The organism is Pseudomonas fluorescens, from assembly GCF_902497875.1.
Classification (GTDB): Bacteria; Pseudomonadota; Gammaproteobacteria; order Pseudomonadales; family Pseudomonadaceae; genus Aquipseudomonas; species Aquipseudomonas fluorescens_BR.
This window is the reverse complement of record NZ_CABVHY010000029.1, coordinates 1-98,157: the sequence shown is the minus strand read 5'-3', so window position 1 is coordinate 98,157 and position 98,157 is coordinate 1. Positions and strand designations below refer to the sequence as shown.

Here is a 98,157-nt window from a genome sequence, read left to right as displayed (position 1 = left end):
AGCATTTACTGCGTAAGCCCATGCCGGTCGAAGATACCAGGCCGCTGCGACTGTTTATTAAAAACACAGCACTCTGCAAACACGAAAGTGGACGTATAGGGTGTGACGCCTGCCCGGTGCCGGAAGGTTAATTGATGGGGTTAGCTAACGCGAAGCTCTTGATCGAAGCCCCGGTAAACGGCGGCCGTAACTATAACGGTCCTAAGGTAGCGAAATTCCTTGTCGGGTAAGTTCCGACCTGCACGAATGGCGTAACGATGGCGGCGCTGTCTCCACCCGAGACTCAGTGAAATTGAAATCGCTGTGAAGATGCAGTGTATCCGCGGCTAGACGGAAAGACCCCGTGAACCTTTACTATAGCTTTGCACTGGACTTTGAATTTGCTTGTGTAGGATAGGTGGGAGGCTTTGAAGCGTGGACGCCAGTTCGCGTGGAGCCAACCTTGAAATACCACCCTGGCAACTTTGAGGTTCTAACTCAGGTCCGTTATCCGGATCGAGGACAGTGTATGGTGGGTAGTTTGACTGGGGCGGTCTCCTCCTAAAGAGTAACGGAGGAGTACGAAGGTGCGCTCAGACCGGTCGGAAATCGGTCGTAGAGTATAAAGGCAAAAGCGCGCTTGACTGCGAGACAGACACGTCGAGCAGGTACGAAAGTAGGTCTTAGTGATCCGGTGGTTCTGTATGGAAGGGCCATCGCTCAACGGATAAAAGGTACTCCGGGGATAACAGGCTGATACCGCCCAAGAGTTCATATCGACGGCGGTGTTTGGCACCTCGATGTCGGCTCATCACATCCTGGGGCTGAAGCCGGTCCCAAGGGTATGGCTGTTCGCCATTTAAAGTGGTACGCGAGCTGGGTTTAGAACGTCGTGAGACAGTTCGGTCCCTATCTGCCGTGGACGTTTGAGATTTGAGAGGGGCTGCTCCTAGTACGAGAGGACCGGAGTGGACGAACCTCTGGTGTTCCGGTTGTCACGCCAGTGGCATTGCCGGGTAGCTATGTTCGGAATAGATAACCGCTGAAAGCATCTAAGCGGGAAACTAGCCTCAAGATGAGATCTCACTGGGACCTTGAGTCCCCTGAAGGGCCGTCGAAGACTACGACGTTGATAGGTTGGGTGTGTAAGCGCTGTGAGGCGTTGAGCTAACCAATACTAATTGCCCGTGAGGCTTGACCATATAACACCCAAGCAATTTGTTTGTCCGAGAGGGCGCCAGATTGCGGTGTGTGAAGACGAAACGAACCGAAAGTTCGAGATACTCACAAAACACCGAAAGCTATCACATACCCAATTTGCTGAAGCGAGGCCAGCTGGCCACGACTCAGTACCCGAATTTCTTGACGACCATAGAGCATTGGAACCACCTGATCCCATCCCGAACTCAGCAGTGAAACGATGCATCGCCGATGGTAGTGTGGGGTTTCCCCATGTGAGAGTAGGTCATCGTCAAGATTAAATTCCGAAACCCCTGTCTGCTTACGCAGACAGGGGTTTTGTTTTAGTAGAAGTCACCGATTTTTGCTGGCACGTTACCGCGGTAACGGGCTGGTCACAGAATTTCTTGACGACCATAGAGCATTGGAACCACCTGATCCCATCCCGAACTCAGCAGTGAAACGATGCATCGCCGATGGTAGTGTGGGGTTTCCCCATGTGAGAGTAGGTCATCGTCAAGATTGAATTCCGAAACCCCTGTCTGCTTACGCAGACAGGGGTTTTGTTTTTCCGGGCAGCCACAAACGACTACTGGCTATGCTCTTGGCTGAGCTGCTCTATCAACGTCGGCGTCAGGTAATGCGGCCCATCGAACAGGTAGAGCTGATAGCCGTCATAGGCGTCGAGCTGGGGTTTTAGTTCGGCTGCCGTAGCCGAGCGGAATCCGCCGCCCGGTTGAGGGCGAAAGGCTTCGACGATGATCCGCACCCGATCTTTACCCAGGCGCTCGCGCAGGGCATCGGCGTAGGTTTTAGCAACAGGTGCCGAGCGTGCATGGACCCCGACGCCATCCTGGAAAAATACCCCTACGTCATTGGGCAACCACTGCTTGAGCCAATCGGCGGTGGCGTCGGGGCCAATGTTGGCTCCGTCATAGAGGCTGATCCACAAAGGCCTTGGCAGCTTGGCCAGCAGCGCGGGGAGTTCCTTGGCGCGACTCCAGCTGGGATCGACTTCCGCCGGAAAATACCAGCCTGTGACATGCAAGGGCGTGGGCAGTTTGGCAAGGCGTTCGGAGACTGCCGCCAACTGCTCAACGTTGTCACGCGAGCGATTTTCGCTGAAGTAACCCGCCAGCCCGAGGATCACGTCCTGGGCCCAGGGCTCCTTGGCGATGCGCACCCAGTCTGGCAGCACCGGCACGCTGGGCAACTCGCTACCGGGAATGAACGCCTGGCCATCGACCGCTGACCACTGCACCAGTAGCTCATGGGCTCCGAGCCTGTGCCAGTCGCCAGTGATCCCCACCGTATTATTGTCTGGCTGCCAGACAATACCGGCGATGTCGGGTGGCTGCGATTTTGCGAAGTACAACGCAGTACCCGCGCTGATCGACACCACCAGTGCCCCGATCAATGTCCGCGTAAAAGTGGGTGATGCGCGCAGCCTGTTCAAGAACAACACCTCAATAGGAATAGCTCAACCTGGCGAAGACACCTTGCGCGCTCTCATCACCAAAGACTCTCGCACGGTATTGCAGCGATAGATCCAGATAGGACTGCGGCGCAGTGTAGGTGCCTTCACGGAACCAGAAGCGCAGGTTATTGCCCAGTCCGATACCGCCCGAGTTGCCGGAGGAGTAGCGAGTGTGCTTCCCCGCGTCGGTCTCGCCGAACATTTTCGAGTTGTAATCCGCCGCGGCCACCAGATGCGGAAACGTGACCCAGCGTGAGCCGGGCTGACCGATGACATAACTGCGGCCGATCTGCCATTCGCTGTTGAAGTAAGTGCGCGACGCATCAAGGTAGTGGCCTGATTCAGCATACAACTGTGAGGTCCACCAACTCGGCGTATCAACGCGCAAATCAGTCCCCAGGCTTGCACCGTAGCCCAGGCGCAGCAGCCAGTCGCCGTCGATGTTCGAAGAACCCAGAGGAAACGATCGCTCCAGCGCGGCCATGATGTTGACCTGGGTGAAAGGTTTGACCCGCACCCCGAGCGTGCCTTGCAAGGCTTTGCCACCGGTGTCGGTGTTGTCCTCCTTGCTCCACAGTGTGTCGGTGACACGTCCGTAGAGTTCGACGAAGCGCGCATTGCGATAACCCAGCGGGCGCCAGAACGCTTCGGTGCTGTTCTGCAGGTTGTCGGTGTTGCTGCTCGGCGCGCCGTTCAAACCGTTGATGGAGCTGTTTCCACGATAACTCGTGGTACTGGTCAGCCCCCGGTCTCGGGACACATCGGCCACCGCACGGCGGGTGTCGAACAGTTGCTGATCGGTCATGGGCAGTTCACCCACGGCGCGCTTGAAATAGCTTATGGCCTGAGCATCATCCCCGGTGCGCAGGGCGGTGTAGGCCGCGTCTTGCGTCGCGCGAGGCGGCAGGGGCGTTTGCCCGTCCGCTTGGGCAAAGGCCGCCTGTGCTGCTGGAAAATCGCCGGCTTCAAGCAGCAGGTAAGCCAGCTCCAGTTCGCCGGTGGAGGTGATTGCGCCTGCCTGGCGTGCTTGCTGTAAACGTTCACGGGCCATTTGATAGTTGCCCAGTGCAGCGTACAGGCTGGCCTGTTCCTCAGTGGACAGATTGCCCACTGCCAAGGCCTGGGTGAAGTCCTGCCGTGCGCCAGCGCGGTCACCCAGGCGTTTTCGCAGGTGTCCGCGCTGAACCAGCAGCGTCGCGTCATTCTCGGTAAACGCCAGGCCTGCGTTGGCGCTGCTCAAGGCCTCGGGCAACTCACCTTGCGCAGTCTGGGCACTGACCAGCAGACGTCGGTAGGTCGGATCGCGGGGGAAGCGTTGCACAGCGTCCTTTGCGTAAACAACGGCGGCGTTGTAATCCTGGCGGCCCAAGGCGGCATACCCCTGGGCTGCGGCCTGCACCGCCATGTGTCGCTGGATCGATTCGTAGCGCACGCGCAACGCCGGGACATTTCCCAGCGCTTGCTGGGCGTCGTTGCTCGCCTGTTCGGCCTCAGGCAGGTGTTGTTGACGTTGCAGGGTTTCGATGAGCAACAGTCGATAATCCAGATTTTCGGGGGCCTGGGTGACGGCTTGACGTGCTGCGTCAGTCGCTGCGTTGAACTCGCCCCGGTCGTAAGCTTCGAGCGCTTTTGCGGCCGCTGCAAAACCGGGTTTTGGCCGGGCTTGAACCACAGGCAAGGGTTTGGGCAACGGATGGTCGCGCCGGTACTTGTCCTGCTGCGCCAGTTCGATCAGCTGGTTCAGGCGAACAATATCGGGGCGTTGGCGCAAGGCCTCCCTGGCTTTGGCGATGGCCAGGTCGTAGTCCTTGCGCTCGTAGGCGCTGTAGGCTTCATTGGCAATGACATAGGCCGGGCCGGTCAACGGCAATGTTTGCGCCTGGCCGAGCGCGGGCATCAGGCACAGCCCGGCGGTCAACAGGGGCAGGGCAATAGAGCGTTTCATGCCGGCTTTTCCGCTGGGTAATGGCTATGTTGCCGGGCGACGGCCTGCTCGATCGTTGTGCGTGACAACACGCCCGTGTCGACCAGGTAATCGCCGATACGGCCGTGGTGTTGCGGGCGGTAATTCAACATGGCGTGGTTGAAGACGTCGCGGTCCAACAACCCCATTTCGATCAACAGGTCGCCCAGCAGCGGTGCCTTGGAGTCTGGAGCAGGGTGGCCTTCGCGAAGGTTCAAGCGACGCAGCTGAGCGATGATTTGGCTTTCCCGAGCAACCAGTTGTAACGGCTCAGCACCCAATTCAGCGCTGATTTGCTGCATGCCTTCGGCGGGCAACGGGCTGGCGACGGCCACCTGTGGGCGTCCATCGGCGTTGACCGGCAACGGCACGACGCGCCAGCGCAGACAGAGTTCAGCGGTCAATGGGCTGGCCGCGAGATGTTTTTCCGAGAGGTCGAAAACCCGTGGCAAGTCATTCTGGAACGCAATCGCCTCGGCCAGCGTTTCGTCATCCAGCCAGCCGTGGCTGAGCAAAATACGACCCAGGGGTAATTGCCGAGTCTGTTGCTCGGCCAAAGCGCTTTTCAAGTGATGATCGTCGATGGCTTGCCACGACAACAACACGCTGCCCAGTCGACGCGGTGCCTGAGCCACCAGGTCGGTGGAGGGGAAATCGTGCATGGTCTTGTCCCAGACCAGCTTGCGGTTGAGCATCTTGCCCACCAAAAACATGCGCCATGCCCGAGCGGCGGCCATGAAATTGATAAAAATGCCCACCACCATGCGCGGGATGGACAATAGACCGTGCTGCCAGCCATAGAGGACTGTAGTGAAATAGCAGCGGTGCAAGATCCTCCAGACCAATGCGACGCCATTGGCCACGAACAAATACTCTATGAGCGCATTGTCACCCAAGGGTTTCGGGAAGCTGACGTCCCATAGACCGCTTTTACGTAGCACGAAGAACGCCAGCAACTGCGCGACGACAATGTAGGCAATGATGCTGATGAAGGCGGTGACGATGCCTTTACGGTCGCGAAACAGCAGATAACGGTTGGCCAGCGAGCCTGTCCAGCCTACCTGCTCCCAGCCTTGCAGGCCGATGCCCAAGGTCCAGCGGGCTTTCTGGCGAAAGGCTGTGCGAAAGGTGTCGGGGAAAAATTCGCGCACGCACAACGGCATTTCCAGGGTCGACTCGTAAGGCTTGCTGAACCACGATTTGCGTAACACCCGAAACTGCACCGGAAACCGCACGAAAATCGCGTTCATGCCGACGGCGGCCAGGCGTGCGCTGACGTCATAGTCCTCCGTCAGGCTGTCGGTATTGAATGGCTGATTGTTGGTCTGGCCGGTCAGCACCTGCAACGCCTTACGGGAGAAGCAGGTGCCCACGCCTGCCGATGGCACGGTGTCGGTCATGCTTTCACGCACCACCAAATCCTTGCCGTGCCATTCGGCGAACTCGTCCATGTAGGTCCCCGCGACCCACTCATACCAGTTGCGTTCAAGGGAAACCACGGGGAGCTGGATCATGTCCTTGCGTGGCAGCAAGTAGTTGAACAGGCGCAACTCCAGTGGGTGCAGGACGTCTTCGCTGTCATGCAGGATGACCCCGGCGAAGTTCATGCTGAACGTCTGCTCGTAAAGGAAAATGGCCTGGATCACCCAGTTCAGACAGTCAGCCTTGCAGGTCGGACCGGCATGGGGCACTTCCACCCGATGCAGTTGCTTGTAGCGCCGACGCATGCGCTCGACTTCGTCGATGGTCCGTTGATCGTTGATATAGGTTCCGACGAACACGACATAGTTTTGGTAATCGAGGGTCGAGACCATGTTCTCGATCATCGGCGCGATCACGTCGTATTCAAGCCAGGCGGGCACCATGATTGCCAGGGGTTGTTCATCCCGGGCGAGCAACTGCTCCTGGGTCAACGGATGGTACTTTCGATCGACGGTGAACTTGCGGTACAGGCGACGAGACCAGTACCAGATGTCGATGAAAAAATCGTCCAGGCTCGAGATCAGGATCAGCACCGCGATAACAAAGGTCGCGGTCTCCAGATAGCTGTAGTAATGGGCCAGCCAGTACGACCAATAAAGCGACATGATCGGCGTTACCGGTTACTGGCGATTGCGACGGGCACGACGGCCTGCCAACAACAGCACCAAGTACGCCACGATCACTGCCGGGATCAGCCATAGCAGTGACGGTTCACGCCAGGCATCGAGGCCCTTGGGTTCGTCCTTGTCGATCATTTTGCTGCCGCCGGGATCCTTGGCATCAAAGGTGGTGATCGGCCCGTGGTTACCGAGAATCGTCACAGTGCCCCGCGTCAGTACAATCGGTCGGTCAAATTGCGGTGCCCGGGCGCCGAGGGTGCGATAAACCAGACCGTGCTGACTGCCCGCCGTCACCACTTGCAGAGACGCCAGTTGATCCAGTTGATCCGGTTGTTGCAGGTCCAGCAGAAGCTGATCCTGGTTGCGGATACTCAGGCGACCCTGTGGGTCAACCTGCACCGATTCGTCGCCGTCCTTGATCGGTAGCTCAAAGGCCAGGAACGCTTGATTCGGTGTGACCAAGGCGTGGGGTTCGGCGCTGACACTCAGTTGCGCCCGCAGCGGCGAAACGCCGGTGGCACTGATCACCTGGATGAGCTGCGGCAGGCTGTCGGCAGGGCTGTCGAGGTAGCTTTGTGGCACCAGCAGCTGGGTGTCCACGGCAAAGCGTGCGGACAAGCCGGCGAAGTCATCGTCCAGCGTGGCTTCTTTCAGCACAATATGGCTGGTGGGCAATACTGACACCGCGAACGCTTGCGGTACCTCCTGGCAACCGTTACTGACAGGCTGACGCTGGAACGATACACGCAGCACGTTTTGCGAACCGAGCGCGTAATACGGAATGGGTGCTTCGATCCGTTGTTTTTGACCGTTGGCGAACAGTTGCTCGGCGCCGATCAGGTATTCGTTGAGAAACACCGACACCACGGGGGGTGTGTCTGACACGCCGGGCGCAGCGGAGACATCGACAATCGCTTTGACCGGCACGCGACCGTCGTAAGCGACGCTGCCCAGGGCGAAAGCAGTGCTCCACTCGGATTTGGCCAGTACCTCGAGCGTGCCGGGAATCCCGCCCAGGCGCGCCAGTGTCACGCGGCCGTCGGTGTTCACCGGTAGTTGCGCTTCGCTGAGGGTCAGTTGGCGATTGCGCGCCAGTTTGCTCCATGCCGAGTTGAACAAGGTCAGCGCTTTGACAGTGGCTTCAGGCACGATCGACAGCACCGGGCGGGTGCCCAGCAGCGCCAAACGAACGTTGTCGCTGCCAGTGGCACCCATGCCGGCGTTGATGTGCCTTGTACGCCATTGCACGAAGGCCTGTGCCGCAGGTGCATCGAGGCTCTGGATCTGCTGTTGCAGCGCGTCCAGCGATTCGTTGATGGCCTTGAGCAATTGCGGGTCGCTGACGGCGAGGTCTGCTTGCAGGTTCGGCGTCTGACCCAGCACCAACAACGCGCCGATTTCGGCGGTATTGGCCAGGACGTGTCGGTCCTTGCCATTGAGGCTGGCGAACGCTGGGACAGTCAGCAATTCGGCGGGAATGCGCAGCGCACTCAGGTCCACCGTGGTGTGTACGGACGGGAAGGGCAGAATACGCGCGTGTTTGCCGATCCGCTGCAGCGCCACGCCGAGACGCCACGTGGCGTCATAGCTGGCGGGCGACAAGGTGCCGGGGGCAACCAGAATGCCGGGTGTGCCAGGCAGGGCATTCCAGGCAGCGTCGATGTCATGCAGCTGACTGGCATCGTAGCTATAACTGAGGCGGGTCCGGGGATCGACGCGCAGCACGTTGCCGATGGAGCCTGCCTCTTCGCAGCTTGCTGTGGATGCCGCCGCCGACCAGGCGATGCCCAGGCGTACGAAGCCACTGTCACGCGCGGCTTTGTCGACACCCACGGTCGCGCTGGCATTGCCCCGGGCCTCGTTGAGCTCCTGCGCCACCACCGGGTAGCCGTCCAGTGACAGCAATAACGTATTGCGGCCACTGTCGCTGTTGAGGTAACTGGCCTCAAATGTCAGGGTGGCGTCAGTCAGCGGCACATTGGCCGGGATCGGCAAGTACAGATCACGTCGGGAGTCCGCGGCGCTAAGGATCATAGGCGTTGTGATCCCCAGATCGCGCAACTCGATTTCGCGCACTTGCAGCGTGTCGGCATCGAGTTTGGCAATGGCTTGGGTCAGCGCACTGTCGGCCCCTGAAGCAACCACAGGTGTTAGCGCCAGGCTCACGCCGCAAGCAAAGATGCTGAACGCGCCGCAGCGTACGGCAACAGAAAACTTCATTCAGACAAATCCATAAGTGTTATCGATAGAGGCAATCGGAAGGAGCGGGCAGGCCTTACAGCCGGTGTTCACCGGCTGTTTTCAGGCAGTGACGCGACCACAAATTCGCTTACGGGGCGTCCCATCAAGGCATCGACAATGCGTGCGCTGGCCTTGCCATCGCCATACGGGTTGGCCGCCCGCGAGGCGTTCTGCCAGAGTTGCCGGTCATCGAACAGGGCGTTGACCCCGGCGATGATTGACCCTGGAGTGGTGCCGACCAGGCGTACCGTCCCGGCAGCCACCGCTTCTGGCCGCTCAGTCACCTCGCGCATGACCAGCACGGGTTTGCCGAGTGAAGGGGCTTCCTCCTGCACGCCGCCCGAATCCGTGAGAATCACGTGGGCATGCTGCATGAGGCGCACGAAGGACAGGTAATCCAGCGGTTTGATGAGGTGCACATTAGGTAGATGACCCAGGTACTCGGTGACCGGGCCGAGCACATTGGGATTCAAATGTACGGGGTAAACAATCTGAATATCCGGGCGTTGGGCGAGCGTGCGCAGGGCCTGGCAGATGTCGATGAAACCACCGCCGAAATTTTCCCGACGGTGCCCGGTGACCAGCAGCACTTTGCGCTCCGGCGTGAGGAAGTCGAATTGTCGATCAAGGCGCTGGCGCAGTGGCCTATCTTGCTCGATACGCTGCGCCGCCAATGTCAGGGCGTCGATCCCGGTATTGCCGGTGACGAATGTCTGGCCTTGCAGGCGTTCGTCAAGCAGGTTTTGCCGGGATTGGGAGGTCGGTGCAAACAGCAACTCCGCGCCCAGGTCGATGACCCGACGATTCATCTCTTCTGGCCAAGGCTGATGGATATCGCCTGTGCGCAAACCGGCTTCTACGTGGCCCACTGGAATACGCCGGTGAAACGCCGACATGGCGGCTACCATCGCTGAGGTGGTATCGCCATGCACCAGCACCTTGTCCGGCCGAACGTCTTCCAGAATAGGGTCGATGGCGGCGTAGAGCGCGGCGGTCAGGGAATTGAGCGTTTGCTGCTGCGTCATCACCTCCAGCGTGTAATCCGCCTTGAGTTCGAACAAGTCGAGAACCTGCTGCAGCATGCTGGCGTGCTGGCCGGTAATACAGATTCGTGAATCGATACCGGGCTCTGCCGCCAGCGCTCGAACCAGCGGAGCCATCTTGATAGCTTCTGGACGCGTGCCGAATATCGAAAGGATTTTTATCCTGGAATCTTTACTGGTAATGATGCCCTCCCGCACATTCTAATGTGACTAACTGTAACTGCCTGAATTGTAAGTTTTGGTAAGGCATTCATATTGGGCGGAGACAGAATAGTGCTCTGCGGGATATGGCTAATTGCCTGTATTCTGGCGCGGCGGAATTATTGGCGATAATTCACTTCAGAAGCAAGAATTTTCACACGCCATGGTGTTTTGTTGTGGTAAGCATTCATCGCTAAAGTGACAGCCCGTATGTAAATTGATTAGCGTTACAAGCACTGTGTGATGACCCTGAAGTGTTAGTTGTGCAGGGGTCGCTTGTTAACAGAACTTAATAGGAGGTTTAAATCCTGGCTAGCGTTATCTCTGCGGCTGACATTATTCAAGCGTCAAAAATATGGCTAAGCCCCACCTCATAGTTACCCTTCATGTAAAATGTATAACTTACAAACAATAACAATATTTAATATTGAGGGTTCATGCCTTCTTTGCGAACTTGATGCTTGTTGTAAGTTTTCACACGCGTGAACTACAAGCTTCAGGATCAGCAACAAGTGATTACTCGACGGGCTTGATGGACACCAACTCGAAATACCTGAATTTTTCCTTCCCTGCTGCTTTTTTCGCCTGCAGTTCCGCCTCGAAGGTGCTCAACGTTTTCGCATCGTAGGTGAACAGCGTTTCCTCGCCCTCGAATTCCTTGCTGGCGCGCAGCACAACCCTCAGGGCCGGGTAGGGGCGTTTGGGCCGTATCGGAGCTTCGCGAGTCGCTGGAGAAAATTGAACAACCGGTGTGGGTGGTTCAGCGGGCGGAACATAGGTATCCAGCCCCAATGCTTCACGCATCTCGTTCTCGGTCAATTCCGTAGGCATCGTCGATTGTTCCTTGTCAGGTGTTTCGGGGCAGGATAATCAACAGAGCCCGTGGAAAATTCAAGTCAAATTTGTGAAAAACGACGTAACGCCTGGTCAGCAGGTTTTGCCGGGTAACCGCGATCGCGGATGCCGCCCACTGAAAGCGCTCAGGGTGCTCGCCGCAGGCCCGCAAGCGGCACTCAGCGCAGTTTCATCCAGGCGACTTCGACAGTGGTTAATAGCGATGACAGATGGACTGTAAGCCCATCCAGCCTGTAGGCGTGCTCAGCCCCGCGCAATGGCGAAATAACAAGGCAGTGCTATCGTTTAAAGTTCCAAAGGCGTTATGGAGAGGAGATCAGTTAAATGGTTACTCGCCTTCAAGAAACCAATCGCTTCGAAGCAGTAGGAAGGTCTGGGCACACCTACACGATTATTGAATCAACCAGCCAGACTGCACTGGACGCTATGAATGGCGGCGACAGCGGGTGGACTAACGGATCAATCTATCTGCGCGCATTGTATTTTGGCCCCGTCAGCCAAATAAACGAGTCCGAGTTCCTGATTTTTCTCAACGGAGAAAAAGTGAAGAAACTGTGAGTGAATGCAGGGCGCTAGTGCGATCGCCGATTTCAGTCGAGAGAAAGTGTGCGGTTTTCATGCTGAAGAGCCAAGACCTGCCAGGTTTAACGCTGAGCGTCAAAGCGGTTTAACGTACTGTGGCAAATCAGATGATTCCAGCACATCGTGATAAACCTGCGCGGTTCTCGCGCACATGTGCTCGGCGGTAAACAGTTTTTCAAAGCGCAGCTTGGCGTTGCAGCCAAAGCGCTCGGCCTCTTGTGGATTGTTCCACAGGCGGAACATGGCTTTGCGTAGGGCCAGCGGAGAATTTGGCGGGACGGCCAGGCCGGTTTCTTCGTGAATATTGACGTAAGTAGTGCCTGTCCCGATCTCGCAGGAAATCATCGGCTTGCTATACATCGAGGCTTCCAGCAGCGAAATACCGAACGCTTCCGAGCGTAGGGGCGAGGGGAAGACAAACGCGTAGCACATCTGCAGGAGGCAGGCCTTGTCTTCATCATCCAGGCGACCCAGAAACAGCACGTTGTGTAATTGCAGCTTTTGCGCCTGGACTTTGAGCTCCTGCTCTTGCGGTCCGCCGCCCAGGATCACCACGGGATAGTCAACGCCTTCCAGGGCGCTCAGCAGATCGTCCAGGCCTTTGTAATAACGCAGCACCCCGACGAACAGGAAAAACTTCGCCGGTACGCGTTGGCGCCAATAGGCCTGTTTTTCCGTGGACAGCTTCGGATACGCCGCCTGATCCAGCCCATAAGGAATAACCACGGTCTTGTCGGCGAAGGGCTTAAGGGTTTCGCTGGTGCGCTGATAGTTCGGTGACGCCACAAGGATGCGGTCCATGCTTTTGAGGAGCTGGTGCATGAGTGGGCTGTAGACGTTCAATAGCGTGCGTTGCTTGATAATGTCGGAGTGATAACTGAGCACCGTCGGGCGACCATGACCGGTGACGAAATGCACCAGGTCCATCATCGGCCACGGAAAATGGAAGTGCACGATATCCGCCTCGGCGGCCATTTCTTTGAACTGGCCGAATACCTTCAAGGAAAATCCGGTAGAGGCCAGATTGAAGCTTTCCTTCACGCGCGTGACCTGATGATCGGCCACTTGCACGCGAGCGGGGTGCGGATTCGGGCTGAGCGTCAGCACCTCGCCTTCAATGCCCAGGGCACGACTGCCTTGGCAGAGCTGGAAAATGACCTGCTCAATGCCGCCGGTGGTGTCGGGATGGTACGTTTTGAAAAAATGCAGGATGCGCATGACATGCCCGAGGGAAACGTGTGTGGCTGACTTCCAGTTCATCCATGACAAAGCCGCTTGGCTTACATCTGAAATGCAGGCTGTTTCTGGGAGCAGTTAAAAGCGCGGAACTCTACCGCTAAAAATTACGTGATTGCAAGCGGAATAAAAAGAAACGTCCTACGTGTAAAGGTAATCTGCCTGCTTGTTTTTTAAATTTTCTTATATGTTGAGCGTTTGGTGGATGGTACACTCCCGCGCTTTTCCATACTCCCTCTTGGCAGTTCTGAGAATATGCGCAGTACACATGAAAACAGCTTGCAGGCTGCTTTAAAGGCTTGTAAGAGCAGTTTCATATCGGTTGGCTTCTTCAGCCTGTTCATCAACGCCCTGATGCTCGTGCCGACCTTCTATATGTTGCAGGTCTACGGACGGGTAGTGACGAGCGGCAGCGTTTCAACGCTGGTCATGCTGACGATCATCATGACCGTGCTGATGGTCACCATGGGTGCGCTGGAACTGGTTCGTTCGCGGATCATGGTCCGCGTCAGCAGCAAGCTGGATATCCTGTTGAGTCGCGATCTCTACCGTGCCAGCTTCAAGCGCGCGCTGGACAGTGGGGGTATGGACTCCTCGGCCCAGGCGCTGAATGACCTGACAGGTCTGCGTCAGTTCATGACGGGCAACGGCTTGTTTGCCTTTTTCGATGCGCCCTGGCTGCCGATCTACATTGCGGTCATGTTCATGTTCCACCCGTGGTACGGCTGGATGGCAATCGTCTGTGCCATCATTTTGGTGATTTTCGCGATCCTCAACGAGAAAATGACCGGTACCACCTTGGCTGCCGCCAACAAAGAAAATATCGCCGCCAGCCTCTATACCAACAAGAATCTGCGTAACGCCGAAGTCATCGAATCCATGGGCATGCTCAATACCCTGATCGATCGCTGGGCTCACCGTCAGAAAAAGGTACTGACGCTGCAATCGATCGCCAGTGACAAGGGCGGTCTGATGACCAATATTTCCAAGACCTTCCGCATGCTGGTGCAGTCGTTGATTCTCGGTTTGGGTGCCTACCTGGCAATCAACCATGAAATCAGCGCGGGCCTGGTCATCGCCGGTTCCGTACTGCTGGGCCGCGCATTGGCGCCGCTCGATCTGATCATCGGCAGCTGGAAAGGCTTTATCAGTGCCCGTTCGCAATATGCGCGTCTCAATGAAATCCTCGACAAGCAAAAAGCCGAGCCGCAGCGCATGTCCCTGCCGGCGCCCCAAGGCGACGTACTGGTAGAAAACCTGATTGTCGGCGCGCCCGGCAGCAAGAACCCAATCATCAAAGGCATCAGCTTTTCGGTCCCCGCGGGCCAGGTGGTCGGTATCATCGGCCCGAGTGCATCCGGTAAATCGACCCTGGCGCGTGCTCTGATGGGGATCTGGGCACCGCAGCATGGCGTCGTGCGCCTGGACGGTGCCGACATTGCCAACTGGGATAAAAATGAACTGGGCCCGTACGTAGGCTACCTGCCACAGGATATCGAACTGTTCGAAGGCAGCATCAGCGAGAACATCGCCCGTTTCGCCGATATCAATGCTGAAGAAGTCATCAAGGCCGCCCGTATCGCGGGTGTTCACGAAATGATTCTGTTGTTGCCTGAAGGCTACGACACGGTGATCGGCAGTGACGGCGTCAACCTGTCCGGTGGCCAGCGCCAGCGTATCGGACTGGCCCGAGCCCTGTACGGTGCGCCGCGCTTGATCATCCTCGACGAACCCAACTCCAACCTCGACGACATCGGCGAGCAAGCGCTTGCGCAAGCCATCATGTTCATGAAAACGAGCGGCTCGACCATCTTCGTGATCACCCACCGCACAACCATCCTGTCGCAGCTTGATCGCCTCATGGTAATGAGCGGCGGCGGTATCAGCATGTATGGCCCGCGCGAACAAGTCATGGCCGAACTCAACGCCCAACATCTCGCAGCTCAACAAAAAGCAGCCGAGGCTGCTTCAGACGCAGTGCCCGCCCGCGTCTGATAGGAAGATCGTCGATGACCCGAAATACGCTCACCACAACCGCCGACATCTTTGATGGCGTTCCAGTATCCGATACGCAGTCCCGGCGCGTCGGATTCTGGATCGTATTTGTGACCTTTGGCCTGTTCGGCTCCTGGGCCGCTTTTGCACCGCTCGACAGCGCCGCTTATGCGCCAGGCGTGGTTACCGTGCAGAGCTACCGCAAGACCGTCCAGCACCTGGAAGGCGGTATCGTCAAAGACGTGCTCGCTCACGACGGAGACATCGTCAAGAAGGGCGATCCGATCATTGTGCTCGACGATGCCCAGCTCAAGGCTGAATACGAAACCACCCGCAGCCAGTTCATTGCCGCCAAAGCCATGGAAGCGCGTCTGCGCGCCGAGCGTGATGACAAAAGCAGCATCGATTTCGAAACGCTGCTACCGGCCAATACGCCTCGTGGCGAAGAAGCACGCGACAGCGAAATCCAGGTGTTCAATGCTCGCCGTGGCTCGCGTCTGGGTGAAGTGGCGGTATTGCATGAGCGTATTGGTCAGTTGAACCAGCAGATCAAGGGCACCGAAGCCATGATCGCCACCAAGATCAGCCTGGAGAAATCCTACAGCAGCGAAATCGGCGAGCTCGAAGAGCTCCTGGCCCAAGGCTTCGTCGACAAGCAGCGCATGCTCGAACAGCAGCGCAAGCTGGACATGCTCAAGTCCGAAGTGGCTGACCATAAGTCCTCGATTACCAAGACGCGCCTGCAGATCAACGAAACGCAATTGCAGATTTTGCAGATCAACAAGGACTTCAACTCCGAGGTGGTCAAGCAACTGGCTGACGTCCAGACCAAGGCCTATGACCTTCAAGAGCGCACCGCGGCGCTTGAAGATCGCCTGGGTCGAGTGGTCATTCGTGCCCCGGATGACGGAATGGTTATCGGCATGACCGTCCACACCATCGGCGGTGTAGTGCGTCCGGCGACCCCGTTGCTGGACATCGTGCCATCGGTTTCTCAGCTAGTGATCGAGGCCCACGTGCAGCCTGTGGACATTGACCGCATCGCAATCGGCAAACTGGCCGACATCCGTTTCAGTGCTTTCAACAGCGCGACCACCCCGCCAATCCAGGGCGTAGTGACTCAGGTATCTGCGGATCGCCTGACCGATGAAAGAACCGGCCAGCCTTATTACCTGGCGCGGGTTGAAGTGACAGAAGCCGGTAAACACAAACTGGGTGACCGCAAACTACAGCCGGGCATGCCCGCAGACGTGCTGATCAATACCGGCAAGCGCACCATGCTGCAATACATCATGCAGCCGGCCACTTCCGCTATTGCCCAGTCGATGATCGAGGAATGATCGTGCGCCTGTTTCCATGCCTGTTGTCGGGGATGTTGGCGCTGCAGGTACATGCAGCCGAACCGAAAACCACCGAGCCTGCAACGCCTGCGCCTAGCAGTGTCAGCGCCAAGGACTACTCGGTCGACTTGATGCAGCTCTACCGCGAGGCTCGCCTGGAAGATCCGCGGGTGCTGGCCGCTTACGCACGAACCGAAGCCGGCAAGGAGCATCAGCGCGAAGCGTTTGGCTCCCTGTTGCCGCAGGTCACTGCCAATGCGGGGGCGAACCGGATTAAACAGTCCAACGCGCTCATCAGTCAGGTTTATAACAGCGAGAACTACAGTATTGGTCTTAGCCAGGTCCTCTATAACAAAGCGGCCTGGGAAAACTATAAAAAATACAAAAGCCTGGCCAAGCAGGCTTTATCCGAGTCTGACGAAGCCCAGGCCGAAGCGACTGTCGATCTGGCACAGCGTTATTTCGCGGCATTGGCTGCTGACGATGAGCTGGAGCTGGTCCAGGCCGAGCGTCGCGCCACCCAAAAGAATCTCGACCGGGTCAGTGCGCTGTACGAAAAAAAGTACGCCATGGTCACTGACGTACTCGACCTCAAGGCCCGTGTCGATGCCTTGATTGCCCAGGAAGTGGATGCGCGCAACCAGGTCAGCCTGAGTCGCGCCGCGCTCTCCGAAATCGTCGGGCGTCCGGTCAAGGAAAAACTCAGCCGGGTTCGCAACGATGTGCAGCTCAAGGTCTCGGAGGAATCCCTGGACAGTTGGGTTGAGCTGGCCCAGACCCAAAACCCGACCATCAAAGCCACCCAGAGCGCGGTCGAGGCCTCCGAGGCAGCGTTGCGCGAAGGCAAAGGCGGGCATTACCCGACGCTGGGTCTGAACCTGAGCGCGCAAAACACCAACGAAGGCTATAACAACACCCTCACGCCGAAAACCGACAGCTATGTGGCCGGTTTGCAATTGTCGGTGCCGATTTATAGCGGTGGTTCCACATCTGCGCGGGTACGGGGCCTGTATCAGGACCAGTTGTCTGCCGAAATGCAGCTGGAAGCTACCCGTCGTCAGGTAGTCAAGGAAACGACCAATGCTTACTTGACCGCGGACTCAAGCGTCGAAAAAATACGCGCCAATCGCAATGCCCTGTCTTCGGCCGAACAGTCCACCATCGCTTCGGAAAAAGCGTTTGTTTATGGCGTGGTCAACGCCGTAGACGTACTGACCGCCGTCCAGAACGAATTCAAGGCGCGGCGCGACCTGCTCAAAACCCAATACGACTTCATCACCAACCTGTTCATTCTCAACCGGTGGGCTGGCAAGTTGACCGACGATAGTGTGGAAAGCGTCAATGTCTGGCTGAGCAACAACAGCCAGACGGACCCAGTCCTCGACCGGAACTCTAAGCAATGAATGCAACTCAGAAATCAGTAGTTATCACGGGCATCACCGGACAGGACGGTGCCTACCTTACCCAGCTGCTGCTGGAGAAAGGTTACAAGGTCTATGGCACCTATCGCCGTACCAGCTCGGTCAATTTCTGGCGTCTGGAAGAGTTGGGTGTTGCCACCCACGAGAACCTTGAACTGGTCGAACATGACCTGACTGATTTGAGTGCCAGTATTCGTCTGCTGCAGAAAGCCGAGCCGTCGGAGGTTTACAACCTCGCGGCCCAGAGCTTCGTGGGCGTGTCCTTTGATCAACCGATCACCACCGCCGAAATTACCGGCATCGGTGCGGTCAACCTGCTCGAAGCCATCCGCATCGTCAACCCGAAGATCCGTTTCTATCAGGCCTCGACCTCGGAAATGTTCGGCAAGGTGCAGGACGTTCCGCAGACCGAAAGCACCTCGTTCTACCCGCGCAGCCCTTACGGCGTGGCCAAGCTCTACGCGCACTGGATGACCATCAACTACCGCGAGTCCTACGGGATCTTCGCTTCCAGTGGCATCCTGTTCAACCACGAGTCGCCGTTGCGTGGCAAAGAATTCGTGACCCGCAAGATCACCGACGCTGTGGCGCGCATCTCCCTGGGCATGCAGGATCGCCTGGAGCTGGGCAACATGGACGCCAAGCGTGATTGGGGCTTTGCCCAGGAATACGTCGAAGGTATGTGGGGCATGCTGCAAGCGGATGAGCCGGACACCTTTGTCCTCGCCACCAACCGCACCGAAACCGTGCGCGATTTCGTATCGATGGCCTTCAAGGCCGTTGATATCAATCTGCATTGGAAGGGCAGCGCAGACAACGAACAAGGCATCGACACCCGGACAGGCAAGACCCTCGTCCAGGTCAACCCGAAATTCTACCGCCCCGCCGAAGTCGAACTGTTGATCGGCAACCCGGAAAAGGCCAAGCGCGTGCTGGGCTGGGAAGCCACTACCAGCCTGGAGCAACTCTGCCGGTTGATGGTCGATGCCGATTTGCGGCGCAACCATAGCGGTACTTCTTTCTGAGTGACCCCGGCTCTGGTCCATGTCGACCCGAACACCAGCGAGTTCGGGTCGCCTCGCTTCGCCAAATGGCACTTCATCAAAAGGCCCGATTCCGGTCTATGCCCCTATACCGTCCGCTAACGGTCCCGAACAGGAATGCCTTGATTGAACACAACGCTTAGCGAACTCTGGCAGGCTCGCCACTTCATAAAAAACTCGATTCGCAATGAGTTCGTGTCGAAGGTGGTGCGCAGCCGCCTTGGCCTGTTATGGATTGTCCTTTACCCGCTGGCCCAGGTTGTGATCTACGCCTTTGTGCTGTCGGTGATCATGGCTGCCAAACTGCCCGGTTTGAACAGCACCTATGCGTACCCGATCTACCTCACTGCCGGCATCCTGGCCTGGACCTTGTTCGCCGAGATCGTCAGCCGTTGCCTGAACGTTTTCATTGAAAACGGCAACCTGCTGAAAAAAATGGTCTTCCCGCGACTGGCCCTGCCCACCATTGTCTGTGGCAGTGCCTTGCTCAATAACCTGGTGCTATTGGCCTCGGTATTGGCGATCTTTGCCTTGTTGGGGCACATCCCGAACCTGCAAATACTCTGGCTGCCAGTGCTGACCTTGTTATTGATGGGTCTGGCCCTGGGGCTGGGCCTGACCCTGGGGTTGTTGAATGTATTTTTCCGCGACATCGGTCAGGTCGTTACCATCGTGCTGCAGTTCGGCTTCTGGCTGACCCCGGTGGTCTACAACATCGAGATGATCGCCGAGAAATACAGCCGTTACCTGCACATCAACCCCATGACCGGTATCGTTCAGGCCTATCAGAGCGTATTGGTCTACGGTCGGGCACCGGATTTTTCCCTGTTGGTCTACCCGGCGGTGTTCGCGGTGGTAGCCCTGCTGATCGCGGCGGCGCTCTATCACCGCGCCATAGATGAAGTGGTGGACGTGTTATGAAGGCTGCGCTAAGTGTCGAAGGCATTGGCAAGGCCTTCAATAAATATGCACGCGAAAGTCAGCGCGTGCTGTCCTGGCTGGGTATTTCCACGCCATCGGTGGTCCGCAAGTGGGTCCTCAAAGACATCTCTTTTGCACTCAAGCCCGGCGAGGCAGTGGGGCTGATCGGCCTCAATGGCGCCGGTAAAAGCACGCTGCTGAAGATCATCACCGGCACCCTCAAACCCAGCACCGGGAGTGTCCGGATCAATGGCCGGGTGTCGGCGATCCTCGAACTGGGCATGGGCTTCCACTCCGAGCTGACAGGACGGCAGAACGTCTATCACGTCGCGGGACTGATGGGGTACACCCAGCAGCAGATCGATGGCTTCATTAATGAAGTGCATGCGTTTTCCGAAATCGGTGATTACTTCGAGCTGCCGGTGCGGGTTTACTCCAGCGGCATGCAGGCGCGTCTAGCCTTCGCCGTGGCCACCGCCGAGCGCCCGGAAATCCTCATCGTCGACGAAGCCCTGTCGGTGGGCGATGCCTACTTCCAGCACAAAAGCTTTGACCGCATTCGCCAGTTCACCCGTCAAGGCACGACCCTGCTGTTGGTCAGTCACGACAAACAGGCGATTCAAAGCATTTGTAATCGGGCGATTTTGCTCGATGGCGGCACCGTCGCCATGGAAGGCGAGCCCGACGTGGTAATGGACTACTACAACGCGCTGCTCGCGGCCCACCAGGACCAGCAGATCATTGCCGACCCACAAAGCCAGGGCGCTTTGCTCTCGGGTACTGGCGAGGCCGAATTTCTCAGCCAGCAGATGTGTGATGACGCCGGCCAGCCGGTGGAAATCGTCGATGTCGGCCAGAGCGTGCACTTGCATGTAGCGGTCCGTGCCCACGTGGCTATTCCCAACCTGGTGCTCGGGTTCCTGATCAAGGACCGCTATGGCCAGGATGTATTCGGCACTAACACCCGGCTGCTGGACAAGGTGTGTTATGACATCGCCGCGGAATCCGATCTGTCGTGGTCGTTTGCTTTTCCGGCCAATATCGGCCCGGGAAGCTACTCCATCACCCTGGCTCTACACAGCCACGCCGGGCATATCGAGCATAACTATGCCTGGCAGGAACGCGCTTTGATGTTTGAAGTGGTTAACCGCAGTCAGCGTGAATTTGCAGGCGTTGCCTGGCTGGGTGTTCAACTGGAGAGTCGTCAACACCATGAGTGATGATTTTTATCGTGCACTGGAGGAGCGCTTTCGCGCTTCCCGTGAAGAAATTCGGGCGCGCCTCGAAGGCTATCGTCCGTTTCTAACTGCTTTGTGCCAGGTCAATCCACGACCAAAGGCCTTTGATATCGGCTGTGGGCGCGGCGAATGGCTGCAACTGCTGACGGAAGAAGGTCTGGACGCGCAAGGTGTGGATCTTGACGATTCGATGCTTGCGGCCTGCCATGAGCGTGGCCTGCAAGCGCGGAATCAGGATGCCCTCGAGGCATTGCAGGCGCTGCCCGACGAAAGCCTGGACCTTATTTCGGCTTTCCACGTGGTCGAGCACCTGACCTTCGACTATCTGCAAGCGCTGCTCAAAGAGGCTCAGCGTACCCTGAGCGCCCAGGGCCTGCTGATCCTGGAAACGCCCAACGCCGAAAACCTGATCGTGGGGACCAACAATTTCTATTTGGACCCCACCCACGAGCGCCCGGTCCCGGCAATCTTCCTGGAGTTCCTCTGCCAGCACTCCGGTTTTGCCCAAAGCAAGATCGTGCGCCTGCAAGAAGATCCCGCGCTGCACGATCCCGAGGCCCACATCGGTGTGTGGCAAGTGCTTTACGGTGTCAGCCCGGATTACGCCATCGTTGCGCGCAAGTCATTGCCCGCGGCGCAGGCACAGGATGCGTTCGGCGACCTGTTCAGCAAAAGCTACGGTCTTGATCTGCCGACCATGGCGCAGCGCCATGATCAGTACGCGGTAAGCAACCTGCAACACCTTCAACGCCTTGAGGACCAGTTGCACGCGCAACGCCAGGACGTTGAAGAGCAGTTCCGCGGGCAACGCCTGGAATTTGACCAGGTACATGCGCAGCGCCAGGACCTGGAAGAGCAGTTCCGCGCGCAACGAAAGGACTTTGAAGAGCAAGGCAAATACGTCGAGCATTTGGCCAAGCTCTGCACCAGCAACGCCGAGCGCGCTGCAGTGGTTGAAAGCGAACTGCGGCTTATATACACCAGCCGCTCCTGGCGGATGACCCGGCCCATGCGCCAGGTGGCCGATACCCTTCGCCACATGGACCGCGCCACGCTCAAGCGCGGTTTAGCGCTGAGTGTCAGCCGGCCGGTGTTCGGCGCCTTGAATTATGTCAACAGCAAGCCGGGTCTGGCCAAGGCGTTACGCATGGCCGTCAACTATGTGCCTGGCCTCAAAGGCCGGATGCGCAGCATGACCGCCCGGTTGAACCGACTGACCCAGCCGATTCTGGCGGAGCTGTTGATCAGCTATTCGCCACGGGTCCTGCAACTGGGTAAGGACGTGCAACGTCTGCTGGATCCTGCGCGCATGGCGCCGGCCCCGCAGCCACTCAATGAGCGTCCGCGCCTGGCCTACGTGTCGCCGATGCCTCCGGACCGGACCGGCATTGCCGACTACACCGCCGAACTGTTGCCGGCCCTGGCCAAGTACTACCAGATCGACGTCATCGTCGAACAAGGTAGCGCGCACCCCACCGGCAGCGGCTATCAACTGCGCGACCCGGACTGGCTGCGCAACAACGCCGACAGCTACAGCGCCGTGCTCTATCACTTCGGCAATGCGGCCTTCCACTGCTACATGGTCGAGTTGCTGGACGAGGTGCCCGGCATCATTGTCCTGCACGATTTCTACCTGAGCGGCTTGATCTGGGCGATGGAAAACCGTCCGGCCTTCGGTGGCATCAAAATGCGCGAGCTGTATTACAGCCATGGCTACAGCGCACTGATCGAAGCCGGGCAAGACGAGCGCCAGATCGCAGTACGTTACCCGTTCAACCGCAGCATCCTGCAACGTGCCCAAGGGGTGATTGTCCATTCGGCGGTCTCCTTGCGCCTGGCCGAACAGTGGTACGGCGCGCCGGCGTGTGCCGATTGGGTGCAGATCCCGCTGCTACGCGAACTGGCCGATCAGAGCGATAAGGCTCGTACCCGTTCCCTGAGCCGCGCGGCGCTGGGCTTGGCTGAAGACGCGTTCGTCGTCTGCAGCTTTGGTTTGCTGGGTGAAACCAAACTCAACGACCGACTGCTCGACGCCTGGCGGGCCTCGGACCTGGCCAGCGACTCCGATTGCCATCTGGTCTTCGTTGGCGATCTCGGCACTGACGACTATGCCCAGCGGTTGCGTAAACAGCTGGCTGACATCGGCACCAATTCGCGTATCAGCATTACCGGTTGGGCTGACAGCGCCACTTTCGAGCATTACCTGGCGGCTGCCGACGTGGCGGTGCAATTGCGCAGTCTATCCCGTGGCGAAACCTCAGCCGCGGTGCTCGATTGCATGAACCACCAGCTGGCAACCATCGTCAACGCCAACGGCAGCATGGCCGACCTGCCAGAGCAGGGCGTGTACCGCTTGCCCGATGCCTTCAGCAATGCCCAATTGGTCGAGGCGCTGCAGCTATTGCGCCACGACCCTCAGGCGCGCAGTGCCCTGGGCCAGCGTGGGCGTGACGTCATCGAGCAGCAACACGCGCCGCAGCATTGTGCCGGCCTGTATCACGCCGCGATCGAGCAATACAGCCAACGCAATCGCCAGGTCGAACAGGACTTGCAGCACACCTTGGCCGAACTGCCGATACCAGTACGTGAAACCAACGAAGTGCTAGCCCTGGCTGAACAGCTGCTGCAAGGCCACATCGACCCGCTGCGCCCTCGACAACTGCTGCTGGACGTGACCGGCACCTATGCCGTTGACCGTCACAGCGGTATCGAGCGCGTGGCCAAAGCCTTGACCCTGGCCTTGCTCAACCAGCCACCGGCTGGCGTGCGAGTCGAGCCGGTGTACCTCTCCGATATCGGCGGTCATTGGCATTATCGCTATGCCAGTGCCTTCACCACCAAACTGCTCGGCTTGCCCGATGTGCTGGTGGATCGAGGCATCGATTATGGTCCTGGCGACCAACTGATTGCCCTGGATATTTCCGGCAATGCGCTGGTTCAGGCCAGTCTGGCGGGTGTTTACACGCGCCTGCAGACCGGGGGCGTCAACTGTCGGATGCTGGTTCATGATCTGTTGCCGGTGACCCGTCCGGAATTGTTCCCGCCGCAAGCCGACCAACACTTCACCGAATGGCTGAGCCACGTCGCCAGGCTCGACGGCGCGGTCTGCGTGACCAATACCGTGGCGGGCGAATTGCGTCAGTGGATGCAGCAGACAGTGCCGGATCGAATCGACCATTTCACCTTCGACCACTCTCACCACGGCGCCGATCTGTCGAGCTCGGCGCCCAGCCAGGGCCTGCCCGCTGGCGCCGACAAGCTCATGGCAACCTTGGCCTTGCGCCCAAGCGTGCTCATGGTCGGCACCCTCGAACCCCGCAAAGGTTATCTACAAGCCGTCGAAGCGTTCACGCTGCTGTGGGAGCAAGGGGTAGACGTCAATCTGGTGATCGTCGGTCGTGCCGGTTGGCAGCAATTGCCACTGGATCAGCAGCGCAGCATTCCGCAACTGCTCGCGCGCCTGGCCAACCATCCGGAAAAGGGCCAGCGTCTGTTCTGGCTCGACGGTCCGAGTGATGAATTCCTTGAGCTCATCTACTCCAGCGTCAATGGCTTGCTCGCCGCTTCCGAAGACGAAGGCTTTGGCCTGCCATTGATCGAAGCGGCACAAAAAGGCCTGCCGATCCTGGCGCGCGACATCCCGGTGTTCCGCGAAGTGGCCACGCAACACGCGTGCTTCTTCAGCGCCGATGATCCGCAGCAACTGGCCGCAGCGGTCGAGCGCTGGCTGGAAGAGGGCTTCCAGCCTGCATCCACCGCCATGGCCTGGCTGACCTGGCAGCAAAGTGCCGCCAACCTTCAGCGCCTATTGTTAGATTCGCCGGCAACCGCTACCTGAGTTTTCGCGGGCAGTGCTGCTTGGTGTGGGAGCGAGCTTGCTCGCGATGGACGTTAACGATAACGCGTACTTTCTGAATAAATGCGCCGCCCTTGAGTCCATCGCGAGCAAGCTCGCTCCCACAGTGGACGGAGCTTGCCCGCGATAGGGTCAGTCCGTTGCCACAGATAGCGACCTCGCTATTAGCTAGCTAACAATATATGAAAATTAATCCATGCTAACCCGATCAGAAAAACCCCACAGCGACGTTCTCCCTGTCTTGTTTACAGGTAGGAAGGTGGGTAGGGTTGCAGCGTTTTTTGCCGAGATAACCCGATGACTTCTACACCGCAACCCGCTGTTACGCGCACAGCCTATTACCCCTATATCGACGGCATGCGCGCCCTGGCCGTGCTTGCGGTGCTGATCTATCACCTGCACGGTCCATGGTTGCCGGGCGGTTTTGTCGGGGTTGATGTGTTTTTCGTCATCTCTGGCTTCGTCGTCAGCGCCTCGATCGTCAGCTTTCGTGGCCGTGGCCTGCTGCAATTCTTCGCCTATTTCTACGCCAGGCGGATCAAGCGGATCTTCCCCGCGCTGATCGTCTGCTTGCTGGTGACCGCCTACGCCACCGCGCTGTTCGTGCCCACTTCGTGGCTCAGCGCGGTTAACCAGAAGACCGGGCTGTACGCGTTCTTCGGCTTGAGCAACTTCATCCTGGCCCAAACCGGTCGCGACTATTTCGCCCCTACCACTGAGTTCAACCCCTATACCCACACCTGGTCACTGGCGGTCGAGGAGCAGTTCTACCTGGTCTTCCCGTTGATGTTCCTGGCCTGGCTCAGTGGTCCTAAAGGTCGCGCGCTGTCCATTGGCCTGTTCGTCGCAGCGGGTATCGCCTCGCTGATGTTCGCCGGTTGGCAGAGCAGCGTCAGCCCGACCGAAGCCTACTTCCTCACCCCGAGCCGTTTCTGGGAACTGGCCGCGGGTGTGTTGCTGTTTCAATTGACCCAACAGAAACCAGTGCTCGAAACCGTGTCGCCGGGGCCGTGGCGCGGGATCTTCGGCGCACTGTCGCTGTTGCTGCTGTTAGCCGCGCTGGCGTTTTCCTCGCCCGCGCATTTCCCGTTTCCTGGCGCCTTGCCTGCCGTACTGGGCACCGTCGGGGTGATCTACTGCTTGCATCGCCATCCACACCTGCGTCGTCTGCACACGCTGTTGGGTAACGCGCCGCTGGTGTACATCGGGCGCATCTCCTATTCCCTGTACCTCTGGCACTGGCCGGTGTTTGTGCTGTTCCGCTGGACAGTCGGGATCGACACGCCGTTGCTGCGCGTCCTGGCCGTGGTGCTGACGTTTGCCCTGGCGATTGCTTCGTACAAACTGATTGAAAACCCGATTCGCCATTCCCACGCCATCCGTCGTCTGCCACAGACCGCCGTCATCGTGCTCGGCCTGGCGTTCGTCGGCGCCAGCTGGTGGGGCGCGGAGCGGATCGCGCTGAATTTGCACCAGATTTCTCTCAGCACCTTGAGCAAGAACCAGGATGACTGGTACCCCCATGGGTCATGGTTCAGCGCCGACAATCCCGGTTGCCTCGCCGAGCCCGAGTACCACACTGTCGGCGGTGGCTTGATGATGAGCTACAAGCCCTACAACTGTGCGACGCCGCGGCCGATCAACGAGCAGAGCATTTACGTGATTGGCGACTCCCATGCGCTGGCGTATGAAGGCCTGTTCAAGCAATACGCGATGCGCAACAGCACCCAGATATTTGCCTACAACAACGGCGGCTGCCCGTTCATCAGCCTGCAACCGTTCCGGGAAAACGATAACGCGCAATGCCAGCAGTACGCCAAAGCGTCGCTGGAAGACCTGCACAAACGGCTCAAGCCCGGCGATATCTTGTTTTTGCCGTCGCTGCGTCTGGCGCGGCTGTCCGATCAGTGGGCGTACTTTGGCGAAGCAGAGGCTGCGGCACAAATGTTCGGGCCGGCTGCCGATGCCGGACGCGAGCGGGCGGTGAAAGACGCGGTGAATGTCCTCAAGGAATTCTCCGACAAGGGTGTGCACATCGTTTTTGAAGGGCCCAAGCCGTTGTTCCGCGCGCCGCCCTTTCGTTGCGCCGACTGGTTTAACCACAACAACCCGATTTGCGCCCCGGGCTTTAGTGTGTCCAAGCAGCTGCTGGAAAGTTATCGCAAACCGGTCATGCAGTCTTTCGCTGAAATAATTCGGCAACTTCCGAGTGCTTCGGTATGGGACCCGTTCCCTGTTTTGTGCCCGGGTGAGGAGTGCAATGCCTTCCGAAATGGCAAGCCGCTGTTCCTGGATGGCGATCATTTAAGCGGAGACGGAAACTTGACGCTTTTAAAAGATTTCACCGAATTTATGGCAAAACGCCTTATGCCATTGGGGAAAGCCGCAACAGCGACTTCTGGCTTATAAAAAAAAGGTAAATCCTTGTAGGAATTTTCTTGTTTCGAGGTAGGGAAGCTGTGTAGGATGGCAGCGCTTTATGCCAAATTGTCTAGGTATATGCATGGAATTAAAACGTACTGGACTAAGCTTTTTTGGCTGAAGTGATTATCTATGAAGGAGCTACCCCTTTGAACGGGGGGGCATCAGGCTGGGGCCGACGGGCCCGCTAACACAACGCCTGCCTGTCGATTCGACTAATTTTGGAGAAGTACCTCACATGGCAACTCAAGCACAACTCAAAGCAGTACAAGAACTTTACGTAGCTTACCTGGGCCGCGCAGCTGACAGCGCTGGCCAGGCTTTCTGGGCTGACGCTATCGTTAAAGGCACAGCTACCATCAAGACCGTAGCTACTGGCTTCACCTTGAGCGCCGAGTACAAGGCTGCTTACGCAGGTCTGACTCCTGCTGCCCTGGTTGACAAGATCTACACCAACCTTCTTGGTCGTCCATCTGACGCTGCTGGTAAAGCTTTCTGGGTTGATGCTTTGGCTAAAGGCACCGTAACTGCCGATACTCTGGCTGCTACTATGGTGACCAACCTGGGCGCGCTGGACCAAGCTACTATCAACAACAAAGTTTTTGTTGCTCAGACTTACACTGACGCTGCTGGTGCTGCTTACAACCCAGCAGCTGGTACAGCTGTACTGGTTGGTGTAGACAGCACTCCTGCTTCGGTTACCGCTGCTCTGGCTACCATCTCCAACGGTACTCTGGCTGGTCTGGTTCCTGCACAGGGTCTGATCGCTGCTCTGGACGCTGCTCAAAACGCAGTTGTAGCTAACAACACTGCCAAAACTGCTGCAGTAGATGCATTGGTTGCCAAGCTGGCTGCTAACGTAGCTGTGTCCGACACTGACGCAATTAATGCTTTGTCGTCTTATGCTGCAAAAATCAGCGCAATCACCAACGATGCTGCTGCTTTCCGTCTTGCCGCTTCTGGCGAACCAAGCACAACTGTATTGGTTACTCGTGCCTCTGACGCCAGCACCGCCTTGGAAGCTGCACGCGCTCTGCTGAGCGCTGATGCAAAAACCAAAGGTGCAGCTTATGAAGCAGCTGCTAAAACCAACGCTTCTCTGACAGCTGCTAAAGTTGCAGACGTTGCAGGCGTGAAAGCTGGTCTGACTGCTGACACTGCCTTCTCTGTTGGTGTTATCGCTAAAGCTGCACTTGTCGATGTAAGCATCACTAACTCTGGCTCTCTGTACGATTTCTATGTTGCTGGTAGCACTACTGCTGCCCAGCGCGTTGCCTTGGATGCTGCTCTGAAAGACGTTCCTTACCTGGCGACCTTCAAAGCCACAGCTTCTATCGACGTAGCTAAGAATGCTGCTGTTGTTGCAGTTAACACTACCAAAGCAGCAGTAGATCTCGTTGACACAGCGGTAGTTAAATTCTCCGCTCTGGCAGATACCAAAGTGCTTGCGGATGCAACTCTTGTTAAAGCTCAAGCTGCTGACGTTGACGTCGCTGCAGTTAAAGCTATCAATGACCAAGCCAAGGTACTGGATGACGCAGTAGCAAAAGCTCTTGTTGCTGTTGATGCCTTCGCTTCGACTGGCGTTACCCTGCACAAAATCGCAGCTGGTGTTGCTCCTGATGCTTCGGCTACTGTCGCAAAAGACGTGTTCTTCTTCGCCGACAAAGCCAACCTTGCTGCGGGCACCGACTACTCGATCGGTACTACAGCTGCTAACGCTTTCGGCGCTGGCGATAGCATCGTTTTGGGCTCCGCTTACACGTTCAACAATGGTGCTCTGACCACTGGTAACGGTAACGCACTGGAGTTCTTCCTGGTTAAAGGCGCTACCGGTACTCAAGTTGTTATCGAAACTGCAAAACACGGCAGCGCGACAACTACTGTAGATGCTGCTGGCACTGTAGTTCTTTCCGGCGATGCTGCTGTTATCACTCTGACTGGCGTAACTGCTGATCACGTGTCGGTAGCAAACGGTGTTATCAGCTACGTCTGATAAGCGCTGATGTGAATCCAACACCGGCCTTCGGGCTTGGTGAAGGGCTCTCGAAAAACCCGCCTCCTTAAAAGGGCGGGTTTTTTAATGAGCGCGATTTGATAAAACTACCTGACCTCAAGATCAATCAATCATCAACAGCAGAAACATTTTCAATGAAACCCGGCTGCATATCCCAAAACGACACCTTATCCGCATTCTGTCGGATGAATCAGCGGGTCGCTCTCGAGGTCATTATAATCCCGCCGTGCAGCTAGCCCGACGGGGTGAAAAGGTTGGAAACGTGAACCCTGCTGCATTTTTGTTACTTAACACTTGACTCATATCTCCTGAACAGCGTAGCTGCGGTTTTCCTTAATCGCGCAAATAAGGCTGTGCGAGCCGCTGAATTGATCGAAATGCTCCAGCACTACACCCACCCGTAACCGCTGCACTGGTCTTCCCCGTCCTACCTGTCCCAACCGCTCCAGCGTCATCCCCTGCGTTACGCCCAACCTGCCATGTTATTGGAAAGGCCGCCAAGCCCTTCATTCTCGTGACACCCAACACCATTACCGTATAGAAAAACACGAACCAGGAATTTTCTGCCTCGGTTCAGAACTTCACTTTTTGGCCTTCTCCACTATTCGCTCAAACACCCGGCTGCTGCCGTCTGGACTGTGCACCAACAGCGAAACGCTTTTGCGGGCCATGGTGCCGTCGGGTTGCTGGTAATAGGTTGGCATGCCGTGGAAGGGACCACCAGGTGCGAACGGGTCAGGCATCGTCGAACGGTTCTCGACCATGGCTTTCCTCATCATTTGCATGAAAACATCGAATAGCGGGCCATCCTTCCAGTCTTCCGGGTGCCTCCCTGACTGCTTGCTGGCGCTGTCCTCAAACCCCGAAACGAACGCGATAGCTGATATCGCTCGCCGCATATCCTCTGCGTATTCGATTACCTCGGCACGGTGCACGGGATTGACCTCGAGGACGTCGCAGATGCCATCAAAGCCATAGCGCGCTGTTAGCATTTCGTCGTTCTGGTAGAGCCAGGTGCCAATGTTGAGCAAGGTTTCTTTGTGCGATTTTGATGCAGCCTTTTGTGCGGCTTTGATCGTGGTCAGTTGGCGCCGCGTGAATGGCAGTCCACCCTCTGCTTTTTTGATTTCGGCGGCGAAGTAGGCACGGGTCTGCACGCGTTCCGTGCTGATGTAACGGGCAATCCTTCGAGCGAGAATCAGGCTGCTGCGTGGGCTCAGGTTTGGCAGCTTCAGCAATTCGCCGAGCCGATCCGCGTGCTCAGGCTTCATTCGCATGGCTGGCCTCCCTGATCAGATCAATCACCGACACGATGCCCTGCGCGTAACTGCCTGGCCGGCCAACCGCCGACCGCTGCAAACTAATGATCACCTCGTGCGCACCAAGTGCGCTTAGCGATTTGGCCAAGTCCAAAGCAAGGCGGCGGCCTTCCAAAAACATGAAGTGATTTATTGGTCCATCGACTATCACCCCAAGACTCCGCAAAGTTGCGGAATCGTCTGCCTGTTCCTTTTTTCGGACATGAATTGAGGTTGGTTTCATTGGGTCCGGCTTGATCCAGACAGCTTGGCCTGCCATCCGCGCTCGAGCCTTTTTGAGTGCCAGTTGGGCGAGAGAGCTACTCATCTTCCCGACCTCTTGAATCAGCCGCCACATGCAGATTGAGATTGAAGCGGCAGTCAGCAGCCAGGCACATCAGTTCGCCGATCTTGGTCTGGTCGTCCTGGAGCATCTGGCCGAGGCGCACCAAGCGCGAGCCGAGACTTGCGAGTTCTCCGGCCCGGGTGCGGCCGACGGTGATGCGGGTACCAGCTGCGGTATTCACGCTCATAACTGGAATCTCTCTTCATGGCTGTGAGGGGCAGGGGTGGTCGCCGGGGTTGGCTGGTCATCGTCGGCGGCTCTGGCCTGCTGGCGATGGATCTGGGCGTCGGGCAGACAGCTGATGCCGCCCTGATTGACGCCTACGTAATGCCAGCAGGTGACGCCGCGAGCATCGTCGTGGATAACGCGCACGCCCCAGGGCAGGCTGTCGGCTTTGGCGCTACCGGCAAAGGCCAGCAGCAAAGTCAAAAGGATGACGGTCTTCATGACGCCAGTTCCTCGGCAAACTCATCGGGCATTGGCCAATTGAGCCCGGCAGCGTCAGCTAATTTATCCAGATCGTCGCCACCTACCGGGTCTCCGGCACCGATACGAACCATGGGCACGTTCGCGCATCCCGTGCCCAGTGCTGCATCGCGCAGCCAGCGGTACCGGCCTGCATCGGCAGCCATCCGAACGTGTTCGTCGATGTTGAAGGACGCAGCCTGGGCCTTGATGGCGGCCAATTCGGCCAAAGTATCGAGGAGCAGTTGCTGGCGCTGCTGAGCGTCAAGGTATTGACGAGTAGCCTGGACAAAAATACTGTTCATGCTTCGATCAAGATGATCGGCGGCACCTTCGATCTCGGCACGCAGGCCATCGGGCAGGCGAACCACAAACTTGTCAGCGGTACGGGAATCGTATTGGGTGGTGCTCATGTTGATCTCCTGAGGCTGATGGGGTGGCGCTTCACCACCCCATCGCTTTAATCGCAGCTTGGTTTCTTGCCGATCATCAGCACCATCAAGAGGAGGGCGACCAATACAAGGTCGCCTACCATCGAGAGAATGCGGCTGGCCGAGTCGACGAAGACCACGCCACCAGCGAGCCCGAAGGCCACCAGTGATCGAGCCTTGTTCCTGAGCCTGGCCAGCATGGTTACAGGTGGTCTTTCAGATTGAGGCCCAACAGCTTGGCGCTACGCTCCAAGGCCTTCATTTCGCTGTCTTCAATCTCACCGTCAGCTTCGGCCACGGTCAGCATCACGTTGAGTACCGTCAGGGCTTCGGATGGGCTGTGCGCCAGATCACTCAGTTCTTTCTCGGCGTTCTGGCGCAGGATGCGAGGACCGGACTTGAAGTCGGTCTTGGCGCGGTCGATGGCGTTTGAAAGCTCAGCACCGAAGCCCTGAAGAGCAGGGTTATTGCTGAGGATTGCTTCGACCTTGGCCAGCTCGCTTTCTTCCAGGTCACCATCAGCTGCTGCGACGTAGATGCTGCCGTACACCACCGCCTCCATCAGGTCGCGGTTGGCCAGCTTGGCGACCGCAGCGCGGGCCTGACCGGTTTTCTTGCCGAACAATTTGCCGAACATGGGTGTTTCCTCTTAGTTGTGGATCTTTCTTGAGGGCGAGCAAAGGCCCGCCGCGTTGTTGGCTTTCGCAAAAATCTGGCTGGGTTAGTTAGCGGTTATGCCGCCAGTCGAATGTCGTCTGCACGCCGACCCGCAGTGCGTTGCTCCATCCGGCGCTCACCAACGCGTTGGTTCCGAACGCCTTGGTCGTCGCCGAGCACGGAGTGCGCCGCAACCACGGCGATAAGGCCGACCGCGATAGGGCTGATGATCTGGCGCTTAAATGCTTCCATCACCAGGCCGCGAACTGTGCGAGCACCAAGCTTGAAGCGCGCCACTTCCAGTCGTTTCTCAACGGTTTTCGGAGCTACGCCCATCAGTCGCGCGATCTCCTTGAACGTCAGATCGGCAGCAGCCCACAGCGTGGCTTCAAGTTCGCGAGGAGCCAGACCTTGGCCCAGTGTTCCTTTCCAGTTTCCGGCGGTGATGGTAGTCATGGCTTAGCTCCGTGCTTGGTAGCGATGAAGCGATAATCACGAATTGTGATTTTGTTGTCAATCACAAAGCGTGATTATTTTGTGATGATGAAAAGTATCCCGCTTGGTGCGAGGGCAATGAAAGGGATTGAGTCGGGGGAAAGGAGGGTAGAGCAACAAAAAAAGACCCGGCATCGGGCCGGGTCTTTAGATGGGAATGATTAGAGCCGGTTGGTAAAGCGCGTCGAATGGAAGGTTAGAGCACAGATCTCGGCCACTTCGCATCCATGACGCGACCAACAATCGTCCACTCATCGTCAACTTCAATGGTGGGGAACGCTGAGTTTAAAGGCTTCAAGAAGGCTCGCCCAGAATCCCAAATAAACTGTTTGAAGGTAGCTTCGTTGGTATCGATCATCTTGGCAACGGCGTACTGACCGCTCTCCACGTCAAAGCCTGGCGCCACCAGGATTACCATCCCTTCACTGAAGCTGATGCCATTACTCGACGTCATGGATGGCCCGCGCACTTTAAGCCAGAAGCCGTTCGGCCCAGCCCATGCGTCAGATGGGTGCATTTCGCAGGCGGAAATATTGGACAACTCCAGCGCCTCCATTGCGGCTCCTGCCTGAACCCAGCTTATTTCTGGATATTCGAAAAACCGAGTAGGGCTCAGTGCGGGCTCGACGTTAGCGTCGAAGGCCAGCACTGCTTTTTCCGGATCATGACTTGGGTTGCCGCTAAAGTCTGCGAGTACAGCTGGGCTGATATTTAGAGCCTTCGCGATCTTCATCAAGTCATCAAACGATGGCTCTCGAGTATCCCTCTCGTAATTTCCAACCCGCGATTGTGATTTCCACCCACAAGCCTCAGCAAGCTGGGCCTGTGAGAGCTGTCGAAGCCGTCGATAAAAAGCGATTCGTGAGCCAATAGTTTTCTTCATAAGTGTGATTTTAATCACGAGCAGCTCGCTTGATGTCTCACTAATTGTGTTTGTTTTAATCACGATATGTGTTTATCCTGAGCGAATTACCCGTGGGACTAGGCAATGAATCGAATCCGGCAAATCCGAGAACAATCCGGTATATCCCAAGCTGTCCTTTATCGGAAGCTTGGCTGGAAGCAGTCAAGACTTGCAAATTACGAAGCAGGAAACAGAACGCCTAGCTTGAGTGACGCCCGTGAAATTGTAGCGGCACTCAACATTCTCTCGGTCGCTTGCCATCTCGAGGACGTGTTCCCCGAATCTTTGGCGAGCCAGGCAACCCCTCGGGCGGTGACTCCGTCGACCTTGAATCAAACGATACGCCGACTTGACACCTTCCGGCAGTGTGTCGATTCCGCTGTTAATCCATCCAGTGAGGGAGCAGCAGCGAAACTCGCCCCTCCTGAGGCCCTCGCTTCATGACTAAGCTCCGACTCGACACAATTACCCAAAAAACGGAAGGCCCTGCGGAGCCCCTGTTCAGCGCCTTCCAATTGTTGGCGTTTGCCGATTTGATTGAGCAGCGAGAATGAACAAGCGCCAACCCCAGTATTTGTTGTCCGGCTGACTTTCTGTCAGGCAACAAAAAGCCCGCTATCGAGGCGGGCTTTCTAAGCAGTCCCTTGTATCGAGCAAGTGACTTTCTTTCAATCGACATATCATGTCGAGGCACTAATGCACTCAAAAAATAACACCACCGAACTATCGGCGCAACACTCCGAGCCAAATAGCGAGGAAAGCTCTGTCGCAATCATCGTCACGATGACGCAGGAGCAGAAGTTCGCCGTGGCAGCATTAATCGTAGCTGAACGCGCCCACGCTTCAAGGTGGTGGTCGTATCTCAACGAGTTGCGCTGCCGTCGCGAACTGCCCGAATGGGTGGCGAAGCAATCAGCAGGCAACCATCCGGACTACGACCTCTGGGCCGACGACTGCAAAGCAACAAACCTCGCCCTACTTGGGATTGCCGGGCATCTGAATGATCCCGGATGGATAGCACCTGCCAGCTTTCAGGCTGGAGTAATCGCTCAATGACTACTCCACGCACCACCAGCCAAATCGCCTGCGACGCTCTTGAGAATCTTGAAATCGCCAAGCGCTCTCTTCGTCAGCTTGAAGTCCTGCTTTGTCTGACGTCGAACCAGAGCGATGTCGGTCAGCGCATCCGCGACTTGATCGACATCGGCCGGGACTTGGCTGCCGATGCTGCGAACACCGCCTCTTGCCACTGTGAAGAAATTGGCCAGCAACTCAATGTGGCGACACAAAACGCGAGATCGCAAAACGTGTCGCGCACTGCGGAGATGCGGACATGAATCGTGCTCGAGAATTGTGCAACAAGATCGAGGCTCGTCTTCGCGTGATCCGCGGGCTCGCTGACATCTTGCTGGAAAACGATCTTTTCAAGATTGATGCATCTGGTGATGGGCCAGCTCAGCTTGAGGCTGGAAACGAAATGGTTGTTCACGAAGCGGTGCAGCTTTTGTCCGATCAGGCTCAGGACGAAATTATTGAGCTGATGGACGTGATGCAGGTGCCGGTATGAAAACCTCTATCCCAAAATCCAAACGCCCACTTCCAAGCTCACCTTGGCGGCTATACGGCTCATTCAACGCTGGCTGCATTGAGCGCCGGTCTGTGCTCGAAGTGATTGACGAGTTCCTGCGACGTGCCGAGCTCACTGTCGACCCTGCGGAGAAGCTCGCCCAAGCCCAGCGCGTGATAGGTGCGTTGATGGCGCTGCACGCTTTCGATGCCAAAGGGGCCAGCTCTGCCGAAATCCACAACTACGTATTCGGCCGCCTTGCCGCCCTCACAGGTGAGACGCCCGAAACCCTCGTTACCATGGCTGGAGTCGCGATATGACCATCACCCCATTCAAAGGCGGCGATGCCGTCATGTCCTCGCAAGAGATCGCTGATCTGGTTGGCTCGCGACACGACAAGGTCAAGCAATCCATTGAGCGCCTTGCAGAGCGCAGCACCATTCAACTACCCCCACTGGGGGAAGTTAAAAATCACCTTGGCCAGAGCGTTGCCGTGTACCAAGTGTGCAAGCGCGACAGCTTCGTGGTGGTCGCACAGCTCAGCCCTGAATTCACCGCCGCTTTGGTTGATCGGTGGCAGGCGCTCGAGGAGCAAGCCGCTCGACCAATGACCCAGGCAGAGATCACCGCCGCAAACGCGAACCACCTGGTGGCCGTAGAGCGCCAGCAGCGGGAGCAGCAGGTGGTGTTGGAGCGGATCGAACGCCGCGTGGAAGATCTCAGCCAGTCGACGGTATGGGATCACTGCCCACAGAACTGTTCCCCGCTCACTCGCATCAAGGAAAGCATGTTGGAGCGTCATGGACTGTCCGGGGCTGTCGTGGACTACATCCTGAAGGCTTGGCCAAACCAGCCGAACCCCGCCGGCATGGTTCGCAACGGTCACGAGAATGCGCTCGGCTCGCAGTATCTCGTCTGGTCGAAGAGCCACGTTACAGCCGCATTCAATCGGTTCATTTCCGAATCCCTGATGGTCAGCGCCACCCAGGCCACTCACCCGTATTTTGAAGGCCGGTTCCGCCTGGTCCAGAAGGTCAAGCCATGAGCAAAGTAAACGATACCGCCGAGCAGCAACCGATGGAGATAATTGATCAGGCGCACTTTGAAAAGTACGGCGATGCAGCCCTTATCCTGAAATGCTTCGAGGTCATGAAGGACGCGATCGAGCATCTCGACGACGCCGGCGCGATAGAACTGCAGGATGACACCTACGTCACGTTCGTTGAGGCCTATTGGGCACTCAAGGTCCTGTTTCGGCGCAAGACAGGCGGCGATGCCAAAAAGGTGTCAGGCGAACATTGGAATGCTATGGGGCAGCATCTACTGGAGGGTGCCGAGTTGCCAGTCATGCACATCCCATTCATTGAACCAACCTTGCCAGTGCTTTGGCCGGCATATCTCCATCAGCAGGAAAGCTTGGCACTTGCCTGCATGGCCTACAACTCCGCCGACAATGCTCGCTTGGCCCTTGCGCATACGGCGCCCGATGCGCTGACTACCCGCAACGCCTGTGTGGAAGCGCTTAACGCCACCTCGGCGCTGCGCGCTCTGGTGCTGCGTCTGTCTGGAGGAACGCTCGAAGACATGGCTGGAATCGTGGCGAAGTTCGGCCGCTCGAACGGGGGGACGCTGCAATGAGTACCGACACTCCCCGCAAGTTTCAAGGCGTTTGGATTCCAGCCGAGCGCTGGCTGGACCGCACCTTATCGCCAACTGAGAAGGTCATGCTGGGTGAGATCTCCAGCCTGGAAACGGGTCCGCGCGGCTGCTATGCGACCAACGCGCACTTTGCCGAGTTCTTCAACCTGTCGATTTCTCGGGTGTCCGAGATCATCAGCGGTCTTGTCGAAAAAGGGCATCTCCGAGTGGAACTGATTCGTGAAGGGAAGCGCGTTGTTGAGCGACGGCTTCGGCTTGTTGACCCCTTCGATTTTCCGAATACCCCTTCGGAAAACGCAGCGAACCCCTTCGGAAAAGACGGCGAACCCCCTTCGGAAAACACGCAGGGGAGCAATACACACAGCAACAATACAAAGAGCATTAAAAACCCTTCGGCATCGGGCGGTGGAAAAGTGCTTTTGGATGAAGGGTTTGAACAGTTCTGGAAGCTGTACCCGAAGAGGAAGGGACGCAAGGACGCCGTCAAGGCTTGGGCGAAGCTGAAGCCGAGCGATGAGCTACGCCAGATCCTGATCACCGCCTTGGGCAGTCACTGCGCTTCCGAGGATTGGACCAAGGATCAGGGTCGGTACATCCCGAACGCCTCTACCTGGCTCAACGGCGAGCGCTGGACGGACGAATTTAAGCCTGCTCGTGGCACCGCTTCGAAACACACAGGCCTCGACCAGATCGACCACGAGGCTGGACTTGAGCGGCTTCCTGATGGCACCTACCGTATTGCGAGCGTGAACCCATGACCACGAAACCCCAGTACACCCTGGAAACCCGGGTCGGTGAATGCCATGAGCATGGTCGCTTCGCTGACAACCTGGTGCAGCTGTTCGGCGCCGATCCGGTTTGGTTTGGCTGCCCGCGCTGCCATTTCGATGCGCGTTACTCCACCGATTTTGATTTGCGGTCAAAGGCGGTGCACCTCCACCGTGACAGGAAGCTGAATGAGTACCTGCTCGATTCAGGTATCCCTGACCGATTCATGGGCTGCACGTTCGGCAACTGGGAGGCCAGCATGCCCGACCAGGTTCGGGCTCATGCGGCGTGCGAGGGGTTCGTTGCGGCCTTTGACGAGAACTACGCCGTTGGCCGGTCGGTGATGCTGCTGGGCACGGTCGGCACAGGCAAGACGCACTTGGCCACCGCCGTGCTGCAGCGTGCGATTCGTGAGCATGGGCATAGTGGGCTTCGGGGGTTGTACGCGACCGCCGGCTCAATCATTCGCGATGTGAAGGCGACGTTTGGCAACCGCGGACGAACCGAGGCGGATGTCTATGCGGATCTGATCCGGCCTGACCTGCTGGTGATTGACGAGGTGGGCGTCCAGCACGGGACCGACTTCGAGCGGCAGGTGCTGTTCGAGGTGATCAACGGGCGGTATGAAAAGATCAGGCCCACCCTCGTGGTGAGCAATCTTGGCGTGACTGAGTTGCGCCAGTGCCTGGGGGATCGTGCCGTTGACCGGCTACGGGACAAGGGCGGCCTGGTGGTGCTGTTCCGTTGGGCGTCGGCGCGAGGTGCTGCATGAGCCGCGAATTATTCAGCCTCGAGGCCGAGCACGGCGTGCTCGGCGCAATCATGATGGATCCGTCCTTGTTCGATGAAGTCACCAGCAAAGTGCAGGTCTCCGACTTTCACGACCTGGAGAACGCCGCGCTGTATCAGGCGATCATTGACTGCCAGGCGACCGGCGATCCGATTGACCCGGTGACGGTGGGCGTGTTTCGGCCAACCCTGCCGCACGGCGGGAGCATGCTGGCCTTCGCGGTCGAGATCGCCAAAAACGTGCCCAGCGTGGCCAACTGGAAAGCCTACGCTCGTCATGTTCGGGAGCGGGCAGTACTGCGGCAGGTCGTCCAGGCCGCCGATGTCATCCGCGATCAGGCCGGCGAGGACCTGCCGGTGGCGGACATCATCGCCATGGCTCAGCAGGCCACTGCCGATCTGCGCGACTTGGACGATGGCCAGCAGGACTACTTCAAAGCCAGCGACATCCTGACCGGGGTGATCGACACCATTGACGCCAAGTTCAACAAGACCCTGCCCAACGGCCTGTCGACCGGACTGAAGGATCTTGATGAGCTGGTGCGTGGCCTGCGACCGGGGAACATGATCGTGGTCGGCGGCCTCACGGGCTCCGGCAAGACCATCCTTGGCCTGCAAATCGCTCAGCACGTCACCTGCAAGCTCGGCGGCGCCGGCCTGGCGTTCTCGATGGAAATGACCAAGGAGGAGCTGATCACGCGGGGTATTGCGTCCATCGGCGCGGTTAACCTGAGCGCCCTGGACAGCGGTGATCTCAGCGACGATGACTGGCCGCGGATCACCAGCGCGGTCAGCGTGCTCAATGACGCCAAACTGTACGTCAATGACCAGGCGGGCATGACGGTGGCGCGCATTCGCTCAATCGCCCACCAGTGCCGACGCCGGGAGGGGCTGAACATCCTGCTGATCGACTACATCCAACTGATCAGCGCCGAGAGCAGTTCGAATCGCTCCCTGGAGGTCGGCAAGATATCCACAGCCCTGAAGAACCTGGCCAAGGAACTCAAGATCCCGGTGGTGGTGCTGGCCCAGCTCAACCGGGGCTCGACCAACCGACCCGACAAGCGTCCACGCCCCAGCGACATCCGCGACTCCGGGCAGATCGAGCAGGATGCCGATGTGGTGATCCTGGTGCACCGCGACATGGAGAGCGAGGAAGGCCAGAACGGGGTCACTGAGCTGATTGTCGGCAAGGTCCGTCATGCGCGTGTGGGGTCGTGCCTGGTCCAGCAGCAGGGCAAATTCGTCCGGTTTGTCGACTTCGAAGGGCAGCCGCCGACCACTGAAGAAGTCGAGATGGGGCGGACCTATGCCGGCAAGTTCAAGGGAAAAGGGGATCGCTATGCAGGCGCCTAAGACGTTGCAGGTAACGCTGACCGATGCCGAGATCCGTCGGCATGGGCCAGATCAGATCCGGCAGTTGCGTGATCCTCGACACCCGTCGTTGCGGTTTCGCTATTCGACGGTGGACCGTACCAAAGGCGCATGGCACGTGGTGGTGGCCGGGGTCTGGGGCAAGGCCGGCAATTATCCCGACCTCAACGCCAAGACGATGCTGGCCACCTTGCCCGCCATTCTGGCGCGCCGCTCGGCCGACCCGAAGGCGGTGTCCACCACCACCCACTGGAAGACCGTCGGCGATCTGCTGACCTGGTACGTCGACCGCATGACCCGTGACAAAGGCTTGTCGGCCAAGCGTAAGGCCAGTGCCCAGTCGGCAATCAAGTGTCACCTGGCGCCGTGCCTGTCGACGGTGCCGCTGCTCGAGCTGGATCGTCCGACGCTGGATCGGCTGCTGCTCTGGCCGATGCAGGAGCGCTATGCCCTGTCGTTCGTGCGCTCGGTCTACGGCGTCTTGGCCGTGGCCCACCGTCAGGCGCTCCGGCTGTCGATGATCGGTGCCAGTCCGATGACGGCGCTGAAGTTCGGCGACTTCGTGCAGACCAAGATCAAGGCCAAGCCGGCCCGGTTGCGCGGGGCTGATCTGGACGCGCTGCTGCCGCTGCTGGCCGAGCGATTCGATCAGGCGCCGGTGGGCGGCATGCTGGCCCTGATGATGCTGTGCCACGGCTCGCGGATCGGGGAAACCCGGATGGCCCGCTGGAAGAACCTCAACCTGTCCGCCCGGCAGTGGTTCATCCCGGCGCCCGACACCAAGACCAAGAGCGAGCACACGCTGCCGCTGACGGATCAGCTCTGTGCGCTGCTGCGTCGGTACCGGGCGCTCCAGCAGGCGAGCGGCTACGACGGTCCGCACCTGTTCCCCGGCAGCGCCCGGGCCTCGATCAGTGCGACCAAGGCCAGCACCTTGTTCGCCGATCTCGGCCACGGCGAGTGGTCCAGCCACGACCTGCGCAAGGTGGCTCGCACTGCCTGGACGGACCTCGGCGTCGACTACATGGTCGGTGAGCTGCTGTTGAACCACGCAATGAAAGACCTCGATCAGGCTTACATCCACACCACGGCCGAAGCCCTGAAACGCAAGGCCTTGGAAGCCTGGCACAGCTGGCTCGATGAGCGTGGTTTCACCCGGCTGCACAGTGGGACATATGCGGGATGCGCCGACACCCACAATGGCGAGCAGACCATGAAGGGCAAGGCTTTCAGCGCTGCGCCGTGTCCATTGCAAGGGAGGAGGTTATTAGCCAAAGGCGCCGCCGAAGTGACCGCGGGCACCCAACCAAACGACCAGGCCGGAGCCGACAATGAGTAACGTAACGGCGGCATTGCCGCGCAAGAGCTTGACGACTGTCGAATGCAAATTCTTGAAACAGGGCAATCGACTGCTGCTGGAAAAGACTAACGGCCGTATCGGTTCGGCGGCCTTCATGGATGTCGTGGCCGACTGGCACAGCTCAAGGGCAACCCTGGGCTTTGAGGCGTTCGCCCGGCGCTGGATCGCCGAGGGCAACGCTAAAAGCAAGATCGCTGACAAGCTGCTTCGCGAGCTGTTTGGCATGAATGAACCAACCCCGAGGAAAGCCGCATGACTATTCGAAAACCACTAAAACGGGCCCTCGGCGATACTGAGTATCTGCTCGAGCAATGGGGCTGGTGGCGCATGACTGGTATGGGCGTCCCGCGCTATGTCTCGCCACTGCTGGCTTTGATGCGCGACAACGTACCTTCGGTCAGCGCCAGTGAGGGATTCGTCATTACCGATGATCATGCTCTGGTCGTTGACGGGGCAGTGGCTCGGCTGACAAAGCGCAACCAGCAGATGGGCGACTTCATTTGGTATTACTACGGAGCCAAGTGGCCAATGCTTCGTTTGGCCAAGAAGCATGACATGAGCGAGGCGAAGGCGAGGGAGCTTGTAAGGTCTGGAGTGGCGTGGATTGATGGCGTTCTGGAAGGATTGAGCGAAGTCGCATAAAAAGCTTTTACGCGCGGATAATCTCTGTTTTTATAGCACCGTGTTCAGCTGTTTCAGCGCGACACCACAGAGAAAGCCCGGCCATTGTGTCGGGCTTTTTTAGTATCGCTACCTTAAGGTGGCGAATTGATACTGTATAGCGTTGAGGGTCCGCTGCCTTTCATTGATACTGATCTAATCGGCCAATAGAGAGGTGGGTATGTCTGATCTATGTGATGTATGTGAAAAACCGTTGTTAGGCCAGCAACAAACCTGTGATGTTTGTCGATGCACCTGCACTAGCTGCGGGAAGGTGTTCGCGTTTGAGGACGACCTTAACGTTGTTCACGATGGGGATCGGATTTGTAATAGCTGCTCTTTTGAATGCGCATCCGGCAACCACTGTAATGGTGAGCAGTATGTTAAAACGAAAAATGAACTGAGCAGCAGAGGCTTGTGTGATTCATGCGAGGAAGTGGCGCCGCCTCGAGAAGGTGAGATGTGTGAGAACCATCCCGATGTGCAGGCGACCAGTAGCGTTGATGGAACACCAGTCTGTGATGACTGCCACGAAGATGCATACCCGATAAATTAAATCAGTTCAGTCAAGAACCCCGCCCAGTGCGGGGTTTTTTGTTTCTGGAAGACGGCGCTCATTGGTGAGCAATCCGGCTTGAACCCGGAGCCGTCGGAACGGTAAGGGGTCGACTCCTTCACCTTCCGCCAATTTCAAGGCCTCGCCATCGTGCGGGGCTTTTTCGTTTCTGGAGTTAGCAATGACGCCACCGTGGATTTTCAGCTGGATCGCCTGGTGCTGGATCTGGTACTGGCCAAGCCTTATCGGCTGCGTTGCGCTGACCGTGGCGCACAAAGTGTGGTTTGAATCACAGTATCGGTACACGTCGCCGCTGATCGATGGTTGGCATGACATTGTGTTAATTGCGTTCGTCGGCTTCTGCCTGTGGGTGGTGCTCTGCGCCATCCGCAACGGGTATGGGGTCGGCTGAGTTTTTGGGTATTACCACAGCCGGGGTGGCCTTCGGGATGCCTGGACACCGATAAGCCGGTAGTACGGTGGTGCGATAAACACCGGCAGTCAGCGTGCTCTTGCTCCATCACCCTGGAGTAGCGCTGACGGACAGGAGGGGAAAGACCCTCACACCTATTTCAAGGGCTCGCCATATCGGCGGGCCTTTTTCGTTTTCGGCCCCACCACACCCATCGCTCTAAGCCGGGAGTGCTGCTGGGGCCGAACCTATTACGCTCCCCGCAAGGGAGGACGCTGGATGAAACATATGCCAGAGAAGAATCCGGAAACCTGGTTCCTGATCACCGCATGGCTCAGTCAGAACGCCCCAATGTTCTATGCCGCAGCGCTGTCGTGCTGGATCGCCTTCTTGCGCGTCATCTACGGCGGCGGCGGGCGTCGACAAGCGTTCCTTGAGTCCTGCCTGTGCGGCGCGATCACAGCCGGCGCTTTCCCGCTGCTCGAATACTTCAACCTCCCATCGAGTCTCGCTGCTGCGCTGGGCGCATGCATTGGCACCTTGGGCGTGAAGAAGGTCGCATCACTGGCCGACCGGTTCACTGACTTCAGATTGCCCAAGAAGACGGAGTGACCCATGCAACTGATCGACAACTGGAAGCAAGCGCTGAGCATGACCAGCGTTCAGGCCGGCGGCGCTATCGCTGCTCTTGGCGTGGCTGAGCAGCTGATGCCATCGCTGCAGGCCGTGCTGCCTCCAATGGCTTACGGCGTGCTGGGCCTGCTGGTGATGATTGTCCGGGTGATCCTGCAGCCGAAGCTGAGTAAGTAATCCGCGCCACGATTTCAGATGCGCCGTTTCGTGGCGCGAGGTAAGCATCACTCGCGATAAGTCGCGGATAGCTCAACTCGGCTCAAGCTCACGATGCTTTTCCAATGCCGTGCAGTTGCCGCTGCTACCATCGCAAACAACGTTCGCGCATGCGTTACGGTCGACCTGATCAGCAGGGTAAGGGCATGTAAGAAGTCGGTGCTGAATGGTCATTTCGCGAAGCGTGTGGAACAGCACCGCCTTGTTCCATCTGACGCTCGAAACGTTCCAGCAGGTTGCCATGCTGGAGATTTCATTGATGGACCGCACGGGAAGAAAGCGACCAGCGCATTCCCCGGCATCAGTGAGAGCAATTTTCCATGCCAGAAGTGAACTCATGCGGATGGCTGCGACTTTGACAACCTGCTTCTTCGAGCCCAGCAAGTAGTGCACCTCATAACTGTTCAGCATAAAACCGCCGTCGGCTTAATTTTGATGTCACTTTGCCAGTTGCAACGATTCGGAAAATGCTCTGCGTCAAGAGAACGCATTGAAGAAGTCGTGGTGGGTCTACACGCCTGGCTATCCGCCATTCCCAATGATCATGCAAGAAGACCACGACCACGCTGGAGCACTGGCATTCGCCCAGGGCATCTGGCCTCAAGCAACAGTCGAGTGAAATAGATGAGTGCCAAGTCCGAGTATTACCAGATCAAAGGCATGGTCAGCGATATGCCGCCGGATGAGCAGGCAGAGGTAGAACTGGCGGTTCGCGAGGTGACTGAGATTGCTCAACGTTCACCTGCTGCGATGGTAGGGGCGATCTTGGCGATGACCAAGCTAGCCATGGACGCCTAGCCATGACTCGCTTGAAAGCGCTGGGTAATCGCGTAAGCACTCAGGGCAACAAGCTGCCAATCATGCAGCCAGGTTCGTGGCGTACCGACAAGGGCACGTCAAACCAGCGCGGGTACACCTACGCATGGCAGAAGGCGAGCAAGGCCTACATCCTGGCTCATCCCCTTTGCGTGATGTGCGAAGGTCTTGGCCGCGTCACTGCCACTACATTGGTCGACCACATTGAGCCGCACCGTGGCGACATGACGCTGTTCTGGGATCGTACCAACTGGCAGTCGCTGTGCACCAACTGCCACTCCTCCGTGAAGCAGCGGGAAGAGCAGGGCGGCTGAGCCGTGCATTCCGCCCAAATCAGCTCCAAGTGAGAATGAATCGCAGGGGGCGCCTCGAAAGTCTGGAGCCTTCGCGCTCTAGACCACCTGGGACCGCACGCGTAGTTTTTTTCCCTTTTTGAGGTTTTTTGTTAATGGCTTTAACACCTAAAAAGCGCGCATTCGCCGACGCTTTGAGGGGAGGTGCGTCCAATAAAGAAGCAGCGATTGCCGCTGGCTACAGCGCTTCCAGCGCATCTGCTGCCGGATCGAGGCTCGCGAAAGATCCGCATGTTTTGGCCGCACTGGCCACCGGCACCGTTAACAAAAATGTTAAAGGCAAGTCGGCCGCCAAGCCTGCGACCAACGAGCAGCAAATAGCGCCTGAGGAGGTTTCGGATGCCTCCAGCGGCGGCGCGCTCAAATTCTCTGACCCTGTTCAGTTCCTGCTCACGAAAATGAACTCAGCCGCTGACGAAAAGCTACAGATCGACGCTGCCAAGGCGCTGCTGCCGTATCTGCACCAACGCAAGGGCGAGACCGGCAAAAAGGAAGAGAAGCTGGAGGCTGCGGAAAAGGCGGCCGCCGGGATGTACGGGACGGGCAAGCCGCCGCTCCGGTCGGTGAAGTAGATGGAGTGGACGACAGCCTGTCCAGACTGGGAGCGCCGGATACTTTCGCGTCAGTCCCTGATTCCGTTTCCGCCGCTGTTCCGATCCGAGGCTGACGCCGCGCTCGAGCTGTTCAAATCGTTGCGTGTCGTCGACGTGCCTGGTCAGCCCACCTTCGGGGAGTGCTGCGAGCAGTGGGTTTTTGATTTCGTCGCCGCGATCTTCGGTGCCTACGATGCCGAGACCGGCAAGCAGATGATCCGGGAGTACTTCCTGCTCATCAGCAAGAAGAACGCCAAATCAACGATTGCCGCCGGGATCATGGTCACCGCCCTGGTACGCAACTGGCGCGATAACGAAGAGCTTTTGATTCTGGCTCCGACCATCGAGGTCGCCCAGAACAGTTACAAGCCCGCCGCTGCGATGGTGCGCGCCAATCCGGTTTTGGAAAAGATGCTGCACGTCCAGGATCACATCCGGACGATCACGCACCTGACCACCAAGGCTGCACTGAAGGTCGTCGCCGCTGACTCCGACACGGTGTCGGGTAAGAAGTCCGGCAAGATCCTGGTCGATGAACTCTGGGTGTTCGGCAAGCGGCCCAATGCCGATGCCATGCTCATGGAAGCAACCGGCGGCCAAATCTCGCGAGATGAGGGGTTCGTGATTTTCCTCTCCACGCAGAGCGACGAGCCCCCGGCCGGCGTTTTCAAGGAGAAGGTCGATTATTACCGGGACGTGCGGGACGGGAAGATCCAGGACAAAAAGTCGCTCGGCGTTCTTTATGAATACCCGGCGGCGATGGTGGAGGCCGAGGACTACCTCAAGCCCGAAAATTTCTACGTCACCAACCCGAACATGGGGCGATCCGTAAGCCGTGAATGGCTTGAAGATCAGATGGTCAAGGAGGCCCAGAAAGAGCCCGGCGCGCAACGCAAGTTTCTCGCCAAGCATCTGAACGTCGAAATCGGCATGAACCTGCGGGCCAACCGGTGGGCCGGGGCTGAATTCTGGATCACCCAGGCGAAAATCAAACGGCTGACGCTGGAGCAGCTGATCGAGCGGTGTGAAGTGATTGACGTCGGAATCGACGGCGGCGGTCTCGATGACCTGCTCGGCATGGCTGTGGTGGGGCGTGACGCGAAAACCCGTGAATGGCTGGTTTGGACGCGGGCCTGGGCTCACCCGACTGTGCTGGAGCGCCGCAAAAGTGAGGCGCCCCGGTTCCTCGACTTCGCCAAGGACGGTGATTTGGTCTTGGTGGATTACATCGGCAAGGATGTTGAGGAAGTCGCTGAGCTGGTTTCGCTGATCTACGTGTCCGGGCTGCTGGACATGATCGGTGTCGACCCGGCCGGCGTGGGCGGCATTCTCGACGCGCTGATCGCGGCGGAAATCCCGAAAGAGATGGTCATCGGCATTTCCCAGGGCTGGAAGTTGGGCGGTTCGATCAAGACCGCCGAGCGCAAGTTGGCCGAGGGCGGCATCGTCCACGGTGGCCAGCCGATGATGTCCTGGTGCTGCGGCAACGCCAAGGTGGTGCCGGTCGGTAACTCGATCCTGATCACCAAGCAGGCGTCGGGCACTGCGAAAATTGACCCATTGATGGCCTTCTTCAACGCCGTGGCGCTTATGTCGCTGAACCCCATGGCGCGGGGCAACGTGGACGACTTCTTTGATAACCCAATAATGGCGGGCCTCTGATGGCGAGCAAAAAGAAACCGGGGCGGATTCGCTCCGCTCTCCAGAGCTGGCTCGGCGTCCCCGTTGGGCTCACCAGTGAAGCGTTTTGGCAGGAATGGTTTGGTACTTCCACTAGTGGGAAAAACGTCACCGTCGACGGCGCAGTGCGGCTTTCGACGGTCTGGGCCTGCGTCCGACTGTTGTCCGAGTCGGTCTCGACTCTGCCGCTGAAGCTTTACCGCCGCATGCCCGACGGATCGAGGGAGTCAGCCAAGGATCACCCGCTTTTTCGGGTGTTGTGCCGCACACCCAATGCGGAGATGACCCCACAACGGTTCATGCTCATGGTGGTGGCGAGTATCTGCCTTCGCGGCAACGCCTTCATCGAGAAAAAATACATCGGCTCGCGGATCGTGGCACTGGATCCGCTGATGCCTCAGTGCATGACGGTCAAACGCCTGGCCAACGGCCGACTGAAGTACACCTACAGCGAAAACGGGACAGAGCGGGACATTCCCGAAAGAAACCTGATGCACATTCGCGGCTTCGGTCTCGATGGTGTTTGCGGAATGTTGCCCGTGACGACTGGGCGTGACGTGATCGGCGCTGCGATGTCGGCCGAGGAAGCCGCGGCGAAGGTGTTTGCCAACGGCCTGCAGGCTTCTGGTTTTCTCACTGTTGAAGGCGGCGCTGCGCAGGGCTCTGGCACGCTCACCCCGAAACAGCGCGAGCAACTTCGGGCCAGCCTGGCGGCGTTCAGCAGCTCAAAGAACGCCGGCAAGACCATGGTGCTCGAAGCCGGTCTGAAGTACCAAAGCGTCACGATGAACCCGGAAGCCGCACAGATGCTGGAAACCCGGGCGTTCAACGTCGAGGAAATCTGCCGCTGGTTCCGCGTGCCGCCGTTCATGGTCGGGCACATGGACAAGCAGAGCAGCTGGGCGGCCAGTGTCGAGGCGCAAAACCTGCACTTCCTGACCAACAGCCTGCGGCCCTTGCTGGTGAACATCGAGCAGGAAATCACGCGCTGCCTGATCGGCGATGCAGATGCCGATGAATTCTTCGCCGAGTTCTCCGTTGAGGGCTTGTTGCGTGCCGACAGTGCTGGCCGTGGCGCCTGGTACAACACCGCGCTGATGAATGGCTGGATGAGTCGTAACGAGGTTCGCCGGCTGGAAAATCTGCCGCCGATCCCGGGCGGGGACATCTTCACTGTTCAGTCGGCCATGGTGGCGCTGGAAAGCCTCGATCAGGGTGCGGACATTTCCGCCAAGTTCAACCGCTTCATGTCCAAGGCGCTCACCGCGCACAAGGACGGTGACCGGCAGGCCACGCGGGAGCTGCTGAGCGATATTTGTACAGCGCTCGATGGTGGCGACCCAGACGCGCCGACCATGGCCCACGCCCTTATCTCTATATCCCGGCTCAGCATCACTGAGCCCACGGAGTAACCATGACGATCAGAACACTGCCGGCGGCTCCGGCGGGCCGCCCGTGCGCGAACGCTTCATCGGACCTGTTGCCGATGGCGCTCGAGCGCTGGAACCCGGACATTCGCGCCGCGACCGAAGAAGAGAACACCATCTCGATGTTCGATGCCGTCGGCTACGACTACTGGACTGGAGATGGGGTGACCGCCAAGCGGGTCAGTGGGATTTTGCGATCCCTCAACGGCGCAGATGTCACCGTCAACATCAACTCGCCAGGCGGCGACATGTTTGAAGGCCTGGCGATCTACAACATCCTGCGCGAATACAAGGGCAAGGTGACCGTCAAGATTCTGGGTATTGCCGCCTCGGCCGCGTCCGTCATTGCCATGGCTGGCGATGAGATCCGAATGGGACTCGGCGCGTTCCTGATGATCCACAACTGCTGGGTCGGCATCGCGGCAAATCGGCTAGGTCTTCGTGAGATGGCCGACAGCCTTGAGCCGTTCGACAAGGCAATGGCTGACATCTACGCCGCGCGCACTGGCGACAATGTCGAAGCCATGCAAAAGCTGATGGATGCTGAAAGCTGGATCGGAGGCACCGATGCCGTCGAGCAGGGTTTCGCCGATGGTCTGCTGGATAGCGCCGAAGCCAAGGAAGGTGCCAAGGCATCAACGCCACAGCAAATTGCGGCCCGCCGCCTGGACGTGATCCTGGCCAAGCAGGGCATGCCTCGCGCTGAGCGCCGGGCAATGATCCAAGAACTCAAAACCGGCACGCCCAGCGCTGCCGGCTCTGGTACGCCGAGCGCTACCGAACCAAAGGCCCTTCCGGCCGACGCCATTGCTGATCTCGAAAAGGCCCTTGCCTCGTTCAAGGCGGCAGCCTCAACTGTACCTGGAGTTTGACCCATGACCGATACAACCGAACTGCTGAAGAGCGTTTCTGCCGAACTGGCCAAAGCCACCAGCGAGTTCAGCCAGAAGGCTGAGGCCGCCCTGGGCGAAGCCAAAAAAGCGGGCACCTTGTCCGCCGAAACCAAGGCCGCCGTTGATGAGCTGGCGCTGAAATTCAACTCGCTGACCGAGGCTGAAAAGCAGCTCAAGTCGCAGCTGGGCGAAATGGAGCAGGAATTTGCTCGCCTGCCATCGAAAGCTTCTGCGCAATCGCGTGACGGCCTGGGCGCCACCGTAGTGAAGAGCGAAGCGCTCAAGGCCTTCGCAGCCAGCATTGAAGGCGGCAAGCGCGTCAATATCCCGGTGAGTGCTGCGCTGCTGTCGACTGACGTCGCTCAAGGCGTCGTGGAGCCGCAGCGCTTGCCAGGCATCGATGTCGCGCCGAAGCAGCGTTTGTTCATCCGCGACCTGATTGCCCCGGGCCGTACCGGCTCCCCGGCGATCTTCTGGGTTCAGCAGACCGGGTTCACCAATGCCGCGCGCGTCGTAGCTGAAGGTACCCAGAAGCCGTATTCCAGCATCACCTTCGACTCGAAGCTGACAGCGGTGTCGACCATTGCTCACATGTTCAAGGCGTCCAAGCAGATCCTCGACGACTTCGCCCAGCTGCAATCGACCATCGATGTGGAAATGCGCTACGGCCTGAAATATGCCGAGGAGCAAGAAATTCTGTTCGGTGATGGTACCGGCGTGCACTTGCACGGCATCGTCCCGCAGGCCTCGGTGTTCGATCCGGCGTTTGAAGTTGAAAACCAGTCCGGTATCGATGATCTCCGCCTGGCCATGCTCCAGGCGCAGCTGGCCCGCCTGCCGGCCAGCGGCCACGTCCTGCACTTCATCGACTGGGCGAAAATCGAACTGACCAAGGACACCTTGGGCCGTTACATCCTGGCCAACCCTTTGGGCCTGGCTGGCCCGATGCTGTGGGGCTTGCCGGTCGTTGCGACTGAAGCTGTCGGCTTCTTAGGCAAGTTCCTGACTGGTGCATTCCAGACTGGCGCCCAGTTGTTCGACCGTGAGGACGCCAATGTGGTGATCTCCACCGAAAACGCGGATGACTTCGAGAAGAACCTCATCTCGATCCGTTGCGAGGAGCGTGCAGCCCTGGCGGTGAAACGTCCGGAAGCCTTTATCTACGGTTCGTTCAGCGCACCGGTAACGCCTTAACCCTTGATCGGGCTGCCGTCATGGCAGCCCACTGGAGGCATTCATGAAACTGAAAACCTTGAAGCCGCTGTATCTGGGCGGTCAGGTGTTGCCTGAAGGTCGGTCATTCGAAACCATCGAGCAACACGGTCGTGAACTGATCGCAAGGGGCTACGCCGAAGCTGATAGCTCCGATGATGAGCCGGTTGTGACTCTGGAAAACGAGACTGGCCCTGCCGGTGACGTGCTGACCAGCGGATCGCTCGACATCGCACCGGGAAAGATCGACAAAGCCAAAAAATCGGCTGACTTAGCCAAGCAAAAAGGCGCGTGACATGTCGGTAATCGATATCGAAGTGGCCATGCGGCATTGCCGGGCAGAAGAGGTTGATCGTGAGTATGTCCAGCTGTTGCTGGATGCTGCTGAGAACTCGGCGTCCCAGTTCATTCAGCGGCAGTTCTACACCGATGCTGACGGCTTGGCCGCCGCTGTACTGGATGGCTCGGCAGGCGATGAACCGATGGTCATCGAAAAATCGATTGTCGCGGCCTGTCTGCTGATTCTGGGCAGCCTGTATGCCAACCGTGAAGACGTGGTGGTTGGTGTCAGTGCGACTGATCTGACACTGGGCTCTCGCGCACTGCTGAGCCCGTACCGGGTGCAATTGGGGGTTTGATGAGAGCTGGAAAACTTCGACACCAGTGTGCGGTTCAGGCATTCCAGTTCACGCCTGATGGATATGGCGGGGGGACCGATACCTGGGTCGAGCTTCGAAAGATCTGGGCCGATATCGCCACGCCAACCGGCCGCACCGCGCCAGTTGCTCAGCAGCTCAAAGCCTTGGTCACCGCCGAAATTCAAGTAAGGCCCGCGGGCGATTTGATCGCCGGCTTGCGCTTGGTCAACTCCGGCACGACCTACCTGATTGAGGCGGCGCTCCCAGATAACGAGCGCTCCATGCTCCGGTTGTTGTGCTCAAACGTGGTCAATCCATAGGGGGCTTTATGACAAGGCGTTCCTCGATCCAGGGGGATTTCAAGTTGCGCGGCTTGCTGCGGCGAATCGGCAATCAGGTCGAAAGCGACCTACGGCCCGCAATGGTTCAGGCCGCCAATCTGGTGCTTGAGACCCAGACGTACTTAATCCCTCGCGACACCGGAGACTCGGCGGAAGCCCTGACGGCTTTTGTATCGAAGAGCGGTCTTGATGCAGAGATCGGGATCAGAGGGAAAAAGGATAACCGCCGCTACTTCTATACCAGGTTCAGCGAGTACGGGACCAAGGGTTACACCATGGGCGATACAGCCATACCGGCCCGTCCGGCACATCCGTGGCTTCGTCCGTCGTATGACATGAACCGTGACCAGATCGTCGACCTGATCACCCGGGCGATCGCTTCAACACTGAGCAAGGCTGCGGAGGCCAAATGAGTGACCCAGGCTTGGCGCTACAAAAGGCGCTGTTCGACAAGCTGTCAGCGAGCCTGACGGTTCCGGTGTTTGATGCCGTGCCCGCGGGTACGCCCTATCCCTACGTCACGCTGGATTACGAGGTTTCGGACAACGCATCACCGGTGTCCGGCAAGAAGCGCGAAAACCGCCTGTTCTATCTGAGCGTCTGGTCCAATTACAAAGGCCAGGCCGAAGTGAAGCGCATCAACAGCGAGATCGCTGCCGCCCTGGACGAGATTCCGCTCCCGCTGAGCACCGGTACAGCTGTTTCAGTCCGTGTTCTGCACACCGGCACCAATCGCGAGCCGGACGGTGTCACCTACATGGGTAGCGTCACGCTTCGAATCATCACCCAACACTGATTCCGCCGCGCACCACCCGCACCCGCCATTGAGCGGGTTTTTTATTGCTTGAAAACCACCCGCGCCCTGGAGGGCAACCATGACTATCAAAACATCCGCCGGCGTCAGACTCCTGATCGGCCCGGCCCACAACGTCAGTTATGGCGAGGATGTGGCCGGTATTGCCGCTGCCATCCTGGCCTTGAAGGCGCTCACCTACATCGAGGTCGGCGAAGTTGAAGACGCTGGCGAGATTGGCGACGAGGCGAGCACTGCCGATTTCACCGCGCTGGCCAACCGCCGCAAGCGCAAAGTCAAAGGCACCTTCGATGCGGGCAGCCAGAGCGTCACCCTGGGTGAAGACCCGAGCGATGCGGGCCAGGCGGCCGTGAAAGCGGCGGTGCGTAGCGACTCGAACTTCGCCGTCCAGATGGATTACGGCGACGGCTCGTCGGACTTCTACCTGGTCCAGGTGTTGAGCTTCCGCAAGCAGATCGGCACCGCTGAATCGATCCGCAAGGCGTCGGTCAATCTGGCGATCAACTCCGCCATTTACGAAGAGCTGGCGCCAGTCACTCCGTAAGGCACGCACCCCACAGGCGCAGCGCATCGTTGCGCCTGATCCCACTCTTTTTTTTCAAGGAATACCGAACCATGTCCAAGACTGACCACGGCACCGTTGATGTTGAAGTTGGCAGCGAGATCCACACCCTGAATTTCAACCTTAAGGCGGTGCGCAGCATCGAGCGCTTTTTTGGCGGTATCAACCCGGCCTTGGCCGAGCTGCAGAAGTTCAGCCTGACCGCGGCGGCGAAGGTGATCATCGCCGGCGCCAACCTGACCTTGAAGCCCAAAGAGGTCGAGGCGCTCGAAGAAGCCATCTACGAGCAGGGCGTAGGTGAAGTGACCGTGCCGCTGATTACCTTCGTCGTGGCGCTGCTGAATCCGGCGGCCAAGACCGAGGAAGAGCTGGAAAAGGCGGCTGAAACGGGCGCGGCCAAAGGAAAAAAGTAAGCCGTCCCGGCAACGGTAGCTATGTGGATGAGCTGTTCTGCATCGCCACCGGCAGCCTCTATTGGTCGCCCCGGGATGCCTGGGAGACGCCGGTGCCGCAGATCCTCATGGCCTGGGAGGCGCGGGTGGAATTTCTGCGGGCGACCAACCCCAGCGGCCCGCCGCCGGCCCCGCCGGGGCCGCCGGCGCATGAAACCGCAGACGAAAAACGCCAGCGGATCAAGGATCAGATGCGCTCGCGTAAGGAGTCCTGAGGGGCCGTCCCGGGCGCCCGCGCCACCGGCCCGGCGGAACCCCCCTCCGCTGAACTGAGCCCGCCGCGTGCGGGTTTTTTTACGTTCCCCAACCGGCCCCGTGGCCGGTTTTTTTTTGCCGGGAGAATCACATGGCTGTTCAAGAAGTCCAGGGGCTGCTGGTCCGCCTCGAAGCCACTACCGCGCAGATGCGCCAAGAGCTGGCGCGTGCCGACTCGTCGGTGGCGCAGGTTTCCGGACGTATTGACCGGCAGTTGGCGCAGGTGGATGCCGCGTTTGATCGCGTGGGGCTCAGCGCGCAACGCGCGGGGGGTCTGCTCGCGGGCGCCCTGTCCCTGGGGATTGGCGGTGCCGGGATCGGCGCCTTGATCCACCAGGCCGAGGTCTACACGCAAATTGCCAACCGGCTGAAACTGGTCACCTCGAACAGCGCCGAGTTCACCGCCGCGCAAAACGCGGTGTTCAGCATTGCGCAGAAAGCCGGCCAGCCGCTGAGTGCCACCGCGGAGCTGTATCAGCGCATCGCGCAAAACCAAGACGCGCTCAAGCTGAGCGGTAAGGGGGTGGCCAGCATCGTCGAGACCATCAGCAAAACGATGGTGATCAGCGGGGCTTCGGCCGCGTCGTCGAGCGCGGCGCTGGTGCAGCTCGGCCAGGCCTTCGCCTCGGGCACGCTGCGCGGCGAAGAACTGAACTCGATCATGGAGCAAGCGCCCGCGCTCAGTCAGGCCATCGCCAAAGGCATGGGCGTCTCGGTGGGTGCGCTGCGCGCCCTGGGTGCTGAGGGTCAGCTGACCGCGGAGTCGGTGGTGCAGGCCCTGCAAGCGCAACAGGGTGCGGTGGATGCGTTGTTCGGCAAGATGCAGGACACCATCGGTACCGGAATGACCCGGGTGCAAAGCTCGTTCACCAAGCTGATCGGCGAGGGCGATAAGCTCGGCGGGATGAGCGTCCGGATCTCCGCGGCGCTGACCTCCGCCTCCCGGGCCATGGACGCCCTCACGGCGGATGGCGATGCCTTCGCGGAAACCATGCACAACGTTGGCAGCGCCTTGGAGAGTGTGGCGTATGTGGGGGCGGCCGCGCTCGCGCTGGGCTCCGCGAAGCTGGTGGTCTCGTTTTTGCAGGCCGCCGAAGCCTCTATTGTGCAAGCGGGCGCCTTAGCGCTGTCGACCAAGGCCAGCCTGGAGGCGCTGACGGCCGAAGCGGCGCTGGCCCGACAATCGTTGCTCACCGCCCAGACCCGGCAACTGGAAGCCAAGGGCTTGGTCGAGCGTGCAGCCTTGGAGCTGGCGGCCGCTCAAGGCAAGGTCGCTTCTGACCGGGTGCGCCAAGCGTCCGAGCTGGGCAATCTTAAGCTGGTTCAGACCACGCTAACGGCGGAGCGCGAACTGGAGGTGCAGCGCCTTAAATCGCAGATCACCGATCAGGGCCGTGGCCTGTCCATTGCGCGCATCGCCGAACTTCGCATCGCCGAAGCCGGGGCGATCAAACTGGTGCAGGCCGCCGAAGTGTCGTTGGCCGCGACGACCGTGGCGACCTCCGCCTCGATCACCGCCGCCCTGGGCGCGCAGACCGCCGCCCGCGGGGTGCTGGCGGAAACCACCGCGGCGACCAACGCCGCCCGGGTGGCGTCGGATCTGGCCGCGGGCTCGGCGAGCGCGGGCGCCAAGGCCGCCCTGGTGCTCTCCACGGCCAGCCGCGGCTTGCTGGCCCTGCTGAGTGGCCCGGTGGGCTTGATCGCGATGACCGGCCTGGTGGCCGCGTCCTTCATTGACTTCGGCGACAGTGCCGACACCGCGACCGCGGCGCTGATCGACCAGAACGCGACGGTCGACGAGTCGATTGCCAAGTTCAAGGCGTTACGGTCCGAGCAACAGCGGCTCATGGTGTCGGACTGGACCAAGCAGCAAATCCAGGCCACCGAGGCGGCCGCGCAGTCGCTGGAGAACTACACCCGCAACGGGGTGCTCGCCCTGAATTCGCTGGGGCTCTCCGGCGTGAACAGCGTCGAAAGCTTCAAGACGATGGTCGGCGAGGTCCGGGCCGGTACGCGCTCGCTGGACAGCGTCACCGCCTGGGTGACAAAAAATAACCAGCTGCTGCCGGCCTTCAAGGACAACCTGGAGCTGGTGGCGGGCAACTATGTCGCCAGTAGCGACAAGGCGAAAAAGTTCGGCGACCAGCTCAGCCAGGTCAACACGCTGACGGTGTCCGCCACCAGCGCGACGGGCAAGCTGGCCAGCGCGCAAAAAGACTCCGGGCAGACCGACGCCGTCAAAGCGTCGTGGGACAAGTACGTCGAGCAGTTGACCAAAACCCGCGATCTGCTCGGCGCGAACACGGCGGCCGAGACCGCCTATACGGCGGCCAAGATGGGCGCCACGCCCGCGCAAGTGGCCCAGGCGAAATTGATCGCCGAGCAAACGGATGCGCTGAAAAAGTACCAGGCCGCGATCAAGGACGGCGACAAGGTCCAGCAGGCCAGCCTCAAACTGCAGTTGGTGGCGCTCTACACGGCCGAGGCGGCCACGACTCAAGCCGCCGCCACACAAAGCCAGGCCTACGCCGACACGGCCACCGCCGCCGAAAACAGCGCGCGGCGGCAGATCACCGCCATCGAACAGGCGGCCAACTTCGCGGTGGTGGCGGCCACCCGCGTGGCCCTGGGCGCTGTTGCCCCGCAGTCAGCGCTGTCGGGCTACGGATTGCTCACCAACGGCGGGACCGCCCCGGCGGCGGTTCCGCCGGTCCCGACGGCGACCCCCACTCAGCGCGCGGATGCGGCCATCGCTCAGCTCAACGCCACGACGGAAGCGAACAAAAATGTCGACAAGGCGGCCAACGCTGCTGCAACCGCACTGAAGAACCAGGCGAAGGCCCTGGACGACCTGCTGGCCAAGTCGGGGATCTCGACCGCGGCGGCCAACGAAATGGCCGAGGCCTATCTGTCGGGCGCCGATAACATTCGCGCGATCACGATTCAGCAGCGGATTGAGGAAGAGCTGCTCAAGACCGGGGCTGGCGCGCGCGCCAAGGTCACCGCGGCGGTCAACGCGCTGCAGGACGCCGAGGATCGGCGCGATGTGGCCAAGGCCACCAGTGAGCTGAAGGTCGAAGTTGAGCAAATCCTGAAGCAGGCCACCGCCACTCTTCAGGGCAAGGATGCGCTCGACGCCTTCAACGTCACCAAGGCTATGACGATTGCGCTGTCGGGCAAAAATATCGCGGAGGGGAGCAAGGAATACGAGCTGCTCAAGCTGCAGACTGAGGAGCAACTTAAAGCCAACAAGGCGCTCGAGCAGGCCGGTCAGGTCGAAGGCATCGTTGATCGCCTTAATCCCCAGACCAAACTCCTGCGCGATTTCACGAACGAACAGGATGCGCTGAACGCCGCTATTGGCCGATATCCAGCAAATGCGGCGCTCTATCAGGATGCCCTGGTCAAGCTCGGCAACGAGTACGAGGTCAACCGTTCCAAGGCAACCCTGTGGGGGCGGATGACCGAGGGCGCCATCGATCGTATCGACGAAGCGTTCGCCACCGCTTGGGGCAATATCGGCGATGGCGCGGAAAGCCTGTGGGACAACCTGAAGAAAGGCTTCAAGCAGACGCTGGGCGAAATCGCGCACATGCTCACGACCAAGCCTCTGCTGGCCTCGATCAGCAACTGGCTCACTGGCACTGACAACGGGCAAGGACTTGGGGCGGTCTGGGGCAAGTTGCTCGGCAGCGCCGGCGGCTCGGCGGGCGGATCGGGGGGCAGCGGCTCGCCGTTTGGTGGGATCGCTAGCATTGGCAAAAATCTGGTGTCGGCGTGGAACGCGGTCACCGGCATCGGCGCCGATATCGTCGCGGGCTGGGCCAGCGGCGGCGCCAGTGGCGCGGCGCAAGCGGGCGTCAGTTCCGTCGGCGGCCAGTTGAGCACCATGACCGGCATGCTCAAAGGCGGCTTCAACACCCTGGTGCAAACCATCAGCGGCACCACCGCCGCGCAAACCCTGGCGGTGGTCGGCGCCGAGGGGCTCACCTCGACGGTAGTGTCCGGTGCGGTCGCGGAGGGGGCCACCGCCGTCGGTGCGCAGTTCAGCCTGGGCGTAGCGACCACCACCACCGCCACCTATGCCGCGGCCGAGGCGAGTGCGGCGGCGACGGCGGCCTCCCTCAGTGGGCAACTGTCGGCTGCGATGTCGTCGATGGCGGCCATGTGGCCGCTGGCCGTGGTCCTCGGCATGTACCAGTCCGGCAAGCTGTACGACCAAGGCGTGCGCCCGGACGGCGGCGAGATTATGGACAGCGGCGGCAAGACGGCCCTCGGTAAAGTCGCCATGGCCCCCGGCGCAGCCATGTCCGAAATGTTCGAAGTCCAAGACAAAATGTTGGGCAAGGTAGTTGGCGGCAAATGGGCGGCGATTCTCAGCGGCTCGACCCTGCATCAAGCCGTCACCAAATACGTCGGTGAAAAGCTGTTCGGCGGTGCCTGGGAAACAAAAAACACCGGCATTGCTTTGCAAGTCGACGGCGGGGTGTTCAAGGCGCAGCAATACGCCGATCAAAAGAAAAAGGGCGGTCTGTTCTCCAGCGGTGGGGGCCGCACTCGCTATAAAGACCTCAACACCGAGGCGGCTAACGCCCTCGGCGGCGCGTACAACGGAAAGGTTCTCGACGCCATGGGGCTTGTTTCGCAGCTCAATGTGGCCATGGATGCGCATGTTCTTGACGGTCTCAACGTCGCCAAGACCAAGGTCAACATGAAGGGCAAGAGCGAGGAGTACATCCAGACCGCGCTCAATGACTGGATGACCAAGCTCGGCGATGCCGCGGTGGCCGCGATCAATACGGCGACCGGCGCCGGTCTCGAGGGGTTCACCTTCAAAGGTTTGACCACCTTTGTCAGCAACCTCTACACGATGAACGCGACCTTCGCCGGGCTCGGGGTGAAAATGGTGGGCTTCTCCGTCGCCGGTGGGCGCGCGGTGGAGAGCCTGGTGGCGCTGGCGGGCGGCATGGAAGCGCTGCAGAGCAACATCGGCAGCTATTACGAGCACTTCACCTCCGATACGCAGAAAGCCGATGACACCCTGGCGGCCGTCACGGCGCAGTTTGCCGATCTGGACCTGGTCCTGCCCGGGGCCCGTGACGGCTACAAAGCCATGCTCAAGCAACTGGACATGACCAGTGACTACGGCCAGGCCGTGTTCAATGCCATGACCACGCACGCCAAGAGTGCCTCAGCCGCTTACGACATCCTCGAGCAGCGCGCCAAGGCCGCCGCCGAGGCGCAAGCATTGGTTGCCGCAAAGCAAGCAGAAACTAACGCCAACTATTACAGCTTGTTCACGACCGACGCCGAGAAGGCCAACGACAAGTTGATCGCCATCACGGCGCAGTTTGCGGCGATGGGGGTGGTGCTGCCGGCGACCAAAGAACAGTACAAGGCGATGGTCTACGCCGCTGGCCAGGCAGGCGAGTCGGGCCAGAAACTTTTCGATTTCCTGAAAGGCTCGGCCGGCGATGCAAGCGATGCGTTCGCGATCGTCGCGCAGCGGGCCGAGACGCTGAAAAGCAACGCCCTCGCCGGCGCCACGGCGGCGATGGGCACCCTGCAGCGCTCCATCTCCGCTCAGCAGAAGTCGGCCTCTGCCGCGTACAACGCGACGAATGCCGCGCTGACCGAGATGAGCAGCACGGCCTCGAAGCGCGTCAGCGAGCTGAGCGCGGTCGGCAGCGATCTCAGCGCGGCGCTGAAGGCGCTGCGCGGCGACTCGAATGCCGCGGTGAAGATGCTGCGGGCTCAGGCTCAGGCCACGCTGCAGAGTGCCTTGGCGACGGCGCGGTCGGGCGGTTCGCTGGCCGGCTTCAGCGGGCTTGAGGAGGCGCTCGACACGGTCGGCAGCAACAACAGCGATCTGTACGGTTCGTTGGAAGAGTTCAACCGGGACCAGGGTCGCACCGCCAATGTGGTGGCCGAGCTGAATGTCCTTAACGGCCGTCAGCTCAGCACGGCGGAGCAGGCCCTGGAAGGGCTGGAGCAGCAGATCAAGCTGGCGGAGGACAGCTACCAGCTGCTGACCGCCCAGTTTGAATCGGAACTGACCTTCGCCCAGGCCCAGTTGGATGCGTTGAATGGCGTCGACACCTCGATCATGACCGTGGCCGCCGCGGTCGCGGCGATGAATGCGGCCGTGGTGGCCGCGTTGGCCACGTTGCCGCGCACCGGGGCTGGATCAGCGGCAGCAAACACGCCGCAAAACAACGGCACGTGGATCGACAGCATTTACAAGGATGTTCTAGGTCGCGAAGCCGACGCCGGCGGTAAGGCGTTCTGGCAAGCGGCGCTGGACAGCGGGGCGATTCCCTATGACCAGATCGCCGCGGCGATTCGTGATGCAGCGATCGGCAACGGTCAGCTTCCCGGCCATGCCACCGGCGGCCTGATTTCCGGGCCGGGCACCGGCACCAGCGACAGCATCCTGGCGCGCCTCTCCAACGGCGAGTACGTGATGCGCGCGGCCGCGGTGAGCACTTTCGGTACCGGGCTGCTCGATCAGATGAACGCCGGGCAGTTGCCGGCATTTGCCCGTGGCGGGGCTATCGGGCACTCCGGCCCGCAACTGGACGTCATCAGCCCGAGCCGGATCTTCAACGCGCCGGCCGCGGGGCTACGCAACGGGGACGGCGGCAACAGCGCCAGCCTCGAGCAGAAAGTCGATGTGCTGATCGATGTGGTCAAGCAGGTCGTGGGCCCGATGAAACTCAACTCCGACGCGGCCGACAAGCTGTTCAAAAAGTGGGACCGCGTCGGCCTGCTAACCAAAGCTGTGAAGGAGCCCGCATGAGGTTTATCAGGCCGATTGAGGTCACGCCGGCCAAGCTGACCAGTTCCAACGTGCCGGAAACGGACAACCCGCCGTGGTCAGCCGTACCCACCTACGCCCTCGGCAACAAGGTGATGCTCGATCATCGCAACTACGAAGCGCTGGCGGCGGTTCCGGCGGGCGTGAAGCCGGGGGCGGAGGTCGTCACCGAGGCCAGTCCCGCGAAGTGGCTGGACCTAGGCGCGACCAACCGCTGGAAGATGTTCGACGAGATTGTCGGCACGCTCAGCACTCACCCGGGGTCGGTCTCGGTGACGATCCAGCCGGGGGCGGTGGTCAACTCGCTGGCGCTGGTCAACGTCCAGGGCGAGTCAGTCTCGATCGTCATGACGGACCCGATTGAAGGCGTCGTCGCGACCCGGGCCTACAGCTTGATCGATGGCGCGGTCGACAATTGGTACGACTGGTTTTTTGAGGAGATCGAACTGCGGACCAGTTTGGTGGTGCTGGACTTGCCCGCTTACGGCACGGCCAGCCTCACGGTGACGGTCACCAGCAGCGGCACGGCCGGCATTGGCGCGCTGGTGATCGGCAAAACCGCCGAAATCGGCGAAGCGCTGTATGGCACTGGGGTCGGGATCGATGACTACAGCACTAAAGAGCGCGACCGGTTCGGCGGCTGGAGTGTCACCGAGGGGGAGTTTTCCGATACCGCGAAATTCCCGGTCGCGGTGGACACCGACAAGGTCTCAAAAATCAAACGGCTGCTCACCGAAGTCCGCGCCAAGCCGGTCGTTTGGGTCGGCGAGGAGACCTACGAAGCCACCATCCTCTACGGCTTTTTCACTTCATTCGGCCTGGTCTATTCCGGGCCGGTCGTTTCCGATTGCCAACTTGAAATTGAGGGACTCACCTAATGGCCAGCCCGCCGCTCATTACCCCGCTTCCTGATGCGCCGTCCCGCTCCCAAGGGCCGGCCGCCTTCAACGAAAAATCCGATCCCTTCATCGCGGCGCTGCCGCCGATGGTGACGCAGGAGAACGCTCTCGCCGCGTGGATGAATGACACGGCGACGGCGATCGTCGCTGACCGTGACGCCGCGGATGCCAGTGCAGTCGCCGCCGCCGACTCGGCCGAAGCCGCGGCCTCGGTCGAGACGGATGTCAGTGAGCAGATCGCCCTGGCCGCCACGTATGCCAACAACGCCGCGGCCTCCGCGGCCTCCGCCGAGGCGGTAGGGCCGGGAAGAAACACCGCCCGCCTGCACGCGGTCGCCCTCTCTTTCATGTAAGGAATAACCATGAACACATTTGAAGCCCCTTTTGCACAAACGCCGAGAACTAACGCTGTAGTCCTTACTGCTGCCACCGCCATCGGCACCGCCGGGACGGTGCTGGTCACTGCAGGCCCCAACGGTTGCGTCGTCACCAGTGTTCGTGCCACCCCGAACGGCGCGTTAACCGCCACGGGCGTCGATCTGAACAAGGCAGGTAAGGCGTTCCGGTCTGAGGCCTTTGCCGCCTATACGCTGTTACTGACGGCGAAACGCCCACAACTAACCTTCGATATTGCGCCTAACGCCACGCTGGAATTGGGGCCGAATGAAACTCTGGATGTATCGCTGTTAGTTGCGCAGGCGGCCGGTGTTACGGTTTCCGCAGCTTGGAAGGACTACTAATGGCTTACGGTAACCCCTTGGGTAATCCGCTGGGTAATCCGCTGGGGACGGTGCGACAGATTAAAAGCATACAGCCGACCACCATCGACATTAGAAGCGGTACAGGCCAGATTCAAATACCGGCAGGCTATTCGTTTGCGCGGGTGCATGCGGTAGCGGCAGGCGGCGGTTCCCCTACCGTTACCCTTAGTAGAGCGCTAGGCGGCAGCGGCGGCGGTGGATACGCCGGTACTAATATTATCGCGTTAACCGGGGCACCTTTCTCCCTTGATTATTCAATCGGGGTTGGCTCGCTGGGTAATGGCGGAGATACGTCGGCGTCCTTCTTGGGGAAATCCTTACTTGCCACCGGGGGCAAAATATCTACCGGTGACGGGGTTTCGACATACCCCGGGGGCATAGGCGGAACGGGGGTTATCGGCGATGTACTAACAAAAGGCGGTAACGGTGGAGCGGGGTATAGAAACAGCGACGGGGGCGGTGGTGGCGGAGGCGGTGCGGGTGGCCCACTGGGGGACGGCGGGGTCGGTGGGTCAGCGCCCGCATCTTATCCCCCCATTGCGGGAAGTGTGAGTCTGTCAAGCGCGGGGGGCACTAGTGGATATCCTTCGTCTACTAACTGGATCGCCGGTAGTGGAAGCGGAGTGGGTAGTTTTAAAGGCGGTGGCGGAGGCCTGTACTCAATACCCGATAACCCCTCTACTCCTCCTGCGAATGGCTATGCGTTCAGGTGGGGTGGAGATGGAAATGCTACGGGGAGTATGTATACAACTTCCAAAGGTGGCGACTGGGGCGGCGGTGCGGGAGGCTCGGCCTCTGGCGGAGGTGGTCCGTGTACGGGCAATGTTGGCGGCAATGGCGGAGTGAGGATTGAATTATGGTAAAGGTACAGAACCACATCGCCACCCGCGAACCACTGCCGAGCTTCCTGCAAGGCTTACTGCCGGAGTCCCTGGTCGACCTCTCGTGGACGGCCGAATCAGAAGGCGTGCGGGAGCTGGCCTGGTGGCCAGAAGAAAATGCCGACGGCGAACTGGCGGCCGGCATGCGCTGGGGCGCCGAGCTGCTGACCGTCGATGCCGAGCGCCAGGTGGTGGTGGTCACCCACGAAATCGTGCCGCTCAGCGCCGAAGAAATCAGCGCGATGGCCGACGCCCTGCGGCCCGGCCTCACGGCCAGCAACAACGCGCAGTACGAAGCGGCGATTGCCGCGCTGACCGCGGACTACCCGGCTGCCGAGATCGCCACCTGGGAACGCCAGCGCGCCGAGGCGGTGGCCTGGGGCGCCGACCACGCCGCGGCAACCCCGTGGATCGACATTGCGGCCGCCGCCCGCGGCCTGGAGCGCGACGAATACCTGGCGCGCACCCTGGACAAGGTCACCGCCTTCGCCAGCGTCTCGGCCTACCTGACCGGCCGCCGGCAGGGCATCGACGACCAGCTCCGCGCCGCGAGCAGCGCCGAGCAATTGGCCGCGGTGCTGATCGACTACACCTTGCCAGGAGCCTGAGCATGAGCGTGCAACTGGCGGTGCGAAAAGATGACACCCGGCTCGGCGCGCGGTGTATTCAGTGGTGGTCGGGCTCGCCCTACTCGCACTGCGAGCTGGTGGTCGCGGGGGTCTGTTATTCCAGCTCGATCATGGACCACGGGGTGCGGGCCAAGGTGATCGAGCTCGACCCCGAGAAGTGGGAGCTGATCGAGCTGCCCTGGGCCGACCCGGCCCGCGTCCTGGCCTACTTCGCGGCGACCGACGGCCACAGCTATGGCTGGTACTCGCTGACCTACAGTCAGCTGTTCAACCGCAACCAAGTGGACCCGACGTCGCAGTTCTGCAGCGAGTGGTGCGCGGCGGCCCTGGGCTTGCCCAACCCCGCGATCCACAGCCCGCGAACGCTGGCCGCGGAGTGCCGCTACCTGGGCCAGTTCGCCGCCCCGCTGGCGCGCGCGGTGCCGCCGCCCCCCTGGCCGCCGCGTGCGGTTGTTGTGTGTCCCCCAAGGCCCGCCGAATGCGGGTGTTTTTTTGTCTGGAGAAACCTGATGACGGCCGAAGAGAAAGACCGCGACATCCTCGCGCGCACGCTGTGGGGCGAAGCCCGCGGCGAAGGCTTGGCCGGGCAGATCGCCGTGGCCTGGACCATCCGCAACCGGGTACACGACGGCCTGGCCAAGTCCTGGTGGGGCGAGGGTTATGCCGGCGTGTGCCTGAAGGCCTGGCAGTTCAGCTGCTGGAACAAGAACGACCCGAACTTCGCCTATCTCAGTGGGAGCAAGCCGATCCCGGCCGGGCAGTTCGCCCAGGCGCAGCGAGCAGCCGACCAGGTAATCGCCGGTACCGCGCCAGATCCTACAGGTGGTGCGACCCACTACTACGCGACCACCATGCCGAAAGCACCAGCTTGGACTGTGGGAGCGAAGCAGACGCTGAAGCTCGGGCACCACGTCTTTTTCAGGGATGTGCCATGAGTCCCGCAGCGCTAAAGCTGTCGGCGGTGATTGGCCTGGCCCTATTGCTACTGACGGCGGGCGCAGCCTGGCAGGTACAGGACTGGCGATACGGCAAGCAGCTCGCTGACCAGTCCGCCGCGTATCAGGTCGATCTGGCCGTCATCAGCAATGCGGCCGCCACCCGGGCTCGCACCGATCAGGACAAGCGCCTCGCGCTCGAGCAACGTTTATCGGCCAGCGAACAAACCCACTACAAGGAACTGAGCGATGCTCAAACCAATCAGGCTCGCCTGCGTGATCGCCTTGCCACTTCTGATCTGCGGCTGTCAGTCCTCCTTGCCGAGGATCCAGCCGGTGGTTGCTCAGTGCCAGCCGGTACCGGCGCCGGCGGCGTGGTTCATGGAGGAGCACGCGCCCGACTTGACCCAGCGCATGCTCAACGAATTATCGGAATCACCGACGCCGGTGACCAAGGACTGATCGCACTGGCGGCGTGCCAGGCTTATGTCAGGGCGGTAGCGCGTTGACCTACATTCGCGGTCGCAAAAATTAGCATGGCCTCTATCCATGTAGAAAAAGCGGAATAGGTAGCATGCCGACTAACGTCCTGCCGAACTCAACTGTATGCCGGAGTGAATGAATATCGGGATCGCAACCAGGAAGGTTCCCGTATGGAACCTGCGCGGATGCGTAGTCGGCACATCAACAATTCATTTGTATTTCACCTTCATTGTGATCGTCCCCTCCGCGCCAGCCTTCATTGAAATATTTACACCCTCTATTGGAGCTTTGAAATTAAGACCCGCCTCGTGGCTCATTGTGATCTCCATCTCATCGACACCAGATTCTTTTCCCGCCCGAATTACCGATGCAGCCGCCGCTGCTTGATTTTCTGGAGTCGCGACGGTACCGCTAAACGCATCAATACTTTTCCGCATCAACCAGTCCAATGGCCAGGGCACGAGTTGTGCGGTGGTCACGAATACCTGTTTTGGAATCGATTTTGTGAAGTTGTAATCGGTCATAACGGTTCTCCGAGATATTGCATCTTTATCGGCATAATTACGGGAAACCTTAGCTGGGCCGGATAGCATTCTTGTAAAGGCGCTACGCCTGCGTGAGGCTGCTGCTGATCCAAAGCTAATAAGCTAGGTCGCGTACTGGTCATCTCTTGGGAATACCCAGCGGTCAAGGTCAAAGCCACGCTGCGCTAAACGGCTGCGCCAAGAGTTGATAGCTGATTCGAGACTACTCGCATTAGAAAACTCGTGTTTCAGCAGCTCCTCAACCGTTAGCGCTGGCTCGTCAGAGCTATCGAACACCCGAAATCGTATGCGGTGGTCATAGTCCCAGGGCTCTGCTTCGCAGCGCATCGGGGCGAACGCTAACTTGATAATTTGAGCAGCGTTTGCTGCGGAGAAACCTGTCTGCTTCATAAATACTCCTAATGCTGATCGCTTCAGCAGGGCGTTGGCGAGGGGTTAAAGTCCTTACCAATTTTTGTACCACTGACCGTGTACGAGGGGTGTAAACCGGGTATCCAAAGTAATGAAGTACCCGGTTTCATTTACCCTGAGTACCTTGCCTTACCCCTTGAGAATCGCGGTGTAATTCTGACTATACTGCCCTGATCAAATGATCGGCAATGGAGGGCAGCATGGGGGATCTGGACGAGAAGATAGCTGCAGGGGAGCCACTAATGCAGCAGGCCCTGCAGGCATTGCGCCGGTACAACGAAGCGCAAGGCGTGAAGTCGGCCGAGGAGGTCGAGTGCCTTCGCCTGGAGGCGGAAGCGCTCATGACGGCGATGTCAGAGTATGTATCTCGGTCGCTGGGTGGTCCGGTGCGGACGCTTCATTGAGCTGCTTTTTTGAACGGCCCACATCATGGCTTGTCTATCGCGATGTGGATCATAGGCAGGATGGCAATTGTGGAAGATGTCGTGTTGGGGCCGAGAACGAAGCGCGAGGCTGACCGGTTGCTGGCACAGATCGGGCGGGCTGATTCCATGATTGTCGCGGTGAAGGCCGGTGCGAGAGCCGAAGGCTTTGTGCTGGGCCTGGAGACGGCTGGCGCATTGAGGGCTGGCGACGCCGAGAATCTCTATCTGGTGTTCGAGTCGGCGCTTGAGCAACGACTGAGGATTCTGGCTGTTTGAATGCTGGCAGTGGACCGGATATGAGCGGGAGTTGGTTGCGAACCTAGATGGCACTCCCTCCTCTCTTACCGGCTAACTGTTGTCATCACACAGATCACCCTTATCTGACGAAGGTTCCGGCTTTTCAATAACGCTACGCGCAGCGATCGCACGCTCGATTGCCGCACGAATCGGCGGCTGGCAATCGGAATATTTCATACCCCGGCCTGAGGGATGCTTGATGTAGGCAAACTCGACTCCCGCAGGAAGGGCAGGAAGGTACTTCTTGAGCTCCAGTCCTAGAACCACAACTACCTCAGGCTGTGCCTCTTTGAGCACCTGCAGCAGTACTCTTGCCCCCGTGTCCCACATCGCAGGTGTCGGCCTATTGCGAGCTTTGAGCCCAACAATCGCCTGCACATAGTTACAGAACGCGACCGAATTCCAAAAGGCTCTTTTGCTGGCCACTGAGTAGCTCCCGCGCTTCGTATCCAGCGAGACGAGGCGCTGGACCACGGTGAAGAATCTCCGCCGTTCTGTGATTGCGTAGCGCCCGACAATGTAATTCGTGAAGTCCAGCCTCGCATCGGTGGGCTTGCCGTAGTGCGACTCACCGAGAATCAGGATCCTGCAGTTGTGCGCGCTGTTCGTCTGGTAGTTGGCGCCAATCCATGGTTCAAAAATTCTTTCCATTATCATCTCGATAAGTACGGTTCAAACGTGCTTCTCTTGTGCCGCTGTGGACACCGGTCAGCGCCGTAAAATTGGCCATCAGTATGCCTTTGTTCTGCCGAGGTTGCCCGTGCTAGAAGTGCGGATTAGCCGAGAGGCTCAACTCCAAGGAGGGGGGCGAGCCGAGAATCCGCTCCAAAAAGTACGGCGGTTTGCGAACTATCAGGCCCTGCCCCTGGTTCCACGGGATACCACTCGAAGTCTAAAGGCGGGGCATATCGATCGCTTGCCTTCATGGTTATTAGCACGGTGGCGGTTTAATTAAGTTCAGGTATTTCCAACAATGCGTCAATTTTGACTAGTCATAGCAAATGATTGCCCTAATGCCTCTACAGCGGTGTTCGCCGCAGCAAGAAGCGTATCCTGTGATAGGTGGCTGTACCGTTGTGTAGTTTTGATTTGTGTATGACCCAATATTTTTTGCACTTCATAGAGAGACCGCCCAGCATTGATAAGGAAGCTGGCGAAAGTATGACGCAGATCATGAATGCGGAAATCCAATAGTCCTGCACGCTTGCGTGCTGTATCCCACGCATAATATATTTGCACATATGGTTTTCCGGAATCGGGGTTTGCAAATACCCATTCGTTATCCGCCGGTTGCTTGTCACTACCTTCCTGTCCTTTTTTGACCTCTGCAAGCAGCTCCAAGACACTTGAAGACAGCGGCACGTGACGCACCTTTCCTGACTTGCTGATTGCAATTCTCCATACCCGTTTAACGGTATCGAAATCGCTCCATCGCGCGTCTAATACTTCGCGTTTCCTTGCGCCGGTGAAGATAAGCATTGGGATGATGAATTTCAGCATTTTAGAGTCGCTAGCTTGAATAGCACCATACAACCGGCTTGCTTCTTCAGGAGAAAGGTAGCGTTCCCGTTTATTGTTCTCTTCGAATAATGGGATGCCAATAGTGGGGTTTTTCAAAACGCCTGGCGTCTCCCAGCGAACCGCGAGATTGAAGATGTAACGCATCAAAATGAGAAGCCGGTTCGCTGAAGCAGGCGCACCGCCGGTGGCACGTCGCTTCAGATGGAGTGCAGTAACGTCATCTTTCGTTATCTCATCTAGATAAAGTTTCCCAAACACGGGCAACAGATGGTTTCTCAACAAAGACTCATCAATATGCCAGGAACGTTTATAGCCTTTAATGAACGGCATGTACCGCTCTTGTACGAAGACTGCAAAGGTAGGTACTTGCTTCAGCACCTTCTTGGCGTCCAAGGGGTCATTGCCGAGTGCAATTTGGCCTCTGAGCTCGTCGCTCCGTTTCCGGGCCTGCTCCAATGAGATCACACTGGCATCGCCCAGGCGAAATTGGCGCTGCTTCCCACGAGGGGTTACGTATCGCAGATACCAGGTTTTACCCCCGCTTTCACGCAGCTCGAGCATCAGGCCCTTACAGCCCGAGTCCCATACATTTTCCTTGGCTTTACCGGGCGGACAGCTCAGAGATTTAAGTTTCTTGGCGGATAGAGCAATGATGCTCATAATGGTCTCCACATTTTTAAAGGTGCCAAAGGATATGAAAGATGACTGAAAGTACATTTAAAATGTCTTTAAGGCAAGAAGTCTTAGTCGTGTCCATGATCCGTGCCGCTCGGAGCGCCTTGGGTTGGACGCAACCAATGCTGGCAAAGCGTTCAGGTGTTTCCTTGGTCGCTCTCGCAAGACTCGAGTCCAACGCCACCAGTCCGCGGCTCTCTACGGTTTCGAAAATCAAGGCAGCCTTTGAAGAGGCTGGCATCCAGGTAATAGAAGGTCAGCCTGCTGGCGGCTTCACATTGCAGGTGAGCAGTAGTGCATTGCAGATGGCTGCGGAGAACGCGGGTCAGGTGTGAAGGGGGATAAGGAGGGGTTGGAGGCTTTATTTGCGGCCTTTAAAATCATTGACTTACAGAGCATCGCTTATACGAAACTCCCCGCTGTCACCACATAGGCTGAATCGATAGAGTGGGATATCCGTAGGAAAATGTCTTTAAAGACATTTAAAATGTCTCTATGAAGTTGATTTTACTAGCTTTCGATTACCCACAGGCTTGGATTGACGCTGCTGGTACTGCTTACAACCCTACCGCTGGTGCAGCTGTACTGGTTGGCGTAGACAGCACTCCTGCTTCGGTTGCCACCGCTATCGCCGGTATCACCAACGGTACCCTGGCTGGTCTGACTCCAGGCGTTAACCTGATCAATGCTGTGTCTGCTGCTGCTGCCGCAATCGACACTTACGCTAAAGCACAAGCTGTTGCCAACCCTACTAAAGACGGTATGGCTGATGCGGATACACTCAATGGTGCTAACGTTAAAGACGGCTCCCTTAATTCTTTCGAAGCTTTGGATGCGCTGTCCGCTGCTAACACTGCTCGTACAGCAGTTGACGCCGCCACTACCGCAACACTGACTGCTAACGTGACCAACGCCAACGCAGCTGCTGCTGCTTCCAAAGCAGTTGTTGCTGCTCTGACTGGCGGCACTGCTGCTGTTACTGCTTTCGACGCTGCTCTGGCTGCTCAAAAAGCAACTCTGGGTACTCCTGCGGATCAAACTGCTGCTGCCTCGGCAAAAGCTGCTGCTGAAACAGGTGTGACTGCTGCTCTGGGTGCTGTTGGCGCAACCGTTACCCTGACTACTCTGGGTACTGCTGCTGGTGGTGCTCCTTTTGCTGACACTGCTGCTGTGTACGCTTACCTGATCAACACAGCTACCAACGCTGTTCAGCGTGCTGCAGTTGTGACCGAGCTGAACAAAGTTGCTACCTACGGTGCTACTTTCAACGCCGCTGCTGACAAAGGTCTGGCTGTAAATAAGGCTGCTGCTCTGGTTCTTTCGACCAAAGCCACTCTGGAAGCAATCGACACTGACGCCGTTACACCTCTCGTTCAAGCTACCGACTACGCTGCCAAAGCTGCTGCAGCCATTACCGCTGCTGACACACTGGTTAAAGCTCAGGCTGCTGATACTGCAATCGTTACTGCCAAAGCGGTCGTTGACCAGTACGTCATCCTGAACAAAGCATCTGCTGACGCTACTGCTGCTATCACTGCGTTCAACACTGCAAACGTTGGCAAAATCGCCATCACTGCATTGACTGGTGCTACTGATGGTACTGCTGCAAAAGACGTATTCTTCTTCCCAACCAAAGTTACTACTAGCGATTTCGCTATCGGCGCAGGTACTGCGTTCGGTACTGGCGATGCAATCGTTCTGGGTTCGAGCTACGCCTTCAACGCTGGCGCTCTGAGCGCTGGCAACAACTCTGCTCTGGAAGTGTTCTTCGTTAAGAGCGCTAACGGTACTCAAGTTGTTATCGAAACCAACGCAGTAGGTAGCGCTACTGCTGTTGTTGGCGCAGACGGCGCTTTCACTTCGTCCAACGATGCCGCTGTGATCAACTTGGTTGGCGTTACTGCTGATCACCTGTCGTTCGCAAACGGTGTTGTTAGCTACGTCTGACCATCGCTGATGTGAATCCAACACCAGGCCTTCGGGTCTGGTGAAGGGCTCTCGAAAGACCCGCCCCCTTAAAAGGGCGGGTTTTTTAATGGGCGCGATTTGATAAAACTACCTGGCCTCAAGACCAATCAATCATCAGGAGCAGAAATATTTTCAATGAAACCGTGCTGCATATCCCAAAACGACACTTCACCGCATTCTGTCGGATGAATCAGCGGGCCGCGCTCGAGGGCTTTATAATCGCGCCGTGCAGCTAGCCCGACGGGGTGAAAAGGTTGGAAACGTGAACCCTGCTGCATTTTTGTTATTTATCACTTGACTTATATCTTGCTGAACAGCGCACTTACGGTTTTCCTTGATCGCGCAAACAAGTCTGTGCGAGCCTCTTGAACACCCTGTAATTACACAATGTTGCATCCCCGCCGACGCCCTTGGAATTCTCCCCAGGCGTTTTTTTTTGCCCGTAGAAAAGTTAACCCATACAAATATTCTGTGATTAACACTCAATACAGGCACTCCTTCAGACCCAGGCCGAGCTCAACCAGCGGATCACAACCTATATCAAACGTATCAGTGGCTACGAAAGTTGAGAGTTGGCAACGCTTGAGACACGCTGGGCCGGCTTCCAATCATAGGCAACCCTAAAGCGTGGCTATGAGATGATGGCGTTTCAATACCTAAGGAGAAGGACCCTCCATGACTACCCTTACGTTCCACCGGCCTGAAGATAGCTATGACATCAGCGATTGGGATGGTCATCTCTCGATACTCACTTCGTCGGGTTATCAGCTAACGGACGGCGTTCACACCATCGATGTCCGTGGCTTCTTTACCTACAATTCCACCGGCGTTACCGCGGGCTTGGTGACCGGAATGTATTGGTCCCAGAGCGGCACCCCTGTTCTCAGCATCTCCGGGCTGAGCCTTGATTACCAGAAAGCGCTCAACTCCAGTGTTGCCGGGCTAATGACGGAGGTTCTGAAAGGCAACGACACGATCATTGGCTCATACGGCAATGATGGGTTCTACGGCTATACCGGCAATGACACCTTCGTCGGTGGTCCGGGCGTCGACACGGCGTATTACGACGGCGGTCGCAACAAAGTGGCCATCAGCGCCAGTGGCAGCGGCTACAAGGTCAGCACCTTGGGCAAGGTCGACACCTTGAACGGTATCGAGCGTATTGCCATGGGCGACGGCTCGGTGCTTGCGCTGGACGTTAAACCCGGTGAAAACGCCGGCTCCGCGTACCGTATCTACCAAGCCGCGTTTGATCGCAAACCCGATGTCTCGGGCTTGAAATTCTGGATCGAGCGAATGGACGCAGGTGCCAGCCTGACCCAGGTCGCACAAGGTGTGGTCGACAGCAATGAGTTCAAGTCGATAAACCCGACCAATGACACCACCCAGCTGATCAACAACTACTACCTGCACGTCCTGCATCGCGAGCCCGACGCCACAGGTTTTCAGTACTGGAGCAAGGCCGCGGAAAACGGCATGCAGCCCCATGAAATGCTGGTCGCTTTTTCCGAAAGCATCGAGAACGTCAACGGCACAACCGCCGCCTTGAAAGACGGGATCTGGATGTAGGCTGGGGAGGAAGGTCATGGAGATTCGATTGACCCAAGCAACAGACTGGAGGCTGTTGAAGCAAGTCCGTCTTGCCGCGCTGTTGGACACGCCGACAGCCTTTGGTGTGAGTTACCAAACGGCCGCTGATTACACCGACGAGCAGTGGAAAGACCGCGCCTCGTCAGCGGCCGGGACGGAATTCTGGTTGGCCATCGAGGACGATAAACCGCTGGGAATGATCGGTGGCGGGGTCAGCCAAGCGAATCGCTATAACTTGATCGGAATGTGGGTTGAACCCGCTGCACGTGGCTCTGGCGTCGCAACGCGGCTGGTCGAGGCGGTGAAATTCCGCGCGACAGGAAAAGGCCATGATCGGGTTTTTCTGGACGTCTCTCCAGACAACGCCCGCGCCGCGAACTTCTATCTAAGGCAGGGCTTCTCTTTCATGGATGAATGGGAACAGTTAGTCAGTCATCCGCATATCAGGGTTCAGACCATGCTCTGGACGATACGGGGCTGACTAACACAGGTGTCTGTGTGCTGTACGTGCGCAATGGGTCCAGGCTGTGTGAAAACTCGCGGGACACGTTAAAAGCTGGACCTTGCGCAGTTCGTCTCGGGCTGGGCTAAACCTGAATAGCCGTGCAGATCGTTCAGCCCCATATGTGGCTACCTGAGCCGACTCAGGGGCCAGCCTGGATCAAAAGGAGTCGGATGTTACTCAATCCAGAGGTACGCACAGATAGCTCAACGGCAAGTCAAACTCGCTCTGCAGCAATTTCAAATATTCCACATCGTCGCCGGATAAGGGCTCTCGTCCCACCGCAACCAAACTGATCGTTTTTTTGCGCACCTGAGTATGGTAGGCGTATTCGAGTAACTGCCCGATAGCTTGCCGCAGGACGGTGCGAGGCAACAGATCTGACTTAATCTCATAGAGGGTGAGAGCATCATCGGTCTCTACAATTATGTCGATGTACTCATGTTCCATAAGAACCTTGGCGGCTGGATAATCTTTCTTCAGCTGCTCAAATAGTTTCTCCTGCATCCTTGCATGCTCGGGTGTGCGCTGATAAGTCACCGTCCTGGTGGTGGGCTTGAAGTTGGGGATGGTGATCCAATCCTTGCCATTAGGCTTGCGCCGTCCACCAGGTGTTTGGTCACCCTGGACCATCACAGAATAGAGCTGATAGTGCTTGCACCGCTCTATGATTGGATCGCCGGATTTCGAGTATTCAGCGTCGTAAAGCGTGACGTTATCCAACCGAAATCGGATGTTTAATACGTGTGTGGCATACTCGTCACGCCCCAAGTCCTCTGGATTGCGACCAATCTGGGCAATTTCTTCACGCATCTCTCGATGCCAGCCCTTTTCTTTGAACAATTCAAGCGCATCTTGCGCTTGATGGTCGGTAAGGGCTTCCACTTCTCGAATTTCACCCACGTACCGCCGTTTGGCGTTTGGCTCAATGCTGAAAAGGTGCAGATCGAATGGCTGCGCGTCCTTGAGCAACCGCTTTCGACTTTTGTTCACCCCTTGCACGAACGCATAACGCCAACCATCAACGACCCAATCATCTCTGAAGAGCCATTCCTCATGGCCGAACCCGAATTTACTTGTGTGGGAGCTTTTAACTTCTTTGGCGGGCGCTACGCCCGAGGGTTTCTTCCAGTTCTCCGTGTTGTAACAAAGCCTCGTTAGATACTTCATTGCTGCTTCCTGCATAAGTGATATCAGATAGACATCAATCTATAGATCATCGAGATTTATAGCCAGCGACGAGCCGTATTACCGAAGTTTACTCCTTCAACCGCTCATCGATTTAATAGGCGCCTTCACCGACCGTTTCGGGTCCAGGCTGTGTGAAAACACATTTGATAATTCAACGCTGAGATTTTTTTGGATTGCCTGCGAAGTCGGTAGTAGAAAGTAAAGATAGGTCCGTACGGCCAACATCGGCGCTCATATGGCTGTGGCCATGCAGTGACCGCTAAAAGGAGATACTCGCGTGTCTCAGTCCGGGCATCGTGAGGTCTTCGGCCAGGCGAATGTGATGTGTTGACCGACCTGTCTTCTAGATTGATCAACGGATGATCTCGGCCAGCGCTTGGCGCATCGGCTCGCCGGAGACATGGACGAGGCCGGAAAAGGGCGAGTCCAACTCCAGAATCATTGTGATGCCTCCCGACACCGCAATCGAACAGAGGCAGAAAACGGCGATAGTCGTGGCATGGCGAGGTGCGAACAAGCCGAAGCTGGCGAAAACCAGGCTCAGCCAAAAGATCAGCAGGATCAGGAACGGCATCGGAATGTTGCTGGCACGCTGTTCCGCCAGCAGCCAGCGCGCCTGTAATACATCGTCCGAAAGCGTGAGCGCCTGGGAGCGCAGCCAGCGCTGTCTCGGGTCAGTCGGAACCAGCAATAGAATCGATTCTTGTGTCGCCTCCATCATCCGGACAGTCGCTTCGGTGGACTGCAATGGTTCCCCCGCCGCCGGGAACAACTCCTGCATTTTCGCCCTCGCGTAGTCGCGCAGCTTGACGCGGGCATCTTCTGCCTCTGGTCCGTAACGCTGCATCACGCGGTTGATGCGGACGATGTCGACGGCGATCCTGGAGACTTCACTCGAGCGTGTCGAGAACGAACTGTTCGCCGTCGAGATCATCAGGCCGATCACCAACGCCGAAAGCGTGCCGACAATCGCCGCCGAAACGGAGATCGCATTGCGCGACTCATTGCTGAGGTGATGCTCGGGCAGAGCCCGCGCAGCAAAGAGGCCAATAAGCGCGCCGCCAAAGATAGCGACGAAGGCGATGAGCCCGATAACGAGATGGTTCATGAGAGAAAATTGCCCATCGCATCACCTTGGCATTCCTGCCGTCGTGGGGAAGGCTCGCGTCGCATGCGATGGCCGCGCCGGCCATGGCAAGCAGCCCGTTTGAATTGCGTTGCGAGCGACACGTATAAATTCTTTGCTGCCCTGGTGGAGTGTAGTGCGATCAGTCGATCTGTGGAGCGATCAGATAGGTGCGCCTATGCTTCGTGAGCGAGGTCAGGTCAGGTCACCGTCATTGCAGTCGTTCGGGCGGTGCCGGTTTTCTGACTGACTGCAGTTGGGCAGGAGAAAACAGGCTGCGAGTAGAACTCCAGCCAAGGAACCTCAATGTCATTAAACATCCTTTTCGCATGGGGGCTGGCGGCCAGTACCGTGGTCGTGCATGCCGTCGGCATGGCCCTGATGCTGAAGGCGCTGTCTCGGTGGGCATTGTTGTCTCAGACCCACCTCTGGGCCATTATCCGCAGGCTCGTATGGGCGGCCTGTTACCTGATACTGCTCCATGTCATTGAGATATCGATCTGGGCGGCCTTTTACCTGTGGCAGGAATGCCTGCCCGATCTCGAAACGGCGCTTTACTTCTCCGGGGTGACCTACGCGACGATAGGTTACGGTGAAGTGGTGCTCGCGAGTCCGTGGCGATTGTTTGGACCGATAGAGGGATTGACTGGCATCCTCATGTGCGGGTTGTCCACGGGATTATTTTTCGCGATGGTGAATCATATTTACGTGGCGGCTCACACAAAAAAAGCCAGCGACGACCAGCCCTGATCTCACTTCTGCAGAAACAAAAAAACCGCTGATTGCTCAACGGTTTTGAATCATTGGTTTTTTACTGCGGGCCTTGCTTGTCGATCAGCGCGGCGAGCATTTCGTATTCGTGCGCGGTCAGGTCGGTGAGCGGGGTACGCACCGGGCCTGCATCGTAACCGGCGATTTTCGCGCCGGCCTTGACGATGCTCACGCCATAACCTGGGCAGCGGTTGCGAATGTCCAGGTAGGGCAGGAAGAAGTCGTCGATGAGCTTGCCAACGGTTTGGTGATCGTCACGAGCGATGGCGCGATAGAAGTCCATCGCGGTTTTCGGGATGAAGTTGAACACCGCCGAAGAGTAGACCGGCACGCCCAGGGCTCTATACGCCGCCGCATAGACTTCCGCGGTCGGCAGACCGCCCAGATAGGTCAAGCGATCGCCCAGGCGACGACGAATCGACACCATCAACTCGACATCACCCAGCCCATCCTTGTAACCGATGAGGTTCGGGCAGCGCTCGGCCAATTGCTCAAGCAGCGGCGCGGTCAGGCGGCAGACGTTACGGTTGTAGACCACCACCCCGATGTTCACCGACTTGCACACCGCTTCGACGTGGGCGGCCACCCCGTCCTGGCTGGCTTCGGTCAGGTAGTGCGGCAGCAGCAACAGACCTTTGGCACCCAGACGCTCGGCTTCCTGAGCGTACTCGATGGCCTGGCGGGTCGAACCACCGACACCGGCGAGGATGGGCACGCTGGTGGCGCAGGTATCAACGGCGGTCTTGATGATCTCGGAGTATTCGCTGGCCGCCAGGGAGAAAAACTCACCGGTGCCGCCGGCAGCGAACAGGGCGCTGGCACCGTAAGGGGCCAACCATTCAAGGCGTTTGATATAGCCAGCGCGATGAAAGTCGCCCTGGGCATTGAAATCGGTCACCGGGAAGGACAGCAGGCCGGAAGAGAGGATGGATTTCAGTTCTTGTGGATTCATTGTTCGAAACACCCTAAGTAGCGCACGGTGGGAGAAGTATTGATGTTATACGACATCGTACAACTAAGAGTGAGAGTGCTCAAGGGGATGGGGGCGATTAATTTTCCGGGGGGCGAACTCGATGCATCGGGACTGTCCCTTCTGCCAAGGGACATGGGTATCGACACATCTTTTAAGGGCCGCCGAATACTGTGGCGAGGGGGCTTGCCCCCGCTGGAGCGCGCAGCGGCCCTAAAACCGGCCATCGCGGTTTTCCAGATAGAACGCATCCGCCGGTTTTACGACTGCTGCGCAGCCGAGCGGGGGCAAGCCCCCTCGCCACAGTATTCGGCGGCCCTTAAAGATATTTTCCATAGCGGATATCTATCCAGGACTGACGATTAAATGGCTGGCATCGCGCACCGCGGCGATCACTATTCGCCAAGCCCCAATGCCGTTCAGACGTTACGCGTATTGCGCCAAGCCCTCGAACACTCAGTGCTGCAAGATCTTCGACAGGAAGCTGCGAGCGCGGTCCGAGCGTGGGGCGCCGAAGAATTCTTCGGATTTCACGTCTTCGATAATCTCGCCGCCGTCCATGAATACGATGCGATCGGCCACTTTACGGGCGAAGCCCATTTCGTGGGTCACGCACATCATGGTCATGCCCTCGCGAGCCAGTTCGACCATGACGTCCAGCACTTCGTTGACCATTTCCGGGTCGAGTGCCGAGGTAGGTTCATCGAACAGCATGGCGATCGGGTCCATGGCCAGGGCCCGCGCGATGGCGACCCGTTGCTGCTGACCGCCGGACAACTGGATCGGGAACTTGTGCGCATGGCTCTTGAGCCCGACGCGCTCGAGCAACGCCATGCTTTTTTTCGTCGCGGTGTCGCGGTCACGGCCCAGCACCTTGATTTGCGCCAGGTTGAGATTGTCGATGATGCTCAGGTGGGGAAACAGCTCGAAATGCTGGAACACCATACCCACCCGCGCCCGCAGCTTGGGCAAGTCGACGCCCTTGCCGGTGACGGGCTGGTCCTCGATGAAAATCTCGCCTTCCTGCACCGGCTCCAGGCCATTGACGCATTTGATCAGGGTGCTCTTGCCCGAGCCGGACGGCCCGCAGACCACCATCACTTCACCGCGCGAGAGTTGGGTGGTGCAGTTTTTCAGGACCTGAAAGTTGCCGTACCATTTGCTCAAGTTCTTCATCTGGATCATGCGGTTTTCCCCATGTTTCTTTTCATGCGTTTGGTCAGGCTGGACAGCAAATAACAGATCACCAGGTAGACCAGGGCCACGAACAAATACAGCTCGACCAGGCGCCCGTCACGTTGGGCGAACTTGCTTGCCGCGCCGGTGAAATCGGCAATGGACAGCACGTATACCAGTGAGGTGTCCTGGAACAGGATGATGGTCTGGGTCAGCAACAACGGCGCCATGCGGCGCAACGCCTGTGGCAGGATCACGTAAATCATCGATTGCGTCGGGCGCAGGCCGAGGGCCGCCGCCGCCTGTTTCTGGCCACCGCTGATGCTCTGGATACCGCCACGAATAATCTCGCTGTAGTACGCCGCCTCAAACATACAGAAGGTCACGAATGCGGTGACGACCGGACCGATCTGCACCGGCCTTTCAGTACCGAAGGCCATTTGCAGCAGCAAGGGCATCAGAAAGTAGAACCAGAAAATCACCAGCACCAGCGGGATGCTGCGCATCACCGTCACGTAACCCAGGGCAAAGCCACGCAGGACGCGGTTCTGCGACAGGCGCATGAGTGCCAGTAAGGTGCCGGTAACGATCCCCACCGACATGGCCACGAGGGTCAGCAGCAAGGTGAATTTCAGGCCGTTCCACAGCGCCGGCATGGCCGTGACAATGACGCTCGGATCTAGATCAAACATGACTTACCTCGTCGCGCCGCGGATGGCCAGGGAACGTTCGATATGACCCATGACGAAGGTCACCAGCAGCGAAATGACCACGTAAATCACGGTCGCGGCGGTGAATGCCTCGAAGGTGTTGAACGAGTATTCGCTGACGTTGCGCGCTTGCGCGGTCAACTCCATCAGGCCGATGGTCAGCGCCACCGATGAGTTCTTCAGGGTGTTCAGCGCTTCGGAAGTCAGCGGTGGGAACACCACGCGGATCGCCTGAGGCAGCAGCACTTGCAGGTACATCTGGGTCGGCCGCAGCCCCAGCGCCAGTGCCGCGCCACGTTGGCCGGCGGCGACCGATTCGATGCCGGCCTTGAACAGCTCCGACAGCTTGGCCGAGGTGAACAGGGTCAGGGCCACCACGGCGCTGAAGAACGAGGGGTAGGGCAAATCCTGCTTGAGGTAATCACCGAGCGATACCGGCAGCAACTCGGGCACCACGAAAAAGCAGATGAACATCTGCACCAGCAAGGGGATGTTGCGGAACACTTCGGTGTACAGGTTGCACAGCCACACCAGGGGTCGCAGCGTGCTGGTGCGCAGGGTACCGACCAAACCGCCAATCAGGAACGCCAGGATGAACGCGACGAGGGTGGTCGCCAGGGTCCAGCTGGTGCCGATGATCAGCCAATGCAGATACGAAGAAGTCTCTCCGGGAGCGGAGCTCCAGAAGATGCCCCAATTCCAGTTGTAATCCATGAAAACACCAACCTTTGAGAGGGAGCAGAAGTCGGAGCACACCCGGATACCCGCCAATCAAGCGCTTGTTGCCTGCTTGATTGGCCGGTATCCGGGCGTACCCGCCCGGCACGGTGACGAGTCGGGATCAGACGCCGGTATCGTTCGGGTTAGCGATGGCTTCTTTCAGTGCTTCGCTCATGGGCAGGTTGATCACTGCGTTCTTCGGCGGGATCGGCTGCTGGAACCATTTCGGGTATTGGCTGTTGATCACGCCGCTGCTGTACAGGTTGCGCAGAACGTCGTCAGCGAAGGTCTTGAACTGCGGATCGTTCTTGCGGATACCGATGGCATAGGGTTCAGCGGACATGGGTTCGGGCAGCAAGGTGTAGGTGTCCGGGCTGCGGCTTTGGGCGATGGTCGCCATCAACTGCACGTCGTCGTTGATGTAGGCAACGGCGCGACCGGTCTCCAGCATCAGGAAGGCTTCGCCGCCGTCCTTGGCATTGAGGATCTTCAGGCCCAGGGCTTTTTCGCGATCGAGGTTCTTGGTGATCCACTCGCCGCTGCCGCCGGTAATCACCACCACGGACTTGCCTTTAAGGTCGGCAACGCTGTTGATGCCGGCGGTTTTTTTCACCGCGTACTTGGCGCTGGCGACGTAGCTGGTGAGCAGGAAACCGATCTGCTTCTGGCGCTCGACGGTGTTGGTGGTGACGCCGCATTCCAGGTCGATGGTGCCGTTGATCAGCAGCGGTGTGCGAGTGGCCGCAACCACCGAGACATACTCGGTCTTGAGGTTGGGTTCGCCGACTTTGACCTTGATTTGATCAACGATTTTCTGGCACAGCTCGATGCTGTAGCCGATGGGCTGTTGGGCATCGTTCAGGTAGGAAAAAGGCAGCGATGCGTCGCGATAGCCGAGGGTGACGGTGCCCAGTTCCTTGATTTTTTTCAGTGTTCCGGTGAGGTCGTCAGCCTGCGCGGCACTGGCGCTCAGGCACGCAGCGACGACGAGGGCAAGCAGCTTTTTCTTGTGATCGAACATGGGTATCTCCGATATTGTTATGGCAGCTTTGGCACAGCGAAGGACGAAGGCTTCAGCGCAAGGCTGCAAGCGCTTCGTTGATACGAACGACAGCTTTTTTTATCTGCTCGCGGGACGTGGCGAACGACAGTCGGAAGTAACCCGGCAAGCCGAACGCCAGTCCCGGTACGACTGCCACGCCTGCCTGATCGAGCAGGTAGGCAGACAGTTCGACGTCATCGATGATGACCCGACCCTGGGGAGTAACGCGCCCCAGCAACTGGCTGCACTCGGGGAAGGCATAGAAGGCCCCGGCCGGCGCGCTCAGGCGTAGGCCCGCGCACTGGCTCAGGCCGTCCACCAGCAAGCGACCGCGCTCGGCGTATTCGGCGGCACTGCGGCTGACGAAATCTTGCGGGCCCTCGAGGGCGGCGCGGGAAGCTTCCTGGGAGATCGCGCTGGCGCCTGAGGTGCTTTGCGATTGAATCTTGCTGATGGCGGCGATCAGTGCTTTCGGTCCGGCTGCATAACCGATGCGCCAGCCGGTCATGGCATAGGCCTTGGCCACGCCGTTGATCAGCAGTGTGCGCTCGCGCAGTTGCGGGCAGGCGTTGCCGAACGAGACGAAGGGCTGGTCGGCCAGCAACACGTGTTCGTAGATCTCGTCGGACATCACCAACACGTTGGGGAAATCTTCCAGCACTTTGCCCAGGGCTTGCAGCTCGGCTTCGGAGTAGATCGCGCCGCTGGGATTGGACGGCGAGTTGAGGATCAGCCAGCGGGTTTTCTCGGTCAGTGCGCCTTGCAGCGCCTCGGCGGTCAGCTTGAAGCCGACGTCGATGCCGCAGGGTATGACCTTCGGGCGGCCGCCATTGAGCGTGACGATATCGGAATAGGAAACCCAGTACGGCGCGGGGATGATCACCTCGTCGTCGGCTTCCAGGGTGGCCATGAAGGTGTTGAAGATCACTTGCTTGGCGCCATTGCCAACGGTGATTTCATCGACGCTGTAGGTCAGGCCGTTTTCCCGCTGGAATTTGCCGACAATCGCCTGGCGCAGGGCCAGGGTGCCCTGCGGCGCGGTGTAGCGGGTATGACCGTCGCGCATGGCCTGGCAGGCTGCTTCGATGATATGCGCCGGGGTGTCGAAATCCGGTTCGCCAAGGCTCATGTCGACAATGTCGCGGCCTTGACTGGCCAATTCCTTGGCGCGCATGGCGATGATCATGCTCGGGGACGAAGAGATCTGGGTGACGCGTTGACTTTCGAAACTCATGAAAATGCCCGCCTTCCGTGGAGGTCCGCCGAGGGGTACTGAGCGTCCCACTTATGTTGTACGACGTAGTATGACATGAGAAAAATGGCTTTTGCAATCGACATGGATCCATGAATTTTTGAGTGGGAAAGAATGTTCAAGGCGCCGATAAACAGGCTGTTACGCCGGGAAAATAGGGCCTGTCGAGTGGCGCAAAGGCGCCCACGTGGAACCCACGACCTCATCGAGCTGGTCGGTACGGAAGAACAACAGATGCCGGAGCTTGTTCGTCACAACCTGGGTTGAAGATCGTGATTAGACGCCGCCCATTTATTTTTACGGTGATGGTACCTTTGCGGTAGTGGCCACTTGTGGTGTGGTATCAAACTTCAACAAACAAGGACGTGAATATGTACGGCACTCTTTTCAATTGTTTTTCCAATACTCGTTCATATTTCGTCCTGCAGACCGCTGCGCCCCTCTGCGACACGGGTAGCCGCGCGGTGTTCTTCATTCAGGATAACCTCGAGCGTTGGCACGACCTGGCCAATACCATGCCTGTCGATGCCGATATCGTGTTGCTGGACAGCCGTGCGAATGGTTTGCAAGGCATGGCGGACTGTCTCGCTCATTATCGGGAGCTGGACGTTATTCACCTGTTGAGCCACGGCAGCCCAGGACAGATCGATATGGGCGCCTTGACCCTGTGCAGCGCTAATCTGCAGGCGCAGGCAGGGTTGTTGGCCAAGGTGGGCGGGGCGTTGAAGGCGGGTGGCGACTGGCTGATTTATGGCTGCGAAGTGGCGCAGGGCGAGGCCGGGCAAACCTTTATCGATACCCTCGCGCACCTGGCACAAGCCGATGTGGCTGCCTCCCGCGACCTTACCGGTAGCGCCCGCAACAAGGGCAGTTGGCTGCTGGAGACACAGGTCGGCGTCATCGACGCCAGCCGGATTTTGCAGGCCGAGCAGTACAGCGGCGTCCTGGCTACCCTCACCGAAAACTTCAATAACGCGCCAGCAGTGTTCGATCCCGCCACCAACCAGCCTTACAGCACCTGGACTTCAGGGCTCTACAAGTTCACGGCCACGTTCCAGGGCAGTGACTACAACCAGGTCTATCTGCAAATGGGCGTACCGCTGGACCCCAATGGAGTGATGCCTTCGTTCGGTTCGGGGGGCATGCTCAAGGTCGCTGATATTCAGCCCAACAGCCCGCTGCTGTTGACCATCGAACGGGTCGATGGCAGCGAGTTCAGTTTCCTCAGTCTCGATGTGTTCAACAATGACGACAACACCCTGGCCACCGTCAAAGGCTTGAATGGGGCCACCCAGGTGTTTACCGACACGGTCGCGGCTCAGTCAGGTAAGACCGTCAGCAGCGCCTCCTCGATTACCCGGCTGGAAGTCAGCGGCCGCACGGACCCGAGCTGGGCCATCAGTTTTGTCGTGGACAACTTCCTGACGGTGGGTCCGGATACCCTGCCGACCTTGACCGCGACCGGGTTCACTGGCAGCTATATCGAAAACGCCGCGATGCGGGATCTATTCAGCAGCGTCGCGGCCTCGACTCAAGACAGTGGGCAGCTATTCACTGGCATGACCCTGACCGTCAGCAATGTGCTCGATGGTAACAATGAGCTGCTGGTGGTCGGCGCAAACGAAATCGCCTTGGTAAATGGTTCCGGGTCGATAACCAACGTCGGTAGCTACAGTGTCAATGTCGTCGGGCAGACGGCTACGATCACCTTAAGTAACCTGACCCGCGTCGATGCGAAGATGAACCAGCTGATCGATGCCCTGGGCTACCGCAACAGCAGCGAAAACCCGACGGCGGGCGGACGGGTCGTGACCTTGACCAGCCTGACCGACAACGGCGCGACTAATAACGTCCAGGCATTCAACACCAGTGCCACGGTCACCGTGGTGCCGGTCAATGACGCGCCTGCGTTCAACGCCACCGGCGCCGCGCTGAAGTTCAACCAGGGCGGCATCGCAGTGGCGCTGTTCAGCGCCGTGACGGTGAGTACGTTCGAGCCGGGGCAGGCCGTCAGCAGCCTGTCGTTGAGCATCGCCCATGTCGCCAACGGCAGCCTGGAAAAACTGATCATTGATGGCAGCGAAATCGGCCTCGTTTCCGGCGCTGGCGTGACCCAGGGCGGTATCACCTATACCGCGGTGGCCACCGGTCCGGCTTCAGACAGCACGGTGACCCTCACGCTGTCAGGCGGTTTGCTGGGTAGTCAGCCCAAGGCGTTGGTAGAGTCGATTATCTACGTCAATGCCTCGACAGCCCCGACCCCGGGGGAGCGCACGGTCACCATTACTTCGCTCAAAGATGACGGTGGCACGGCCAACGGAGGTGTGGATACGACGAGCCTCAGCATCAGTTCCAGCGTTTTGGTGATCCAGGTGGTCACGCCGTCACCGGGCACTACGGTCGACGGAGTGGTGGTCGATAACCAGCCCGTGATCTTGCCGGGAGGGCAAACGGGCACGCAGGTTTCAGTGCCTGTGATCACCGGCGATCGAGTCGAACAGAACGGTTTGCCGAGTGTGGCGGACATCCCGCTGGTCACCGGCAATGGCGCTAACTTGCTGCTGGCGCAAATTCCCTCGGGCTATGGCCTGACGGCCAGCGGAACCGGGAATGCGTCGGTCACTAGCGGCTTGACCACGCTCAAGGCCGCGATCAATGGCGTGACCAGCAGCGGGGCCGATCAGACCCACCTTAACGGCAATGGCCAGACGGCGTTGAATGCGCTGTTGGGCAGCGGCAATGTGCTGGTTCAGACCCTCACGCCGATTGCCGGCAGCACGGCACCGGGCCAGCCGTTGGTGATCAACGGCACGGCCAGCGCCAGTCAGCACACGGCGCTGGTGATCGACGCGAGCAAGTTGCCGGCAGGCAGTGCCCTGACCTTGAACTCGGTGGAGTTTGCGGCGGTGGTGGGCGCGGTGTCGATCACCGGCAACACGCCGGGGCAGCTGCTCAGCGGCGACTCGGCGAGCCAGAATTTTACGGTCACCTCAGCCGGTAGCAGGGTGTTCGCCGGAGGTGGCAACGACTCGCTGACGTTCACCTCGACGTCCAAAGCGGCAACCCCACAGACCGCTCTGCTACAAGGCGGATCTGGCACCGATACCGGGTTGTTCACGGATGCGCAGTCGGCTTACAGCATCGAACAGCACGCGGGTTACACGCTGATCACGCGCAAGGATGACCCCAACGCTGTGGTGAAGCTGGTCAACGTTGAACACCTCAAGTTCGCCGACACCAGCATCGCCGTGCAGACCACCACGACGCAGTCGGCAGTGGCGACGTTGTACCAGCACATCCTGGGGCGCCAGGCCGATGGGGGTGGGTTCGAGTTCTGGAGCACTATGACCGGTGGCGGTACAAGCAGCCTGGGTCAGACGGCGCTGGCCATGGTCCAGTCTGTGGAGAACGCTACCAATGGTTTCGCCATGAACGGACAGTCGTCCCACGATGTAGCGGTGCTCTACAAAGCGATACTGGGTCGTGATCCGGATGCTGCCGGTCTGGCTTTCTGGACCCAACAAAAGGATCAGGGCGCGTCATTGGCAATGCTGGCCGATGCCTTTGTGGTCTCCACCGAACTGGTGGGGCAATACAAGGCTCCGGCAGATTGGGATTTCGTGGGGTAGTGCTGCAGCGTTACGCAGGTACCCCGGCTGCCTGGCCAGCAGCGGGGGGAGCATGGCCTGTTACCTGGGCGAAATCATCAACCTGGGTTCAGCAGAGGCAGGCATGGGTTTATCAGGAACTGACCGTCCGATAAATCGCCATCGTTTCCTGAGCGAAACGCTTCCATGAAAACTCGCGTGAACGCAACAGCCCGGCCTGGGCGATGCCAAGGCGCTTGGGTTCGTTGCTCAGTAGCTCATTCAGTTGTGCGGCCAATGCTTCGTCGTTGCCGCTCTCTATTAACAACGCGCTGCCCTGGGCAAATTCGGACATGGATGTGTCAGCGGTACAAATCACCGGTACGCCACAGCTCATGGCTTCCAGTACCGGCAACCCGAACCCTTCATACAAGGACGGATAGGCGAATACCGCAGCTCCCGCGTAGAGCGTTGGCAGGTCACTGTTTGGCACGAAGCGCAGCGGCCGTAGACCATGGCTGGTTTCCAGGGCCTTGATGCGGTTGGCCAGAGCCTGGTTCTGCCAGCCCGGTGCGCCCGCCAGTACCAGCGGGAACTCCTCGCGCAGGGATTGCGGTAACCGGGACCAGGCGTCGAGCAGGGTGTTGATGCCTTTGCGTGGTTCAAGGGTGCCGACAAACAACACATAGTGCCCGTGTTGCAGTCCATAACGTTCGAGTGTGGGTTGGGTCTGTTCCGCCGTTTGTGGACGGTAGGCCTCAGAGGCTCCCAGGTATACCGCGCGTATTTTGTCGGGATTTACCCCGAAATCACTGATCAGCTCATCACGAATTACATTTGAAGGGGTTATCAGAAAGTCTGCCCGCTTCAGCGTTTTCGGTAGCTGCGTGCCGAGCCATTCCACTCGTTTGCGCGGATGTAACTTAGGGTGATGGATGAACGACAAGTCGTGAATAGTGGAAACGCTCGGGCCGGCGTGGGTTTTGAGGATGAAATTTGGCTCGTGATAGAGATGATCGCGCAACTGTCGGGTGCGCATCCGCAATTGGGCGTCACGCAGCATTTCCCGAGCACGATAAGCCAGGGTGGAACTTCGCAGCATACTTCGCAGATACGATTCGCTGCTCTTGGGCTGATAGAGGGCGCTGGCATTGACGCAGTTGGCCAAGGCCTGTTCGGCTGAATAGAAGCGTGAGCCAGAAAAACAGTCGATAGTTTCGATGTCTTCCGCTTGAAGTTGCTCAAGCAGATTGAAGGTGTAGTTACCGATGCCTGTAACTGGCGGGATGAGTGATTCGGTATTCAGCAGAAGCTTCATGAAGTCAGGCTTACCTGGGTGCGCCAGTCGGCGAGCAGATCGTTAAGAGTGTCGTGCAGGTTGAACGCGGGTTTCCAGCCGGTGGCCTGGTAGATGGCGTCGCTGTTGCCGCTGGCGCTGGGGATGTCGGAAGGGCGCATGCGCTCAGGGTCTTCGACAATTTCAATCGATTGCTCAGTCAGGCCCAGCAGGGTGTCGAGCATTGTCTGGATCTTGCGCGGCTGGCCGCTGGAGATGTTGAAGCAGCGCGGGTACGTGGCTTCCTGATCGGCCAGTTGCAACAATTTGCTGTAGGCGTTGCACACGTCGCGTACATCGAGGAAATCGCGCTCGGCCTGCAAGTTGCCGACTTTCAGTTGCGCGGCTTGTTTGCCGGCTTCTATCAGGGCGATCTGGCGGGCGAACGAGGCTGTCACGAAGTCCACCGATTGACCCGGGCCGATGTGATTGAACGGCCGGACGATCACGCCGGCCATGCCTTGGCGGAAATATTCGTGGAAGGCGGCTTCTGCCGCCAGTTTGCTGGCCGCATAGGGGTTCATCGGCTGGCACGGGGTGTTTTCGGTCAATGGAATGCCTTGCGTGAAGCTGGCGCCATAGACCTCTGATGAGCTGACGAATAGCACGAACGCCTTGGGCGCCTTGCGCTGCAAGGCTTGCAGCAGATTAATGCTGCCCATGACATTGGTTTGCCAGGTGAGTAAGGGCTCTTTAAAGCTGGTGGGCACATGGGTGATCGCGGCCAGGTGCACCACGTGGGTCGGTGCAGCCTCGGCGATGGCTTGCTCCAGCATATCGGCGTTACGAATATCGCATTGCAGGGTTTGATCGGCGTGCGTGGGCAAGGGTGAACTGGGCCCCACCAACGCGACGACATGGTGCCCGGCCTGTTGCAGGCTCTTGCACAATATCTTCCCGACGAAACCGTTGGCGCCCGTAATGAGGATGCGTTGCATGTGCGGAACTTCCTTAATTGCCTTGGCGCAAACAAACGAGTTTAACAGGCCAGGCTGATTTCCACAGGGACGGACTTGATGCGCCCCCGCAGCTTTAGACCAACGCCCGTTCAGCGGAGGAGGGCACTGAGCTCCCTTGGGGTGATGGCTATTTGGCCCGCAAACCCTGTAGGCTCCGTCAATTTACCCCTGCATTCAATGTAGGCATTTGAAAAGCGCGGTCCCCCTTCATTTCTTGCCTGATAGCGACAGGCCATATTGCATCCCCCCATGCTGGCTCGGATAATGCGCGACTCATTGCGCCACATGTGGCACCCAACTGGAGTTTCTATGTTCACCCCTGTAATCCTGGCCGGCGGTAATGGTTCGCGACTGTGGCCGTTGTCGCGTCAGAGCTTTCCCAAGCAGTTTCTGGCCCTTGATGGGCAGGATCAGGGAACGATGTTCCAGCGCACGTTGGCTCGGCTGCAAGGCCTTGAGCATTCGCCTGCCATCATCGTGAGCAACGAAAATCACCGGTTTATCGTCGCCGAGCAATTGCGCGTGTCGAAGCTGAGCAGCCGCCGCATCATTCTCGAGCCTCTGGCACGTAACACAGCACCGGCCATCGCGTTGGCCGCGCTGGAAGCGACAGCTGATGGCAGTGACCCTGTGCTTTTGGTGTTGGCTGCCGACCACCATATTCATGACGAAGAGGCATTTCGCGAAGCCGTGCGTCAGGCGCAGGTTCATGCCGCCGCAGGGCGACTTGTGACCTTCGGCATCACGCCGACTCACGCCGAAACCGGCTTCGGCTACATCCAGTGCGGCGCGGGCATCGAGCAAGGTGCTTTTGCCATCGCGGCCTTCAAGGAAAAGCCTTCGCCAGAAATGGCAGAGGAGTACCTGTCTTCGGGCACCTATCTGTGGAACAGCGGCATGTTCATGTTCCGCGCATCGGTGTTTTTGAGCGAGCTGCAAACCCATCGTCCAGAGATCCTCGCCGCGTGCCGTGTCGCCCTGGAACACGCCAAGGCCGACAGTCACTTCCTGCATGTGCAGGCGGAGCAGTTCGCGCAGTGTGCCGATGAGTCGGTGGACTACGCCGTGATGGAACATACGGCCGCGGGTCTGGTAGTGCCGTTGGACGCAGGCTGGAACGATCTGGGCAGCTGGTCGGCGATCTGGGACGTGGGCCCGCGCGATGCCAATGACAATCGCCTGGAAGGCGACGTGATGGCCATAGACACCCGCAATTGTCTGGTGCAGTCCCATCACCGCCTGGTAGCCACCGTCGGTCTGGAAGACTTGATCGTCATCGAAACCAAGGACGCAGTACTCGTTGCCAACAAGCACGACAGCCAGCAAGTCAAGAATGTGGTCAAGCGCCTGCAAGCCGAAGAACGCGCCGAGTTCGTCAGCCATCCGCTGGTCAACCGTCCATGGGGTCACTATGACACCGTCGACATTGGCGAGCGTTATCAAGTCAAACGCATCAGAGTGTTGCCGGGCGAGTGCCTGTCGTTGCAGTTGCATTACCACCGGGCCGAACACTGGATCGTGGTATCCGGCACGGCCAAGGTCATCTGTGGCGATAAAGAACTGATCCTGTCTGAAAACCAGTCCACCTACATTCCACTGGGGGTTAAGCACTCGCTGGCCAATCCAGGGAAAGTCCCGTTGGAACTGATCGAAGTGCAATCGGGCGTTTACCTCGGCGAAGACGATATCGTCCGCTTTGAGGACCGTTACGGGCGCCTGGCCTGATAACGACTGAGCGTCCTGGTCTTGTAGTGACCCGATAAAGCAAAACCCCGAAGGTTCGCGGCCTTCGGGGTTTCTATTTTCTCCAAGACCCTTTGTTACTTGGAGAACCTGGGTTGAAGCCTATCTTAGAACCGTGACCCGTGGGAATGCATGGCACTCCCCACGCTGTTCACTTCGGTGTTTTCTTGCCCAAAGGATCGGTGTCGTTCAAGTAGCGGGTAATCGCTTCGACCCCACGGTTGAGATGGTTCTCGAGGGCTTTTACAGACTGTTCGATGTTCCGTTCTTCGGCCATTCGCAGCAGGTGCCGATGGTCGTCCTGGGAGATTTTTCCCAGGCCCATGGCCTCAAGGTTGAAGCGCAGAAAACGCTCTTCTTCGATCAGCCCGCTTTCTACCAGGCTCAACAGCCTGCGGTTGGTGGCCTTGCCATACAGGGCCATGTGGAACAGGCGGTTGAGTCGGCCCATCTCGGGGTAGTCGGTTTCGGCTTCGAGGGCGTCGATGTAGCTTGCGGCCAGGGAAAAATCGGCGGCCTCAAGCAAGGGAATCGATAGGCGCAGGGCTTCGGTTTCCAGCAGGATGCGCAGGGCGTAAGTCTCTACGGCATCACCCTCGATCAGAGGCGCGACGACGGCACCTTTGTGCGGGATCACGTGCAACAACGACTGCGCTTCGAGTTGCCGCAAGGCCTCACGCACAGGCATGCGGCTCACACCGAAGAGGTCGGCCAGGTCTTGCTGGCGAAGGGCGGCCCCGCACGGCAAGCGACCATCAAGGATCGCCGAGCGCAAGGTTTCTTCAATGACTGAGCGAGCAAGATGAGCGGGTATCGGTCCGCTGACCGGAATACTGGTCAAAGGGTTCGGCTTCTGTGTCACAACGACGCTGCCCTCATTCTGGAATGGATGGTCTTGATTGGATCCAAATGCACATTAGTGACTGCCGGGTCACTTGTCAAACGGCTTGATTTCTCATGACGGCAGACTTTCGGCGCCTGGGAGATTGCCAGGATCGCAGCCTGCGGCAGCCTCCTGTGCATTCACCTTAGTCTAGCGCGTCGAGCCGAGGCATTGTATGGGCCTTTGGGTTAAGGGCAGCAGAGAATCGATGCCTGGCAGCGATTGCTGTCCTCCCCACATTTGGATCTTCGATGTGCACACTATCTATGCCCAAGCCCGATCTAATAATGTGGGAGCGAGCTTGCTCGCGATCGGCTGCGAAGCAGTCGTAAAACCGGTGCATGGGTTCTATCTGGATAAGCCAGGAGATTGGTTCCAGCGCGAGCAAGCGCCCTCGCCACAGGAAAGCGCTGCCAGAGGGGAGCTAGATCAACCCCGTCTCTTCATCATTGATCAGTTGGCTCAACCCACCCAGGGCTTCACGGGCATGGGTCCGGTCCATCAGCTTGGCCTGGGCTGCCGGCGGCAGGTCGGTGACGCGAATCACCCCTTTGCTGGTCAGCACCTGAATCAGGTCGTCGAGTACCCGGATCATATCCAGGTCGCTCTGCCTGAGTTGCTTGAGGCTGGTGACCACTGCTTCGTTGGCGTACCAGGCCTGAATGTCAGGGTGGTCGGCGGGGAGCGTTTCCCTCGCTTCGGCATAGGCGGCGGCTTCCACGCGAACCAGCTGACCTTGAGCATCGCGTTGCACGTAGAACATTGAGAGTCCCTCATGAATGAACCAGCGTCATGCTGTCAGCAGCATAGGCCAAAAATATCGTCCGAACGCGGCCCGAACCTGCGGTAGCTCCTACAGATTTGCGTACGACCTCGGATTCGCGGGTGTACCCGGACCGCGTAGGAGCTGCCGCAGGCTGCGATCTTTTGATCTTTTGATCTTTTGATCTTTTGATCTTTGAAATAAGCCATATCGTTATTCTCTAACGGTATTTAAAATTCTTTTCTTATATCTATAAAGTCAAACCCCTGCGTACCTGCCGACCAATCGGCGCGCCGCACGAAATGAACCAACACGGGACCTCCGTGAGTTTCTGATCGACGCGCGCGCCCTTGAGCGTGCCGTGCGTGGGAGTGATTTATGTCTGCAGCTACTGCTTTCCCAAGCGTCGCGAACATCGCGCCGCAATCCTTCGACATCCGCCCGTTCAGCGGCGCCGTGGGTGCCGAAATCATCGGGCTCGACCTGGCCCGCCCGGTCAATGACCTGGACTTCTCGCGCATTCACCGTGCGCATCTGGACCATCACGTGGTGGTGTTTCGCGATCAGCGCATCACCCCGGAACAGCAAATCGCCTTCAGCCGTCGCTTCGGCGTGTTGCAGATCCACGTGCTCAAGCAGTTCCTGCTGGCGGGCCACCCGGAAATCCTCATCGTCTCCAACATCATCGAGAACGGCCAATCCATCGGCCTGGGCGATGCCGGCAAGTTCTGGCACTCCGACCTCTCCTACAAAGAGCTGCCGAGCCTGGGTTCGATGCTGCATGCCCAGGAACTGCCGGCCGAAGGCGGCGACACTCTGTTCGCCGACCTGCACAAAGCCTGGGACAGCTTGCCGCACGTGCTGCGTAAAGCGCTCGAAGGTCGCTCGGCCGCGCACTCCTACACCGCGCGCTATAGCGAAACCAAGTTCGAAGGCAACTGGCGCCCGACCCTGACCCCGGAGCAACTGGCACAGGTCAACGAGGTGGTGCATCCGATCGTCCGCACCCATCCGGAAAACGGTCGCAAGGCACTGTTCGTCAGCGAAGGATTCACCACCCGCATCGTCGGTTTGCCCGAAGACGAAAGTCAGCAACTGCTGGCCGAGCTTTACGCCCACAGCGTGCTGCCGGAAAACATCTATCGCCACCCCTGGCAGCCCCACGACCTGGTGTTCTGGGACAACCGTTCGCTGATCCACCTGGCCGCGGGTTGCCCGAGCCATCTGCGCCGCAAGCTCTACCGCACCACCATTCAGGGCGACGCCCCTTACTGATCGAACACGGCACTTCCGATAGCCAGGAGATTTTCCATGTCCAAACCCATCAAATCCGTGGCCGCCAGCATCGGCCTGGGGTTCAGCCTGCTCGTCAGTAGTCTGGTCGCCCCAAACGCCGCCCATGCCGAAGGCGAGATCCGCATCGCCGAGCAGTTCGGCATTGTTTACCTGCTGCTCAACGTGGTGCGCGATCAAAACCTGATCGAAAAACACGGTAAGGAGGAGGGCATCGAGATCAAGGTCGACTGGACTCAACTGTCCGGCGGCGCGGCGGTCAACGATGCGCTGCTCTCGGGTTCCATCGATATTGCCGGTGCCGGGGTCGGCCCGCTGCTGACCATCTGGGACCGTACCCATGGCAAGCAGAACGTCAAAGCCGTGGCTTCGCTGGGCAACTTTCCGTACTACCTGGTGAGCAACAATCCACAGGTCAAAACCATCGCCGACTTCACCGAGAAGGACCGTATCGCCGTGCCCGCAGTCGGGGTTTCCGTGCAGTCGCGCTTCCTGCAGTACGCCGCGGCCAAGCAATGGGGCGATAAGGACTTCAATCGCCTGGACAAGTACACCATCGCCGTCCCGCACCCGGACGCCACCGCCGCGTTGATCGCTGGCGGCACCGAGCTGACTGGGCATTTTTCCAACCCGCCATTCCAGGATCAGGCGCTGAAAAACCCCAAAGTGCATGTGGTGCTCAACACCTACGACCTGCTCGGCCCGAACTCGCCCACCGTGCTGTTCGCCACCGAGAAATTCCGCAACGAGAACCCGAAGACCTACAAGGCCTTCATCGAAGCCCTGACCGAAGCGGCCGAGTTTGCCCAGAACGACAAAGGCGCGGCCGCTGACACTTATATCCGCGTGACCAAGGCCAAGATCGACCGCGCCGACCTGCTGAAAATCATCGACAACCCGCAGTTCGAATTCAGCGTCACGCCGAAAAACACTTATCCGCTGGCGGAGTTCCTCCACCGCGTCGGCGCGATCAAAAACAAACCCGAATCATGGAAGGACTACTTCTTCCAGGATGCGAAACCGCTGCAAGGGAGCTGACAGAAATGAACGCGCCCCTGCAAGGCCACACGGCCAGCAACCTGATCACGGCAGCGCCAGCGCTGCTGTCGGTCGACCACGTCAGCCTCGAGTACCGCACCCCGCAGCGCGTCGTTCGGGCGACCCACCAGGTCAGCTTCGAGATCGATCCTGCCGACCGCTTCGTCCTGCTCGGTCCTTCGGGCTGCGGCAAATCCACCCTGCTCAAGGCGGTAGCCGGGTTTATCCAGCCCTGTGAAGGGCAGATCCGTCTGCAAGGGCAAACCGTCAGCGCGCCGGGGCCGGACCGGATCGTGGTGTTCCAGGAGTTCGACCAGCTGCCGCCGTGGAAGACCGTTAAACAGAACGTCATGTTCCCGCTGCTCGCCTCCAAAACCCTCAAGCGCCGCGAAGCCGAGGAGCGAGCGCTGCACTATCTGGACAAGGTCGGTCTGGCGGCGTTTGCCGATGCCTACCCACATACCCTGTCCGGCGGCATGAAAGCGCGCGTGGCGATCGCCCGAGCCTTGGCGATGCAGCCGAAAATCCTGCTGATGGACGAGCCCTTCGCCGCCCTCGACGCCCTGACCCGCCGCAAGATGCAGGAAGAATTGCTGCTGCTCTGGGAAGAAGTGCGCTTCACCTTGCTGTTCGTCACTCACTCCATCGAAGAGGCGCTGGTGGTCGGCAATCGGATTCTGTTGCTGTCGCCGCACCCGGGGCGCGTGCGTGCGGAAGTCCACAGCCATCAGTACGACTTGCACAGCCTTGGTGGGGTGGAATTTCAACGGTCGGCGCGGCGCATTCATCGGCTGCTGTTTGACGAAGGCCAGACGGTTGAAAACCACCGTGAACTGAATTTCGCCGATATCCGCATCGCGTATTGAGCTATTTGGAGGGTTGCCCGATGAGCCATTCATCACCCGTACGCCAGGAATATGAAGTTGCATTGGAACCGCTGCTGAGCGTCCCGCTGGAACGCGAACTGCCCCTCGGTCAGCGCCTCTGGCAACAAGGCTGGTTGCGCAAAAGCCTGATCCTGATTTTGCTCGCGGTGCTCTGGGAAGTCGTCGCCCGCTACCAGGACAACGACCTGCTGCTGCCCAGCTTCCTGCAAACCAGCAGCGCGCTGTACGACGGCCTGCTCAGCGGCGAATTGCTGGGCAAGGTCGGTATTTCCCTGGTGGTGCTGCTCAAGGGTTACCTGATCGGCATCGTCCTGGCCTTCGCCTTGACCACCCTCGCGGTCTCGACCCAGTTCGGTCGCGACCTGCTGAGCACCCTGACCTCGATGTTCAACCCATTGCCGGCGATCGCCCTGCTGCCGCTGGCCCTGCTGTGGTTCGGCCTGGGGCAGAACAGCCTGATCTTCGTGCTGGTGCATTCGGTGCTCTGGGCCCTGGCCTTGAACACCTACGCCGGCTTTCTCGGCGTCTCGGAAACCCTGCGCATGGCCGGGCGTAATTACGGCCTGAAGGGCATTCGCTTCGTGCTGTTCATCCTGATCCCGGCCGCACTGCCATCAATCCTCGCCGGGCTGAAAATCGGTTGGGCGTTTGCCTGGCGAACGTTGATTGCGGCCGAACTGGTATTCGGAGCAACGAGTGGCAAGGGTGGGTTGGGCTGGTACATCTTTCAGAATCGTAATGAGCTGTATACCGACAAGGTGTTTGCCGGGTTGGCGGTGGTGATTCTGATTGGGTTGCTGGTGGAGAATCTGGTGTTTGATACGTTGGAGCGGGTGACGGTGAAGCGGTGGGGGATGCAGCGGTGAGGAGATGCCTCACCGCGCTGTGATAGTTTGATTAGGTTTTGTGTTGTGCAAGCGTATCGGGTGTTCGGAGAACCCATCATTCATTTAGCGGAATACTCGCCTGCCAGATTTAACGCCTGCTCCCTCTTATCGAGGAGTTGGATGAACTTGAACTCCAATCGCTTGGCCCTGACTCTCCAGACCAGGTGGAATTTGAAGCCGAGTCATTTGTAGGTCTGTAGGGTTGGACGTTAGCGACAGGACGATTCGCAGGGGCTGAGGACGATCCAGATGCAGGGGCTGGCGGAGGTGTAGATTGATTTGGTTTTACTACCGCGACCTGCTTTGATGAACCGTAATTCGGTTTTACTACCGCGACCTGTGTTGATTGAGCTCTAGCGGCCAAACGGTCCCACATGCTTGGGCCGCCGGACGAATCGGGGTTTGAGGCGCCAGTTCCCCGATCCGGAGTCGAACTCGGGACTCCCCCAACGTTATGATGTAACCCGCCGGTTTTAGCTGTGGGGAGACTATTAGTTGGCGCTGCCCCAAGCTTTGAGACTCCATTCGGGTTGAGAGCTCCCAACATATTGGGCATTCCTCCATTAACGCTTGAACTCAAAGCGCTCACAGGGTTTTGGCCCACTGCTCTTTGCGCTTGATAGGTACTAACCAAAGTATTCATTCTATCTGTCAGGTTGTTGAACCCCGTGCGGAAAATCGAAAAGAAACCATGCCCTGTCGGATCCTTGTTCATCACCGGCTCACCCCCACAATACATATACGGATTTAGCCCACCCTTCCCAAACGGACTCCAACTATCCGGGCTATGAAAGCGCATCAATCGCGGGTTATAGGCGCGATAGCCATCGCCCAGCAAATACCAACGGGTTTGCATCTCTCGCAGTTCGCCATTGAAGCCCAAGCGCGTCATGACCTCCTGTTGCGCAGACTGATGGCCGTAGACCGAATAGGTGACGTGGTTTGTTTTGTCGGCACTCACTTCGGCGAGCACCGAGCTTTTGCTGTCGGTCGCCAACAGCACGGTGCGCTGTGGGGTGGGGTTGACGTGGTCATCAGCAATTGAGTGGGCCATGAAAATGCCTTCCTTGGTGATTCGGTCGGTGTGAATTCAGGCCTCCAGTTTTACTCGCTCGGCCCAACGTTGGGAACTAGCAGAACTGCTAGGGTATTGACCTGAGGGTATGCCGAGCGTCTGGAGGGCTAGTCTAAGAGTAGGGCTACGTCTACTCCCGAATATTGTCGAGGTGACGCGGGAGATCGGAGACCACCACTCATGTCCCGACGGATCCGAATTTATCACCGGCTCACCGCTACAATACCTATACGCATTCAAACCGCCCGCCCCAAACGGGCTCCAACTGTCCGGGCTATGAAAACGCATCAGTCGCGGGATATAGGGGCGATAGCCGTTGCCCAGCAAATACCAACTGGTGTGCATTTCTCGCAATTCGCCATTGAAGCCCAACCGCGTCATGACCTCCTGCCGTGCGGACTGATAACCGTAGGCTGAATAGGCGATGTGGTTTGTTTGGCCGGCAACCACTTCGGCGAGCACCGAGTTTTTGTTGTCGATCGCCAACAGCACGTTGGGGGGAGTCGAGTTGTTGTGGTCGTTAGTAATTGAGTGGGCCATGAAGATAACTTTCTGGATAATAGGTTCTACGTTAAGGCCTGGCGCGTATATAGACCTCGTGTTGTTTGTCTATATCGCAGAATTTTGTAGTGCGGCCAGACGGTTTCGATCTCTGGCCACGATTTCATCCCGTATATAATCCCGCTGTTGAGCGGTTCGTCTTTCATTGGCTATTTCCTCTGCCAACTGTCGCGGCAAGTTTGCACGGTCACGCCGGCGTTCCATTTGTGCAGAGGTCAGATAACTGGTTGGGTTATGTGGATCATAAGTTGGAGCTTTCCCCAGAAGTCTTTCCGTTACCAGTATGGGTGACTTCGGAACCGGACCATCGTATAGCACTCTAGGTTCGTCAAAAGATGAACGGGGTTGCGTACGGGGTTGCGTATGTGTGTTACCGCTCGATAGGAAGGTTGGATATGTCCTCGATGTCGATCCGCTGAAACCGACGGAATCGACGAGCGCGCCGACACCGGTTAAAGCGGGACGAGAGGGGCGGTAGTTGCTGGTTGGGCCGGAGGTTCCGTGGAGTGGCGGATTTTTGCCTATGGGCGTTGAACTGACCCCGCCAGGACCGGGCGCTCTGCTGGCGAGGGTAGCTGCGGCTCCCCACAATCCCCCTGATCCCGATGCGGCTTCTATGGGTAACGGGTTACGTAGTGGGCCACTCGAATTATTGGACAATGAAAAAAAATCCAAAATTTGGAATACATTTTTCCAGGAAAAAAAAGTATGCCCTGTCGGATCCGAATTCATCACTGGCTCACCCCCACAATACATATACGCATTCAACCCGCCCGCCCCAAAAGGACTCAATTTGTCCGGGCTATGAAAACGCATCAATCGCGGGTTGTAAGCGCGGTAGCCGTTTCCCAGCAAATACCAACTGGTGTGCATTTCTCGCAATTCGCCATTGAAGCCCAACCGCGTCATGACCTCCTGCCGTGCGGACTGATAACCGTAGGCTGAATAGGCGATGTGGTTTGTTTGGCCGGCAACCACTTCGGCGAGCACCGAGTTTTTGTTGTCGATCGCCAACAGCACGTTGGGGGGAGTCGAGTTGTTGTGGTCGTTAGTAATTGAGTGGGCCATGAAGATAACTTTCTGGATAATAGGTTCTACGTTAAGGCCTGGCG

At 58.6% G+C, this 98,157-nt stretch carries 97 protein-coding genes, 3 rRNA genes and 1 pseudogene; 65 read left to right on the top strand and 36 right to left on the bottom strand.

What is annotated here, in order from left to right:
- From F8N85_RS25540 to rrf (F8N85_RS25530), 3 genes are all read left to right on the top strand, one after another.
- Positions 1-1,181: ribosomal RNA gene (locus F8N85_RS25540) — 23S ribosomal RNA — on the top strand; the annotation flags it as partial.
- Between the two features lie 159 nt (positions 1,182-1,340).
- Positions 1,341-1,456, top strand: a 5S ribosomal RNA gene (gene rrf, locus F8N85_RS25535).
- Between the two features lie 108 nt (positions 1,457-1,564).
- Positions 1,565-1,680 (top strand): 5S ribosomal RNA (gene rrf / locus F8N85_RS25530).
- 67 nt (positions 1,681-1,747) lie between these two features.
- Here the strand turns inward: rrf (F8N85_RS25530) and F8N85_RS25525 are convergent.
- The 6 genes and pseudogenes from F8N85_RS25525 to F8N85_RS25500 all read right to left on the bottom strand — a co-directional run bounded on the left by F8N85_RS25525 (position 1,748) and on the right by F8N85_RS25500 (position 11,016).
- Entirely contained in the window at positions 1,748-2,614 is an 867-nt protein-coding gene (locus F8N85_RS25525; protein WP_412072509.1) for a hypothetical protein, read from the bottom strand.
- Positions 2,615-2,624: 10 nt separating this feature from the next.
- On the bottom strand, positions 2,625-4,580 hold the full coding sequence (locus F8N85_RS25520) for an NfrA family protein (protein ID WP_150806281.1): 1,956 nt from the start codon (positions 4,578-4,580) through the stop codon (positions 2,625-2,627).
- Positions 4,577-6,688 carry a glycosyl transferase family protein gene (locus tag F8N85_RS25515; RefSeq protein WP_150806280.1) on the bottom strand — a complete coding sequence of 704 codons (2,112 nt, stop codon included), beginning with the start codon at positions 6,686-6,688 and terminating at the stop codon, positions 4,577-4,579. Before F8N85_RS25515 ends, F8N85_RS25520 begins: the two co-directional genes overlap by 4 nt.
- 12 nt (positions 6,689-6,700) lie before the next feature.
- Positions 6,701-8,920 (bottom strand): cellulose biosynthesis cyclic di-GMP-binding regulatory protein BcsB, encoded by a 2,220-nt coding sequence (locus tag F8N85_RS25510; RefSeq protein WP_150806279.1) that lies wholly within the window; start codon positions 8,918-8,920, stop codon positions 6,701-6,703.
- Positions 8,921-9,003: 83 nt separating this feature from the next.
- Positions 9,004-10,146: pseudogene (gene wecB / locus F8N85_RS25505) on the bottom strand (non-hydrolyzing UDP-N-acetylglucosamine 2-epimerase); the annotation flags it as partial.
- A 555-nt stretch (positions 10,147-10,701) separates the two neighbouring features.
- The gene (locus F8N85_RS25500) at positions 10,702-11,016 is read right to left on the bottom strand and encodes a hypothetical protein (RefSeq protein ID WP_150806278.1); all 315 of its coding nucleotides are present in this window, start codon (positions 11,014-11,016) and stop codon (positions 10,702-10,704) included.
- Between the two features lie 348 nt (positions 11,017-11,364).
- On the opposite strand from F8N85_RS25500, the gene F8N85_RS25495 reads away from it, so the two are divergent.
- Complete coding sequence (locus F8N85_RS25495) at positions 11,365-11,598, top strand: hypothetical protein (protein ID WP_150806277.1); 234 nt, start codon at positions 11,365-11,367, stop codon at positions 11,596-11,598.
- Between the two features lie 99 nt (positions 11,599-11,697).
- Here the strand turns inward: F8N85_RS25495 and F8N85_RS25490 are convergent, their stop codons facing one another.
- Positions 11,698-12,840 carry a glycosyltransferase family 4 protein gene (locus tag F8N85_RS25490; RefSeq protein ID WP_191636263.1) on the bottom strand — a complete coding sequence of 381 codons (1,143 nt, stop codon included), beginning with the start codon at positions 12,838-12,840 and terminating at the stop codon, positions 11,698-11,700.
- 273 nt (positions 12,841-13,113) lie between these two features.
- On the opposite strand from F8N85_RS25490, the gene F8N85_RS25485 reads away from it, so the two are divergent.
- The 9 genes from F8N85_RS25485 (at position 13,114) to F8N85_RS25445 (ending at position 29,089) form a co-directional block, all read left to right on the top strand.
- Positions 13,114-14,853: a type I secretion system permease/ATPase gene (locus tag F8N85_RS25485; RefSeq protein ID WP_150806275.1), complete on the top strand. Its 1,740-nt coding sequence runs from the start codon at positions 13,114-13,116 to the stop codon at positions 14,851-14,853.
- Between the two features lie 14 nt (positions 14,854-14,867).
- Entirely contained in the window at positions 14,868-16,193 is a 1,326-nt protein-coding gene (locus F8N85_RS25480; RefSeq protein WP_150806274.1) for an HlyD family type I secretion periplasmic adaptor subunit, read from the top strand.
- Positions 16,190-17,596: a TolC family outer membrane protein gene (locus tag F8N85_RS25475; protein WP_150806273.1), complete on the top strand. Its 1,407-nt coding sequence runs from the start codon at positions 16,190-16,192 to the stop codon at positions 17,594-17,596. The genes F8N85_RS25480 and F8N85_RS25475 overlap by 4 nt, the downstream gene beginning before the upstream one ends.
- Positions 17,593-18,639: a GDP-mannose 4,6-dehydratase gene (gene gmd, locus F8N85_RS25470; RefSeq protein WP_150806272.1), complete on the top strand. Its 1,047-nt coding sequence runs from the start codon at positions 17,593-17,595 to the stop codon at positions 18,637-18,639. The genes F8N85_RS25475 and gmd overlap by 4 nt, the downstream gene beginning before the upstream one ends.
- Before the next feature lie 144 nt (positions 18,640-18,783).
- Positions 18,784-19,578, top strand: coding sequence for an ABC transporter permease (locus F8N85_RS25465; protein WP_150806271.1), 795 nt, complete (start codon positions 18,784-18,786; stop codon positions 19,576-19,578).
- Complete coding sequence (locus tag F8N85_RS25460; RefSeq protein ID WP_150806270.1) at positions 19,575-20,798, top strand: ABC transporter ATP-binding protein; 1,224 nt, start codon at positions 19,575-19,577, stop codon at positions 20,796-20,798. Before F8N85_RS25465 ends, F8N85_RS25460 begins: the two co-directional genes overlap by 4 nt.
- Positions 20,791-24,654, top strand: coding sequence for a glycosyltransferase (locus F8N85_RS25455; protein ID WP_150806269.1), 3,864 nt, complete (start codon positions 20,791-20,793; stop codon positions 24,652-24,654). The genes F8N85_RS25460 and F8N85_RS25455 overlap by 8 nt, the downstream gene beginning before the upstream one ends.
- 315 nt (positions 24,655-24,969) lie before the next feature.
- Positions 24,970-27,081, top strand: a complete 2,112-nt coding sequence (locus F8N85_RS25450; protein ID WP_150806268.1) for an acyltransferase family protein — start codon at positions 24,970-24,972, stop codon at positions 27,079-27,081.
- A gap of 250 nt (positions 27,082-27,331) precedes the next feature.
- Entirely contained in the window at positions 27,332-29,089 is a 1,758-nt protein-coding gene (locus F8N85_RS25445; RefSeq protein WP_150806267.1) for a DUF4214 domain-containing protein, read from the top strand.
- A gap of 602 nt (positions 29,090-29,691) precedes the next feature.
- Here F8N85_RS25445 and F8N85_RS25440 read toward each other — a convergent pair.
- The 9 genes from F8N85_RS25440 to F8N85_RS25405 form a co-directional block, all read right to left on the bottom strand.
- On the bottom strand, positions 29,692-30,267 hold the full coding sequence (locus F8N85_RS25440; RefSeq protein ID WP_224795744.1) for a hypothetical protein: 576 nt from the start codon (positions 30,265-30,267) through the stop codon (positions 29,692-29,694).
- Positions 30,268-30,370: 103 nt separating this feature from the next.
- Entirely contained in the window at positions 30,371-30,736 is a 366-nt protein-coding gene (locus F8N85_RS25435) for a hypothetical protein (RefSeq protein WP_150806265.1), read from the bottom strand.
- A complete protein-coding gene (locus F8N85_RS25430; RefSeq protein WP_150806264.1) occupies positions 30,729-30,941 on the bottom strand; it encodes a hypothetical protein in 213 nt (70 codons plus the stop codon). The genes F8N85_RS25435 and F8N85_RS25430 overlap by 8 nt, the downstream gene beginning before the upstream one ends.
- Positions 30,938-31,201 (bottom strand): hypothetical protein, encoded by a 264-nt coding sequence (locus F8N85_RS25425; protein WP_150806263.1) that lies wholly within the window; start codon positions 31,199-31,201, stop codon positions 30,938-30,940. Before F8N85_RS25425 ends, F8N85_RS25430 begins: the two co-directional genes overlap by 4 nt.
- Positions 31,198-31,632, bottom strand: coding sequence for a CopG family ribbon-helix-helix protein (locus F8N85_RS35490; protein ID WP_150806262.1), 435 nt, complete (start codon positions 31,630-31,632; stop codon positions 31,198-31,200). The genes F8N85_RS25425 and F8N85_RS35490 overlap by 4 nt, the downstream gene beginning before the upstream one ends.
- Positions 31,633-31,679: 47 nt before the next feature.
- A complete protein-coding gene (locus F8N85_RS34640; RefSeq protein WP_191636262.1) occupies positions 31,680-31,850 on the bottom strand; it encodes a hypothetical protein in 171 nt (56 codons plus the stop codon).
- A 2-nt stretch (positions 31,851-31,852) separates the two neighbouring features.
- Entirely contained in the window at positions 31,853-32,287 is a 435-nt protein-coding gene (locus F8N85_RS25415) for a tellurite resistance TerB family protein (protein WP_150806261.1), read from the bottom strand.
- A gap of 95 nt (positions 32,288-32,382) precedes the next feature.
- Positions 32,383-32,763 carry a LuxR C-terminal-related transcriptional regulator gene (locus F8N85_RS25410; protein ID WP_150806260.1) on the bottom strand — a complete coding sequence of 127 codons (381 nt, stop codon included), beginning with the start codon at positions 32,761-32,763 and terminating at the stop codon, positions 32,383-32,385.
- A 235-nt stretch (positions 32,764-32,998) separates the two neighbouring features.
- Complete coding sequence (locus F8N85_RS25405; protein ID WP_224795743.1) at positions 32,999-33,748, bottom strand: LexA family protein; 750 nt, start codon at positions 33,746-33,748, stop codon at positions 32,999-33,001.
- Positions 33,749-33,790: 42 nt separating this feature from the next.
- On the opposite strand from F8N85_RS25405, the gene F8N85_RS35865 reads away from it, so the two are divergent.
- From F8N85_RS35865 to F8N85_RS25325, 16 genes are all read left to right on the top strand, one after another.
- Entirely contained in the window at positions 33,791-34,150 is a 360-nt protein-coding gene (locus tag F8N85_RS35865) for a helix-turn-helix domain-containing protein (protein ID WP_150806259.1), read from the top strand.
- A gap of 252 nt (positions 34,151-34,402) precedes the next feature.
- Complete coding sequence (locus F8N85_RS25395) at positions 34,403-34,762, top strand: hypothetical protein (protein WP_150806258.1); 360 nt, start codon at positions 34,403-34,405, stop codon at positions 34,760-34,762.
- Entirely contained in the window at positions 34,759-35,043 is a 285-nt protein-coding gene (locus F8N85_RS25390; RefSeq protein ID WP_150806257.1) for a hypothetical protein, read from the top strand. The genes F8N85_RS25395 and F8N85_RS25390 overlap by 4 nt, the downstream gene beginning before the upstream one ends.
- The gene (locus tag F8N85_RS25385; RefSeq protein ID WP_150806256.1) at positions 35,040-35,273 is read left to right on the top strand and encodes a hypothetical protein; all 234 of its coding nucleotides are present in this window, start codon (positions 35,040-35,042) and stop codon (positions 35,271-35,273) included. The genes F8N85_RS25390 and F8N85_RS25385 overlap by 4 nt, the downstream gene beginning before the upstream one ends.
- Positions 35,270-35,593: a hypothetical protein gene (locus F8N85_RS25380; RefSeq protein WP_150806255.1), complete on the top strand. Its 324-nt coding sequence runs from the start codon at positions 35,270-35,272 to the stop codon at positions 35,591-35,593. The genes F8N85_RS25385 and F8N85_RS25380 overlap by 4 nt, the downstream gene beginning before the upstream one ends.
- Positions 35,590-36,318, top strand: a complete 729-nt coding sequence (locus F8N85_RS25375; RefSeq protein WP_224795742.1) for a Rha family transcriptional regulator — start codon at positions 35,590-35,592, stop codon at positions 36,316-36,318. The genes F8N85_RS25380 and F8N85_RS25375 overlap by 4 nt, the downstream gene beginning before the upstream one ends.
- Positions 36,315-36,911 (top strand): hypothetical protein, encoded by a 597-nt coding sequence (locus F8N85_RS25370; RefSeq protein WP_150806254.1) that lies wholly within the window; start codon positions 36,315-36,317, stop codon positions 36,909-36,911. Before F8N85_RS25375 ends, F8N85_RS25370 begins: the two co-directional genes overlap by 4 nt.
- Entirely contained in the window at positions 36,908-37,690 is a 783-nt protein-coding gene (locus F8N85_RS25365) for a helix-turn-helix domain-containing protein (protein ID WP_150806253.1), read from the top strand. The genes F8N85_RS25370 and F8N85_RS25365 overlap by 4 nt, the downstream gene beginning before the upstream one ends.
- The gene (locus tag F8N85_RS25360) at positions 37,687-38,472 is read left to right on the top strand and encodes an ATP-binding protein (RefSeq protein ID WP_150806252.1); all 786 of its coding nucleotides are present in this window, start codon (positions 37,687-37,689) and stop codon (positions 38,470-38,472) included. Before F8N85_RS25365 ends, F8N85_RS25360 begins: the two co-directional genes overlap by 4 nt.
- Entirely contained in the window at positions 38,469-39,845 is a 1,377-nt protein-coding gene (locus tag F8N85_RS25355) for a replicative DNA helicase (RefSeq protein ID WP_150806251.1), read from the top strand. Before F8N85_RS25360 ends, F8N85_RS25355 begins: the two co-directional genes overlap by 4 nt.
- Positions 39,832-41,202 (top strand): site-specific integrase, encoded by a 1,371-nt coding sequence (locus F8N85_RS25350; RefSeq protein WP_150806250.1) that lies wholly within the window; start codon positions 39,832-39,834, stop codon positions 41,200-41,202. Before F8N85_RS25355 ends, F8N85_RS25350 begins: the two co-directional genes overlap by 14 nt.
- Positions 41,195-41,479 (top strand): hypothetical protein, encoded by a 285-nt coding sequence (locus F8N85_RS25345; protein ID WP_150806249.1) that lies wholly within the window; start codon positions 41,195-41,197, stop codon positions 41,477-41,479. The genes F8N85_RS25350 and F8N85_RS25345 overlap by 8 nt, the downstream gene beginning before the upstream one ends.
- Entirely contained in the window at positions 41,476-41,865 is a 390-nt protein-coding gene (locus tag F8N85_RS25340) for an antiterminator Q family protein (protein ID WP_150806248.1), read from the top strand. Before F8N85_RS25345 ends, F8N85_RS25340 begins: the two co-directional genes overlap by 4 nt.
- Before the next feature lie 755 nt (positions 41,866-42,620).
- Positions 42,621-42,851 (top strand): hypothetical protein, encoded by a 231-nt coding sequence (locus tag F8N85_RS25335; RefSeq protein ID WP_150806247.1) that lies wholly within the window; start codon positions 42,621-42,623, stop codon positions 42,849-42,851.
- A gap of 279 nt (positions 42,852-43,130) precedes the next feature.
- Positions 43,131-43,463 carry a phage holin, lambda family gene (locus F8N85_RS25330; protein WP_150806246.1) on the top strand — a complete coding sequence of 111 codons (333 nt, stop codon included), beginning with the start codon at positions 43,131-43,133 and terminating at the stop codon, positions 43,461-43,463.
- A gap of 3 nt (positions 43,464-43,466) precedes the next feature.
- Positions 43,467-43,661 carry a hypothetical protein gene (locus F8N85_RS25325; protein ID WP_150806245.1) on the top strand — a complete coding sequence of 65 codons (195 nt, stop codon included), beginning with the start codon at positions 43,467-43,469 and terminating at the stop codon, positions 43,659-43,661.
- A gap of 72 nt (positions 43,662-43,733) precedes the next feature.
- On the opposite strand, the gene F8N85_RS25320 is transcribed toward F8N85_RS25325, so the two are convergent.
- Positions 43,734-44,111, bottom strand: coding sequence for a hypothetical protein (locus F8N85_RS25320; protein ID WP_150806244.1), 378 nt, complete (start codon positions 44,109-44,111; stop codon positions 43,734-43,736).
- A 79-nt stretch (positions 44,112-44,190) separates the two neighbouring features.
- Between F8N85_RS25320 and F8N85_RS35485 the strand changes: the two genes are divergently transcribed.
- The 23 genes from F8N85_RS35485 (at position 44,191) to F8N85_RS25210 (ending at position 65,167) form a co-directional block, all read left to right on the top strand.
- Positions 44,191-44,319 (top strand): hypothetical protein, encoded by a 129-nt coding sequence (locus F8N85_RS35485; RefSeq protein ID WP_263596387.1) that lies wholly within the window; start codon positions 44,191-44,193, stop codon positions 44,317-44,319.
- Positions 44,320-44,324: 5 nt separating this feature from the next.
- Positions 44,325-44,498, top strand: coding sequence for a hypothetical protein (locus F8N85_RS34635; RefSeq protein WP_191636261.1), 174 nt, complete (start codon positions 44,325-44,327; stop codon positions 44,496-44,498).
- 2 nt (positions 44,499-44,500) lie between these two features.
- Positions 44,501-44,830 carry an HNH endonuclease gene (locus F8N85_RS25315; RefSeq protein WP_150806243.1) on the top strand — a complete coding sequence of 110 codons (330 nt, stop codon included), beginning with the start codon at positions 44,501-44,503 and terminating at the stop codon, positions 44,828-44,830.
- A gap of 134 nt (positions 44,831-44,964) precedes the next feature.
- Positions 44,965-45,441 (top strand): terminase small subunit, encoded by a 477-nt coding sequence (locus F8N85_RS25310; protein ID WP_150806242.1) that lies wholly within the window; start codon positions 44,965-44,967, stop codon positions 45,439-45,441.
- Positions 45,442-47,124 (top strand): terminase large subunit, encoded by a 1,683-nt coding sequence (locus tag F8N85_RS25305; protein ID WP_150806241.1) that lies wholly within the window; start codon positions 45,442-45,444, stop codon positions 47,122-47,124. It abuts the gene before it with no gap.
- Positions 47,124-48,554, top strand: a complete 1,431-nt coding sequence (locus F8N85_RS25300) for a phage portal protein (protein ID WP_150806240.1) — start codon at positions 47,124-47,126, stop codon at positions 48,552-48,554. The genes F8N85_RS25305 and F8N85_RS25300 overlap by 1 nt, the downstream gene beginning before the upstream one ends.
- Before the next feature lie 2 nt (positions 48,555-48,556).
- The gene (locus F8N85_RS25295; protein ID WP_150806239.1) at positions 48,557-49,441 is read left to right on the top strand and encodes a head maturation protease, ClpP-related; all 885 of its coding nucleotides are present in this window, start codon (positions 48,557-48,559) and stop codon (positions 49,439-49,441) included.
- Positions 49,442-49,444: 3 nt separating this feature from the next.
- Positions 49,445-50,656 carry a phage major capsid protein gene (locus tag F8N85_RS25290; RefSeq protein WP_150806238.1) on the top strand — a complete coding sequence of 404 codons (1,212 nt, stop codon included), beginning with the start codon at positions 49,445-49,447 and terminating at the stop codon, positions 50,654-50,656.
- Positions 50,657-50,699: 43 nt separating this feature from the next.
- A complete protein-coding gene (locus tag F8N85_RS25285) occupies positions 50,700-50,969 on the top strand; it encodes a hypothetical protein (RefSeq protein ID WP_150806237.1) in 270 nt (89 codons plus the stop codon).
- 1 nt (position 50,970) lies between these two features.
- Complete coding sequence (locus F8N85_RS25280) at positions 50,971-51,312, top strand: head-tail connector protein (RefSeq protein ID WP_150806236.1); 342 nt, start codon at positions 50,971-50,973, stop codon at positions 51,310-51,312.
- Complete coding sequence (locus F8N85_RS25275; RefSeq protein WP_150806235.1) at positions 51,312-51,632, top strand: head-tail adaptor protein; 321 nt, start codon at positions 51,312-51,314, stop codon at positions 51,630-51,632. Before F8N85_RS25280 ends, F8N85_RS25275 begins: the two co-directional genes overlap by 1 nt.
- An 8-nt stretch (positions 51,633-51,640) precedes the next feature.
- Positions 51,641-52,066, top strand: a complete 426-nt coding sequence (locus F8N85_RS25270) for an HK97-gp10 family putative phage morphogenesis protein (RefSeq protein ID WP_150806234.1) — start codon at positions 51,641-51,643, stop codon at positions 52,064-52,066.
- Positions 52,063-52,449 carry a DUF3168 domain-containing protein gene (locus F8N85_RS25265; RefSeq protein ID WP_150806233.1) on the top strand — a complete coding sequence of 129 codons (387 nt, stop codon included), beginning with the start codon at positions 52,063-52,065 and terminating at the stop codon, positions 52,447-52,449. Before F8N85_RS25270 ends, F8N85_RS25265 begins: the two co-directional genes overlap by 4 nt.
- Positions 52,450-52,528: 79 nt before the next feature.
- Positions 52,529-53,011: a phage tail tube protein gene (locus tag F8N85_RS25260; protein ID WP_150806232.1), complete on the top strand. Its 483-nt coding sequence runs from the start codon at positions 52,529-52,531 to the stop codon at positions 53,009-53,011.
- Positions 53,012-53,082: 71 nt separating this feature from the next.
- Positions 53,083-53,442, top strand: coding sequence for a hypothetical protein (locus tag F8N85_RS25255; RefSeq protein WP_150806231.1), 360 nt, complete (start codon positions 53,083-53,085; stop codon positions 53,440-53,442).
- A gap of 23 nt (positions 53,443-53,465) precedes the next feature.
- Entirely contained in the window at positions 53,466-53,696 is a 231-nt protein-coding gene (locus F8N85_RS25250; RefSeq protein ID WP_150806230.1) for a hypothetical protein, read from the top strand.
- Between the two features lie 131 nt (positions 53,697-53,827).
- Positions 53,828-60,535 (top strand): tape measure protein, encoded by a 6,708-nt coding sequence (locus tag F8N85_RS25245; protein WP_150806229.1) that lies wholly within the window; start codon positions 53,828-53,830, stop codon positions 60,533-60,535.
- On the top strand, positions 60,532-61,431 hold the full coding sequence (locus F8N85_RS25240) for a hypothetical protein (RefSeq protein ID WP_150806228.1): 900 nt from the start codon (positions 60,532-60,534) through the stop codon (positions 61,429-61,431). Before F8N85_RS25245 ends, F8N85_RS25240 begins: the two co-directional genes overlap by 4 nt.
- A complete protein-coding gene (locus F8N85_RS25235; protein ID WP_150806227.1) occupies positions 61,431-61,805 on the top strand; it encodes a hypothetical protein in 375 nt (124 codons plus the stop codon). Before F8N85_RS25240 ends, F8N85_RS25235 begins: the two co-directional genes overlap by 1 nt.
- 9 nt (positions 61,806-61,814) lie before the next feature.
- Positions 61,815-62,192 carry a hypothetical protein gene (locus tag F8N85_RS25230; protein ID WP_150806226.1) on the top strand — a complete coding sequence of 126 codons (378 nt, stop codon included), beginning with the start codon at positions 61,815-61,817 and terminating at the stop codon, positions 62,190-62,192.
- 877 nt (positions 62,193-63,069) lie between these two features.
- The gene (locus F8N85_RS25225; protein ID WP_150806225.1) at positions 63,070-63,702 is read left to right on the top strand and encodes a hypothetical protein; all 633 of its coding nucleotides are present in this window, start codon (positions 63,070-63,072) and stop codon (positions 63,700-63,702) included.
- Between the two features lie 530 nt (positions 63,703-64,232).
- Positions 64,233-64,658: a cell wall hydrolase gene (locus F8N85_RS25215; RefSeq protein ID WP_150806284.1), complete on the top strand. Its 426-nt coding sequence runs from the start codon at positions 64,233-64,235 to the stop codon at positions 64,656-64,658.
- Positions 64,655-65,167, top strand: coding sequence for a lysis system i-spanin subunit Rz (locus F8N85_RS25210; RefSeq protein WP_150806224.1), 513 nt, complete (start codon positions 64,655-64,657; stop codon positions 65,165-65,167). The genes F8N85_RS25215 and F8N85_RS25210 overlap by 4 nt, the downstream gene beginning before the upstream one ends.
- 183 nt (positions 65,168-65,350) lie before the next feature.
- Here the strand turns inward: F8N85_RS25210 and F8N85_RS25205 are convergent, their stop codons facing one another.
- Positions 65,351-65,665 carry a hypothetical protein gene (locus tag F8N85_RS25205; RefSeq protein ID WP_150806223.1) on the bottom strand — a complete coding sequence of 105 codons (315 nt, stop codon included), beginning with the start codon at positions 65,663-65,665 and terminating at the stop codon, positions 65,351-65,353.
- Positions 65,666-65,788: 123 nt separating this feature from the next.
- Positions 65,789-66,076: a hypothetical protein gene (locus F8N85_RS25200; protein WP_150806222.1), complete on the bottom strand. Its 288-nt coding sequence runs from the start codon at positions 66,074-66,076 to the stop codon at positions 65,789-65,791.
- 221 nt (positions 66,077-66,297) lie between these two features.
- On the opposite strand from F8N85_RS25200, the gene F8N85_RS25195 reads away from it, so the two are divergent.
- Together F8N85_RS25195 and F8N85_RS25190 are read left to right on the top strand one after the other, a co-directional pair.
- Positions 66,298-66,501 carry a hypothetical protein gene (locus F8N85_RS25195; RefSeq protein WP_150806221.1) on the top strand — a complete coding sequence of 68 codons (204 nt, stop codon included), beginning with the start codon at positions 66,298-66,300 and terminating at the stop codon, positions 66,499-66,501.
- 69 nt (positions 66,502-66,570) lie between these two features.
- The gene (locus tag F8N85_RS25190) at positions 66,571-66,798 is read left to right on the top strand and encodes a hypothetical protein (RefSeq protein ID WP_150806220.1); all 228 of its coding nucleotides are present in this window, start codon (positions 66,571-66,573) and stop codon (positions 66,796-66,798) included.
- A 72-nt stretch (positions 66,799-66,870) separates the two neighbouring features.
- Here the strand turns inward: F8N85_RS25190 and F8N85_RS25185 are convergent, their stop codons facing one another.
- The gene (locus F8N85_RS25185; RefSeq protein WP_191636260.1) at positions 66,871-67,470 is read right to left on the bottom strand and encodes a hypothetical protein; all 600 of its coding nucleotides are present in this window, start codon (positions 67,468-67,470) and stop codon (positions 66,871-66,873) included.
- 327 nt (positions 67,471-67,797) lie between these two features.
- A complete protein-coding gene (locus F8N85_RS25180; protein ID WP_150806218.1) occupies positions 67,798-69,000 on the bottom strand; it encodes a site-specific integrase in 1,203 nt (400 codons plus the stop codon).
- A gap of 41 nt (positions 69,001-69,041) precedes the next feature.
- On the opposite strand from F8N85_RS25180, the gene F8N85_RS25175 reads away from it, so the two are divergent.
- The 4 genes from F8N85_RS25175 (at position 69,042) to F8N85_RS25160 (ending at position 73,054) form a co-directional block, all read left to right on the top strand.
- Positions 69,042-69,350: a helix-turn-helix domain-containing protein gene (locus tag F8N85_RS25175; protein ID WP_224795741.1), complete on the top strand. Its 309-nt coding sequence runs from the start codon at positions 69,042-69,044 to the stop codon at positions 69,348-69,350.
- A 160-nt stretch (positions 69,351-69,510) separates the two neighbouring features.
- Complete coding sequence (locus tag F8N85_RS25170) at positions 69,511-70,962, top strand: hypothetical protein (RefSeq protein WP_150806217.1); 1,452 nt, start codon at positions 69,511-69,513, stop codon at positions 70,960-70,962.
- Positions 70,963-71,658: 696 nt separating this feature from the next.
- The gene (locus F8N85_RS25165) at positions 71,659-72,552 is read left to right on the top strand and encodes a DUF4214 domain-containing protein (RefSeq protein ID WP_150806216.1); all 894 of its coding nucleotides are present in this window, start codon (positions 71,659-71,661) and stop codon (positions 72,550-72,552) included.
- A 16-nt stretch (positions 72,553-72,568) separates the two neighbouring features.
- Complete coding sequence (locus tag F8N85_RS25160) at positions 72,569-73,054, top strand: GNAT family N-acetyltransferase (protein ID WP_191636259.1); 486 nt, start codon at positions 72,569-72,571, stop codon at positions 73,052-73,054.
- Positions 73,055-73,255: 201 nt separating this feature from the next.
- Here F8N85_RS25160 and F8N85_RS25155 read toward each other — a convergent pair whose 3' ends face one another.
- Together F8N85_RS25155 and F8N85_RS25150 are read right to left on the bottom strand one after the other, a co-directional pair.
- A complete protein-coding gene (locus F8N85_RS25155; protein WP_150806215.1) occupies positions 73,256-74,245 on the bottom strand; it encodes a hypothetical protein in 990 nt (329 codons plus the stop codon).
- A gap of 373 nt (positions 74,246-74,618) precedes the next feature.
- On the bottom strand, positions 74,619-75,374 hold the full coding sequence (locus F8N85_RS25150) for a hypothetical protein (RefSeq protein ID WP_150806214.1): 756 nt from the start codon (positions 75,372-75,374) through the stop codon (positions 74,619-74,621).
- Positions 75,375-75,698: 324 nt separating this feature from the next.
- On the opposite strand from F8N85_RS25150, the gene F8N85_RS25145 reads away from it, so the two are divergent.
- Complete coding sequence (locus F8N85_RS25145) at positions 75,699-76,142, top strand: potassium channel family protein (protein ID WP_150806213.1); 444 nt, start codon at positions 75,699-75,701, stop codon at positions 76,140-76,142.
- A gap of 61 nt (positions 76,143-76,203) precedes the next feature.
- Here F8N85_RS25145 and kdgD read toward each other — a convergent pair whose 3' ends face one another.
- The 6 genes from kdgD to F8N85_RS25115 form a co-directional block, all read right to left on the bottom strand.
- A complete protein-coding gene (gene kdgD / locus F8N85_RS25140; RefSeq protein ID WP_150806212.1) occupies positions 76,204-77,115 on the bottom strand; it encodes a 5-dehydro-4-deoxyglucarate dehydratase in 912 nt (303 codons plus the stop codon).
- Between the two features lie 474 nt (positions 77,116-77,589).
- Positions 77,590-78,318, bottom strand: coding sequence for an amino acid ABC transporter ATP-binding protein (locus F8N85_RS25135; RefSeq protein WP_150806211.1), 729 nt, complete (start codon positions 78,316-78,318; stop codon positions 77,590-77,592).
- On the bottom strand, positions 78,315-79,001 hold the full coding sequence (locus tag F8N85_RS25130) for an amino acid ABC transporter permease (RefSeq protein WP_150806210.1): 687 nt from the start codon (positions 78,999-79,001) through the stop codon (positions 78,315-78,317). The genes F8N85_RS25135 and F8N85_RS25130 overlap by 4 nt, the downstream gene beginning before the upstream one ends.
- Before the next feature lie 3 nt (positions 79,002-79,004).
- On the bottom strand, positions 79,005-79,733 hold the full coding sequence (locus F8N85_RS25125) for an amino acid ABC transporter permease (protein WP_150806209.1): 729 nt from the start codon (positions 79,731-79,733) through the stop codon (positions 79,005-79,007).
- A 127-nt stretch (positions 79,734-79,860) separates the two neighbouring features.
- Positions 79,861-80,760: a transporter substrate-binding domain-containing protein gene (locus F8N85_RS25120; protein WP_150806208.1), complete on the bottom strand. Its 900-nt coding sequence runs from the start codon at positions 80,758-80,760 to the stop codon at positions 79,861-79,863.
- 52 nt (positions 80,761-80,812) lie between these two features.
- Entirely contained in the window at positions 80,813-82,015 is a 1,203-nt protein-coding gene (locus tag F8N85_RS25115; protein ID WP_150806207.1) for a pyridoxal phosphate-dependent aminotransferase, read from the bottom strand.
- Between the two features lie 389 nt (positions 82,016-82,404).
- On the opposite strand from F8N85_RS25115, the gene F8N85_RS25110 reads away from it, so the two are divergent.
- Positions 82,405-85,662 carry a DUF4347 domain-containing protein gene (locus F8N85_RS25110; RefSeq protein ID WP_150806206.1) on the top strand — a complete coding sequence of 1,086 codons (3,258 nt, stop codon included), beginning with the start codon at positions 82,405-82,407 and terminating at the stop codon, positions 85,660-85,662.
- A gap of 112 nt (positions 85,663-85,774) precedes the next feature.
- Here the strand turns inward: F8N85_RS25110 and F8N85_RS25105 are convergent, their stop codons facing one another.
- Positions 85,775-86,938 carry a glycosyltransferase family 4 protein gene (locus F8N85_RS25105; protein ID WP_150806205.1) on the bottom strand — a complete coding sequence of 388 codons (1,164 nt, stop codon included), beginning with the start codon at positions 86,936-86,938 and terminating at the stop codon, positions 85,775-85,777.
- Positions 86,935-87,894 (bottom strand): GDP-mannose 4,6-dehydratase, encoded by a 960-nt coding sequence (locus F8N85_RS25100; protein WP_150806204.1) that lies wholly within the window; start codon positions 87,892-87,894, stop codon positions 86,935-86,937. The genes F8N85_RS25105 and F8N85_RS25100 overlap by 4 nt, the downstream gene beginning before the upstream one ends.
- A gap of 330 nt (positions 87,895-88,224) precedes the next feature.
- Between F8N85_RS25100 and F8N85_RS25095 the strand changes: the two genes are divergently transcribed.
- On the top strand, positions 88,225-89,640 hold the full coding sequence (locus F8N85_RS25095) for a mannose-1-phosphate guanylyltransferase/mannose-6-phosphate isomerase (RefSeq protein ID WP_150806203.1): 1,416 nt from the start codon (positions 88,225-88,227) through the stop codon (positions 89,638-89,640).
- 169 nt (positions 89,641-89,809) lie between these two features.
- On the opposite strand, the gene F8N85_RS25090 is transcribed toward F8N85_RS25095, so the two are convergent.
- A complete protein-coding gene (locus F8N85_RS25090; protein ID WP_150806202.1) occupies positions 89,810-90,520 on the bottom strand; it encodes a GntR family transcriptional regulator in 711 nt (236 codons plus the stop codon).
- A 445-nt stretch (positions 90,521-90,965) separates the two neighbouring features.
- On the bottom strand, positions 90,966-91,304 hold the full coding sequence (locus tag F8N85_RS25085; protein ID WP_150806201.1) for a tryptophan synthase subunit beta: 339 nt from the start codon (positions 91,302-91,304) through the stop codon (positions 90,966-90,968).
- Between the two features lie 378 nt (positions 91,305-91,682).
- Here F8N85_RS25085 and F8N85_RS25080 point away from each other — a divergent pair, with 378 nt between their 5' ends.
- Genes F8N85_RS25080 through F8N85_RS25065 form a run of 4 tightly spaced genes read left to right on the top strand, consistent with a single transcriptional unit; the run spans position 91,683 to position 95,388 of the window.
- On the top strand, positions 91,683-92,579 hold the full coding sequence (locus F8N85_RS25080) for a TauD/TfdA dioxygenase family protein (RefSeq protein WP_150806200.1): 897 nt from the start codon (positions 91,683-91,685) through the stop codon (positions 92,577-92,579).
- 36 nt (positions 92,580-92,615) lie between these two features.
- Positions 92,616-93,635 (top strand): ABC transporter substrate-binding protein, encoded by a 1,020-nt coding sequence (locus F8N85_RS25075; RefSeq protein WP_150806199.1) that lies wholly within the window; start codon positions 92,616-92,618, stop codon positions 93,633-93,635.
- A 5-nt stretch (positions 93,636-93,640) separates the two neighbouring features.
- Entirely contained in the window at positions 93,641-94,501 is an 861-nt protein-coding gene (locus F8N85_RS25070; RefSeq protein WP_150806198.1) for an ABC transporter ATP-binding protein, read from the top strand.
- 20 nt (positions 94,502-94,521) lie between these two features.
- Positions 94,522-95,388, top strand: coding sequence for an ABC transporter permease (locus tag F8N85_RS25065; protein WP_150806197.1), 867 nt, complete (start codon positions 94,522-94,524; stop codon positions 95,386-95,388).
- A gap of 109 nt (positions 95,389-95,497) precedes the next feature.
- Here F8N85_RS25065 and F8N85_RS25060 read toward each other — a convergent pair whose 3' ends face one another.
- The 3 genes from F8N85_RS25060 to F8N85_RS25050 all read right to left on the bottom strand — a co-directional run.
- Positions 95,498-96,463 carry an RHS repeat-associated core domain-containing protein gene (locus F8N85_RS25060; protein ID WP_150806196.1) on the bottom strand — a complete coding sequence of 322 codons (966 nt, stop codon included), beginning with the start codon at positions 96,461-96,463 and terminating at the stop codon, positions 95,498-95,500.
- 36 nt (positions 96,464-96,499) lie between these two features.
- Complete coding sequence (locus F8N85_RS25055; protein WP_150806195.1) at positions 96,500-97,024, bottom strand: RHS repeat-associated core domain-containing protein; 525 nt, start codon at positions 97,022-97,024, stop codon at positions 96,500-96,502.
- A 69-nt stretch (positions 97,025-97,093) separates the two neighbouring features.
- Positions 97,094-98,157: RHS repeat-associated core domain-containing protein (locus tag F8N85_RS25050; protein WP_150806194.1), on the bottom strand; the 1,064-nt coding region annotated here is incomplete at its 5' end.

What these genes read in the sequence shown, in the direction of transcription:
- F8N85_RS25260 (WP_150806232.1), top strand. Translation starts at nt 52,529, where the DNA reads ATGACTATCAAAACATCCGCCGGCGTCAGACTCCTGATCGGCCCGGCC.
- F8N85_RS25495 (WP_150806277.1), top strand. Translation starts at nt 11,365, where the DNA reads ATGGTTACTCGCCTTCAAGAAACCAATCGCTTCGAAGCAGTAGGAAGG.
- F8N85_RS25240 (WP_150806228.1), top strand. Translation starts at nt 60,532, where the DNA reads ATGAGGTTTATCAGGCCGATTGAGGTCACGCCGGCCAAGCTGACCAGT.
- F8N85_RS25340 (WP_150806248.1), top strand. Translation starts at nt 41,476, where the DNA reads ATGACTATTCGAAAACCACTAAAACGGGCCCTCGGCGATACTGAGTAT.
- F8N85_RS25060 (WP_150806196.1), bottom strand. Translation starts at nt 96,463, where the DNA reads ATGGCCCACTCAATTGCTGATGACCACGTCAACCCCACCCCACAGCGC.
- F8N85_RS25230 (WP_150806226.1), top strand. Translation starts at nt 61,815, where the DNA reads ATGAACACATTTGAAGCCCCTTTTGCACAAACGCCGAGAACTAACGCT.
- gmd (WP_150806272.1), top strand. Translation starts at nt 17,593, where the DNA reads ATGAATGCAACTCAGAAATCAGTAGTTATCACGGGCATCACCGGACAG.
- F8N85_RS25480 (WP_150806274.1), top strand. Translation starts at nt 14,868, where the DNA reads ATGACCCGAAATACGCTCACCACAACCGCCGACATCTTTGATGGCGTT.
- F8N85_RS25370 (WP_150806254.1), top strand. Translation starts at nt 36,315, where the DNA reads ATGAGCAAAGTAAACGATACCGCCGAGCAGCAACCGATGGAGATAATT.
- F8N85_RS25105 (WP_150806205.1), bottom strand. Translation starts at nt 86,938, where the DNA reads ATGAAGCTTCTGCTGAATACCGAATCACTCATCCCGCCAGTTACAGGC.
- F8N85_RS25435 (WP_150806265.1), bottom strand. Translation starts at nt 30,736, where the DNA reads ATGAGTAGCTCTCTCGCCCAACTGGCACTCAAAAAGGCTCGAGCGCGG.
- F8N85_RS25155 (WP_150806215.1), bottom strand. Translation starts at nt 74,245, where the DNA reads ATGAAGTATCTAACGAGGCTTTGTTACAACACGGAGAACTGGAAGAAA.
- F8N85_RS25490 (WP_191636263.1), bottom strand. Translation starts at nt 12,840, where the DNA reads ATGCGCATCCTGCATTTTTTCAAAACGTACCATCCCGACACCACCGGC.
- F8N85_RS25345 (WP_150806249.1), top strand. Translation starts at nt 41,195, where the DNA reads ATGAGTAACGTAACGGCGGCATTGCCGCGCAAGAGCTTGACGACTGTC.
- F8N85_RS34640 (WP_191636262.1), bottom strand. Translation starts at nt 31,850, where the DNA reads ATGCTGGCCAGGCTCAGGAACAAGGCTCGATCACTGGTGGCCTTCGGG.
- F8N85_RS25135 (WP_150806211.1), bottom strand. Translation starts at nt 78,318, where the DNA reads ATGATCCAGATGAAGAACTTGAGCAAATGGTACGGCAACTTTCAGGTC.
- F8N85_RS25255 (WP_150806231.1), top strand. Translation starts at nt 53,083, where the DNA reads ATGTCCAAGACTGACCACGGCACCGTTGATGTTGAAGTTGGCAGCGAG.
- F8N85_RS25430 (WP_150806264.1), bottom strand. Translation starts at nt 30,941, where the DNA reads ATGAGCGTGAATACCGCAGCTGGTACCCGCATCACCGTCGGCCGCACC.
- F8N85_RS25425 (WP_150806263.1), bottom strand. Translation starts at nt 31,201, where the DNA reads ATGAAGACCGTCATCCTTTTGACTTTGCTGCTGGCCTTTGCCGGTAGC.
- F8N85_RS25475 (WP_150806273.1), top strand. Translation starts at nt 16,190, where the DNA reads ATGATCGTGCGCCTGTTTCCATGCCTGTTGTCGGGGATGTTGGCGCTG.
- F8N85_RS34635 (WP_191636261.1), top strand. Translation starts at nt 44,325, where the DNA reads ATGAGTGCCAAGTCCGAGTATTACCAGATCAAAGGCATGGTCAGCGAT.
- F8N85_RS25235 (WP_150806227.1), top strand. Translation starts at nt 61,431, where the DNA reads ATGGCCAGCCCGCCGCTCATTACCCCGCTTCCTGATGCGCCGTCCCGC.
- F8N85_RS25395 (WP_150806258.1), top strand. Translation starts at nt 34,403, where the DNA reads ATGCACTCAAAAAATAACACCACCGAACTATCGGCGCAACACTCCGAG.
- F8N85_RS25115 (WP_150806207.1), bottom strand. Translation starts at nt 82,015, where the DNA reads ATGAGTTTCGAAAGTCAACGCGTCACCCAGATCTCTTCGTCCCCGAGC.
- F8N85_RS25455 (WP_150806269.1), top strand. Translation starts at nt 20,791, where the DNA reads ATGAGTGATGATTTTTATCGTGCACTGGAGGAGCGCTTTCGCGCTTCC.
- F8N85_RS25085 (WP_150806201.1), bottom strand. Translation starts at nt 91,304, where the DNA reads ATGTTCTACGTGCAACGCGATGCTCAAGGTCAGCTGGTTCGCGTGGAA.
- F8N85_RS25280 (WP_150806236.1), top strand. Translation starts at nt 50,971, where the DNA reads ATGTCGGTAATCGATATCGAAGTGGCCATGCGGCATTGCCGGGCAGAA.
- F8N85_RS25415 (WP_150806261.1), bottom strand. Translation starts at nt 32,287, where the DNA reads ATGTTCGGCAAATTGTTCGGCAAGAAAACCGGTCAGGCCCGCGCTGCG.
- F8N85_RS25390 (WP_150806257.1), top strand. Translation starts at nt 34,759, where the DNA reads ATGACTACTCCACGCACCACCAGCCAAATCGCCTGCGACGCTCTTGAG.
- F8N85_RS25520 (WP_150806281.1), bottom strand. Translation starts at nt 4,580, where the DNA reads ATGAAACGCTCTATTGCCCTGCCCCTGTTGACCGCCGGGCTGTGCCTG.
- F8N85_RS25335 (WP_150806247.1), top strand. Translation starts at nt 42,621, where the DNA reads ATGACGCCACCGTGGATTTTCAGCTGGATCGCCTGGTGCTGGATCTGG.
- kdgD (WP_150806212.1), bottom strand. Translation starts at nt 77,115, where the DNA reads ATGAATCCACAAGAACTGAAATCCATCCTCTCTTCCGGCCTGCTGTCC.
- F8N85_RS25130 (WP_150806210.1), bottom strand. Translation starts at nt 79,001, where the DNA reads ATGTTTGATCTAGATCCGAGCGTCATTGTCACGGCCATGCCGGCGCTG.
- F8N85_RS25285 (WP_150806237.1), top strand. Translation starts at nt 50,700, where the DNA reads ATGAAACTGAAAACCTTGAAGCCGCTGTATCTGGGCGGTCAGGTGTTG.
- F8N85_RS25170 (WP_150806217.1), top strand. Translation starts at nt 69,511, where the DNA reads ATGAAGTTGATTTTACTAGCTTTCGATTACCCACAGGCTTGGATTGAC.
- F8N85_RS25195 (WP_150806221.1), top strand. Translation starts at nt 66,298, where the DNA reads ATGGGGGATCTGGACGAGAAGATAGCTGCAGGGGAGCCACTAATGCAG.
- F8N85_RS25270 (WP_150806234.1), top strand. Translation starts at nt 51,641, where the DNA reads ATGACAAGGCGTTCCTCGATCCAGGGGGATTTCAAGTTGCGCGGCTTG.
- F8N85_RS25355 (WP_150806251.1), top strand. Translation starts at nt 38,469, where the DNA reads ATGAGCCGCGAATTATTCAGCCTCGAGGCCGAGCACGGCGTGCTCGGC.
- F8N85_RS25160 (WP_191636259.1), top strand. Translation starts at nt 72,569, where the DNA reads ATGGAGATTCGATTGACCCAAGCAACAGACTGGAGGCTGTTGAAGCAA.
- F8N85_RS25065 (WP_150806197.1), top strand. Translation starts at nt 94,522, where the DNA reads ATGAGCCATTCATCACCCGTACGCCAGGAATATGAAGTTGCATTGGAA.
- F8N85_RS25460 (WP_150806270.1), top strand. Translation starts at nt 19,575, where the DNA reads ATGAAGGCTGCGCTAAGTGTCGAAGGCATTGGCAAGGCCTTCAATAAA.
- F8N85_RS25080 (WP_150806200.1), top strand. Translation starts at nt 91,683, where the DNA reads ATGTCTGCAGCTACTGCTTTCCCAAGCGTCGCGAACATCGCGCCGCAA.
- F8N85_RS25125 (WP_150806209.1), bottom strand. Translation starts at nt 79,733, where the DNA reads ATGGATTACAACTGGAATTGGGGCATCTTCTGGAGCTCCGCTCCCGGA.
- F8N85_RS25315 (WP_150806243.1), top strand. Translation starts at nt 44,501, where the DNA reads ATGACTCGCTTGAAAGCGCTGGGTAATCGCGTAAGCACTCAGGGCAAC.
- F8N85_RS25410 (WP_150806260.1), bottom strand. Translation starts at nt 32,763, where the DNA reads ATGACTACCATCACCGCCGGAAACTGGAAAGGAACACTGGGCCAAGGT.
- F8N85_RS25205 (WP_150806223.1), bottom strand. Translation starts at nt 65,665, where the DNA reads ATGACCGATTACAACTTCACAAAATCGATTCCAAAACAGGTATTCGTG.
- F8N85_RS25305 (WP_150806241.1), top strand. Translation starts at nt 45,442, where the DNA reads ATGGAGTGGACGACAGCCTGTCCAGACTGGGAGCGCCGGATACTTTCG.
- F8N85_RS25365 (WP_150806253.1), top strand. Translation starts at nt 36,908, where the DNA reads ATGAGTACCGACACTCCCCGCAAGTTTCAAGGCGTTTGGATTCCAGCC.
- F8N85_RS25265 (WP_150806233.1), top strand. Translation starts at nt 52,063, where the DNA reads ATGAGTGACCCAGGCTTGGCGCTACAAAAGGCGCTGTTCGACAAGCTG.
- F8N85_RS25145 (WP_150806213.1), top strand. Translation starts at nt 75,699, where the DNA reads ATGTCATTAAACATCCTTTTCGCATGGGGGCTGGCGGCCAGTACCGTG.
- F8N85_RS25290 (WP_150806238.1), top strand. Translation starts at nt 49,445, where the DNA reads ATGACCGATACAACCGAACTGCTGAAGAGCGTTTCTGCCGAACTGGCC.
- F8N85_RS25215 (WP_150806284.1), top strand. Translation starts at nt 64,233, where the DNA reads ATGACGGCCGAAGAGAAAGACCGCGACATCCTCGCGCGCACGCTGTGG.
- F8N85_RS25330 (WP_150806246.1), top strand. Translation starts at nt 43,131, where the DNA reads ATGAAACATATGCCAGAGAAGAATCCGGAAACCTGGTTCCTGATCACC.
- F8N85_RS25180 (WP_150806218.1), bottom strand. Translation starts at nt 69,000, where the DNA reads ATGAGCATCATTGCTCTATCCGCCAAGAAACTTAAATCTCTGAGCTGT.
- F8N85_RS25310 (WP_150806242.1), top strand. Translation starts at nt 44,965, where the DNA reads ATGGCTTTAACACCTAAAAAGCGCGCATTCGCCGACGCTTTGAGGGGA.
- F8N85_RS25325 (WP_150806245.1), top strand. Translation starts at nt 43,467, where the DNA reads ATGCAACTGATCGACAACTGGAAGCAAGCGCTGAGCATGACCAGCGTT.
- F8N85_RS25055 (WP_150806195.1), bottom strand. Translation starts at nt 97,024, where the DNA reads ATGGCCCACTCAATTACTAACGACCACAACAACTCGACTCCCCCCAAC.
- F8N85_RS25075 (WP_150806199.1), top strand. Translation starts at nt 92,616, where the DNA reads ATGTCCAAACCCATCAAATCCGTGGCCGCCAGCATCGGCCTGGGGTTC.
- F8N85_RS25185 (WP_191636260.1), bottom strand. Translation starts at nt 67,470, where the DNA reads ATGGAAAGAATTTTTGAACCATGGATTGGCGCCAACTACCAGACGAAC.
- F8N85_RS25225 (WP_150806225.1), top strand. Translation starts at nt 63,070, where the DNA reads ATGGTAAAGGTACAGAACCACATCGCCACCCGCGAACCACTGCCGAGC.
- F8N85_RS25210 (WP_150806224.1), top strand. Translation starts at nt 64,655, where the DNA reads ATGAGTCCCGCAGCGCTAAAGCTGTCGGCGGTGATTGGCCTGGCCCTA.
- F8N85_RS25070 (WP_150806198.1), top strand. Translation starts at nt 93,641, where the DNA reads ATGAACGCGCCCCTGCAAGGCCACACGGCCAGCAACCTGATCACGGCA.
- F8N85_RS25360 (WP_150806252.1), top strand. Translation starts at nt 37,687, where the DNA reads ATGACCACGAAACCCCAGTACACCCTGGAAACCCGGGTCGGTGAATGC.
- F8N85_RS25385 (WP_150806256.1), top strand. Translation starts at nt 35,040, where the DNA reads ATGAATCGTGCTCGAGAATTGTGCAACAAGATCGAGGCTCGTCTTCGC.
- F8N85_RS25450 (WP_150806268.1), top strand. Translation starts at nt 24,970, where the DNA reads ATGACTTCTACACCGCAACCCGCTGTTACGCGCACAGCCTATTACCCC.
- F8N85_RS25120 (WP_150806208.1), bottom strand. Translation starts at nt 80,760, where the DNA reads ATGTTCGATCACAAGAAAAAGCTGCTTGCCCTCGTCGTCGCTGCGTGC.
- F8N85_RS35490 (WP_150806262.1), bottom strand. Translation starts at nt 31,632, where the DNA reads ATGAGCACCACCCAATACGATTCCCGTACCGCTGACAAGTTTGTGGTT.
- F8N85_RS25175 (WP_224795741.1), top strand. Translation starts at nt 69,042, where the DNA reads ATGACTGAAAGTACATTTAAAATGTCTTTAAGGCAAGAAGTCTTAGTC.
- F8N85_RS25245 (WP_150806229.1), top strand. Translation starts at nt 53,828, where the DNA reads ATGGCTGTTCAAGAAGTCCAGGGGCTGCTGGTCCGCCTCGAAGCCACT.
- F8N85_RS25320 (WP_150806244.1), bottom strand. Translation starts at nt 44,111, where the DNA reads ATGCTGAACAGTTATGAGGTGCACTACTTGCTGGGCTCGAAGAAGCAG.
- F8N85_RS35865 (WP_150806259.1), top strand. Translation starts at nt 33,791, where the DNA reads ATGAATCGAATCCGGCAAATCCGAGAACAATCCGGTATATCCCAAGCT.
- F8N85_RS25300 (WP_150806240.1), top strand. Translation starts at nt 47,124, where the DNA reads ATGGCGAGCAAAAAGAAACCGGGGCGGATTCGCTCCGCTCTCCAGAGC.
- F8N85_RS25165 (WP_150806216.1), top strand. Translation starts at nt 71,659, where the DNA reads ATGACTACCCTTACGTTCCACCGGCCTGAAGATAGCTATGACATCAGC.
- F8N85_RS25500 (WP_150806278.1), bottom strand. Translation starts at nt 11,016, where the DNA reads ATGCCTACGGAATTGACCGAGAACGAGATGCGTGAAGCATTGGGGCTG.
- F8N85_RS25445 (WP_150806267.1), top strand. Translation starts at nt 27,332, where the DNA reads ATGGCAACTCAAGCACAACTCAAAGCAGTACAAGAACTTTACGTAGCT.
- F8N85_RS25100 (WP_150806204.1), bottom strand. Translation starts at nt 87,894, where the DNA reads ATGCAACGCATCCTCATTACGGGCGCCAACGGTTTCGTCGGGAAGATA.
- F8N85_RS25510 (WP_150806279.1), bottom strand. Translation starts at nt 8,920, where the DNA reads ATGAAGTTTTCTGTTGCCGTACGCTGCGGCGCGTTCAGCATCTTTGCT.
- F8N85_RS25380 (WP_150806255.1), top strand. Translation starts at nt 35,270, where the DNA reads ATGAAAACCTCTATCCCAAAATCCAAACGCCCACTTCCAAGCTCACCT.
- F8N85_RS25110 (WP_150806206.1), top strand. Translation starts at nt 82,405, where the DNA reads ATGTACGGCACTCTTTTCAATTGTTTTTCCAATACTCGTTCATATTTC.
- F8N85_RS25200 (WP_150806222.1), bottom strand. Translation starts at nt 66,076, where the DNA reads ATGAAGCAGACAGGTTTCTCCGCAGCAAACGCTGCTCAAATTATCAAG.
- F8N85_RS25350 (WP_150806250.1), top strand. Translation starts at nt 39,832, where the DNA reads ATGCAGGCGCCTAAGACGTTGCAGGTAACGCTGACCGATGCCGAGATC.
- F8N85_RS25295 (WP_150806239.1), top strand. Translation starts at nt 48,557, where the DNA reads ATGACGATCAGAACACTGCCGGCGGCTCCGGCGGGCCGCCCGTGCGCG.
- F8N85_RS25275 (WP_150806235.1), top strand. Translation starts at nt 51,312, where the DNA reads ATGAGAGCTGGAAAACTTCGACACCAGTGTGCGGTTCAGGCATTCCAG.
- F8N85_RS25150 (WP_150806214.1), bottom strand. Translation starts at nt 75,374, where the DNA reads ATGAACCATCTCGTTATCGGGCTCATCGCCTTCGTCGCTATCTTTGGC.
- F8N85_RS25485 (WP_150806275.1), top strand. Translation starts at nt 13,114, where the DNA reads ATGCGCAGTACACATGAAAACAGCTTGCAGGCTGCTTTAAAGGCTTGT.
- F8N85_RS25375 (WP_224795742.1), top strand. Translation starts at nt 35,590, where the DNA reads ATGACCATCACCCCATTCAAAGGCGGCGATGCCGTCATGTCCTCGCAA.
- F8N85_RS25095 (WP_150806203.1), top strand. Translation starts at nt 88,225, where the DNA reads ATGTTCACCCCTGTAATCCTGGCCGGCGGTAATGGTTCGCGACTGTGG.